Source organism: Flavobacterium aquidurense (assembly GCF_031458035.1).
Lineage (GTDB): Bacteria > Bacteroidota > Bacteroidia > Flavobacteriales > Flavobacteriaceae > Flavobacterium > Flavobacterium aquidurense_C.
In genome coordinates this window covers 1-115,343 of the sequence record NZ_JAVDXR010000009.1, presented here as the reverse complement: position 1 = coordinate 115,343, position 115,343 = coordinate 1, and the positions used below count along the sequence as shown (strand labels likewise).

The 115,343-nt window shown below is 34.5% G+C and carries 100 protein-coding genes, 3 tRNA genes and 1 pseudogene (1 of these 104 running past the window's edge); 79 read left to right on the top strand and 25 right to left on the bottom strand.

The window, feature by feature from the left end; all coding sequences use genetic code 11:
* The 6 genes from J2X17_RS14885 to J2X17_RS14860 form a co-directional block, all read left to right on the top strand.
* Positions 1-158, top strand: the 3' end of a protein-coding gene (locus tag J2X17_RS14885; RefSeq protein WP_310299593.1) for a DUF4159 domain-containing protein. It extends 481 nt beyond the left edge of the window; only the last 158 of its 639 coding nucleotides appear in the window; its start codon lies beyond the left edge, outside the window; the stop codon is at positions 156-158.
* A 10-nt stretch (positions 159-168) separates the two neighbouring features.
* A complete protein-coding gene (locus tag J2X17_RS14880; protein WP_310299591.1) occupies positions 169-663 on the top strand; it encodes a TrmH family RNA methyltransferase in 495 nt (164 codons plus the stop codon).
* A gap of 157 nt (positions 664-820) precedes the next feature.
* Positions 821-1,771: a zinc metalloprotease gene (locus tag J2X17_RS14875; RefSeq protein ID WP_310299588.1), complete on the top strand. Its 951-nt coding sequence runs from the start codon at positions 821-823 to the stop codon at positions 1,769-1,771.
* A gap of 103 nt (positions 1,772-1,874) precedes the next feature.
* Positions 1,875-2,966 (top strand): AI-2E family transporter, encoded by a 1,092-nt coding sequence (locus J2X17_RS14870; protein WP_310299586.1) that lies wholly within the window; start codon positions 1,875-1,877, stop codon positions 2,964-2,966.
* A 2-nt stretch (positions 2,967-2,968) separates the two neighbouring features.
* A complete protein-coding gene (locus tag J2X17_RS14865) occupies positions 2,969-4,150 on the top strand; it encodes a THUMP-like domain-containing protein (protein ID WP_310299583.1) in 1,182 nt (393 codons plus the stop codon).
* A gap of 2 nt (positions 4,151-4,152) precedes the next feature.
* The gene (locus J2X17_RS14860) at positions 4,153-4,719 is read left to right on the top strand and encodes a hypothetical protein (protein ID WP_310299580.1); all 567 of its coding nucleotides are present in this window, start codon (positions 4,153-4,155) and stop codon (positions 4,717-4,719) included.
* Here J2X17_RS14860 and J2X17_RS14855 read toward each other — a convergent pair whose 3' ends face one another.
* Positions 4,720-5,373 carry a M15 family metallopeptidase gene (locus tag J2X17_RS14855; RefSeq protein ID WP_310299577.1) on the bottom strand — a complete coding sequence of 218 codons (654 nt, stop codon included), beginning with the start codon at positions 5,371-5,373 and terminating at the stop codon, positions 4,720-4,722.
* A 191-nt stretch (positions 5,374-5,564) separates the two neighbouring features.
* Between J2X17_RS14855 and J2X17_RS14850 the strand changes: the two genes are divergently transcribed.
* On the top strand, positions 5,565-6,092 hold the full coding sequence (locus tag J2X17_RS14850) for a hypothetical protein (RefSeq protein WP_310299574.1): 528 nt from the start codon (positions 5,565-5,567) through the stop codon (positions 6,090-6,092).
* Positions 6,093-6,152: 60 nt separating this feature from the next.
* Here J2X17_RS14850 and J2X17_RS14845 read toward each other — a convergent pair whose 3' ends face one another.
* From J2X17_RS14845 to J2X17_RS14825, 5 genes are all read right to left on the bottom strand, one after another.
* Positions 6,153-7,256, bottom strand: a complete 1,104-nt coding sequence (locus J2X17_RS14845; RefSeq protein ID WP_310299571.1) for a fatty acid desaturase family protein — start codon at positions 7,254-7,256, stop codon at positions 6,153-6,155.
* 280 nt (positions 7,257-7,536) lie between these two features.
* Positions 7,537-8,358, bottom strand: a complete 822-nt coding sequence (locus J2X17_RS14840) for a phospholipase A (RefSeq protein WP_310299567.1) — start codon at positions 8,356-8,358, stop codon at positions 7,537-7,539.
* 161 nt (positions 8,359-8,519) lie between these two features.
* A tRNA-Arg gene (locus tag J2X17_RS14835) sits at positions 8,520-8,593 on the bottom strand.
* Between the two features lie 32 nt (positions 8,594-8,625).
* Positions 8,626-8,700 (bottom strand) — tRNA-Pro (locus tag J2X17_RS14830).
* Between the two features lie 15 nt (positions 8,701-8,715).
* Positions 8,716-8,799, bottom strand: a tRNA-Ser gene (locus tag J2X17_RS14825).
* A 250-nt stretch (positions 8,800-9,049) separates the two neighbouring features.
* On the opposite strand from J2X17_RS14825, the gene J2X17_RS14820 reads away from it, so the two are divergent.
* Together J2X17_RS14820 and J2X17_RS14815 are read left to right on the top strand one after the other, a co-directional pair.
* Positions 9,050-10,228: an acetyl-CoA C-acyltransferase gene (locus J2X17_RS14820; protein WP_310299562.1), complete on the top strand. Its 1,179-nt coding sequence runs from the start codon at positions 9,050-9,052 to the stop codon at positions 10,226-10,228.
* Positions 10,229-10,298: 70 nt separating this feature from the next.
* A complete protein-coding gene (locus J2X17_RS14815) occupies positions 10,299-11,060 on the top strand; it encodes a C40 family peptidase (protein WP_310299559.1) in 762 nt (253 codons plus the stop codon).
* Positions 11,061-11,194: 134 nt separating this feature from the next.
* On the opposite strand, the gene J2X17_RS14810 is transcribed toward J2X17_RS14815, so the two are convergent.
* Positions 11,195-12,040 (bottom strand): AraC family transcriptional regulator, encoded by an 846-nt coding sequence (locus tag J2X17_RS14810; RefSeq protein WP_310299555.1) that lies wholly within the window; start codon positions 12,038-12,040, stop codon positions 11,195-11,197.
* A 119-nt stretch (positions 12,041-12,159) separates the two neighbouring features.
* On the opposite strand from J2X17_RS14810, the gene J2X17_RS14805 reads away from it, so the two are divergent.
* From J2X17_RS14805 to J2X17_RS14785, 5 genes are all read left to right on the top strand, one after another.
* Positions 12,160-13,146, top strand: coding sequence for an aldo/keto reductase (locus tag J2X17_RS14805; protein ID WP_310299552.1), 987 nt, complete (start codon positions 12,160-12,162; stop codon positions 13,144-13,146).
* Positions 13,147-13,451: 305 nt separating this feature from the next.
* The gene (locus J2X17_RS14800; RefSeq protein WP_310299550.1) at positions 13,452-14,054 is read left to right on the top strand and encodes an NAD(P)H-dependent oxidoreductase; all 603 of its coding nucleotides are present in this window, start codon (positions 13,452-13,454) and stop codon (positions 14,052-14,054) included.
* 2 nt (positions 14,055-14,056) lie between these two features.
* A complete protein-coding gene (locus J2X17_RS14795; protein WP_310299548.1) occupies positions 14,057-14,335 on the top strand; it encodes a putative quinol monooxygenase in 279 nt (92 codons plus the stop codon).
* 111 nt (positions 14,336-14,446) lie between these two features.
* Entirely contained in the window at positions 14,447-14,713 is a 267-nt protein-coding gene (locus J2X17_RS14790) for a LysR family transcriptional regulator substrate-binding protein (protein ID WP_310299746.1), read from the top strand.
* Positions 14,714-15,019: 306 nt separating this feature from the next.
* A complete protein-coding gene (locus tag J2X17_RS14785) occupies positions 15,020-16,300 on the top strand; it encodes a DUF2130 domain-containing protein (protein ID WP_310299546.1) in 1,281 nt (426 codons plus the stop codon).
* Between the two features lie 241 nt (positions 16,301-16,541).
* On the opposite strand, the gene J2X17_RS14780 is transcribed toward J2X17_RS14785, so the two are convergent.
* Positions 16,542-17,315: an META domain-containing protein gene (locus J2X17_RS14780; RefSeq protein WP_310299545.1), complete on the bottom strand. Its 774-nt coding sequence runs from the start codon at positions 17,313-17,315 to the stop codon at positions 16,542-16,544.
* Positions 17,316-17,607: 292 nt separating this feature from the next.
* Between J2X17_RS14780 and nirB the strand changes: the two genes are divergently transcribed.
* From nirB to J2X17_RS14715, 13 genes are all read left to right on the top strand, one after another.
* Positions 17,608-20,121 carry a nitrite reductase large subunit NirB gene (gene nirB / locus J2X17_RS14775; RefSeq protein WP_310299543.1) on the top strand — a complete coding sequence of 838 codons (2,514 nt, stop codon included), beginning with the start codon at positions 17,608-17,610 and terminating at the stop codon, positions 20,119-20,121.
* A gap of 254 nt (positions 20,122-20,375) precedes the next feature.
* Positions 20,376-20,756, top strand: a complete 381-nt coding sequence (gene nirD / locus J2X17_RS14770; protein WP_310299541.1) for a nitrite reductase small subunit NirD — start codon at positions 20,376-20,378, stop codon at positions 20,754-20,756.
* Positions 20,757-20,926: 170 nt separating this feature from the next.
* Complete coding sequence (locus tag J2X17_RS14765) at positions 20,927-21,511, top strand: DUF4202 domain-containing protein (RefSeq protein WP_310299539.1); 585 nt, start codon at positions 20,927-20,929, stop codon at positions 21,509-21,511.
* A 6-nt stretch (positions 21,512-21,517) separates the two neighbouring features.
* Positions 21,518-23,323 (top strand): PAS domain-containing sensor histidine kinase, encoded by a 1,806-nt coding sequence (locus tag J2X17_RS14760; protein ID WP_310299537.1) that lies wholly within the window; start codon positions 21,518-21,520, stop codon positions 23,321-23,323.
* Between the two features lie 295 nt (positions 23,324-23,618).
* Positions 23,619-24,278 carry a response regulator gene (locus tag J2X17_RS14755; RefSeq protein ID WP_310299535.1) on the top strand — a complete coding sequence of 220 codons (660 nt, stop codon included), beginning with the start codon at positions 23,619-23,621 and terminating at the stop codon, positions 24,276-24,278.
* Positions 24,279-24,443: 165 nt separating this feature from the next.
* A complete protein-coding gene (locus J2X17_RS14750) occupies positions 24,444-25,922 on the top strand; it encodes an MFS transporter (protein ID WP_310299534.1) in 1,479 nt (492 codons plus the stop codon).
* 89 nt (positions 25,923-26,011) lie between these two features.
* Positions 26,012-27,271: an alginate export family protein gene (locus J2X17_RS14745; protein WP_310299532.1), complete on the top strand. Its 1,260-nt coding sequence runs from the start codon at positions 26,012-26,014 to the stop codon at positions 27,269-27,271.
* 162 nt (positions 27,272-27,433) lie between these two features.
* Positions 27,434-27,775 carry a hypothetical protein gene (locus J2X17_RS14740; RefSeq protein WP_310299530.1) on the top strand — a complete coding sequence of 114 codons (342 nt, stop codon included), beginning with the start codon at positions 27,434-27,436 and terminating at the stop codon, positions 27,773-27,775.
* A 203-nt stretch (positions 27,776-27,978) separates the two neighbouring features.
* Positions 27,979-29,310 carry a tetratricopeptide repeat protein gene (locus J2X17_RS14735; protein WP_310299529.1) on the top strand — a complete coding sequence of 444 codons (1,332 nt, stop codon included), beginning with the start codon at positions 27,979-27,981 and terminating at the stop codon, positions 29,308-29,310.
* A gap of 19 nt (positions 29,311-29,329) precedes the next feature.
* Positions 29,330-30,043: an endonuclease/exonuclease/phosphatase family protein gene (locus J2X17_RS14730; RefSeq protein WP_310299526.1), complete on the top strand. Its 714-nt coding sequence runs from the start codon at positions 29,330-29,332 to the stop codon at positions 30,041-30,043.
* Positions 30,044-30,340: 297 nt separating this feature from the next.
* The gene (locus J2X17_RS14725; RefSeq protein ID WP_310299524.1) at positions 30,341-33,859 is read left to right on the top strand and encodes a molybdopterin-dependent oxidoreductase; all 3,519 of its coding nucleotides are present in this window, start codon (positions 30,341-30,343) and stop codon (positions 33,857-33,859) included.
* A gap of 310 nt (positions 33,860-34,169) precedes the next feature.
* Positions 34,170-35,600: a rubredoxin gene (locus tag J2X17_RS14720; RefSeq protein WP_310299522.1), complete on the top strand. Its 1,431-nt coding sequence runs from the start codon at positions 34,170-34,172 to the stop codon at positions 35,598-35,600.
* A gap of 159 nt (positions 35,601-35,759) precedes the next feature.
* Complete coding sequence (locus J2X17_RS14715; RefSeq protein WP_310299520.1) at positions 35,760-36,389, top strand: hypothetical protein; 630 nt, start codon at positions 35,760-35,762, stop codon at positions 36,387-36,389.
* 173 nt (positions 36,390-36,562) lie between these two features.
* Here J2X17_RS14715 and moaA read toward each other — a convergent pair whose 3' ends face one another.
* From moaA to J2X17_RS14670, 9 genes are all read right to left on the bottom strand, one after another.
* Complete coding sequence (gene moaA, locus J2X17_RS14710) at positions 36,563-37,570, bottom strand: GTP 3',8-cyclase MoaA (RefSeq protein ID WP_310299518.1); 1,008 nt, start codon at positions 37,568-37,570, stop codon at positions 36,563-36,565.
* Entirely contained in the window at positions 37,557-38,471 is a 915-nt protein-coding gene (gene moaCB, locus J2X17_RS14705) for a bifunctional molybdenum cofactor biosynthesis protein MoaC/MoaB (RefSeq protein WP_310299515.1), read from the bottom strand. Before moaCB ends, moaA begins: the two co-directional genes overlap by 14 nt.
* 1 nt (position 38,472) lies before the next feature.
* Positions 38,473-38,904 (bottom strand): molybdenum cofactor biosynthesis protein MoaE, encoded by a 432-nt coding sequence (locus tag J2X17_RS14700; protein ID WP_310299513.1) that lies wholly within the window; start codon positions 38,902-38,904, stop codon positions 38,473-38,475.
* A gap of 87 nt (positions 38,905-38,991) precedes the next feature.
* The gene (moeB, locus tag J2X17_RS14695; RefSeq protein ID WP_310299511.1) at positions 38,992-40,068 is read right to left on the bottom strand and encodes a molybdopterin-synthase adenylyltransferase MoeB; all 1,077 of its coding nucleotides are present in this window, start codon (positions 40,066-40,068) and stop codon (positions 38,992-38,994) included.
* A gap of 10 nt (positions 40,069-40,078) precedes the next feature.
* On the bottom strand, positions 40,079-40,315 hold the full coding sequence (locus tag J2X17_RS14690) for a MoaD/ThiS family protein (RefSeq protein WP_310299509.1): 237 nt from the start codon (positions 40,313-40,315) through the stop codon (positions 40,079-40,081).
* Entirely contained in the window at positions 40,315-41,106 is a 792-nt protein-coding gene (cobA, locus tag J2X17_RS14685; RefSeq protein WP_310299507.1) for a uroporphyrinogen-III C-methyltransferase, read from the bottom strand. Before cobA ends, J2X17_RS14690 begins: the two co-directional genes overlap by 1 nt.
* Before the next feature lie 4 nt (positions 41,107-41,110).
* Entirely contained in the window at positions 41,111-41,683 is a 573-nt protein-coding gene (locus J2X17_RS14680) for a molybdenum cofactor guanylyltransferase (RefSeq protein ID WP_310299505.1), read from the bottom strand.
* Between the two features lie 180 nt (positions 41,684-41,863).
* Positions 41,864-42,610: a sulfite exporter TauE/SafE family protein gene (locus J2X17_RS14675; protein WP_310299503.1), complete on the bottom strand. Its 747-nt coding sequence runs from the start codon at positions 42,608-42,610 to the stop codon at positions 41,864-41,866.
* Positions 42,611-42,819: 209 nt separating this feature from the next.
* Positions 42,820-43,992 carry a molybdopterin molybdotransferase MoeA gene (locus J2X17_RS14670; RefSeq protein WP_310299501.1) on the bottom strand — a complete coding sequence of 391 codons (1,173 nt, stop codon included), beginning with the start codon at positions 43,990-43,992 and terminating at the stop codon, positions 42,820-42,822.
* 944 nt (positions 43,993-44,936) lie between these two features.
* Between J2X17_RS14670 and J2X17_RS14665 the strand changes: the two genes are divergently transcribed.
* The 14 genes from J2X17_RS14665 to J2X17_RS14600 all read left to right on the top strand — a co-directional run bounded on the left by J2X17_RS14665 (position 44,937) and on the right by J2X17_RS14600 (position 65,120).
* Positions 44,937-48,062, top strand: a complete 3,126-nt coding sequence (locus tag J2X17_RS14665; RefSeq protein WP_310299499.1) for a SusC/RagA family TonB-linked outer membrane protein — start codon at positions 44,937-44,939, stop codon at positions 48,060-48,062.
* Positions 48,063-48,077: 15 nt separating this feature from the next.
* Positions 48,078-49,550 (top strand): RagB/SusD family nutrient uptake outer membrane protein, encoded by a 1,473-nt coding sequence (locus J2X17_RS14660; protein ID WP_310299497.1) that lies wholly within the window; start codon positions 48,078-48,080, stop codon positions 49,548-49,550.
* Positions 49,551-49,579: 29 nt separating this feature from the next.
* Positions 49,580-51,505 carry an arylsulfatase gene (locus J2X17_RS14655; protein WP_310299494.1) on the top strand — a complete coding sequence of 642 codons (1,926 nt, stop codon included), beginning with the start codon at positions 49,580-49,582 and terminating at the stop codon, positions 51,503-51,505.
* Positions 51,506-51,607: 102 nt separating this feature from the next.
* Positions 51,608-52,159, top strand: a complete 552-nt coding sequence (locus tag J2X17_RS14650; protein WP_310299491.1) for a DUF1254 domain-containing protein — start codon at positions 51,608-51,610, stop codon at positions 52,157-52,159.
* Between the two features lie 20 nt (positions 52,160-52,179).
* Positions 52,180-52,773: a DUF1214 domain-containing protein gene (locus J2X17_RS14645; protein ID WP_310299489.1), complete on the top strand. Its 594-nt coding sequence runs from the start codon at positions 52,180-52,182 to the stop codon at positions 52,771-52,773.
* A 284-nt stretch (positions 52,774-53,057) separates the two neighbouring features.
* Positions 53,058-54,119, top strand: a complete 1,062-nt coding sequence (locus J2X17_RS14640; protein ID WP_310299487.1) for a sterol desaturase family protein — start codon at positions 53,058-53,060, stop codon at positions 54,117-54,119.
* A 106-nt stretch (positions 54,120-54,225) separates the two neighbouring features.
* Positions 54,226-54,942: a rhodanese-like domain-containing protein gene (locus J2X17_RS14635; protein WP_310299485.1), complete on the top strand. Its 717-nt coding sequence runs from the start codon at positions 54,226-54,228 to the stop codon at positions 54,940-54,942.
* Between the two features lie 11 nt (positions 54,943-54,953).
* A complete protein-coding gene (locus tag J2X17_RS14630) occupies positions 54,954-56,573 on the top strand; it encodes a sulfatase-like hydrolase/transferase (RefSeq protein ID WP_310299483.1) in 1,620 nt (539 codons plus the stop codon).
* A 178-nt stretch (positions 56,574-56,751) separates the two neighbouring features.
* Positions 56,752-58,014 (top strand): YeiH family protein, encoded by a 1,263-nt coding sequence (locus J2X17_RS14625; RefSeq protein ID WP_310299481.1) that lies wholly within the window; start codon positions 56,752-56,754, stop codon positions 58,012-58,014.
* A 751-nt stretch (positions 58,015-58,765) separates the two neighbouring features.
* The gene (locus tag J2X17_RS14620; protein WP_310299479.1) at positions 58,766-60,424 is read left to right on the top strand and encodes an arylsulfatase; all 1,659 of its coding nucleotides are present in this window, start codon (positions 58,766-58,768) and stop codon (positions 60,422-60,424) included.
* A 30-nt stretch (positions 60,425-60,454) separates the two neighbouring features.
* Positions 60,455-61,279: a serine O-acetyltransferase EpsC gene (gene epsC, locus J2X17_RS14615; protein WP_310299476.1), complete on the top strand. Its 825-nt coding sequence runs from the start codon at positions 60,455-60,457 to the stop codon at positions 61,277-61,279.
* Positions 61,280-61,295: 16 nt separating this feature from the next.
* Positions 61,296-62,207, top strand: a complete 912-nt coding sequence (cysK, locus tag J2X17_RS14610) for a cysteine synthase A (protein WP_310299474.1) — start codon at positions 61,296-61,298, stop codon at positions 62,205-62,207.
* A 74-nt stretch (positions 62,208-62,281) separates the two neighbouring features.
* Positions 62,282-63,202, top strand: coding sequence for a family 2A encapsulin nanocompartment shell protein (locus tag J2X17_RS14605; protein ID WP_310299472.1), 921 nt, complete (start codon positions 62,282-62,284; stop codon positions 63,200-63,202).
* Positions 63,186-65,120 (top strand): family 2A encapsulin nanocompartment cargo protein cysteine desulfurase, encoded by a 1,935-nt coding sequence (locus J2X17_RS14600; protein WP_310299470.1) that lies wholly within the window; start codon positions 63,186-63,188, stop codon positions 65,118-65,120. The genes J2X17_RS14605 and J2X17_RS14600 overlap by 17 nt, the downstream gene beginning before the upstream one ends.
* A 132-nt stretch (positions 65,121-65,252) precedes the next feature.
* Here the strand turns inward: J2X17_RS14600 and J2X17_RS14595 are convergent, their stop codons facing one another.
* Together J2X17_RS14595 and rocD are read right to left on the bottom strand one after the other, a co-directional pair.
* The gene (locus J2X17_RS14595; protein ID WP_310299467.1) at positions 65,253-65,708 is read right to left on the bottom strand and encodes a DUF1810 domain-containing protein; all 456 of its coding nucleotides are present in this window, start codon (positions 65,706-65,708) and stop codon (positions 65,253-65,255) included.
* Between the two features lie 202 nt (positions 65,709-65,910).
* Positions 65,911-67,164, bottom strand: a complete 1,254-nt coding sequence (gene rocD / locus J2X17_RS14590) for an ornithine--oxo-acid transaminase (protein ID WP_310299465.1) — start codon at positions 67,162-67,164, stop codon at positions 65,911-65,913.
* Positions 67,165-67,385: 221 nt separating this feature from the next.
* Here rocD and J2X17_RS14585 point away from each other — a divergent pair, with 221 nt between their 5' ends.
* From J2X17_RS14585 to J2X17_RS14565, 5 genes are all read left to right on the top strand, one after another.
* The gene (locus tag J2X17_RS14585; protein ID WP_310299463.1) at positions 67,386-67,838 is read left to right on the top strand and encodes an Lrp/AsnC family transcriptional regulator; all 453 of its coding nucleotides are present in this window, start codon (positions 67,386-67,388) and stop codon (positions 67,836-67,838) included.
* Between the two features lie 3 nt (positions 67,839-67,841).
* Complete coding sequence (locus tag J2X17_RS14580; protein ID WP_310299461.1) at positions 67,842-70,043, top strand: penicillin acylase family protein; 2,202 nt, start codon at positions 67,842-67,844, stop codon at positions 70,041-70,043.
* Between the two features lie 102 nt (positions 70,044-70,145).
* Positions 70,146-70,919, top strand: coding sequence for a dienelactone hydrolase family protein (locus J2X17_RS14575; RefSeq protein ID WP_310299459.1), 774 nt, complete (start codon positions 70,146-70,148; stop codon positions 70,917-70,919).
* A gap of 32 nt (positions 70,920-70,951) precedes the next feature.
* A complete protein-coding gene (locus J2X17_RS14570; RefSeq protein ID WP_310299457.1) occupies positions 70,952-71,962 on the top strand; it encodes a DUF3667 domain-containing protein in 1,011 nt (336 codons plus the stop codon).
* A gap of 8 nt (positions 71,963-71,970) precedes the next feature.
* Positions 71,971-72,993 carry a M28 family peptidase gene (locus J2X17_RS14565; RefSeq protein WP_310299455.1) on the top strand — a complete coding sequence of 341 codons (1,023 nt, stop codon included), beginning with the start codon at positions 71,971-71,973 and terminating at the stop codon, positions 72,991-72,993.
* Positions 72,994-73,152: 159 nt separating this feature from the next.
* On the opposite strand, the gene rho is transcribed toward J2X17_RS14565, so the two are convergent.
* Positions 73,153-74,970, bottom strand: a complete 1,818-nt coding sequence (gene rho, locus J2X17_RS14560) for a transcription termination factor Rho (protein ID WP_310299453.1) — start codon at positions 74,968-74,970, stop codon at positions 73,153-73,155.
* Between the two features lie 182 nt (positions 74,971-75,152).
* Between rho and J2X17_RS14555 the strand changes: the two genes are divergently transcribed.
* From J2X17_RS14555 to J2X17_RS14545, 3 genes are all read left to right on the top strand, one after another.
* On the top strand, positions 75,153-75,569 hold the full coding sequence (locus tag J2X17_RS14555; protein WP_310299452.1) for a DUF4293 domain-containing protein: 417 nt from the start codon (positions 75,153-75,155) through the stop codon (positions 75,567-75,569).
* A gap of 144 nt (positions 75,570-75,713) precedes the next feature.
* Positions 75,714-76,376: a response regulator gene (locus J2X17_RS14550; RefSeq protein WP_310299450.1), complete on the top strand. Its 663-nt coding sequence runs from the start codon at positions 75,714-75,716 to the stop codon at positions 76,374-76,376.
* 42 nt (positions 76,377-76,418) lie between these two features.
* The gene (locus J2X17_RS14545; protein ID WP_310299448.1) at positions 76,419-77,336 is read left to right on the top strand and encodes a sensor histidine kinase; all 918 of its coding nucleotides are present in this window, start codon (positions 76,419-76,421) and stop codon (positions 77,334-77,336) included.
* Positions 77,337-77,345: 9 nt separating this feature from the next.
* Here the strand turns inward: J2X17_RS14545 and J2X17_RS14540 are convergent, their stop codons facing one another.
* Complete coding sequence (locus tag J2X17_RS14540; protein ID WP_310299446.1) at positions 77,346-77,840, bottom strand: metallophosphoesterase family protein; 495 nt, start codon at positions 77,838-77,840, stop codon at positions 77,346-77,348.
* Between the two features lie 309 nt (positions 77,841-78,149).
* Entirely contained in the window at positions 78,150-80,066 is a 1,917-nt protein-coding gene (locus tag J2X17_RS14535; RefSeq protein WP_310299444.1) for an SPFH domain-containing protein, read from the bottom strand.
* Between the two features lie 427 nt (positions 80,067-80,493).
* On the opposite strand from J2X17_RS14535, the gene truA reads away from it, so the two are divergent.
* The 16 genes and pseudogenes from truA to J2X17_RS14450 all read left to right on the top strand — a co-directional run bounded on the left by truA (position 80,494) and on the right by J2X17_RS14450 (position 96,172).
* On the top strand, positions 80,494-81,228 hold the full coding sequence (gene truA, locus J2X17_RS14530; RefSeq protein ID WP_310299442.1) for a tRNA pseudouridine(38-40) synthase TruA: 735 nt from the start codon (positions 80,494-80,496) through the stop codon (positions 81,226-81,228).
* 69 nt (positions 81,229-81,297) lie between these two features.
* Positions 81,298-83,052 carry an ABC transporter ATP-binding protein gene (locus J2X17_RS14525; RefSeq protein WP_310299440.1) on the top strand — a complete coding sequence of 585 codons (1,755 nt, stop codon included), beginning with the start codon at positions 81,298-81,300 and terminating at the stop codon, positions 83,050-83,052.
* A gap of 144 nt (positions 83,053-83,196) precedes the next feature.
* Positions 83,197-83,781 (top strand): NUMOD4 domain-containing protein, encoded by a 585-nt coding sequence (locus tag J2X17_RS14520; protein WP_310299437.1) that lies wholly within the window; start codon positions 83,197-83,199, stop codon positions 83,779-83,781.
* A gap of 329 nt (positions 83,782-84,110) precedes the next feature.
* Entirely contained in the window at positions 84,111-85,499 is a 1,389-nt protein-coding gene (lpdA, locus tag J2X17_RS14515; protein ID WP_310299435.1) for a dihydrolipoyl dehydrogenase, read from the top strand.
* A gap of 238 nt (positions 85,500-85,737) precedes the next feature.
* Entirely contained in the window at positions 85,738-86,223 is a 486-nt protein-coding gene (locus tag J2X17_RS14510; RefSeq protein ID WP_310299433.1) for a TPM domain-containing protein, read from the top strand.
* A 118-nt stretch (positions 86,224-86,341) separates the two neighbouring features.
* Complete coding sequence (locus J2X17_RS14505) at positions 86,342-87,241, top strand: arginase family protein (protein ID WP_310299431.1); 900 nt, start codon at positions 86,342-86,344, stop codon at positions 87,239-87,241.
* Between the two features lie 88 nt (positions 87,242-87,329).
* On the top strand, positions 87,330-87,992 hold the full coding sequence (locus J2X17_RS14500) for a carbonic anhydrase (RefSeq protein ID WP_310299429.1): 663 nt from the start codon (positions 87,330-87,332) through the stop codon (positions 87,990-87,992).
* 321 nt (positions 87,993-88,313) lie between these two features.
* Positions 88,314-88,703, top strand: a complete 390-nt coding sequence (locus tag J2X17_RS14495; RefSeq protein WP_310299427.1) for a DUF1801 domain-containing protein — start codon at positions 88,314-88,316, stop codon at positions 88,701-88,703.
* Positions 88,704-88,808: 105 nt separating this feature from the next.
* Entirely contained in the window at positions 88,809-89,489 is a 681-nt protein-coding gene (locus J2X17_RS14490) for a DUF4919 domain-containing protein (protein WP_310299425.1), read from the top strand.
* Between the two features lie 506 nt (positions 89,490-89,995).
* Positions 89,996-90,481: an SRPBCC family protein gene (locus tag J2X17_RS14485; RefSeq protein WP_310299424.1), complete on the top strand. Its 486-nt coding sequence runs from the start codon at positions 89,996-89,998 to the stop codon at positions 90,479-90,481.
* 175 nt (positions 90,482-90,656) lie between these two features.
* Positions 90,657-91,025 carry a nuclear transport factor 2 family protein gene (locus J2X17_RS14480; protein WP_310299422.1) on the top strand — a complete coding sequence of 123 codons (369 nt, stop codon included), beginning with the start codon at positions 90,657-90,659 and terminating at the stop codon, positions 91,023-91,025.
* 164 nt (positions 91,026-91,189) lie between these two features.
* A pseudogene (locus J2X17_RS19055) lies at positions 91,190-92,238 on the top strand (serine hydrolase domain-containing protein).
* Positions 92,239-92,241: 3 nt separating this feature from the next.
* A complete protein-coding gene (locus J2X17_RS14465; RefSeq protein ID WP_310299416.1) occupies positions 92,242-92,667 on the top strand; it encodes a DUF1801 domain-containing protein in 426 nt (141 codons plus the stop codon).
* A 293-nt stretch (positions 92,668-92,960) separates the two neighbouring features.
* Entirely contained in the window at positions 92,961-94,058 is a 1,098-nt protein-coding gene (locus J2X17_RS14460) for an MBL fold metallo-hydrolase (RefSeq protein WP_310299414.1), read from the top strand.
* Between the two features lie 266 nt (positions 94,059-94,324).
* On the top strand, positions 94,325-95,449 hold the full coding sequence (locus J2X17_RS14455; RefSeq protein WP_310299412.1) for a lactonase family protein: 1,125 nt from the start codon (positions 94,325-94,327) through the stop codon (positions 95,447-95,449).
* Between the two features lie 141 nt (positions 95,450-95,590).
* On the top strand, positions 95,591-96,172 hold the full coding sequence (locus tag J2X17_RS14450; RefSeq protein WP_310299410.1) for an LOG family protein: 582 nt from the start codon (positions 95,591-95,593) through the stop codon (positions 96,170-96,172).
* A gap of 13 nt (positions 96,173-96,185) precedes the next feature.
* On the opposite strand, the gene J2X17_RS14445 is transcribed toward J2X17_RS14450, so the two are convergent.
* On the bottom strand, positions 96,186-97,019 hold the full coding sequence (locus J2X17_RS14445) for a helix-turn-helix domain-containing protein (protein ID WP_310299408.1): 834 nt from the start codon (positions 97,017-97,019) through the stop codon (positions 96,186-96,188).
* An 84-nt stretch (positions 97,020-97,103) separates the two neighbouring features.
* Between J2X17_RS14445 and J2X17_RS14440 the strand changes: the two genes are divergently transcribed.
* From J2X17_RS14440 to J2X17_RS14415, 6 genes are all read left to right on the top strand, one after another.
* Entirely contained in the window at positions 97,104-97,496 is a 393-nt protein-coding gene (locus tag J2X17_RS14440; RefSeq protein ID WP_310299406.1) for a DoxX family membrane protein, read from the top strand.
* A 5-nt stretch (positions 97,497-97,501) separates the two neighbouring features.
* Complete coding sequence (locus J2X17_RS14435) at positions 97,502-98,452, top strand: polysaccharide deacetylase family protein (RefSeq protein WP_310299404.1); 951 nt, start codon at positions 97,502-97,504, stop codon at positions 98,450-98,452.
* A 134-nt stretch (positions 98,453-98,586) separates the two neighbouring features.
* Positions 98,587-99,054: an SRPBCC family protein gene (locus J2X17_RS14430; RefSeq protein ID WP_310299401.1), complete on the top strand. Its 468-nt coding sequence runs from the start codon at positions 98,587-98,589 to the stop codon at positions 99,052-99,054.
* A gap of 89 nt (positions 99,055-99,143) precedes the next feature.
* Positions 99,144-99,521, top strand: a complete 378-nt coding sequence (locus tag J2X17_RS14425; protein WP_310299399.1) for an iron chaperone — start codon at positions 99,144-99,146, stop codon at positions 99,519-99,521.
* The gene (locus tag J2X17_RS14420; protein WP_310299397.1) at positions 99,518-100,198 is read left to right on the top strand and encodes a 2'-5' RNA ligase family protein; all 681 of its coding nucleotides are present in this window, start codon (positions 99,518-99,520) and stop codon (positions 100,196-100,198) included. The genes J2X17_RS14425 and J2X17_RS14420 overlap by 4 nt, the downstream gene beginning before the upstream one ends.
* A 112-nt stretch (positions 100,199-100,310) precedes the next feature.
* Positions 100,311-101,417 carry an acyltransferase family protein gene (locus tag J2X17_RS14415; protein WP_310299396.1) on the top strand — a complete coding sequence of 369 codons (1,107 nt, stop codon included), beginning with the start codon at positions 100,311-100,313 and terminating at the stop codon, positions 101,415-101,417.
* A gap of 20 nt (positions 101,418-101,437) precedes the next feature.
* Here the strand turns inward: J2X17_RS14415 and J2X17_RS14410 are convergent, their stop codons facing one another.
* On the bottom strand, positions 101,438-101,797 hold the full coding sequence (locus J2X17_RS14410) for a VOC family protein (RefSeq protein ID WP_310299394.1): 360 nt from the start codon (positions 101,795-101,797) through the stop codon (positions 101,438-101,440).
* Between the two features lie 123 nt (positions 101,798-101,920).
* Positions 101,921-104,068, bottom strand: coding sequence for a cation:proton antiporter (locus tag J2X17_RS14405; RefSeq protein ID WP_310299392.1), 2,148 nt, complete (start codon positions 104,066-104,068; stop codon positions 101,921-101,923).
* Positions 104,069-104,388: 320 nt separating this feature from the next.
* Between J2X17_RS14405 and J2X17_RS14400 the strand changes: the two genes are divergently transcribed.
* From J2X17_RS14400 to ypfJ, 8 genes are all read left to right on the top strand, one after another.
* Entirely contained in the window at positions 104,389-105,816 is a 1,428-nt protein-coding gene (locus J2X17_RS14400; RefSeq protein WP_310299390.1) for an L-serine ammonia-lyase, read from the top strand.
* Positions 105,817-106,089: 273 nt separating this feature from the next.
* Positions 106,090-106,908 (top strand): 3-methyl-2-oxobutanoate hydroxymethyltransferase, encoded by an 819-nt coding sequence (panB, locus tag J2X17_RS14395; protein ID WP_310299388.1) that lies wholly within the window; start codon positions 106,090-106,092, stop codon positions 106,906-106,908.
* An 84-nt stretch (positions 106,909-106,992) separates the two neighbouring features.
* Positions 106,993-107,343 (top strand): four helix bundle protein, encoded by a 351-nt coding sequence (locus tag J2X17_RS14390; RefSeq protein ID WP_310299386.1) that lies wholly within the window; start codon positions 106,993-106,995, stop codon positions 107,341-107,343.
* Between the two features lie 52 nt (positions 107,344-107,395).
* Entirely contained in the window at positions 107,396-108,085 is a 690-nt protein-coding gene (locus tag J2X17_RS14385; RefSeq protein WP_310299384.1) for an RluA family pseudouridine synthase, read from the top strand.
* Positions 108,086-108,160: 75 nt separating this feature from the next.
* The gene (locus J2X17_RS14380) at positions 108,161-109,489 is read left to right on the top strand and encodes an aldehyde dehydrogenase (protein WP_310299382.1); all 1,329 of its coding nucleotides are present in this window, start codon (positions 108,161-108,163) and stop codon (positions 109,487-109,489) included.
* A 135-nt stretch (positions 109,490-109,624) separates the two neighbouring features.
* Complete coding sequence (locus J2X17_RS14375; RefSeq protein ID WP_310299380.1) at positions 109,625-110,416, top strand: hypothetical protein; 792 nt, start codon at positions 109,625-109,627, stop codon at positions 110,414-110,416.
* Between the two features lie 91 nt (positions 110,417-110,507).
* Positions 110,508-114,191, top strand: coding sequence for a response regulator (locus tag J2X17_RS14370; protein ID WP_310299378.1), 3,684 nt, complete (start codon positions 110,508-110,510; stop codon positions 114,189-114,191).
* A gap of 94 nt (positions 114,192-114,285) precedes the next feature.
* Complete coding sequence (ypfJ, locus tag J2X17_RS14365) at positions 114,286-115,134, top strand: KPN_02809 family neutral zinc metallopeptidase (protein WP_310299376.1); 849 nt, start codon at positions 114,286-114,288, stop codon at positions 115,132-115,134.
* Positions 115,135-115,343 lie beyond the last annotated feature (209 nt).

The following is a 115,343-nucleotide window of genomic DNA, read 5'->3' as shown; positions in this document are numbered from 1 at the left end:
GCATTTTTGTAGAAAACAAACTGGTATTGCTATATACATACGAATGTGATTTGGGTGATGGCTGGGAAGATCCTGAAGTTCATAATGATCCCGCAAATGTTAGGGATAAAGCCTTAAAAATGGGGGCTAATATTATCAATTATATTTTTACCAATTAATTTTAAAAAAGTGCAGCTTACTCACCAGGAAAATCAATTTGAAAGAAAAACATTTCCAATAACGCTGATTTGTGATCACATTTACTTTCAGCAAAATATTGGATCTCTTTTTAGAATTAGCGAAGCTTTTGGTGTAGAGAATATTATCTTTTTAGGAAAAGATATTCCATTAACACCTCGAAAAATAAACAAAACTTCACGAAGTACACATCTTCATGTACCACATACTATAATTGAAGAAACCCCTGATTTAGTAACTTATTTGCTTCAAAATAACTTCGAAATTATTGCTTTAGAAATTGCAAGTAATAGTAAACCTCTAAAAGAAGTTATAATTCCGTCGGGTAAAAAAATAGCACTTGTTATTGGAAGTGAAATTGATGGAATTTCAGACGAACTCTTAAAAATCTCAAATCAAATTGTTCACATTAACATGTTTGGAAAAAACAGCAGTATGAATGTCGTACAAGCTGCAAGTATAGCTTTGTACGAATTTACATCTTAATAATTAAATGTTAAATTTTGTAAGAACTAGACTATATGCGGGGTTGTAAAATTCTGACAAATAATTCATTATGAAAATTTGGCTACAAAATTAAATTGTTATAAAATTGTGTCATTATTAACCAAATTTAATTTTTTATAACAAAAACCAAATTATTATGAAAAAACTTTTTATTACCGCAGTTACAGCTTTAGTGCTGTTTTCTTGTCAAAATGACCAAACAACATCTTCATCAGAACCAGATGCAGTAGTTGCTCGCCGTGGATGTGCAACTCAGGAAGTTTTTGAAGAACAATTAAAAGCCGATCCTATGTTGGCTATTCGAATGAATGAAATCGAGACTTTTACAAACAATCGAATACTTACCAATCGTTTAGTAAATGGTAAAATTGAAATTCCTGTCATAGTTAATGTGCTTTATAAAACTGCAGCTGAAAACATTTCAGATTCTCAAATTCAATCACAAATTGACGTTTTAAATGCTGATTTTAACGCTTTAAACTCAGATTACAATAGTGTACCTGCTTTATTTTCAGGCGTGAAGGCAAATGTTGGTATTACTTTTGTTTTGGAGAAAATCAACAGAAAATCAACAACAAAAACTTCATGGGGAACTAGAGATGCTATGAAAAAAACGAAACAAGGAGGTTTAGATCCAACTTCTCCAACAACAAAGCTTAACTTATGGGCATGTACAATTGGTGGCGGAATTTTAGGATATGCACAATTTCCCGGCGGATCATCAGCTACTGATGGAGTTGTAATTGATTCTAAATACTTTGGTCTTTCAGGATCTGGAAGCTACCCTTATAACTTAGGAAGAACAGCAACTCATGAGGTTGGTCACTGGATGAATTTACGCCACATTTGGGGAGACACAACTTGTGGAAGTGATTTAGTATCTGATACACCTACACATAACGAAGCCAACTATGGCGTACCTGCTTACCCACACTACAGCACTTGTTCTGGCACACCTGTAGAGATGACTATGAATTACATGGATTATACCGATGATAGAGGAATGTACATGTTCTCTGTAGGTCAAAAAAGCAGAATAGCAGCGATATTTACTTCTGGAGGTCCAAGAGCAGGATTTGCACAATAAGGTTAAAAAATGTTAATAAGAAAGCGAGATCTCACCATCTCGCTTTTTTTATTCTCCAAAAATTTCAAAAGCTTTTCCTATATTTATAGTCTAAAAATCAATCATGATAACATCAAAAATCATTTCGAACGGAATTTTAAGGGCGCTAACCACAATCTTAGTTATTGCTGCTGTTTTATATTTTTTATATGAAATACAAACTGTAATCGTTTATTTATGTGTTTCATTAATATTGTGTCTGATCGCAAATCCGCTGGTTCAATTTTTAAAAAACAAATTAAAGTTCAGTAATTCACTGGCCGCCATCACAACAATCATCCTTTTTATATTGTTAATCGTAGGCTTTATTTTGCTGTTTGTTCCTTTAATTATTTCTCAGGCAAACAATTTATCGCTTCTTGACACTAATCATCTTCAACATCAGTTCTTTGAAACAGAACGTAGTATCGAAAGTTATTTCAATATTCAGCATCTTGATTTCGATAAAGTTTTGAAAGAATCAAAAATTGCCACGACATTTGGTTTTGGTTACCTTACTGGATTTATAAACTCCATTATGGGATTTCTGGCTGATACAGGAATGGGATTGGTATCTGTATTTTTTATCACGTTCTTCTTAATTAAAGATCAGGAAGATTTTAAAATAGGGGCAAGAAAAATTCTACCGGACACGAATGAAGATAAAATCCTAAACTCTATCACAAAAATAAACCACTTATTAACCCGCTATTTTGTTGGGTTATTGCTGCAGCTAACGGTTGTCTTCATTTTATATTTAACCGTTTTGATGATTTTCGGAAATAAAAATGCTTTTGTAATTGCATTTCTATGTGCTATTTTAAATATCATTCCGTACATCGGTCCAATTATCGGAACCATTTTGGCCGCTATCCTAACAATGATTAGTTTGATTGGAAGTGATTTTCAATCGGAAATATTACCAACAACTATTTATGTAGTCATCGGGTTTTTATTAGTTCAGGCAATTGACAATAATATTAGTCAGCCATTAATTTCATCAAAAAGTGTAAATTCGCACCCGTTAGAAATATTTCTGGTTACTTTAATTAGCGGAATTACCTTTGGAATTGTCGGAATGGTTATTGCGATTCCGGTTTTTACAATGTTAAAAGTAATTTTAAAAGAATTTTTTCCTGACAATAAAATTGTTTCCGTATTAACTGAAAAAATCTAACATTGAACTCGTCTATTTTAAGTAAAAACATTCAGGACTTTATTTCTAAAAATAGTGGCACCTCAATTACAAAATTAGCACTTCAGAAAAATCCTTTTCCTGAGGTTGAATGGATTTTGATTCTGAATCAGATTGAAGCCAAAACGAAAGCAAAAGAAAAGTTGCCAACATGGTTTTTGACTGAAAATATCATTTATCCAAGTAGAATATCTGTTGAACAAACCTCATCAGAAAAAACAGCATCTTATAAGGCTTCATTAATTGATGGAAAAACTTTAATTGATTTAACGGGAGGTTTTGGTGTTGATGATTATTATTTCTCTCAAAAATTTAAGGTTGTAGCGCATTGTGAAATCAACGAAGATTTATCTGCAATTGTAAAACATAATTTTGAGCAACTAGACGTAAAAAATTGCACTTTTTTTGCTGATGATTCCACCAATATCTTAAAAGAATCTAAGCAAAAATGGGATTGGATTTATATTGATCCTTCGAGAAGAAACGATGCAAAAGGCAAAGTTTTTATGCTAAAAGACTGTTTGCCAAATGTCCCGGAATTACTTGATTTTTATTTTGAAAAAGCGGATTCTATTTTAATCAAAACCGCCCCATTATTGGATATTTCGGCTGGTTTATCAGAATTAAAATTTGTAAAAAACATTCATATTATAGCTTTGGAAAATGAAGTAAAGGAATTACTTTTTGAAATTCACAATCATTATTCAGGGGATATAACCATTAAAACTGCTAATATTTTAAAAGATAAAGTAGAAACTTTTGAATTTATTTTAGGTAATGAATCTGACTATCCATCCTATCATCTTCCCCAAAAATATTTGTATGAACCAAATTCGGCTATAATGAAATCTGGTGGTTTTGATGAAGTTAGTTCTTCTTTCAAAATAAATAAACTGCAAAAACATTCACATTTATATACTTCAGAAGAATTGATTGATTTTCCGGGAAGAGTTTTTGAAATTGAAAAAGTGATTTCGTACAGCAAAAATGATATGAAAGCAGAACTTTTAAATCAGCAGGCGAATATCACAACTCGAAATTTTCCGGACACGGTAGAAAATATCCGAAAAAAATGGAAAATAAAAAATGGCGGAAATCTATATTGTTTTTTTACAACAGATAAAAATGATAACAAAATAGTTTTAATTTGCAGAAAAATAATTTAAAAATGAAACAACTAATTACACTAACTTTTTTTCTATTAACCCTTACTGCATTTGCCCAAAAACCATGTGAATATAGTACGAATGTAACTGATTCGATCGGAACTTATAAGATTACAAATGAGTATCTAATAAGCGAAAAAAACTTTGGAGGAACCGCTAATTATGTATTCTTTTCGCTTGCTCAAACAGATGGTTTACCAACTTTAAATTTACAGCTGATTCAAAAAAGTAAAGATTTTATAAAAGCCAATTGCTTTGATAAAAACTCAAAAGTCTTTTTACAATTACAAAACGGCAAGATTGTTACTTTAATGCACATCAATCAGGAAAACTGCGGAACACTTATACGCGACGACAAAGGTTTTGATAATCGTGTAAATACGGGAATTTTTATGTTTATGAAAGATAATTATGAAGAACTAAAAAAATCTCCGGTTAACATTATGCGAATTAAATATTTAACAAATACAGAAGATTATATAGTAAAAGGCGCGTTAACATCAGAAATGAACGCAAAAGTATACAAACCAGATACTTATTTCATGGAAAATATAAGATGTGTGGAATAACTAATCACAATTCCATTTTTGATCGGAAACTTTATCCTGTAAACCGGTTTTTAAATTATAATGCCACCATTCAGAATCAAATGAATTAAAGCCATTTTTGATCATTACTTTTTTAAGAAACTTTCTGTTCGATTTAACTTCACTGGAAAGTTTTGTATAATTATGACTGGCTTGTATTCCGAAGAAATCAAAAGGAGTCCCCATATCGACTTCTTTCCCATTACGATCCACTAAAGAAATATCAACGGCTCCTCCTCTATTATGGATGGAGCCTTTTTTTGGATCTGCTACATACTCTGGATTCGACACAATCTCCCACATTTTTTTCTGAATTGATAAAGGTCTGTAGCAATCGTATAATTTTATTTTATATCCTTTTTTGATAAAATCTTTATTAGCAGCAATTAAAGCTTCCACTGTTTTCAGGCGTAAAAAACATTCGGCGCAATCATAAACTTTAGCTTTCAAAAAATTATCATCGGTCGCATATTTCATATCGTAGATAAAGTCTTTGCTGTAATCTTGTAAATTTACAAAAATAGTATCCTTCAGTGCTGGTTCTGCAGGACTCGAATACACTTCATTTTGAGCATTTACATCTGCGATTCCGAAAAGGAAAAACAGAAGAAAGAAAGGTTTAATTAATTGCGACATAATTTATCATTTGAAAATTGAAATTAAACAAAAAAAAACAATTTTCTTTTAATATCCTGAAAATCTAAAAAGCTCTTCTCTAAAGCGATTATGGTATTTCATAATTTTTTACAACAATAATCTTAGTTTTTTCGTTAAATTAGCTAATCAAGACATTACAAATCAAATATTTACTTCAAAAAACAAAAATTATGAGCGAAAGAGCAAAATATATATTTGTAGTTACATTGAGTTGTTTTACATTGATTTCTTGTAAAAAGGAAGTTATTAAAAGTGTCCCGGCAACAGACTCCACCTCAATAAGAATGGATGCTTTAAAAGTTGATTCGGCAGTAATTAATCCAACAGATACCTTAAGTAGTCTAGTTGACAAAAGCGTAATAGGTTCTAACATCTTAACCAAAAGCAGTATTACTCCAAGGTTAAAAACGTTGTTAGGAAGCGATTACGACCAAATGGTAAAATATTGGAACACAGAAACGCCATTTATCAAAGAAGGTGATATTCTGCATGCCAGCGGCTGTAAACAGCACGATTGCAATACTTATTCGTATGATCTTTACATTGATATAAAAAATAATAAAATCAATGTGTATAAATTCAGTAAATCTAAACTTACCGTTTTTACAGAAGATAATTTCCGAATTGTGTTAAAAGATTCATTATTAAAATATCTTAGCACTAAAAAGATTAATGCAAATATTCCAAAAGAAAAATAAGATATACCGCAAAAAAAAAGATAGCCATTTCGTTATCTTTTTTGTATTTATATTGATTTACTAAATTTCACCTGTCATTAAAATATTTTCATGTACACCTTTCTGTTTCAGCATTCTGAAATGCGAACGTATGGCGTGATAAAAAGGATATGATGTATACGGAAGGTCATATTCTTCGGCATAACGTTTTATAATTGGCGTAATATAAGGATAATACGTATGGCCAACTCCCGGAAAAAGGTGGTGTGCCACATGGTGTGTAAAGCCACCGTATAAAAAATTTGCCAATTTACTGTCTGTACTAAAATCTTTTGTAACAATCATTTGATGCATCGCCCAAGTTGCAGAAAGATTTCCATCTTCGTCTGTAACAGGGAAATGTGCATCTTCATCAACATGTGTAGATACCAATGCTACCACTCCTAAGGCGCTGCCACACATATGTAAAGCAAACCAACCTCCTAACACTATATACCAAGGCTGATTTAATAAAAACATTGGCACAAAAAGCAAATACACGAGGTTTATTATTTTAGCTACGAACATTTTATAGATTTCTATGGTTGGAATTTTCTCTACAACTTTTTTCACATAGTTATCTTTTGTTCCAAAAACATCTTTAAAATCTCTTATATAAATCCAATTCAGACTATATAATGGGTATATAAACCACATATAAATATGCTGGTATTTGTGATAGTTGAATAATGGACTATTAGGAAAAATTCTGATGATATCGCTCTGTTTTATATCAACATCCCAATCTGGAACATTCGGATACGCATGATGCAGATTGATGTGACGACGTGTCCAGAGCCAGTGATTGCTTCCGAAAATTTCGAGCACATACATAAACAATTCATTATGTTTTTGTTTTTTAAACAATGCGCCATGAGCAGCATCATGAAATGCATTTATAAAAAGCACGATCATAGTGACACCGCACAAAATATAAAAGAGAAACAATAATGGTGTGCTGTTTCCAAACAGCAAAATACAGGCATAGAACAAAAAGAAAAGGACTACAAGTCCAATGGACTTAATTACGTTAAACCGATACAGGGATGTTTTTTTTAAAACCGTTTCATTTACTTCCTTTCGAATCTTTTTAAAAAAATCATCAGTACCAGGTTTTACATAAACCGGGCGATTTAATTTTTCCATAATGATTAATGGCTAGAAATTCTTACATCAAATTTAATAAAAAAATTTAAAGCACACGATAAGAAAATGTTACTAATAAAAAATATGTTTTTAATATATAAAAATCCCCTTACAAGTAAAAAAAGTGTAATTTTTGATATCAAAACAAATGATGATATTATATTTCTCGAATAATTTTATTTCATGAGATGCTCCCGATTTATTTAAAAATAAAACTTTTACGTCTCTACGTCGAAATTCTATTTTTTAAGCTGCAAGTCATAATTAAGTTTTAGATTATCTAAAAAATACCCATATTTTCCGGTTTGATTGTAAATCCAATACGCAGCATACTTTTATGTTCCTGATAATCAATCAGACTTTCTGTATAACCTACAAACCATTGAAGTGTGAGGTAATAATTCTCATTTTTATAAGGCCTCCAGTTTAGCTGCGTCTGTAGCGAGCCATAATTTATAAGCCCGCTTCCTTTTCTGAAAAGAATGTCTGCGCTCCATCTTCCCGGCCGTATCTGATAAGTTGCACTTGCTTCGCCGTAGCCCACATATTTTGTGAGTTCCGGATTATCTTCCTTATCAACAAGTGGAATCCATCCTCTCAAACCAACAACCCAACGTGGCGAAATTTGTGATTTTAAAGAGAAAGCAAGCATATTCCAGGTTCTCGAATAAATAGAATCCCTGCCGTTTGACTCATGTTCTAACGAAATTGTTCCATAAGTCAGTCTTTCTCCTTTTAAATAAAATGGCCGAACGATTGCAACACCGGGATTGAAATTAATTTCTGAAAATGGTTTTGAACTCGCATAAATATCCCAAAATGCCTTTTGAGTATACATTAAATAAGGAAAAAATCCACCCCATAAAGGTTTTGATTTTAATCGCAGTTTAAAACTTATCTGGTATTTTACATCGGCAGAGTTGCGATCGATAGGTTCATCCAAAGGAACACCAGTTAAAAAATAATTGTCTTTATGAACAGAAAAGCTTGGTTCTTTCAATAGTGAATCTGCTGCTCTGAAATTCTTTTTGGGTTCTAAAATTTGTGAATTTGATTGGATTGAGAAGAAAATCAAACAAAGAAATAGGTATTTGAAATGCATTTATAAGAATTAAATTGGGGATTATTTTAATTTTTATAAATGTCCATTATTTTAATAGATGATATTGACTCAATAAAAATGAGAGTTGCCTCTATAAATATTTAGAATATGCAAAAAGTGCATAAAACAAAAAAGCCACTCGCTTTGAGTGGCTTTTGTTGTGATCCCAGAAGGATTCGAACCTTCGACCTACGCATTAGAAGTGCGTTGCTCTATCCAGCTGAGCTATGGAACCATTTGTTTTAAAACTTTATGGTAAAGTTTCTGTCGGGGTGGCAGGATTCGAACCTGCGGCCTCCTGCTCCCAAAGCAGGCGCGATAACCGGGCTACGCTACACCCCGAAGGCAAAATTTAAGCGGAGAGACAGGGACTCGAACCCTGGCGACGGTTACCCGTCGACAGATTAGCAATCTGCTCCATTACCGCTCTGGCACCTCTCCAAGCTCAAGGAACGTGTCCTGTTTTGCGGTTGCAAATGTAAGTCAACATTATATTTCTCACAACTATTTTTGCGCTTTTTTTTATCTTTTTTCAATCTTTTTTTTAAAACACTTCACAATCAAACGAATAGAATTAACAAAAAATTCATATTAAATTTAAAATCCACTGAAACGGATACATATTGATACAAAATTTGAATTTATTTAAATAAAGAGTAAATTTGCTACATTAACTAATATTACACAGAAAATGAACAAAAGAGTTGTTATCGTTTCTGCCGTTAGAACACCTATCGGAAGTTTCATGGGAGGGTTATCTACCGTACCCGCACCAAAATTAGGTGCTGCCGCTATAAAAGGCGCACTTCAAAAAATTAACCTAGACCCAAAATTAGTTGATGAAGTTTTTATGGGCAACGTTGTTCAGGCAGGAGTTGGACAAGCTCCAGCACGTCAGGCTGCGCTTTTTGCCGGTTTGTCTGAAGAAGTTGCCGCTACAACTGTAAACAAGGTTTGTGCCTCCGGAATGAAAGCTGTTATGTTCGCCGCACAGGCTATTGCTTGTGGAGATGCTGAAGTTGTAGTAGCCGGAGGAATGGAAAACATGAGTTTGATTCCACATTACGTACAAATGCGTAACGGAACTAAATTTGGTCCTGCAACTATGCTGGACGGAATGCAAAAAGATGGTTTGACAGATGCTTATGACAACAACGCAATGGGAGTTTGCGCTGATTTATGTGCATCTGAATACAACATCAGCCGTGAAGACCAAGACAATTTTGCTATTCAATCGTATGAAAGAAGTGCAAAGGCCTGGGATGCCGGAAAATTCGACAATGAAATCGTTCCTGTTGAAGTTCCACAAAGACGCGGTGAACCAATCATCGTTTCAAAGGATGAGGAATATACTAACGTAAAATTAGACAAAATCCCTTCATTAGCAGCTGTTTTTACAAAAGACGGAACTGTTACTGCAGCAAATGCTTCTACAATCAATGATGGCGCAGCTGCTTTAGTTTTAATGTCTGAAGAAAAAGCAATTGCATTGGGATTAAAACCTCTAGCCTACATCAAAGGTTACGCTGATGCTGCTCAGGAACCAAAATGGTTTACAACAAGCCCGGCAAAAGCATTGCCAAAAGCATTAAACAAAGCTGGAATCGCAATTGGGGATGTTGATTATTTCGAATTCAACGAAGCTTTCGCAGTGGTTGGATTAGCCAATTCAAAAATCCTTGATCTGGATAACGATAAAGTAAACGTAAACGGTGGCGCAGTATCTTTAGGACATCCTCTAGGTTGTTCAGGAGCCAGAATCATCGTAACTTTACTAAATGTTTTAGAACAAAACGATGCCAAAACTGGTGCTGCTGCAATTTGCAATGGCGGTGGTGGAGCTTCGGCAATTGTTATCGAAAGAGCTTAAATAATAATACAATAGATTGGGAGTTATTGCTTTAAATAACTCCCAATTTTCAACTTATAAATTACCCTAAATGTTCGGAATTTGCAATCTAGCCATAGTACCCGTTCGATCTGAACCAAGTGACAGAAGTGAAATCGTTACACAACTTTTGTTTGGCGAGCACATCGAAATCTTAGAACGCCAAAATCAATGGGCGCGTATAAAAATTCAGTTTGATGATTATGAAGGCTGGGTAGATTCTAAACAATATCAGCTTATTTCAGAAGCAAATTACAATCTGTTAAGCAAAGAAGCCATCATCTTAAATGCTGATTTGATTGATTACATCACTGCTCCGGAAAATTTATTATTGCCAATTCCGCTTGGTGCCTCGCTTACATTTTTAAACAATAACGAAATCAACACTTCGAATTTCGATTTTGAAGGCACAAAAACGAGTGGTATCAAACCTAAAAGCGCTTTAATAAATACCGCTTTCATGTATTTGAACGCTCCTTATCTTTGGGGTGGAAAAACGCCTTTCGGAATCGATTGTTCCGGTTTTACCCAAATGGTTTACAAACTAAACGGCTACAAAATTCATCGCGATGCTTCACAGCAAGCACTTGACGGAGAACCCTTAAGCTTTATTGAAGAAAGCGAGCCAGGAGATTTAGCTTTTTTTGATAATGACGAAGGAAACATCATCCATGTCGGAATCATAATGGACAATAATTACATCATTCACGCCAGTGGAAAAGTTCGTATTGACCGCTTGGACCACTTAGGAATTTACAATCCGGAATTGAATAAACACACTCATAAACTGAGAGTGATTAAGAAAATTATTTAGTTTTTAGCCACAGATTAAAGGATTAAAATGATTTTGAAATCTATGTTAATCTGCGAAATCAGTGGCAAAAAGAAAAAAATCTGCGTTAATCCGTGTTTTCGCTTGCGAATCCGCGTCATCCCCGTGCCATTGTATCACGCGCTAATTCGAATCGTTTTCCTAAACTCCGAAGGACTATTCCCTCTTTGCTTTTTAAAGAATTTATTAAAGTGACTTTCATCCGTAAAACCAAATTCATACGCAATTTCATTAATTCGCTTATCACTAAATTGCAAACGATGTTCGATCAGTTTCGTTTTATAATTGCTGATATATTGTTGCATCGTTTCGCTCGCATGTTTCTTAAAATAGCGTCCTAAATACGTATTCGAAATTCCAAAATACTCACTTAGTGATTCTGCTTTTATTTTCTCAGGATAGTAAATATTATTCTGAATATATTGCAGGATATCCATCGCCTTACCTTCAGTGCCAACATTTACCTGTTCCGGTAAATACTTCGCAATATTTCTGGCCACAATAATAATCAGCGTGTTAACCAATTGCTGAATCAATTCCTGATTATACACATCTTTATCCTGATGTTCACGAATAATCGCTTCCACCATCACTTTTACCAAACATTTATCAGCATCATTCTTCAAAATACAACCCGGCTGATGATTCGCATTCTGCAAAATATATTCTAACCGCTGAATATTCTCGTTTTGCAAACTCGAGTTCTTCAAATAAATATCATTGAATCTTAAAAAGAAAAACTTAGTTTTCGTCTCAATCGTAAAATTATGACAATCTTCAGGCGTCAATAAAAACATATGTCCGGCATCATACTCAAAAATATTTTTGTTGATGCACTGCGAACCTGTTCCGCCCAAAATATATACCAATTCGAAGAAATTATGACGATCTCCCACATCCGGATATTCATCCAGAGTTTCAAAGGAAACGGTAAACGGCTCGTATAAATTTTCTTTTTTCATGAAATGTAAATTATTTGAAGTTGCAAATTTACATAAAAAAGACAAATATATACAAGTTAACACTCTTAAAAATGGTATAATTTTGCCAAGTGAAATTTAAGATATAAAAATACAACATTATGGAATATAGAAAATTAGGCAATACCGAACTTGAATTATCAACTATTACATACGGCGCATTTGCCATTGGCGGAAACATGTGGGGCGGAAACGAAAAAGCAGATTCAATTGCTTCCATTCACGCATCAATCGACCACGGCGTAACCACAATAGACACCGCTCCTTTTTACGGATTTGGTTTAAGTGAGCAAATGATTGGCGAAGCTATAAAATCTCACGATCGTTCAAAAGTGCAGTTATTAACCAAATTTGGCTTGGTTTGGGACGGTAGCAACAATGGAAAAGGCGATTTCTTTTTCGATGCAGATGACAACGGAAAGAAGATCCCGGTTTACAAATATGCTTCAAAAAGCAATATTATTAAAGAAGTCGAAGAAAGTTTAAAACGTCTTCAAACCGATTATATCGATTTATTACAAATTCACTGGCCAGATTCAACAACGCCAATTCACGAAACAATGGAAGCACTTGAAACCTTGATTCAACAAGGAAAAATTAGAGCCGCCGGAGTTAGCAATTATAGTAATTCACAAATTCAAAAAGCGCAAAAAACAATAAAATTAGCTTCAAACCAGGTTCCGTTTAGTATGCTGAATCGCAAAATTGAAACCGATTTGATTCCGTTAACCAGTAAAGAAAACATCGGAATAATCGCTTACAGTCCTATGGAAAGAGGTTTATTAACCGGGAAATATTTCACAGACAGCAAACTAAAAGACAACGATCATAGAAATGGATATTTCGGTCAGTTTGATCTTCAAAAAGTAAAAACTTTGGTCGAAGAATTAAGTTCATTGGCAAATGCAAAACACATTTCGATTTCGCAATTAGTATTACGCTGGACGACTTTACAAAAAGGAATCACAATTGTTTTGGCCGGAGCCAGAAACGCAGAACAAGCCATTTCAAACGCAAAAGCAATAGATTTCGATTTATCGGTTTCCGAATTAGATTTTATTAATCAGGCAATTTCAAAAGTAAAATAAAAAGTTTTTAAACACATAGAAACATAGCCAATAGAAATGTATAAAGTCGTTTCATTTATCTTAAAGTCACATAGTTATGTGTGAGAAACTAGTTTCTTTTTGCATTCTCTAAAAAGCAAACAAAAATCTATGTTTCTATGTGTTTAAAATTACACGCAAACAATTCAAAACAATAAAATAATTTGGGTGTGTCCCTACGGGCCGGGCTATTCGTTACAATCTTTTTTATAAATAGAAAAAATTTATAAAAAAGGATTTTCACTTCTATCCCTCACACTCACGAATTCATAAGAAGATTTAAAGAAATGAAGAAAATATTTATCATCAACGGAGGACAAAATTTCGCGCATTCAGGCGGAAGATTCAACCAAACCGTTACCGACTGGACAATTGAATATTTAAAAAGTAAAAATTACGAAATAAAAACAACCAGTATCAAAGAAGAAATCGACTTGGAAAAAGAAGTCGAAAAATTCGTTTGGGCTGATGTTGTAGTGTATCACACGCCAGTTTGGTGGTTTCAATTACCAAACCTTTTCAAAAAATACATCGACGACGTTTTTACAGCCGGACACAACAAAGGAATTTACAGAAGCGACGGAAGAACCAGAACCAATCCGGACATTAATTACGGAACCGGTGGACAATTACACGGACGAAAATATATGCTGACCACAAGCTGGAATGCACCTGCAACAGCCTTCACACTTCCGGGAGAATTTTTCGAAGAAACATCAGTTGACAACGGAGCCATGTTTGGTTTCCATAAAATGAATAAATTTGTAGGTATGGAAAAACTAGACAGTTTCCATTTCCATGATGTTGAAAAAGGTGCAACAGCAGAAAATATTGACATCTTTAAAGAAAATTACACCAATCATTTAGAACAAATTTTTAAAAATTTATAATCATGATCTCCATTACCGCCATCATTAAAAGTAAAAAAGAAAATATCGAACAGCTTCAAAACATGATAAACCATTTGGTTACCGAAACCAGAAAAGAAGAAGCCTGTGAACGTTACGATCTCCATGTGACCGAAAATGTCTTTATCATTTGGGAAGAATGGAAAGATCAGTCTGGTCTTGATTTACACAACAATCAACCGCATTTACAGGATTTTATCACGCAAAGCGAAAACTTGGTTGCTTCTCCTATTCAGGTTTATAAAACAACACAAATTTTGTAATATTTTTTTACCACGACCCGATAGCGAACAGGCGAAGCAATTACAAATTAGCACAAATTTATTTTCAATTTGTGCTAATTTGTGTAATTCGTAGCAAACCTTTTTTACTTAATCCAGACAAAAGAGCCAAAACACATATTACCGCAAGTCGTTCACGAATCAAACAACATCAATTCGATTGTGCAATTGGTTAAAAATGGCTTAGGAATTTCTATTGTAACATCTAATATTGCAAAAAACAATCACGATCCCGAAATGGGCTTTATCGAATTGAAAAAAGTCAATTTATTTACGGATGTTTCGTTAATAACTTCAAAAGAAGATGATTCTGAAATCACAAAATCTGCGGTTGCTTTTTTGTTGAATTTTAAAAGATAATCGCGCAAAGGCGCAGAGTCGCAAAGTTTTTTCTCATTTATGTCATTGCGAGGAACGAAGCAACCGCATTAGCTGAATAAGTTTTTGCTTTTTCTAGCGTGATTGCTTCGTTCCTCGCATTGACAAACAATGCGTTTAACTTACAACTTAAAAAAAACTTTTCGACTCTGCGCCTTTACGCGATTAATAAATATCCTGCCAATTTCACGTCAAAAAAGTTACAATTTATCACAACCAAATTCCCTAAAAACACGTAACTTTTAAATACCTTAGCAAATTATAATTCTCGTTTAAAAATCAATAAAAATGGCTGAGCAATCTTCAATTATATGCCCAAATTGCGGGACACCAATCGATGTAAACGATGTTTTAAAACATCAGTTGGAAGATAGTATCCGTAAAGAATTTCAACAAAAAGCCAATGCTCAAACCAGAGAATTGGAACTTAAAAATGAACAATTCGAAAAAGCAAAAGCAGACTTTGAAGCTAAAAAGAAACAGGAAAACGAACTTTTCGCTGAACGTTTAGAACGCGAAAAAAAGACAGCTGAAAAAGAGATTACCGAAAAGCTAAAAACCAAACTCGAAGAAGAAAATAAAGATCGTTTGACGCTGATGGAAAAGGAACTTTCTGAGAAATCAGAAAAGCTTAGGGAATTGAATAAAATGACGGGCGAAATTGCAAAACTCCAACGTGAAAAACTGGAAATGAAAGAAGCCATCGAAGCCGAAGCGCAAAAACAACTGAACGCGACTTTGGTTTTGGAACGTGATAAAATCCGTAAACAGGAAGAAGAAAAAAACGAACTTAAAATAAAAGAATACCAAAAACAATCTGACGATCAGAAAAAGTTAATCGAAGAAATGAAACGCAAGCAGGAACAAGGTTCTATGCAATTACAAGGCGAAGTAATGGAATTAGCAATCGAAGAATGGCTGGCGAATAATTTTCCGTTAGACAGCATCGATGAAATTAAAAAAGGTGCCAATGGTGCTGATTGTCTTCAAATTGTAAACACACGCGAATTACAAAATTGCGGTTCTATTTATTACGAAAGTAAACGTACCAAAGCTTTTCAGCCATCCTGGATCGAAAAATTCAAAAATGATATTCGCACCAAAAGAGCCAATATTGGTGTTTTAGTAACCGAAGTTATGCCAACCGGAATGGACCGTATGGGAATGCGTGACGGAATCTGGATTTGTACTTATGAAGAATTTAAAGGTCTGAGCGCGGTCTTGCGTCAGTCGTTAATTCAGGTAAGTCAGGCGGTTCAGGCGCAGGAAAACAAAGGTGATAAAATGTCGATGTTGTATGATTTTTTAACGAGCAACGAATTCCGTTTGCAGATTGAAGGAATCGTAGAAGGTTTTACGCAAATGCAAGGCGATCTCGATGCGGAAAAAAGAGCGATGCAACGTATCTGGAAACAACGCGAAAAACAAATCGAAAAAGTAGTTCACAATACTTTAGGAATGTATGGTTCTATTCGTGGTATTGCAGGAAATGCGGTTCAGACGGTTCGTGCTTTAGAACTGGATTTTATTGAAGAAGATAATGACGATCCTAAGGAATTATTTGAATAACTTTTTTAAATTCCAATAATTTAAATTCCAAATACCAATTTTTCGCAACATATGTCATTCCGAGGAACGAAGGATCACACTAGTAACTCGACAAAGATTGGCGATTTTCTGCCCTTTAATTGCGCCGTGAAGGGATTAAAATCCCTCCCTACAATATATTTAGAACCTCCGGCTCTTTTGAAAAGTTCCGGAGGAACGTTTTATTTTGTAGCAACGGATCAATCCGTTGTAAGTATTAAAATCAATCAACCTTCCTAAATACCAACAATTTCCCTGAAGGATTTGAAAGTGTCAATCGATTATCTCCAATCGAATATGTTGTAACATTTTGAAGTGCCTTGGTAAATTCGCTTTCTTTATTACCCGGCGCGCAGGCCATTAAAGTCGAAATTACTTTGGTAAATCTTAATAGGTCTTTTTCATAAAATATAGTTCCGGAAATTGAATTACAGCCTCCAAAACCCATAAAGGTATTTTCCTGAGCATGAATTTCGATTCTTGGTAATTCTCTTTGATAATCGGCTATAAAAACCTTATAACCATTCAATTCTTCTAAAACCCAAATATCGTGCAGGCGATAATCAGTAATGTATTTTCCACAGCCTTCGACTTTTTTAGACTGAAGCTCTGAATTATTTTTGATTTCAATTGATACTTTGTAAGGCGAAATTGCCCCCGACATCGAATCCTGACAATCTACTTGCTGAATGGTAACGGTTGCGGTTGCCTTCTCATTACTTAGCTTATACATTTTTACATTGGCATCCATTGCTTTTATTGGTTCAACCGATGAAAAAATGATTTTCTCTTTGCCCGGAATCAGCGACGTAAAGATGATTTGCTCCTTCCCTAGCGTTATTCCCCAGAACGGTTCATTTCCGGTTGCTTTGAAATAGATCGTCATATCGGCTTCTTGAGAGTTTGTCGCCGAAGCTGTTTCTTTTGAACCTGTTGATGCTGATTTACAGCTAATCATCAAAGACGATAAAAACAAGAATACAAATATATTTTTCATGAGATTACTATTTAAAATGAATTGAATTTTTAGAAACAAATTCCAAAATTCAACTGAATTTACGACAATTTTCTGAAATCCTTATTTAGAATCCTTTCAAATTTAAGAAAATGGGTACCAAAATCATAAATTATAAGAAGTTGAAAAACCGCCTGAAATCCGCACTACTTAAGAGATTACGATAAAATACGTATTTCATTTCGGTATTTTTCTAACAAAAAATCAAATTGCATACGTATTTTAATAAGTATAAATACTTATATTTGCGTAGTAATACTTAATTAAAGAAATCATGATAAGAGTAATAGTAGTTGGAAACGGCATGGTTGGTTATAAATTTTGCGAAAAATTCATTGCAAAATCAGGACAGGAAAAGTATCAGATTACCGTATTTGGTGAAGAGCCAAGACGTGCTTATGATCGTGTTCATTTAAGTGAATACTTTGGAGGAAAAACAGCAGATGATTTATCATTATCAACTAGCGAATGGTACGCAGAAAACAATATTACTCTGAATACTTCTGAATTAATTACAGATATCAATCGTCAGGAAAAAACAATACATACTCATTTAGAAAAAACACATACGTATGATTACTTAGTTTTAGCGACAGGATCTTCAGCTTTTGTTCCGCCCATTGACGGCGTTGAAAAGGAAGGTGTATTTGTTTACAGAACCATCGAAGATTTAGATGCGATTATGGGGTACGCCAAAAAAATAAAACAAAAAGGCGCTACTGAAGCTGCAGTTTTAGGCGGTGGTTTGTTAGGTCTTGAAGCGGCAAAAGCAGTGCGCGATTTAGGATTGAATCCGCATGTCGTTGAATTTGCGCCTCGCCTTATGCCTAGACAACTGGACAAAGGCGCGAGTGATATGCTTCAGTCTAAAATTGAGGAATTAAATATTGGCATTCATCTTAACAAAGCAACTCAATATATTGATGGAAAAGAACGCATAACAGGAATGATGTTTGCCGATGACGAGTTGTTAAAAGTAGACATGTTGGTTATATCTGCAGGGATTAAACCCCGCGACGAATTGGCCCGAGTTTCAGGACTAGAGGTAGGTTTACGAGGCGGCGTTGTGGTAAACAATCAGATGCAGACATCAGATCCTTCTATTTATGCGATTGGCGAAGTAGCACTTTACAATCAAAATATTTACGGACTTGTTGCTCCGGGTTACGAAATGGCCGATGTGGCCGCTGAGCAAATCTTAAATGGTTCTAAAACCATGAGAGAAACCATTGATATGTCGACACAATTAAAATTGATTGGTGTTGAAGTGGCGAGTTTTGGTGATCCTTTTGTTGAAAATGATGATGTAACTGCTATCATTTATGAAAATAAATTAAGCGGAATTTACAAAAGAATCAACGTTACCAAGGATTCAAAAACTTTATTAGGCGGAATTTTAGTTGGAGATTCAAGCGATTATAATTCTCTATTTCAGATTTACAGCAACGCGATGGCTCTTCCTAAAAATCCTGAAGATTTAATCTTAGGTTCAAGAGATGGCTCTGAAGGTTCAAGCTTAGGAAGCGTTTTAGACTTGCCGGATACAGCCGTAATCTGCTCTTGCGAAAACGTAACTAAAGGTTCTATCTGCTGCTCGATTTTAGACGAAACCTGTTCGAGTTTCTCAGATGTTGTAAAACATACCAAAGCCACTTCAGGTTGTGGAGGCTGTAAACCAATGGTTTCTGACATAGTAAAAGCGACTCAAAAATCATTAGGAAAAGAAGTAAAAGAGGTTATCTGCGAGCATTTTAATTATAACCGTCAGGAATTATTTGATTTGGTAAAAATCAATAAATACGAGAATTTCTACGATGTAATTGATCATCACGGAAAAGGTGACGGCTGTGAAGTTTGTAAACCAGTTGTTGCCTCGATTTTCTCCAGTATTTACAATGATACAGCCAACAAACACGTAACTACACAAGATACAAACGATAGATTTTTGGCTAACATTCAACGTAACGGAACGTATTCTGTTGTGCCAAGAGTCGCAGGAGGAGAAATTACGGCTGAGAAATTAATCGTTATTGGAGAAGTTGCCAAACAGTTCGATTTATATACTAAAATTACGGGTGCTCAACGTGTCGACTTATTCGGAGCGCATTTGAATGATCTTCCTAAAATCTGGAAAATCTTAATTGACAATGGTTTTGAAAGTGGTCACGCTTACGGAAAATCACTTCGTGCTGTAAAAAGCTGTGTCGGAAATGCCTGGTGTCGTTACGGAATGGACGACAGCGCCGGATTTGCCATCGAACTGGAAAACAGATACAAAGGAATTCGTTCTCCACATAAACTAAAAGGCGGTGTTTCAGCCTGTATTCGCGAATGCGCCGAAGCCCGTGGAAAAGATTTCGGATTAATTGCGGTTGAAGGTGGATGGAATTTATACATCACCGGAAATGGCGGGGCAAATCCAAAACACGCTGTTTTATTGGCTGAAAAAATTGACAAAGAAACGGTTATCAAATACTTAGACCGCTTTTTAATGTATTACATCCGCACGGCAGGTCCGCTAATTAGAACGGCGACCTGGCTGGAAAAACTGGACGGCGGTTTAGAATATTTGAAAGAAGTAATAATTGAAGACAGTCTTGGAATTTGCGAAACATTAGAAGCTGAAATGCAAACTTTGGTAAATACGTTTGAATGTGAATGGAAACAGGTTTTAGAAAAACCAAGATTATTAAAACGTTTCAACCATTTTGTAAACTCTGAAGAAAAAGATGATAATGTTGTTTTTGTTCCGCTAAGAGATCAAAAAGCGCCAAAAGCGTGGACTTAAACTTTTAAATAATTTTTTAAACACACAGAAACATAGCTTATTGAAATGAATAAAGGCGTTTCACTTGCTTTAAAACACATAGCTTTCAAAGATTTTTAATTTTTAATTCTCAATTTTTAATTAAAAAAATCAGCTCCAAAAAAAAAAAAATATCACAAACGTTTGCTGTCCTCTTACCCTCTTTTTTACTGCGCCATCAAACTCTCTTGATTGTAAAAAGAGGGATAAGAAACAGAAACAAAAAAATGCACAAAATGGAAGAAATCTTAAGTCAATACGAAACCGTACACGCAAGCGATGCTACAATTTGGTTCAAAGCCGGAAAAGTAGAGGATTTTCCAAGCAATCGCGGTGGCTGCATCAAATACAAAAACAAGCAAATTGCGATTTTTAATTTTGCTCGTCGCAATGAATGGTATGCGTGCCAGAACGCCTGCCCTCACAAAATGGAAATGGTATTGGCCAGAGGAATGACTGGATCTACAGATAATATTCCGAAAATCGCTTGTCCAATGCACAAAAAAACCTTTTCATTAGTTGATGGTTCAAACTTAAATGGAGATGATGATTTAAAAATTGCAACGTATCCGATTAAAATTATTGAAGATGAAGTGTATGTTGGGTTTGTAGACTAGACTTTTAAGAGGCAAGAAACAAGAAGCAAGAAACAAGAAACAAGAAGAAAGATGATAAAGTATTTCAAATCTTGCTTCTTGCTTCTTGTTTCTTTAATCTCACTTTCAATTTTCGACTTTCGACTTTTATACTTATTTCCGTATATTTGAAATCTATTATCCAACCAACAATGACTACACCTTTTCAAAAAGCAAGCGAGTGGATTGATGCCGAAAACGCTCAGGATCCAAACATCGAAACCGATCAAAATAACGAATATCCTAAAGAATTACTCTATTCTAACAGGATGTACGAAAGGCTGATGCAATTTGCTCCTGATGCTTCTGAAGAAGTTCAGATCGCCTCAAAGGCACAACACATTTGCCGATGGAAAGTAGCTCGCGAATCATACCCAATGGATCGTGTTGGTTATTTGCGATGGAGGGAAGAATTGAAAAAATTTCACGCCAAGCTTACTGCTGAAATCTTAGAAAAAGCAGGATACGATCAGGATTTCATTGATCGCGTTTCTTTTTTGATCGAAAAAAAACTACTTAAAAAAGATGCTGAAACCCAATTGCTTGAAGATGTTATCTGTCTGGTATTTTTAGAATATTATTTAGATCCTTTTGTGCACAAACACGATGAAGAAAAACTAAAAAACATCATCAAAAAAACCTGGGATAAAATGTCGGATAAAGGACATCAGGAAGCCTTAAAAATCAATTATTCTGAAGAAAACTTAAACTTGATAAAAGCATCTTTAGGATTATAATGTAATATGAAAAAAAGCAATCAGGAAGCTGCAGATAAAATTACTTTCAAAAATTTACGACGTCTGTATTTTTTTGCACTCTTGACTATTGCTTTAACAATCATTTTAAGTCAGATCCTGGTTCAATACAATCTAAAACAACAGCTTAGCGATTCTAAAATCATCAATATTTCTGGAAAGCAAAGAATGCTGAGTCAGAAGATTGTCAAAGAAATCCTGATTTTACAATATGTTTCTTCGAATACTTCTCAAAAACAAATTGCACATGTAAAGGAAGTTTTATCACTTTGGAAAACCAATCAGAATTCACTTGAAAACGGAAATGAAAGTCTGGCTTTTCCAAAAGAAAAAAGCGAACCTCTTACTAAACTATTTCTTGAAATAAAACCAAGTTTCACCAATATTGTTGAATCTGCCGATTTATTTCTGCTGAATTTAAAACAGAAAAATAATCTCGCAGACAATCAGAAGCTGGTGCAGATAGTGCTGAAAAACGAAGAAATATTTCTTTCTAAAATGAATCAAATCGTAAGTCAATATGATTTGGAAGCACACGAAAAAGTAACGGAACAGCGCAAAATTGAATATTGGATTTTTGCTTTTACACTTCTTGTTTTGCTTTTGGAGTTTTTCTTCATTTTTAAACCTACCAATAAAAAAATTGAAAAACTTATTGCTAAACTTCTTTCCTCTGAAAAGAAAGCCTTAAAACTGGCGTACAATACAGAAATCATCAGCGAAATAAAAGAAAATTCGGTAAAAGAATTAAAGTCACTCAATTACGCCATGGAAAATACGCTGCTCTATTGCCGTATTGCACCTGATGGCTCTATCATCCATATTGGAGAAAAATTTGCCAAACTTTTAAATTATACCAAGTTTTCATCAAATAAAAAATTCTCAGAGGTTTTAACCACCGATGAAAAAGAACAACTGAATATTGATCGCATTATTTTTGAAAAGCATAGAAGTGGCTGGCAGGGCGAAATTAAAATTATTAATAAAGAAGCGCAAAATATCTGGCTGGATTTGTCGATGGTTCCGGTGACCATAAAAAAAGATGAACTTGAACTTTTAATTGTTTGTTTCAACATCACGGAGCGCAAAAAAGCACAGCGCGAAGTGGAGCGTTTAAATATTGAAAACAGTACCGAAAAAATCAATCAGCAAAAAATTATTTCGAGCAAAATTGTCGAAAATCAGGAAAACGAACAAAACCGAATCGCCAAAGAAATTCATGACGGAATTGGTCAAATGCTTACGGGTTTGAAATTCAGTTTAGAAAGTATCAATCTGGATGATAAGGAGAAATCGGCACAAAAAATTGAATATTTAAAAAAACTATCACTCGATATTATCAAAGGCGTCCGCACGGCAACCTTCAATTTAATGCCTCCGGAACTAAGCGATCACGGAATTGTTTCCTCCCTTTCAAAACTCACTCAGGAACTTTCGAAATTAACGGGAAAAGAAATTCTGTTTTACAATAAAACCAGTTTCGATCAGCGTTTAGATTCTTTAATCGAAATCAATATTTATCGTCTCACGCAGGAAGCCATTAACAATGCAATAAAATATGCTGAATCTTCACACATTATTGTACAGCTTTCGCATAGTGAAACGCTTTTAAGCATTATAATTGATGATAACGGAAAAGGTTTTGATATTCATTCCGTAGATAAAAAACGCAACAGCGAATCCGGAATGGGACTTTTGTTTATGAAAGAAAGAATTCAATACATTAACGGCCGCGTTTTCATCAAATCAATTCCAGGCGAAGGAACGAGGATAACTTTTAATATTCCGATTTGAGAATTGGAGAATTAGATAATTTGGCAATTAGAGAATTAGATAATTAGATAATTCCCATCTCACGCAACTTTGTGATCCCGACTGAAAGGAGAGATGGCAAAAGTGCCTATAAAAAAATATCAAAAATATAAAATCTTCAATTTCCAATTTGAACATTTTCTAAATTTCTAATTGGCTAATTTTCTAATTGACACATTATCTAATTGGCTAATTATCTAATTCAAAAATTACGTATCTTAGCAACATCTTTATAGATGAATATACGTAAAAATGGAAAATCAAAATTAAGTAAAAAATGAGTAATATTATTCGGGTAGTTCTGGCAGATGACCATGTATTTGTAAGAGACGGAATTAAATCTTTACTGGAAAATGAAGCAAACATCGAGGTTGTAGGCGAAGCGATTGACGGAGCAGATGCTCTTGAAGTAGTTGCTACAAGCAATCCTCATTTACTTATAGTAGATATTCGTATGCCCAACTTAACGGGTATCGAGGTAGTAGAAAAACTTAGAAACGATCATAATGATGTAAAAATTATTATGCTTTCTATGCACGAATCGGAAGAATACGTATTGAAGTCGATTAAAGCCGGAGCCGATGGTTATTTACTGAAAGGTTCGAGCAAAGAAGAGTTTTTAAAAGCACTTCATACTGTTGCTGCTGGTGGGAAATATTTTAGCGGAGATATTTCTTCCATATTAATAGGCCAATTAACCAATACTTCGGGATCATTAGAACCTAAACAAAATTTAGGCGAAGAAATGATGATTACCAAAAGAGAAAAAGAAATCCTGACACTTTTATTATCCGGAAAAGGAAACAAAGAAATCGCTGAAGCGCTGGATATTAGCAAACGAACTGCCGAAGTACACCGTTTTAATCTCATGAAAAAGCTAAAAGTGAAGAATCTAATGGAACTTTCGAACAAAGCGACAGAATATTCACTGCTATAATTCTGCTTAAAAGATAAAAATGGCCTTTTAAAAATAGTATTTTGATAATATAGACAATCAATTTTATGATGTTGGTAAATCTACGTAATCAATCGAAAATACTTAATTAAAAATACGTATTTATACTTACATATACTTAAATTTGATAAAACAAATCTAAGTACTATGAAAACTGCAAATTCTTTATCGCAATCACACAAGATTTTATTCCTGAATACTTTAGCCTTCACTGTATGTTTTGCTTGTTGGACATTAAACGGTGTTTTAGTCACTTTTCTAGTTGACAATGGCATTTTTCATTGGAGTGTTGTACAAGTTGGATGGTTACTCGGAATTCCGATTTTGACCGGCTCAATAATGCGTTTACCTATCGGAATATTAACTGATAAATTTGGAGGTAAATATGTATTTTCACTCCTACTCCTACTCTGCTCAATCCCTTTATTTTTATTGCCTTTTGCTAATAGTTTTTTAACGTTTTCCATCTTAAGCTTTCTATTTGGAATGGTTGGGACAAGTTTTGCTGTCGGAATTGGTTATACTTCAATTTGGTATCCAAAAGAATGGCAGGGACGCGCATTGGGAATTTTCGGAATAGGAAATGCCGGAGCCGCAATCACTACTTTTTTAGCACCTTCCTTATTAAATCATTTCTCTGTTGAAGATCCGCAAAATGGATGGAAAATACTTCCTGTAATTTATGCAATTGCGCTGGTCGTTATCGGAATTGCTTTTTTAATCTTCGCTACAAACAAAAAAATAGAAAACAATACGAAAACCGTTTCTCAAATGCTGCAATCCTTAAAATGCGCAAGAGTCTGGCGTTTTGGAGCGTATTACTTTTTAGTTTTCGGATGTTTCGTTGCGTATTCGCAATGGCTTTTACCAAACTTCATGAACGTATATCAAACGAGTCTTGTTATGGGCGGATTGTTTGCTACTCTTTTTAGTTTGCCATCTGGTGTTATCAGGGCATTTGGAGGGTATTTATCGGATAAATTTGGTGCCAGAAAAATTATGTATTGGGTTTTGAGTTCATCTGTAATTCTAAGTGCCTTATTAATGATTCCGAAAATGGAAATCACTACAACAGGACCAGGAGTCTTGGCAACTAAAAAAGGTACCATAACTACTGTTTCAAATGAAAATATCAAGATAGGTGATACGGATTTTCCAATTGCACAAAAAAAGGAAACTGAAGCCGAAAATGCAATTTTCCCAACCAGAACTTCATGGCAGCAAGTAGTTGTAAATGAAAATCAAACCGTTAAGAAGAAAGAACTTTTAGCTAAAGGAATCACTGTTATAAAATTTGATGCCAACATGTGGGTGTTTCTGGTTTTGGTGATTCTGATTGGAATTTCATGGGGAATTGGTAAGGCGGCCGTTTACAAACATATTCCGGAATATTTTCCAAACGACGTTGGCGTTGTTGGCGGAATGGTAGGAATGATTGGTGGTTTGGGCGGATTCTTTGGACCAATTATTTTCAGTTATTTGTTGACCTCGACTGGAATTTGGTCTAGTTCATGGATTTTTATTCTCCTGTTTTCAGCTATTTGCCTGATTTGGATGCATTATACTATTACCAAAATCATGAATGAAAAGCAACCTATTTTATCAAAAGTAATTGACAGACAATAACTTATAAAAACATTAAAAATGTGTACCTATTAATACAAAATAAAGCTCTCAAATCTTTTAAATTTGCGGCACATTTAAACTAATCATTTATGAAAAAATTAAAAGTAATTGTTTTACTCGCACTAGTAACTTTAAGCTTTAATCTTCAGGCACAGGAATTAGACGTAAATTTACAGGTTCGTCCACGTTTTGAATACAGAAACGGTTATAAAACACTTTTACCGGTAGGTCAGGAAGGCACTTCGCAAGTTTCACAGCGTTCACGAATCAATTTTAATTTTAAACAAGAAGATTTAACTGTAAAATTAACCCTTCAGAATACCAGAACCTGGGGAGATGTTCCAACAAATGCCGCAGCCGATAAAAATGGAGTAGCAGTTTTTGAAGCCTGGGCACAATACAATTTTACCGAAAAATGGAGCGCCAGAATGGGACGCCAGGTACTTTCATACGATAATCAACGTATTATGGGTGAACAGGATTGGGGACAACAAGCGCAAAGTCACGATGCATTTTTAGTTACTTTTCATCCTAAAAATCACCAGTTAGATTTGGGTGCAGCCTATAACTCAACTGCCGAAAACGTAATACAGACTCCATACACAGTTGCCAATTATAAAACTTTGCAATTTGCCTGGTACCATACGACTTTTGAAAAATTAGGCGCAAGTTTATTACTCTTAAATACAGGCTACGAATATGCAAATACCGACGCCAAATTATTAGTAGATTACAAACAAACTTTTGGAACCTATTTGACTTATAAAACAACAAAAATTGACAGTAATTTAGGTTTCTATGGTCAGACCGGAAAAAGTACAGACAGAGAAGTTAGCGCATGGTATGCGGGAGCCAACTTTGGTTACAATATTACAGATGCTTTTAAAGCTGGCTTAGGCTACGAATTCTTATCGGGAAAAGACACGAATGACGGCAGCACGGTTATCAAATCATTCAATCCTATTTTTGGTACTAACCACGGTTTCAATGGTTATATGGATTATTTTTATGTTGGAAATCACCTAAACAGTGTAGGTTTACAAGATGCTTATTTGAAGTTGAATTACAATGTAAACAAATGGCAATTTGCTTTGATTCCGCATGTATTTTCGGCACCCGCCAAAGTAGTAACACCACTTAACGAAGAATTGGATTCGTATTTAGGGACTGAGGTTGATGTTACTTTTGGTTATAATTTCAAAAAAGACATTACTGTTTCAGGAGGTTATTCTCAAATGTTCGGATCTGAAACGTTAGAATTTCTAAAAGCCGGAGATGCTGGTCATACCAACAATTGGGCATGGCTGATGATTTCTGTAAATCCGAGAATTTTTACCTGGAAAAAATAGTTTTTCTTCAAAATTAACTTCGATATTTTACCCTTTTCCTATTTTGGAGAAGGGTATTTTTTTTTGACCTAGTAAAAACCTATTATATGCTTTAATTAATTATATTTGAATCGATTAAGAACCCCAAATTCTATCTAAATGAAACAATTTCTAAAATTCTCAATGATAACATTCATTGTGACGCAGCCTGGCATTCATCAAAAATACAATGATGCCTTAATTTCTCAAAACTCAGAAATAAACTTTGCAAAAACGCAAAAAAGAGGAATTAAAAAAAACAACATTGTTTATTATGTTGAAAATGATTTACAAACAATCTCTGCCTACAAAAGGAACAAATTGAAATGGCAAACCAATGTAATTTCCATTTGTGGAAAACCAAAAACTGGTGAACCCGAAATAAGATATGTTGGATATAACGCTGACAAACTGCTTATCGTTATGGGAAAACATAATTTTGCAGAAATTGATATTACAAATGGTATAACAAAACTTGTTGGTTAAGATTAAGATCCAAAGCGATATTTAACCTAAATCGCTTGTAATAAGTGATCCAATAAAACTCATAAACCCTTTTTCTCTTTTGGAAAAGGGTATTTTTTTGGCTCAGTAAAAACTTACTTTTTATTTATTATTTGGGTATATTTGATTCCCAGACGATCCTTTTATTCGGACATAACTAATTATAAAAACTATTAAAAGAAAGCATGAATTTCAATAAAATCCTTACCCTATTTGTTGCCTTTTCAATTTCTCAAAATTCTTTTTCGCAAGCCTTAGTATCCTACAGAGATAAAATTGAGACAGCAAAAACTGAATTAAAAAATTCCATAAGTGCATTTAGCACTTGCATTGTAAAATCAGATATAAACAAATGTGTAGAGGAATTAGCAAAAAATACAGCTAATGATGAATATAAAAAATATATTGTTGGCGGAATACTTTATGAAATTGACCCGGATCAATCTTTAAAGTTTCATAAGGAAGCTTATTTAGCAAATACATTGGAACAAAATTTTATATTGGAGTATGCAATAGAACTTCATAGAAATGGTCAATATCAGGAAGCAGCAAAACTATATGAATTATATTCTCAAAAAGTTCCGAACGATATTAGAGTTTACGTTTGGTTAACTGATTGTTATATCAATACTAACGAAATACAGAAATCAATTCAAAATTGGCAAAAAACAAACCATTCTGAAAACCATATTTCGATTGACAATGCAGTATTTACAATTTATGGCAAAACCACTCAAATAAAAACGAGAAGCAATTTAAAATCTGAGATTGAAAAAGGGAAAATTTCAAATTTTTATCCATTACTTTTTTTAGATATAAATTGGGAATCAGATTGGTGGAATACAACAACGCAAAAATATTTTTTAAATGAAGATTTCCAATTGGCACAAAATACATTAGGAGAAAAAAATGATGATTATAAAATTCTAAAGTCATATTTAGAAATTAAAAAACTTCAGGAAAACGGGGAAATTGACCAAATAAAAAATATCTTACTTGAAAATAAAATTATACTAGAAAATAATCCTATTCCAGTATTTGGCGAAATTTCATCGGATTTATTAAGAATCTGTTTTGCTGATAATTTATTGACTGAATCTGAATTTTATACTAAAAGAGGCGCTGAATTATTAGCTTTAGCAAAATCAACGAAAGATAAAGATCTTTTAAATATTTACGCCTATTTACAAGCTACAGTTGATGGAAAAGTAATGCCTGAAATTGATAAATTAGGATGGAAAGAATTCAAAGATGAAAGATTTACTAAAAGCTATTTCATAGGAAAAGCTGATGCAATTAAATATGACGATACTGAATTAAGAGAAGCGATGTTGGATTTTCCTAATTCTTCTTATCTATTTTGGCTAAAAGCTAAATGTGCTAAAATGGAAAATAAACCTGTTAAAAATGATTTAATTGAAGCTATAAAAAGAGAATTTAAGACATTTGGCACTGATCAAAATAAATCCAGTTACAGACTTAAATCCTACATGGGGACATTAGCTTCAGAAATATAACACCAAAATTTTTATCCCAATGAAACTCATTGCTTGGAATTGCAACATGGCATTCAGAAAAAAGGCAGCATTCATTCTGCCTTATAATCCTGATATTGCTGTAATTTCTGAGTGTGAAAATCCTGAAAAACTAAAATTTCCTATTGACACAAAATTGCCAACAGATATTCTTTGGTACGGCACAAATCCGCATAAAGGGCTTGGCGTTTTTTCTTATGGCGATTATCGTTTTCGATTGTTGGAATGTCATAATCCGAACATCAAAAATGTACTTCCGATTGCAGTCACCGGCGGAAAAGTCGATTTTACGCTCTTTGCAATCTGGGCCAATAATCCAGAAGACAAAGACGGACAATATGTTACACAGGTTTGGAAAGCCATCAATTATTATGAAAACCTGATTTCAGGAAGCAAAACCATTTTGATTGGCGATTTTAACAGCAATACGATTTGGGACAAACCACGCCGCGAAGGCAATCATTCGACGGTTGTAAATAGTTTAGAATCGAAAAATATCTTCAGTACCTATCACAAATATTTTAACCAAATTCAGGGAAAAGAACAGCATCCAACTTTGTATCTTTATCGTCACGAGAACAAGCCTTATCATTTGGATTATTGTTTTGCTTCTAATGATTTTATGGAAGTTTTAGAAAGCGTCGAAGTCGGAACATATCAGAATTGGACGATTCACAGTGATCACAAACCATTAATCATCAATTTCAAATTATAAAATCATGACCAACTCCTGGACCGAAAGATGGAACGACCGGTACAGTAAGGAAGAATTTGGTCTAAACGCACTGCTGTGCGCCTCTACAATACAAACCCGTTGTTGATTTTCACTTTAACACACCTATAAACCGTAGAGGCGCACAGCAGTGCGTCTCCGTCCGGATAAAAATCTAGAAAAATAAACTTCAAAAAATACGTATTTATACGTAAAAATACTTATTTTTGTTTACATCAAAATACGTGAATTATCTTAGATTAATTAAATTCACTTAATCGTATTCAAAAAAGTATCGTAATGCAAAATACCAAAATCAAAACTACCTGTTCCTACTGTGGCGTTGGCTGCGGAATTATCGTTACAAAAGATCCAAAAAATGGCGTAATGGTTACGGGAGACAAAGATCATCCGGTCAATAAAGGAATGTTATGTTCTAAAGGAATGAATTTGCATTACGTAGTCAATGACACTTCTGACCGAATTTTATATCCTGAAATGCGTGGCAGTAAATCCTATCCGCTGGAACGTGTGAGTTGGGATACTGCGCTCGACCGCGCTGCCGCCGTTTTTACTTCCATCATAAAAAAACACGGTCCTGACAGCGTTGGTTTTTATATTTCGGGACAATGTTTAACAGAAGAATATTATCTGGTAAATAAATTGGTAAAAGGTTTTCTGAAAACCAATAATATCGATACCAACTCCCGACTTTGTATGAGTTCTGCAGTTGTGGGCTATAAAAAAACTTTCGGAGAAGATTCTGTCCCAATCGCTTATGACGATATTGAGCTTGCAGATACTTTTTTAATCACCGGAGCTAATCCGGCGTGGTGTCATCCTATTTTATTCAGAAGGATCGAAAAACACAAAGAGAAAAATCCGAAAATAAAAATCATCGTAATTGATCCGAGACGAACAGATACGGCCGCTTTCGCCGATTTACATTTGCAGATTCTTCCCGGAACTGATATTATTCTGTATCACGCTATTGCCAGACGCATCATCGAAAAAGGGTATGTTGACCATGATTTTGTAAAAAATAATGCTGAAAATTTCAAACAATATAAAGACTTAGTTTTAGGCACTTCTTTAGAAAAAGCATCCAAACTTTGTGGTATTTCTGTCAACGACATCAAACTGGCGGCAGATATTATCGGAAAAGCAAAAGGTTTTATTTCGCTTTGGGCAATGGGACTCAATCAAAGTGCCGTTGGCGTAGATAAAAATACCGCTTTGCTGAATCTGTCTTTACTTACGGGACAAGTAGGGAAACCGGGTTCAGGACCATTTTCGCTAACCGGTCAGCCAAACGCAATGGGTGGTCGCGAGGTGGGCGGAATGGCAACGTTACTCGCCGCACACAAAGACATTGCAAATCCGGAGCATCGTAAAGAAGTGGCGGATTTTTGGGGAGTTGACGAGATTTCAGATAAACCTGGTTTAACGGCAACGGAAATGTTTGAGGCTTTGGAATCTGGAAAAATGAAGGCCGTTTGGATCATTTGCACGAATCCGATGGTAAGTTTGCCAGATTCAAGACGCATCGAAAAAGCATTACAAAACGCCAAATTTGTAGTCGTTCAGGATATTTCGCATAACGCAGATACTTCAAAATATGCCGATTTACTTTTGCCTGCCGCCGGTTGGTTAGAAAAAGAAGGTACAATGACAAACTCTGAGCGTCGCATTTCTTATTTACCGCAAGGCATCAACGCGCCCGGAGAAGCGCTTCCAGATATTGAAATCTTAATTCGCTTTGCGAAAAAAATGAATTTCAATGGCTTTAATTTCAATAATGCCGAAGAAATCTACAAAGAACATTGCGCGTTAACCAAAAACACCAACATTGATATTTCTTTCTTAAACTACCATCGTTTAAAAACCGAAGGCACTTTTCAGTGGCCTGTTCCGGATTACGGACACCCGGGAACGCCACGTCTTTTTACAGATAAAAAATTCTATACGCCATCGCAAAAAGCTATTTTCAATTTGCCAACACATATTGAAAATACTTCTGAAGCGCCAAGTCCGAAATTTCCTTTTATCTTAACCACAGGAAGGGTTCGCGACCAATGGCACACAATGACCAAGACCGGAAAAGTATCACGATTGATGACGCATACACCAAGTCCAGTTTTAGAAATAAACCCAATTGATGCTTACAAAAGCGACATCAAAAATGGTGATATTGTAATTGTTTCCAGCAAAAATGGAGAAGTTCGCGTAAAAGCAAAAGTTACCGATTCAATCAAAGAAAAAGTTCTTTTCCTGCCTATGCATTGGGGAAAACAACTCGAAAATGACCTGAACCGAACCAATAATTTAACGAACACGGTTGTCGATCCGATTTCAAAAGAACCTGATTTTAAATATACTACCGTTTCAATTACAAAATATGTAAAGCCATTTCAGAAAATAGCGATCATTGGTGCAGGAGCCGCTGCTTTCCGATTTATTCAAAATTATCGCGAATTCAACTCTACCGATGAAATTATTGTTTTCTCCAATGAAGCAAACCCGTTTTACAATCGCGTTTTGCTTCCGGAATATATGACTGGCGAATTTTCGTGGGAACAACTCTTAAAAGTGAAAGACGGCGAAGCTTTAAACAAATTAAAAATTATAATGAAAGCTGGCGTAGCAGTTGACAAAATAAATGCTGCAGCAAAAACGATTGTTGACAGTCTTGGCGAAATTCATACCTACGATTCTTTGATTATGGCGACTGGAAGCCGTCCTTTTGTCCCTGAAAATGCACAGCTTCATTTGCCTGGCCGATTTACCGTCAGACGAAAAGAAGATGCCGATCGTCTTAAAAAACATCTTGACAACACCAATTTACCTCCCGAAGAACAGCACGTCGTTATTATTGGCGGTGGTCTATTAGGATTGGAATTGGCTGCTGCCTTGAAACATAAAAAAGTAAAAACAACGATTGTTCAAAGGGCGTCCCGATTGATGGAGCGTCAGCTGGACCGAATTTCAAGTAAATTATTGGCTGAGGAAGTGCAGCTTCGTGATATTCAGATTTATTTTGATAATGAAGTCAGTACGGTTTTTGAAACGGATAATCCCAATGAAATCGAAATTGCTTTAAAAAGTGGCCGAATCATTACCGCAAATGCTATCGTTTACACCATTGGAACAATTCCGAATATAGAAATTGCCCGTGAAACCGGTCTTACCTGTGGTCGTGGCGTGAAGGTAAATCAGTATTTACAATCTTCAAATCCAGATATTTATGCTATTGGAGAAATAGCGGAATTCAACAATAAATTATTCGGAATTACATCAGCCGCCGAAGAACAGGCCGATATACTGGCGAATTATCTTGCCGGAGATATCAGCAGCTATTACAAAGGTTCCATTTTGATGAATATCCTGAAGTTGGAAGATATTAATTTGTGCAGTATTGGTGATATTGAAATTCCGGAGAACGATGATTCCTATGAAGAAATTGTTTTTGCCGATTTGAAAAAGCGTTATTATAAAAAATGTATCGTCAAAGATGATTTGTTAGTCGGAGCAATTTTAATGGGCGATAAAAATGAATTTGCCGAGTTCAAAACGATGATCGAAAGTAAAATCGAGTTATCTGATAAGCGAAATTCATTGTTAAGAGGCAGTTCCAATGCCAAACCTGTTTTAGGAAAATTAGTTTGTTCCTGCAGTCAGGTTGGAGCCGGAAACATTGAAGAAACGATTAAAAGCGGTGTCAATAATTTCACCGATTTATGCAAAAACACCGGCGCCGGATTAGGCTGCGGAAGCTGTAAAACGGAAGTAAAAGAGATTTTAGCGAAATGTAAGGTTTAATTTATTTGTTTAAATTTCACGTTACTTTGCTTTGAACATAAATTTTACCACAAAGTTCACAAAGGTTTTTCGCAAAGTTTCGCAGAGATTTTTTAATGGATGTTTGATAAGTAGTCAAAGTTCACAAAGCTTTGAGCAAAAATTTCAGCGTATAGCTTTGTGAGCTTATTTCGATAGAAAACAATTTACATAGAATATAAACCTTTGTCAAACTTTGCGAAAAACCTTTGTGAACTTTGCGGTTAGATCAGCACAATCCGGCAACCCAAAACTTGAAACAAAAAAAACCTGAAACCTGAAACAAAAAACTATGGAATTAACGAGATTAATAGTAAAAGGAGGCGTTATTTCGCCGGGAGAATTACGTGAAGTAGTCAACATGGCAATGGATCATGGTTTGGATTCCATTTCGTTTGGTTCCAGACAGGATATTATTTTTCCGAAGGGATTAAATCTTTCCAGCAAAGAAAAAATTGGGAAACATCATTTTGTTTTTCCAAATGAAAAAAGCGGAAATAATATTGTTTCCTCTTATGTTTCGACTGATATTTTCAGAAATACCAATTGGCTTACGGGAAACAAATTCTTATATATTTTAGAACAATTTAAAGAACAGCCAAAACTAAAAGTCAATATTAATGATCCTAAGCAGCAGTTAGTTCCATTGTTTACAGGACATTTAAATTTTATTGCTTCAGAGCATGAAGATTATTGGTATTTGTACATTCGTTTACCAAAATGGGAACGTATGGAAGTGTATCCGGTTTTAATTTACAGTTGGGATATTGCTACTTTTTGTTACGAAATCGAAAAAATAATTGCAGAAGAATCGTACGGAATCGATATGATTTTTGCCTTGGTCAGCGAAGCATTAGACACCAATAACAGAACGATTGACAAACCGTTGAATATTCCGTTTTATCCTTTTCCGTATTACGAAGGCATGAACCGAATGGGAATTGATCAATACTGGCTGGGTTTGTATTGGAGAAATAATTTGTATGATTTAGACTTCCTGAAAGAGATGTGCGATTTGTGTTTCGATTGCAAAATCGGGAAAATCTGTATCACGCCGTGGAAATCATTTATTGTAAAAGGAATTCCGAAAGACCGAAAACTCGAATGGGAAAAATTTCTTGGCAAAAAAGGAATCAACGTCCGTCATTCTTTATTAGAACTGAATTGGCATTTGCCCGTTGCAATGGAATGGGCTTTGAACCTGAAAACGTTTCTGGTTAGAACCCTTGATCAATTTGATATTAGTACTTACGGATTAACTTTCGGAATATCAGAATACAATCGTGACGGGCATTATTTTACCTCTATTGTAGTCGAAAAAAATGAATTGCCAAAAGATTTAGAATCGATTAAAATCCGCGATACTTACAATGTATTATTTGCAAAGAATTTCGATCCGAATACACGTGAATATATTGTGCATTCGCAAGATATTGACAAATTGGAATTGCCTACAATTTTGATTGAATTAAGCCGAAAATACTTTAATGAACTGGGAAATTCTATTCCGGAAACAACTGAAAATCAACAGAAAAAAGAAAAAACACAATTAGATATTTACCAATGTCAGGAATGTTTAACGCTTTATAATGCAGAATACGGAGATGAAAGTCAGGGAATTCCAAAAGGTATTTTATTTACAGATTTAGCGGACACTTATTGCTGTTCGTTATGCGAAGCACCAAAGAGTAATTTTAAGATTTTGGAGGCTGTGGAGCATTAATCACGTTGAAAATTAGAACCTTAAGGAAAATCTTAACATTTGCGTATTCAAATATTGCTTAAATTTAACTGAACTAAAAAATGTTATTCAGATTGATTCTGTAAATCATCATGATAACCAATTAGTTAAAGTCTATTTTACTCAATAAAACATACCGTTATGATAAAAAGAACAACCAGAACACCTGCCGTAAAAAACAGCGATACAACCGAACCTATAAAGGAAACTACCGAAAACACAACAGCAGCTAAACCAGCTACAACTCCAGCTGTAAAAGCGACGACTCCGAAAGCGCCAGCCAAAAGAGCCCCAAGAACTGCAGCGAAAACTCCGGCAGCAACTGTAAAAGCATCTGCTCAGACTCCGGTAAAACCAGCCTCAAAAACTACTCCGAAAGCAGTCGTTAAAAGGGTGACAACATCTGCACCAAAAACAGCAGGAGTGACCCCGGAAATCATTGAAATTAAAACAATTGACAAACCTGAGGATCACCAAGCCATTTTAAATATTGAAGAAATTGCCTTAGAAATTGTAAAAAACAAATCGAAAGACAAAAAGATAAAAAGTAAGCTTAAAGAGAAAAAAGAAAAGGCGAAGAAAAAAGAGAAAGCTATAAAAGCAGTTATTAAAAAGCTCGAAAAAGCCAAAAAAGCAAAACTTAAAGCTGAAACTAAAAAGAAAGAAAAAAAGGAAAAAGAGAAAAAAGCCAAAGCCAAAGCCAAAGCTAAAAAACTAGAAAAAAAGAAAGTAAAAGCTCCAAAAAAGGCAAAAGCTAAAAAGAAAAAATAATATTTAAAGAAGGTTTGACTTCAAGTAAAAGTTGAACCTTTTTTTGTTTTATACATCTCTATAAGTCATTGCGAGGAACGAAGCAACCTCATATGATTCATAAATTTGGGAGGTAACATTACTAGTGAGATTGCTTCGTTTCTCACAAAGACAAATCCGTGAGATAACTTTACTTACCCCCCAATCGCAATCATACTGCGATTATCAAAATGCAATGCCGGGTCATCCATTTCAGAAACGGTAAACATTCCGGCGCGGACTTTCTTTTTATTTTTTATTGAAGTTGAAATCAGATCTGTAATCGATTCGCCATTTCTTAAGGGCGTCAATAAATCGGTTTCTGAGTTCGAGAAAAGACAGTTTTTAATTTTTCCGTTCGCCGTCAGGCGGATTCTGTTACAGCCATCACAAAACGGATTCGTAATCGAACTTATGATTCCGAAATCACCCTGAAAACCTTTTATTTTATACGTTCTCGCCGTGAAGTTTTTTTCGTCTTCCAGTTTCTGAATTTCTTCTGAGGAAAATACATTTTCTGTTTTTGCTAAAATTTCGTTTTGAGACACCATTTTACTTCTGTCCCACTCATTTCCTGCAAAGGGCATAAATTCAATAAACCGAATTGAAATGGGTAAAAACTGAGTCAGTTGAATAAAATCAGTAATTTCATTTTCATTGAAACCTTTTATCAAAACCACATTTACTTTCACCTGAAAATCATTATTCAAAAGTAAATGCAGGTTATCAATTACTTTTTCAAACTGATTTCTTAGTGTTATAGAATTAAATTTAGAAGCAATCAAAGTATCTAAACTCAAATTGATTTTTTTGATGTTAAATTGCTTCAAAACATCAATATGGCGATCGATTAAAATACCGTTTGTAGTTATCGAAAGTGAAACTCCTAAAGTTGATAATTTTGAAATAATATCCGGAAAATCTTTTCTCAATAAAGGTTCTCCACCGGTTAATCTAATTTTATCAACGCCATTTTCTACGAAGATTTGTGCCAATGAAAAAATCTCTTCCGCCGTCATTAAACTGGCTTTTGGAGACAATGCGATTCCGTCCGCAGGCATGCAATACGTACAACGCAAATTGCATTTCTCCAGCAACGAAATACGCAAATAATTGTGTTTTCGGCCAAAATCATCCGTTAAAATGGTTTTAGAGGGTATCATGATTTTTTCCTTTTAAAATATGAAAAACGTGCATTACATGCGGAAAAACAGCATCCATAGATTCTCTGGCTCCGTTTGTTGATCCCGGCAAAGCCAAAACCAGACTTTTTCCTAATGTTCCTGCAACCGTTCTTGATAACATTGCGTACGGCATTCTTTGTTGTCCGTAATTGCGAATTGCTTCCTCAATTCCCGGGATTCTGCTTTCCAATAATGGCGACAAAGCTTCCGGCGTAACATCTCTTGGCGATAAGCCTGTTCCTCCCGTAAAAATCACCAACTGATGCTCTTTGGCGAAAGCCTTAGTTCTTTCCTGAATAACATCTATTTCATCAGGAATAATTTCGTAGTGCGCCGTTTCAACTCCGTAAGAATTTAATCTCTCTATGATGATTTTTCCTGAACGATCTTCTTTATCGCCCGCAAAAATCGAATCGGAACAAACAAACACTGCGGCTTTAATTACATTCGGAAATTTATTTTTGAAAGAAGACTTTCCACCTTCTTTATTGATTAATTTAATTGTCGAAATTTCAATTTCTTTATCAATCGGTTTCAACATGTCATACATCGTAAGCGCTACAATCGAAGCACCGTGCATAGCTTCAACCTCAACACCAGTTTTGTAAACTGTTTTTACATTGAAGATAATCTGAATCGTCAAACCTTCAATTTTATATTCCACCGAAGTAAATTCAATCGGTAGCGGATGACAATCCGGAATCGATAAATGTGTATTTTTTACTGCAAATAATCCGGCAGTTTTTGCCATTTCGAATACATTCCCTTTTGGAACCAGATTATTAACCACCGCATCAATTGTCTCCTGCTTGCTAAGTTTGACAATTGCTGTGGCTGTAGCGACTCTTAACGTACTTATTTTATGCGTAATATCTACCATTTTAGGTGTTTTGTTTCCAGGTGAATGTATCGTTTTCAAACATTTCTTTACCAAAAATAGGCACATCAGTTTTGATCCAGTTTACGATGGCTTCTGTCGCTTCGTAAACTTGTTTGCGACGTGTTGCCGAAACAAATACGAACAGACAAATTTCTCCTGCTTTTACAACGCCTAAACTGTGGTATATGTGCATACAAGTTAAGTCGAATTTAGCGAAAGCCTTTTCTCGAATCGCATACAAAGCTTCATTTGCCATATCAGTATAAGCCGAATAATCAATCGCGACAACGGTATTGTCATGAATCACATCGGCACGAACTTGTCCTAAAAAAATATTGTGCGCACCAATCGTATGTTTCGATTGGTGTTTGGCGATTGACTCAGCGATAAATTCAGGAGAAATTGGTCCTTCTAAAAATACATTTTTACTCATTGTTTTTTGTTTTTTTGAGGTTTTTTCCGCCACGAATTCACGAATGATTATTCCTTAAATTCGTGAATTCGTGGCGGAAAAATTTCTCTAATCTGCAATTTTTTCTTTTACTATCTGGCTTAAAGCCAAAGCTCCTCCGGCTATACTTTTTACATTTTTGAAATTCTTTTTCTGGAGCAATTCAACAGCGATTTTACTTCTGATTCCGGACTGGCAATAAATAAAAATTGATTGATTTGGATTGAGTTTTGCGATTTCGTTTTCTAAATCCATTAACGGAATCTGAATTCCATTCTTAAAATTAATTTTCGGAAATTCATCTTCATTTCTCACATCCAAAAATACAACTTCATCCGCATCAATTTCATTTAAAATCGCTTCCGCAGCAATCTCTATAATTTGATTTTTAATTACTTTGTACTTTTCGTCAAAACCCTTTTTATCTATTTCAAAAGCCGAATCCTTTTCAAAGTCATACTTTTGCTGTTCGTTATTTAAAATATTGTACACCAGTATATTACCACTCAACACCTCTCCTATTTCTAGAATCATTTTTATAACTTCATTAGCCTGAAGCAGACCGATGATTCCAACCGAAATTCCGATTACCCCAGCATCAGCACAGCTAGCCGATTGAGTATTTTCATCTGGATATAGACATCTGTAAGTCGGACCATTTTTATAATTAAAAACCGAAACCTGTCCCTGAAACCTAAAAATAGATCCGTAAACCATTGGCTTATTTGTAATTACACAGGCATCATTTATCAGGTATTTTATCGAAAGATTATCTGTGGCGTCGACAATAATATCATATTTTTCGAATAACCAAATCGCGTTTTTTCCTGAAAGTTTTTCCGCAATTGCATTGACTTTCACTTCTGGATTTAATTCGGAAATCATGGCTTTGGCTTCTTCCACTTTGTATTTTCCGAGTGCCGAAGTTTTATAAATTACCTGACGCTGTAAATTCGAAATTTCAATCACATCATCATCTATAATCCCGATTTCACCCACACCCGCAGCGGCTAAATACGGCAAAACAGCCACACCCAAACCGCCTGCACCAATTATTAAAACCTTCGCTTTAGATAATTTATGCTGGCCTTCCTGTCCTATTTCAGGGAGAATTGTTTGTCGGTTATATCGTGCTGAATCATTCATAAAAATCAATTTATCCTCCTGCAAATGGAGGCAATAAGGCAACGACATCGCTTGTTTTTAAAGCAAAATCAGTCGCTTTTGGTACAATTTTCTGGTTTACTGCTACGCTAAAAGTCAGCGAATCGAATTGATATTTTTCGTCTAAATCCTGCAATAATTTTTGCAGTGAAACTTCTGAAAAAGGGATTTTTTCGAATTCACATTTGGTTTTTTCAGCCACAGCTCCAAAATATTTAATCTCAATCATTATTCTAAATTTAAATTCTGAAAAATGAATTCATCATCAAAATGCTCTTCAAAATACGAAGTTAGTTTTGAGGTATTTTTCACTACTTCGCCAATTACAATAATTGCTGGTGACGAAATTTTATTTTCGGATACTAATTTACCAATTGAAGTGATAGTTCCTACAACTTTTTTCTCGGTATTTTTTGTACCATTTTGAATAATAGCGATTGGTAAATCGTCCGTTCTATTCTCTTTATAAATCGAAATGATTTCCTCTAATTTATGCATTCCCATCAAAATGACAACCGTTGCAGCCGATTTTGATGCTAAATATACATCTTTAGACAATTCATGATTAGAAGTAGTACCGGTTATAACCCAAAAACTTTCGGCGATCTGACGCTGTGTCAAACTGATTCCAACCGAAGCCGGAACGCCCAAAGCTGATGAAATTCCGGGAACAATGGCTGTTTCCAAACCAAATTTTTCTACATATTCGATTTCTTCGCTTCCTCTACCAAATATAAACGGGTCGCCGCCTTTCAAACGTACCACATGACCGTAACGATTTGCCATTGCAACAATCAATTCGTTAATCTGATCCTGCGTATAGGCATGACAACCCAATCTTTTGCCTACAAAAATAATTTCTGCTTTATCTGCATATTGCAATAATTCTTCGTTTACTAATGCGTCATACAAAACAACATCAGCACTTGCTAACGCTTTTATTGCTTTTATTGTGATCAATTCAACATCGCCGGGACCTGCGCCTACAATCGTTAATTTTGGTGTTTTTGAATTTTTCATAGCTCTAACTTAAATTGATATTAAGGTCATTTAATTCGTCGGCCGAATTAATGTTGGTGAGATGAAAGTTTTCACTTTCGTCAATATTGATGACTTGATGCGGAATATTCGCTATTAAATTCATCATTTTTAAATCATTGTTATCAATTGCGCTTTTGATAACAGGCAATAATTTTTTAGAATAAATTCCGATTAACGGATGCAATTTACTTTCTGAAGCAAAAACCGTTACTTCTGCTTCATTATTATGTTTTGAAATTAATTCCGATAATAATTCGGTCGAAATTAACGGAATATCACAGCTTAAAATCAAATTGAATTCGGTTTCAGAACATGTCAGTGCGGTGTAAATTCCACCAAGCGGGCCTTTGTCTGAAATAATATCCGGTATTTTTTGATACGGCAAATAATCGTACTCTTTTGTTGCCGTTATCAATTTTATTTGATCTGTAATCGGCAAAATCGCCTGAATTATATGTTCAATAAATGGTTTATCCTGAAACAGCACTAATCCTTTCTCTGACTGCATTCTGGAACTTTTTCCTCCACAAAGAATAAATACTGTTAATATTTCCATGATTGAACTATTTGCAAATTATTTTTTTTAAACACATAGAGACATAGTTTTTGCTAGTCTAAAAAAGGCGTTTCACTTGTTTGAAAACACATAAGCTATGTGTGAAAATCTAGATTTTTTAAGAATATCTTTTTTTAAAATAAAATCTATGTTTCTATGTGTTTATTTTTTTAAGCTCTATTAAGGAAAAATCAATTTGATGCTTGCCATTAAAATCACGGTTCCTAAAACGATTTTCAATGTTTTGTTCGAGAAATATCCGCTGCCGTAATATCCTCCTAAAACGCCTCCTAAAATTGCAATCGGAACTAAATAGAAACTTTCTGTTGGCACTGTTTTTCCTCCTAAAAAGAAACCCATAATTCCCGCGAATGAATTCACAAAAATGAATAAACTCGAAATTGCTGCTGATTCTTTAATCGAAGCCCACCCTAAAAATAATAAAATCGGACTTAGTATAATTCCGCCTCCAATACCTAACATTCCTGATAATAATCCGATGATAAAACCAATTGTCAGTGCAAAAGGAATATTAATCTGAACAGCTTCCCTTTCTTTAAAATTAAATATTCCGAATAATCTTAACGCTGCAAAAACCAAAATTATTCCCAAAATAATTTTATAAATCGTATTGTCTAAAGTGATAAATCCGCCAATAAATGCAGCTGGTATTGATGCTATAGCAAACGGATAAAACAATTTAGGCTTGAAATAATTCATTCTGTAATAAAAGAAAAACGAAATACTCGAAACAAACAAATTCAACAACAACGCCGATGGTTTCATAACCGAAATCGGAAAAGCAAAAATCGTCATCAAAGCCAAATATCCCGATGCTCCTCCGTGCCCTACACTGGAATATAGAAAAGCAATCACGATTAGTGCAAAGCTGAAAAGGATAATATTTTCGGAAGTAAGAAGGTTCATTTTTTTTTATTAATCGTTTATTTGGTTAATTGTTTAATCGGTAAATTGTTTTATTGTTTTATTGTTTTTATTGTTTTTATTGTTTCAAGTTTCAAGTTTCAGGTTTGGGTGTAACGTTTCACTTCTTGCTTCTTGCTTCCTGCTTCCTGCTCCTTATTTCTTGCTTCTTGCTTCTCACTTCTCACTTCTCACTTCTTGCTTCTTGCTTTTCAATGAATCGGCATCAACGTCACTAATTCTCCTTTTTTAAGATTTTCAGTATCATTTGGTACGATCAATAAACTGTTGGCAATCGCAAAAGTATTTAACATAGATGAAGCCTGACCTTCTAAAATTGTCACATTTGTTTCATCGTAAAGTGCTTTTAAGAACAATGTTTTTCCGGTTGTATTGATGTAATCCGAGTTTAATTTCCGAACTAATTTTGGCAAATGAATGTCTGAAAAACCCATTCTGTTTTTGATCGCAGGAAAAACATAAATATAAAAATTCGTCAGCGATGATGCCGGATTTCCAGGCAATGCGAATACCAAAGTATCATTTTTAGATCCGAAAAACATTGGTTTTCCAGGTTTCTGATTGATTTTATAAAATAGTTCCTCCACTCCATTTGCCAATAACGCTTCTTTTACAAAATCATAATCTCCAACGGAAATTCCACCGGAAATTAAAACGACATCATATTTTGACAAGATTTTCTTTAATGCTTTTTTCGTTGCTTTCAGGTTGTCTTTTACATGATAAACTTTCGTTTTTTTAATTCCGATAGTTTCAAGTGCCGCCTGAAGCATAAGCGAATTGCTTTCGTAAATTTTGCCTTTCGGTAATTTTCCTCCAAGTTTTACCAATTCGTTTCCGGTTACTAAAATGGCTACTTTAGGCTTTTTATACACTTCAACTTCCGTAATTCCCAAACAAGCTAAAAATCCGATAGCGGCAGGAGTAATCAAAGTGTTGGCATCAAAAACAACTTCTTCTTTTCTAATTTGCTCTCCTTTAGCCCTAACATTTGAAAATTGGGCCGGCATGTTGGTAATCAAAATCGAGTTTTCATTCGCCATCACATGTTCCTGCATGACAACCGTATCTGCATTATTAGGAACAAAAGCTCCTGTAAAAATTCGGATTGCCTCATTTTCATTCAGTTTAATTTTAGAATGATCACCAGCCTGCGAAATTCCAACAATATCATACTGATGCTTTTCACTGTGAATAAAAGCATAGCCATCCATAGCCGATTGACGAAAAGGCGGCATATCTATGGGAGAATACAGTGTTTCAGCCAATACATAACCAAGCGCTTTATGCACCGGTATTTTTTGAACTGGCATATTTGAACTGTTCTCTGCCACAATCGCTAAAGCTTCACTAACGTTTATCATTTTAAAAAATATAAAACTACGTATAAATACTTATTACAAATATAAGTATTAATTCATAGTATGGATAAAAAATCTGAATTTATTTTAATGTCTATAAAATTACTCTAATTTATTCAAAATCAACTTGAAAAATGCATCTCCTTTCACTATAAAAATCATCATAAAATATTTAGATGTGCGCTCCTCTGACGTTTTTACTACTGAATCACAATCTTTTAAAAATAAAAAACAAGGAAATTAAGCATAAAATACTACATTTTTCGCCATCGTATAGCACTATTTTTAACGCTTTAAAATTCAAACAAACACCTTTTAATACTTTAAAAATCAACAATTTACATAAATATAAATTAGTTAAAATTACTCACAATTACTTCTTTACAAAAAATAATTAAATATTTTTTGGTTTTTATTAGATTAAATTTAACTTTGTCTATAGGATTAGTAGAGTTTAAAGTATTATTTAAAACCATAAAACACTATATTTTGAAAACAACCGAAAGCATATCGTATTTAAATCTTCAAAAAAAATATACTTATAACACTTTTTGTTATATGTGCTTCTGTTGCTAATCTTCTCAGCATTTTTTCGTGTACACTCGATTATCATATTTTAATATACAATCGAAATTAAATAACGAAAGTTTAAAAATTCACCACAAGAATCACTTATTGAAAATTTACAAACATCTATTTGAACATTCATTTGTATCAACAGGATCTTTGAAACAATAGCTATAATTTAAAAACAAAATAATTAACAACTAAAGAAAACTAAAATGAAAAAGATGCAAAGCTGTTGCTGTAAATAAAAAAAGCCATTTCTGCGGCAACAGAAATGGCGAGGCTTAAAGAACATTTATCACTAAATCAAGGAAACAATTAGAGAGTTGAAAATTCAACTTTCAGGGTGCCTTGTTAATTACTTAAACCAGTACAAAGAAATGAAAAAAAATTTAAAAACATACTCATTACTATTTCTCCTGCTCCTGACGGCAGGAATTAATGCACAAAATACGACGCCTCTTATCCAATCAAAACTTGACGGAACTGTTGTTGACGATGTTACAAATCAACCGATTATTGGCGCTTCTGTTATTATTAAAGGTACTACTCACGGAGTTCAGACAGATGCAGAAGGGAAATTCTATTTTCAGACCGGTCAAAAATTTCCATATACTTTGATCGTAAGCTATATCGGATACAAGAAAACCGAAATTATTGTCAACAAAAACCCTGTTACCATCAACTTAAAAGAAGAGCGTCAGGAATTAGACGAACTGGTGGTTGTTGGTTACGGATCTCAAAAGAGAAAAGATATTACAGGTTCTGTAGCCTCTGTGCCAAAAGCCAATTTATCGCAGGTTACCTCATCCGCTGATAACTTATTAAGAGGTGCAATTCCGGGTGTGGTAGTTACACAAAGTTCAGGACGTCCGGGAGCTTCTTCAAGTGTTCGTATCAGAGGAGGAAACTCCATTACAGCCGGTAACGAACCGCTTTATGTTCTTGACGGAATTTTGATTTACAATGACAACAACAACGGTACAGCCGGAGTAACGAACGCCGGTGCAAATATCAATGTTTTATCTACTATTAATCCGGGCGATATTGAGTCAATTGAAGTATTAAAAGACGCTTCTGCGACAGCAATTTACGGATCTCGTGGTGCTAATGGTGTTGTAATCATCACAACTAAAAAAGGAACAAAAGGTCAGGATAATATTTCGTATCAGGGTTATTTTGGATTCCAGAACGTTTCAAAAAAATTACATTTAATGAATGCCAGCCAATGGGCAAGCCTACGTAATGACGTTCAGGCAAGTATTGGTCAGGCTCCTTCTTTTTCTGCGGCTCAAATTGAGGCCTTTAAAACTTCAGGAAGTTATGACTGGCAATCGGCTTTATATAGAACTGCTGCTCCAATTCAAAATCATCAATTAACATTTTCTGGTGGAGATGATCGTTCAAGATATGCTATTTCGGCAGGTTATTTTGATCAGGAAGGAGTTGTAATCGCTTCTGATTTTAAAAGAATTTCGCTACGTGCCAACTACGAAAAAAATTATTCTCAGGCTTTTAAATTTGGTGTGAATACGAATTACACTAATTCAGTATCAAACGGAATTGGAACAAATGGCACGGGCGGCAGAACGCCTAACCCGTTAACTGTTGCTTTGTATCAGCCTCCGGTTGTTCCAATAAAAAATGCAGATGGAAGTTATAATTTAACCAACAATCCTTATGGAACCGCGATCAACGGAATTGTTCCAAACCCAATTTATGATATAGAAAATACAACCAATGAAACTAAAATCAATCGAATTTTGGCCAGTTTATTTGGGGAGTATAAAATAACTAAAAAACTTGTTGCGAAAGTTGCCGTGAGCGGAGATGTTATTGACACCAAACAAAATTATTACGCTCCATCAACTACAACTAATGGTGCCGGAACTAAAGGTTTAGCGTCAGTTGGTGATCGATTAGTGAGTTCAGTATTGAATGAAAATACGCTGAATTACAACAGTAATTTTGGTGAAAATCATAAGTTCTCAGCTTTAGCCGGATATACACTTCAATACACTCAGGGAGAAGTGGTTAACGCGGGAGCAAACACTTTTGTTAATGATGCCAATACTTACAACGCTTTGCAGGATGGTGTTCCGGTAAAACCTTATAGTGAAGCCTTCGAAAGTGTCTTAAAATCATGGTTAGCCAGAGTTAACTATTCGTACAAAGGTAAATACAACTTTACCCTTTCAGGACGTGCAGATGGTTCTTCAAGATTTGGTTCAGAATCACTTTGGGGATATTTCCCATCAGCAGGATTTTCATGGAATATTACCGATGAAGAATTTGCCAACAATATTAAAGGTGTAACCGAAGCTAAACTTAGATTAACTGCAGGAACAACAGGAAATCAGGAGATTGGAAACTACCTTTCTTTGGCACAAATGGGTTCTGTAAATTATTCATTTGGTGGTACATTGTACACAGGATTAGCTCCTACCCGATTGGCAAATCCGGATTTGAAATGGGAAAAAACAACTCAATATAACATTGGTTTGGACTTATCATTATTAGACAGAAAAATCAATTTTGTTTTTGATGTTTATTATAAGAAAACAAACGATTTACTTATCAATGTTCCGGTGCCATTGACTTCAGGTTTTGCCACTGTACTTCAAAATATTGGTGGAGTTGAAAATAAAGGTCTTGAAATTGGTTTGATTACTGAAAACATAAAAACAGACCATTTTTCATGGAATTCTAACTTCGTTTTCTCCACCAATAAAAACAAAGTAGTGTCGATTGGAAATGGTGTTGATCAATTCTTTCCGGTAGTTCCAAACGGATCTTTATTACAACAACAGCCTGTTACAGTTAAAGTTGGCTTGCCTCTTGGAACTTTCTGGGGATACAAAACAAATGGTATTTTCCAGACTCAGGAAGAAGTAAATACGCAGCCAAAAATAAACAGTTTGGCCAACACAAAAGTGGGAGACAGAAGATATGTTGATTCTAATGGAGACGGTGTAATTACTGCTCTTGACAAAGGAAATCTTGGAACTTCTCAACCAAAATTTGCAGGAAGTTTCACCAACACAATTTCATATCACGATTTTGATCTGAACTTCTCTTTTCAAGGTGCTTATGGCGGAAAAATATTCAATGCGCTGAATCAGCAATTAGAAATTTCCACTCTTGGAACAAATGCGAATGTTACACTGGAAGATCGTTGGACACCAACAAATCCGAGTAATGAAATTCCGAGAGCAACAAGTTCTCCTCTTGGAATCGTTTCAGAGCGCTATGTAGAAGATGCTTCTTTCCTGAGATTAAAACTTATCACTTTAGGGTATACATTACCTAAAAGTATCTCAACAAAATTAAGAGCAAAGAGCATTAAGTTCTATGTATCTGCAGAAAACCTCGTGACATGGACTAAATATACGGGCTACGATCCGGAGGTAAGCTCGTACGAACAAAACAACTTATACCCGGGAATTGATTTTGGTTCTTATCCAAACTCTAAAACATTCATTTCGGGCCTGAACCTAACTTTCTAAGAAAAAAAATATAAAATGAAAAAGATTATTATAACATTCCTATTAAGTGCCGGACTATTGGTATCGTGCACAGAATTAGAGGTACAGCCAACCTCTTTTGTAACCAAAGACAATTACTTTAAAACTCAGGACGATGCTATTGCAAGTGTAACAGCAGTTTACGCTTCATTAAGTCTTGATCCGGGAGAGCAGAGTTTATTTGGAAGAAACCTTTACTTCCTTACAGATATGGCTACAGATTATGCCGCAGCAGGAGTTTCGGCAACAAATCCTCAGGTAAGAGCTTTGAGCAGTTTAACGCATGATGCAACATCTGACCGTGTTCAGGTAGCGTGGCGTCAGATTTATGCCGGAATCAACAGAGCCAATGTTTCTATTGATAACGTTCCTAAAGTAGCTGGCTCAGATGCTGTAAAAAACAGATTAATTCTGGAAGCTAAATTCATCAGAGCATTATTATATTTTCAGGCAGTTCGTCTTTGGGGCGGCGTTCCAATTGTTTTGCATGAACCAACTTCTATTCAATTAGAAAGCTTAAAATCAAAAAGAGCTACTGCAGACGAGGTGTATGCTCAGATTATTTCAGATTTGAAAGATGCTGAAAGCTTACCGGCAACTTATCCTGCAAATGATGCCGGACGTGCTACATCCGGAGCTGCAAAAGCGATTTTAGCAAAAGTATATTTGACGAGAAAGGATTGGCCAAATGCCATTGCAAAATCCAGAGAAGTTATTAATGGCGGTTACGGTTACGCCCTTTTTGAAAATTTTGGAGATATTTTCGCGAAAGCAAAAAAGAATGGAAAAGAACATATTTTCTCTGTTCAGTTCGAACCAAATCAAGCCGGAAACGGATCTAGTGGAAGTACTTTCCAAGCCACTTCTTTTACAGGATTTACGGCTACAGAGCCGGCAGATATTATCTCAGATGTTGCTTTATTCTATGATATTTATGCGCCCGGAGACACCAGAAGAGATGTAAGTTATGCGAAGCAGTTACCAAATCCGGCAACAGGAGCTCTTTATACTTTTCCGAAACCTCTTTTCAAGAAATATTTGGATTTAACCAATTTGGCAACACCGTCAAACGTGGCTATCAACTTTCCGGTTATTCGTTATGCCGATATTTTATTGTCTTTGGCAGAAGCCATAAATGAGCAGGGAACACCTACACCTGAAGCGTATGAATTGATTAATCAGGTAAGACGCAGAGCTTTCGGAAAACCAATTACAACTCCGGATGCATCAGTAGATTTAGCAGGATTAAATCAGGTGACTTTTAGAGCAGCAATTCAGGAAGAACGCAAAAAAGAATTTGTTCAGGAAGGACAAAGATGGTTTGATTTGGTTCGTTGGGGAACTTTGGTTACCGAAGTAAAAAAAGTAACGGCTAAAAACTCTGTTTCAGAAAGAAATAACCTTTATCCGATTCCACAAAGTGAAAGAAATATCGATCCTGTAGGTCTTCCTCAGAATCCTGGATATTAAAAATAACTACCACCAAAAAACTAATAATTATGAAAAATTTTAAATACAACAGTTTCATCAAAAGTCCGCAAAAAGGGCTTTTGATTACTGCATTGCTTATTTCGCAATTCGGTATTGCCCAGACTAAACCTGAAGAATTCAAAGGTGTTATTGGGAAAACTTTAGCTGATTCTAAAGAATATTGGCCAGAGCCGGTAAAAGCGCCAAAAGGTGCACCAAATGTGGTTTGGATTTTATTAGATGATGTTGGATTTGGAGCTGCAAGCACTTTTGGAGGTTTAATTCAAACCCCAAATTTTGATCAGTTAGCCAATAATGGTTTACGTTATACCAACTTCCATACGACTGCCATTTGTGCTCCTACCCGTGCGGCTTTATTGACAGGAAGAAATTCCGGAAGAGTTCACGTAAGCGGTTTTTCTCATACTATTTTATCAGCAGGTTTCCCAGGTTGGGACGGAAAAATTCCATCAGACAAAGGAACAATTGCAGAAATTTTACGTGAGAATGGTTATAACACTTTCGCTGTTGGAAAATATGGTGTAACTCCTGATGAAGATGCGACAGATGCAGGACCATTTGACAGATGGCCAACCGGAAAAGGTTTCGATCATTTCTACGGATTCTTAGGTTCTCAAACCGATCAGTACAATCCTGATTTAGTAGAAGATCAGGTTCACATTAAATCTGACGGACGCCATTTAAATGAATTGATTACAGACAAAGCCATCAGTTATATTCAGAAACAACAAAAAGCTGCACCAGGGAAACCTTTCTTTTTATATTATGCCCCGGGAGCGGCTCACGCACCTCATCAGGTGGCTACAAAATGGAGCGATCCGTATAAAGGAAAATTCGACAAAGGCTGGGATGCTTACCGCGAAGAGGTTATTGCGAACCAAAAGAAATTAGGTGTAATTCCGGCGAATGCTGTATTACCAGAACGTAATCCGTTGATTGCTGACTGGAAAAAACTGACTCCGGAACAGAAAAAGGTGTACGCTCGTTTCATGGAAGTTTACGCAGGATTCCTGACTTATACCGATTATGAAATTGGAAGAGTTATCAATTATTTAAAAGAAACAAATCAATTGGATAACACCGTGATCTTTTTGGCAATTGGAGACAATGGGGCTAGTAAAGAAGGAACGACAGAAGGAACAATAAACCAAAGTTTGTTTTCTCAAGGTACATCTGACGAAGAAAATCTAAAGAAAAACTTAGCTAATATTGATGAAATTGGTACTGCGAAAGGTTTAAATACCAATTTCCCTTTAGGATGGGCTCAGGCTACAAATGTACCTTTCAAAAACTGGAAACAAGATGCGCAATCTGAAGGAGGAACACACAATCCGCTAATTGTTTTTTATCCAAACGGTATTAAGGAAAAAGGCGGTATTAGAAATCAGTACAGCCACGTGACAGATTTACTTCCAACAACTTTAGATATTGTAGGTATCAAAGCGCCTGAATACATTAAAAATATAAAACAGGATATTATTCAGGGTTCTTCTTTTTATGCTTCTATAGATAATGCAAAAGCCGAATCATTACACAAGGTTCAATACTATTACATCTTTGGAAACAGAGCTATTTATAAAGATGGATGGAAAGCCGGAGCGGCACATTTACCAGATTCATTTGCAGTAAAAAAATCTTTAGGCAAAAACGAAAAACCTGTAGAAAGTAATTTTGATGCTGATGTTTGGGAATTGTACAACTTAAACGAAGATTTTAACGAACGTAACAATTTAGCAGCAAAATATCCGGAGAAATTAGCTGAGCTTAAAAAATTGTTTGATGAGCAAGCCAAAGAAAATAACGTTTATCCGTTAATTGACTGGCAGGATGTTTACAACAGAAGAATTCATAATACTGGAGCTGAAAAAGGTAAAACACTTCAGGATTTGATTAAGCAGGCAAGTAAACCTGGAAGTGCAGGAAGTTCTAATTAGAAAATTGTATCGGAAGTATTCCTAAAAAAATTAATAAAAATCCATCGGGGCTATTGTCATTTTTGGAAATGATGATAGCTCTGATATTAAAAAAAGTAAATTATGGCAGCAACAAAACCACTTATCAAAAAAGGTATTTTTGCTTTGATCCTTGTAGTAATTGCAATAAGTTTTTACTACCTGACCATTTGGGCGGTGCCTTATTATGTTCAGGATAAGTTCGCCTCAAGAAGCGCTAATTTCATTAATACACCTCGGTTTGGAGAGCAGCCTAATGCAGAAAACAGCCGGGTAATTCCGTTACCAAATCCTGATTTTTTGTATTCGACAATTAATTATGATCTAAAAGACAGCGTTTTGAAAATTTCAGGGGTAGTTCCGGATTCAACCTATTGGTCAATTTCTGCTTATCAGGAAAACACGACCAACTATTTTGTTGAAAATGAAGAACAGGTAAAAGCAAAATTCGAATATTATTTAGCTCCGGAAGGAAGTACTTCAGAAGCATTAAAAAATATTCCGAAAGAAAAAATCATCTACAGTCCAACGACCAAAGGATTAATTCTGTTTCGCTATTTAGTTTCAAAAGCATATCCGGTAAAAACTCTTTCCGAATTGCAGCATGGTGTTACCGTAGAGAAATTAGGAAAGTAATCACTTAAAATAAAATCAAAATGGCTTTAAATCAACAAATAAAAAAAATAGCATTAGGATTAGGATTAATCGTTTTGGCTATAGTATTAGGAAGCGGTGTTGGAATTTACAACATTGCCTCAGGAAAAAGCAACTCGCAGCGCACTATAGGCAACTGGCAAACGGTTGATAAAGATAAAGATCTCAGCACGGCTGACCTGTTGACTATCGCCCAAATTGCAGTTTACGGACCTTATGCTTTGACAAAAAAAGAAGTAATCTATTTAAGCACTAGCACTGATAGCGAAGGAAATGCATTAGATCCTAAATCAGATTATATCATTAGCGGAAAAAAATTAGATGCTAAATATTGGAGCATAACTGCTTATGACGAAAATGGTTTTTTAATTAAAAACCCAGCAAACAAATACAGCTACAATCTTGAAAATGTAAATTATGAAGCAGACAGTACTTCGTATAAAATCAATTTATCAGGCGCTGAGAAAAAAGAAAATTGGTTACCAATCAACGATGTCAAAAAAGCGACTTTAATTATTCGTTTGTATTTGCCTTCAGAAAAACTGAGAGAAAATTTAACGGTTGAAACGCTTCCGACAATTCAAAAAATAAAATAATTACGTGAATTATTATTGTAACAAATTTGCCCCAATTTCAACAATTAAAATTCGACTAAATCTATAGAATTAGAATAAATATTTTTTTACTTTTACAATTCTTTTGATTTACTGATTATCAATAAAGTAAAATATTCAAAAAATAAAAAATTACGAACATGAAACGAGTAGACTATGAAATTATAGGGAAAAAAATTATCGTGGGAGCGATTGTTTTTTTAGTTCCGCTAGTCATTTTGGCGGGAGGTTTAGCATTAATTAATCAATTTTTAAAATAAGAAATCATGGCCATAGTACAAAAAGAAAAACTAACAAGGGATTTAAGCATTAGTCTTTTAATTTACAGCTTGCCTGTATTGGCAATTTTCCTTTATTTCAAATTAACGAACGGCGTTGTAGCGGAATCGCATATTACCTTGCCATCGTTTTTAGAATTTTCAAAACCCGCATTCGAGCACATTCGTACTTGGGGATTAACTGTTTTCATGCTTGTTTTAGGCGTGATTGAATTTGGTGCCGGTTTATACGATGATGAATGGACAGGCGAAGAACGTAAAGTGGATATCATTTGTTTCTTAGCTCCAAAATTGCTTTTACCACCAGTAATTGCTTTTTTCAGTTTGACTGCATTGCCTTATTTAATTCCAAATTTAGCGAACACGCTTTCATGGGTTCCCTTCTGGGGAGGATTTTTCCTTATCGCAATTGCCGATGATTTAACGCAATATTGGTACCACCGTTTGCACCACCAGGTTCCGTTTTTATGGCGTTTTCACAGAACACACCATTCGGCTCCATACATGGGAATGGCGATGGCTTCCAGACAAAACTTTATTTATACAGTTTTCTTCTCTCAAATTTATTTGACTGCGACTTTGACTTATTTAGGTTTAGGATTGCCTGCTTTATTTGTTTTGGTGATTAAAAGTTTCATCACTTTAGGCGCGCACTCAAGCATTAAATGGGACAAACCGTTTTACAAATACAGAATATTGCATCCGATTGCGTGGGTTTTAGAAAGATTGATTTCTACACCTGCAACGCATCATGCACATCACGCAGATACAAGCGGAGATGGCGTTGGACATTTTAAAGGCAACTTCGGAAATATGTTTTTCATTTGGGATATGATTTTCGGAACAGGTTTAATTACACGTAAATATCCAGAATCATACGGAATGAAATCATACAAACAAGAAGAATGGTATGCACAATTTTTATGGCCAATATTCAAATCTAAAAAAGAAGGAAGTGCTTTGGCAGATGGTGTCCTTTCAGTTCCATTAAAAGCCAAACCAGAAAATGTTACTCCGAGTCCGATCTATTACGAGCAGGCTCAATCTTAAAAATTAAATTATAAGCAAAAACTAACTGAAGCAGTGTGTTCAAAATAAAAACTTGAATACACTGCTAATTTTATTGCTTTCTAATGAAATTCCAAAATTAAAAATCATGAAAAATAAAATACTTAAAACCAGTTTTACAGCCTTTATACTATTTTTTACAATAATAGGTTTTGCGCAGGAAAAGAGTTCAAGTGTGGTTTTACTGGATGCCTTTTATTCGAAAATTAAAAGTCAAAAAAATCCGCAAATAATTGATGCCAGAGGTCCCGAAGAATTTGCATTAAACCATATTGAAGGCGCCGTGAATTTCAATACAAAATCCGATAATTTCGAAAAAGCTGCCGCAGCTTTAAATCCGTCACAACCCGTATTTATTTATTCGATTGCAGCTTACAGAAGTGGCCTTTTATCCACAGAATTAGTAAAAAAAGGGTTTACTGAAATTTATATTTTAGAAGGCGGAATTGCAAGCTGGATTGGAGGCGGAAAACCTTTTTACACCAACCTGAAAAGCAAATTAACGCTGGCAGAATACAAAAAAATAATTGCTGAGAATAATTATGTTTTGGTAGATATTGGTTCTAAATATTGTGCAACCTGCAAAACAGTAAAGCCAATTTTAGAAAACCTCAGAACTCAATATGGCGAGAAATTAAAAATTATTCAGATTGAGTTAGAAGAAAGTCCACAAGTCATAGCCGATTTGAAAACAGTAAAGGTTTTCCCTACTTTGATTTTATATGAAAATGGAAAAATTGTTTTCAAAAAAGACGGTTTAGGAGATTTAAAAAACGATGTTGATTTGGCTTTGGCTTCAAAATAACAAATAAAATTATGGCATCAATTAAAAGAATTAAAAAAATTGTAATTCCAATTCTGATTGTATTAATAATTATAACTGCCTTCCTATTCTGGCCCATCAACAATGATGGAACATTAATAAAGCCCAACAAGAAGTTACTTGAAGGAAAAGCAGCATTTTTAGCTCAAAAAGACACTTCAAAATCAAAAGAAAAAAAACCGAATATCATTATTCTTCTTGCTGATGATTTGGGAAAATATGATATTTCGCTCTACGGCGGAAAATCGACTCCGACACCTCAAATTGATTCTTTGGCAGCTTCCGGAGTTACTTTTACAGATGGTTATGTCTCTGCTTCTATTTGTTCGCCTTCACGTGCCGGGTTGATTACCGGACGTTATCAGGAACGTTTTGGACATGAATACCAGCCAGGCGACCGCTATCCGAAAAACAATTTAGAGTTTTATGCATTCAAGTATTTAATCAATACCAATAATTGGCGACTGAATGATAAAATCAATTATCCAAATGAAGCGTCTATAGCTACGCAAGGTTTGCCTCAATCTGAAATTACGTTTGCTGATCTGGCCAAAAAAGAAGGTTACAGCACTGCCATTATCGGAAAATGGCATTTGGGGCATAACAAAGGATTTTTTCCATTAGACCGTGGTTTCGATTATCATTACGGATTTTATCAGGCTTTTTCGCTTTATACTCCCGAAGATGACAATCCGGATATTATCAATCATCATCATAAAGATTTTACTGATAAAACAATTTGGGGAAATGGCCGTGTCGGAATTGGGCAAATCCGTCGTGATACAACTATTATCCATGATAAAGCTTATTTAACCGAAACATTTGCTGATGAAGCCGAAGCTTTTATTGATAAAAATAAAACCAAACCTTTCTTACTCTATGTTCCGTTTAATGCACCTCATACGCCTTTTCAGGTTCGCAAAAAATATTACGACCGTTTTCCGAATGTAAAAGACGAAAACAAACGTGTTTATTTTGCGATGATCAGCGCGCTTGATGATGCCATTGGCCGAATTGTTGCCAAAGTAAAAAAAGAAGGTTTAGAAGAAAATACCCTGATCATTTTTGCAAGTGATAATGGTGGTGCCGATTATACTTTTGCCACAACAAACGCGCCATTGAAAGGTGGTAAATTTTCTCATTTTGAAGGCGGTGTCAATGTGCCGTTTGCATTGTCATGGAAGGGAAAAATCAAACCGCATACAATTTACAAATCTCCGGTAAGTACGCTGGATATTTTTAGTACGATAGCAGCTGTGACAGGTTCTGGCTTACCAAAAGACCGTGTTTACGATGGTCTTGATTTAATTAGTACAGTAAACAATAATACCGAAGCCCACAAAACATTGTACTGGCGTTCAGGTGATGCAAAAGCGATTAGAAGCGGTGATTGGAAACTGATTATCAGTGGAAAAACACACGAAGAATGGCTTTATAATCTGGCAAACGACAAATCGGAAACAACAGATCTTGCACAAAAAAATCCAGCAAAAGTAAAAGAATTACATGTGGCGTTGCAAAACTGGGAAAAAGGTCTTGTAAAACCTTTATGGCCAAATTTAACGCATTATGAATTTGACTTTGGCAAACAAAAATACTTTGTCGATTTGTAAAATGAATTACCTCCAGCTTCAGCTGGAGGTTTTAAATTTATTTATAGTTAAGGCTTTAGCCAAATAATATTCGGCTAAAGCCAATTCGAATTACAAACCTGTTACCTCCAGCTGAAGCTGGAGGCAATTCAAAATAAAATCTAAATAGAAATCTGTTTAGATAAATTAAACCAAAAATATGTCAACCAAAACTAAACAATTCACCATTCACGAAGACTGGACAGTCGTTATTCTCGGATTCTTAATCATCGGGATTTCTCTATTTCTTTTCCTTCCTGAAATTCCGGTTTTCAAATGGTCAAACGGAACCGATTTAATTTCGGATGTATTTGCTTTCGGAAACCTGAAAATTCTCGGAATACAGTTTATATACCTAATTTCGGTCGGAACTTTCGGTGCTCTTTTAGTTGGAAAATCAGTAAAATATTTTCTGGTCGTTTTTCCGATCGTTTATATTTTAACTGTTCTTGCATTAATCATCGCCGGAAATACTGAAATAAAAGCACTCAATTTAGAAGCTGTTATTTTCAGTTTGATCATTGGCCTTGCAATTGGTAATTTTTTCAAACTTCCTGAATGGTTTCGCGCTGCTCTTTCTACAGAAGTTTTTGTAAAAATCGGATTGGTATTATTAGGTACCAGTGTCATTTTTTCAGACATTTTAAAAGCAGGTTCATTAGGATTAATTCAGGCCTTAATTGTCGTTTTATCGGTTTGGTATTTTGCTTTTTGGCTTTGCCGAAAATTAAAAGTTGATGATGAATTAACGATGATGATTTCGAGTGCCGTTTCTATATGCGGTGTTTCTGCGGCAATTGCAACTTCAGGAGCCATAAAAGGCGATTCGAAAAAACTGTCGTATGTAATTTCGATTGTTTTGGTAACCGCAATTCCGATGATGATTTTTATGCCAATAATTGCTAAATACTTCAACTTTCCCGAAGAAGTCACTGGTGCGTGGTTAGGTGGCAGTATCGACACTTCGGGAGCGGTTGTTGCTTCCGGGACTTTAGTTGGAGAAACAGCATTAAAAATCAGTACTATTGTCAAGTTTTCTCAAAATGTTCTGTTAGGATTAGCTGCTTTTGCAATTTCCGTTTACTGGACGTACACGCATAATAATTCGGCGGAAGCCAAAGCATCAAAACCTACATTAGGCGTTATCTGGGAACGTTTCCCAAAGTTTGTAATTGGTTTTATACTGGCTTCAATTGTATTTTCTTTTTTGATCACTTCTGAAGTTAGAGATAGTGTAAAAGACAGTTTAAAGAATCTCCAGGGCATCTGGTTTGCATTAGCTTTTACAAGCATTGGTTTAGAAACTAATTTTAAGGATTTGCTTCAAAACAACAGTCGAAAACCTTTGTATGCTTTTCTAATTGCACAATTATTCAATGTTATCGTGACTTTGATTATTGCTTTTTTACTTTTTGGGAAGTAATTTTTATAATGACGGCCAGATATTATGCTGAGTCAATTCATGTAATGTCTATTTCACGCAAAGTCGCTAAAGCGCAAAGTTTAAAAATCAATAGAAAAAACTTTGCGTCTTTGTGACTTTGCTTGATTTTTTTTAAAATAAATCAAGCAAGCATAAAAACAATTAAACAATTAAAAATCAATAAATTAAAACTTAAAAATTACTATCATAAATTACCTTCTCTCCTATTTTTAAAAAATAATCAAAGAATAATTTGGATATTACCATTTTAAATATAACTTTGTCTATAGAATTAGTAGAGTTTAATTATAAAGAACTACATTTTGAAAACAACAGCAAACAGATCGCAGTACATTCTTTCTAAAAAGCACACCTATAACACCTTATGTTATATGTGTATCTGTTGCTAATTCTTCGCCCCTTTTCGTTTTTTGAAATTCTCAATTAAAATTAGAAAACGAACCCTTTACTTACTATCCATAATTTTTATTGAACGTTACTTTTCATTTGATGCTTTTAGCTTCAAAATGGAATTCGCTATAACTATAAATCAAAAAACAACCGAAAAATGAAAATGAAAAATATGAATCATAATTGTTACAGATAAATACAGACCTCTTCTGCGGCAACAGAAATGGCAAGACCTAAAGAACATTTATCATTAACTTCAAAAAAACAAAATTCATAAATCGTAAATTACACTGATTATCAGTAAACTAAAACAAAAAAAATAACAAAAAGTTACATTATAATGAATACCAAAATAAAATACCATTTATTCTCTCTACTTTTAGCTGGAGCCTTCACTGCAAATGATTTGAATGCTCAAACGGCATCATCAAAGCCAAATGTCATTTTGATTATGGTAGATGATATGGGTTACTCTGATTTGGGGAATTACGGGTCAGAAATTAAAACTCCAAATCTTGATAAATTAGCGGGCGAAGGTTTACGTCTTCGTGAATTTTACAATAACTCAATTTGTGCTCCAACGCGAGGATCTTTATTAACCGGACAATATCAGCACAAAGCCGGAATGGGCTTTTTTGATGTCAATTTGGGTCTTCCCGCCTATCAGGGATATTTAAATAAAGAATCTTTGACTTTAGGGGAAGTTTTCCGCTCCGGTGGTTACAGCACTCTTTTATCAGGAAAATGGCATGTGGGTTCTGAAGATCAATCGCAATGGCCCAACCAAAGAGGTTTTGACAAGTTTTATGGCATCTTAAAAGGTGCTTCCAATTACTTTGACACTAAAGCTTTGCCTTTCGGAAAAACACCTTATCCGGTAAAATTGATTCGCAATAATGAAGAATTGCACCCGAAAGATGATTCGTATTATTTTACAGATGAAATTGGTAATAATGCAGTGACTTTCTTAGACGAGCAGAACAAAGAAAACAAACCCTTCTTTTTGTATTTGGCTTTTACCGCGCCACACTGGCCGTTGCAGGCAAAACCAGTTGATATCGCAAAATACAGAGGTAAATTTGACGAAGGCTGGGATATTTTAAGAGAAAAAAGAATTCAGAAACTAAAAGCAAACGGTATTTTACCAGCCGATCAAACCGTCTCGCCAAGAGATCCTGAAGTTCCGGAATGGAGCAAATTAAGCTACGACGAAAAACAATTCTGGAAAGCTAAAATGGAAGTTTACGCCGCTATGGTTGATAATATGGATCAGAATGTTGGGAAAGTTCTGGATAAATTAAAAGCACTCAAAAAAGATAAAAACACGCTGATTATTTTCATTTCAGACAACGGCGCTCAAGGCGGATTCAACACTTACAATCCATTAGGAAGAGGTTTGGTTCGAAATGACGGACCTGTAGGAACATCAGGATCATTTGATTATCAGGAACAAAACTGGGCTTACTTATCGAACACGCCATTACAGCAATATAAAAATAACATGCACGAAGGTGGTTTCAGTTCTCCGTTTATTGCCTGGTTTCCTTCTAAAATAAAAGCGGGCAGAATCGATAAAGGAACCGGACACATCATTGACCTTGCCCCTACTTTTTATGAATTGGCCGGAATTGAATATCCTAAAGAATATAATGGCGTAACGACAAATCCACTTGCTGGAAAAAGTTTGCTTCCTGTTTTGTTTGACAACGTTTCAGAAGTAAACAGAGGCGCTCCATTATTCTGGGAAAGAGCCGGAAACAGAGCCGTTCGCGATGGTAAATGGAAATTAGTTTCGACTTATCCTGCCTACGAATGGGAACTTTACAACATCGAAACCGATCGAGGCGAAACAACTAATGTCGCGCAGCAAAATCCAGGAATTGTCAACAAACTTTCGGCTTCGTATTTCGAGTGGGCTGATCGTACAGGAGTTGTAGAATACAGCAAATTCAAACTAAAACCAGAGACAATGCCCGGCGGTGCAGCGCTCAAAAAATAAGATCATTTTCTAACCATAAAATAATCAGTTATGAATTCATTTTATCAGGAAATTGCAAAGCAGCATCAGGAACTATTAATTCTTCCTGAAAAGAAATTAATTCATGAGTTTATAGATGATTTATTTGTCATCTTATTTTCAAATACATCAAAATCATACGAATCTGAGGAAACAATCAAATACAAATTCAATCAGCTGAAAAAACAATTTGATGAATTAGTTTTGGATTTTTCTTCAAAAGCGGATCAGAATAAAGAACAGACAGCGACCTTTTTCAATACTATACCGCGTTTGCATAAAGAAGCACTAAATGATGCACTGACTATTTTTACAAAAGATCCGGCAGCAAAATCTCTGGAAGAAGTTTTGTATTCTTATCCGGGATTCTTTGCAATTTCGGTGTACCGTTTTTCACATCAGTTATGGAAACAAGGTTTAAAATTGCTGGCCAGAACAATTTCAGAATATGCGCATATTAAAACAAGCATCGAAATTCATCCCGGTGCTCAAATTGGAAGCGATTTTGCAATCGACCACGGAACAGGAATCGTGATCGGAGAAACCGCTGTTATCGGGAACAATGTACAGATTTATCAGGGTGTAACGCTTGGAGCTTTAAGTGTAAAAAAAGACGAAGCTTTTCTAAAAAGACATCCAACCATTGAAGATAATGTGATCATTTATGCCAACAGCACCATACTTGGCGGCCAGACCACTGTAGGTCAGGGCTCGATCATTGGCGGCAATGTCTGGCTGACGTACACCGTTCCTTCCAATTCAGTTGTTTATCATAAAAATGAGATTAAGATTAAGGACAATAATCCTTTTCCGGCACCCATTTTTTATTCCATTTAAAAAAATATCAAAACCAATGAAATATCAAAACATTTTAGAAACTATAGGAAACACTCCTCACATCAGATTAAATAAACTTTTTAAATCGCATGAGGTTTGGATTAAATTAGAAAAATCAAATCCCGGATCGAGTATCAAAGATCGAATTGCCCTTGCAATGATTGAAGATGCTGAGAAAAGAGGACTTTTAAACGAAGATACCGTTATTATCGAACCAACGTCAGGAAATACCGGAATCGGGCTTTCATTGGTTGCAGCTGTTAAAGGCTACAAGGTGATTGTCGTGATGCCGGAATCAATGAGTATTGAAAGAAGAAGAATTTTGAATGCTTATGGTGCTGAATTTGTTTTGACTCCAAGAGAAAAAGGAACTTCGGGTGCGGTTGAAAGAGCGAAAGAATTAGCTTCAACGATTAAAAATTCATTTCTACCCTCTCAATTTACCAATAAAGCCAACGTAGAAATTCACGAAAGAACAACTGCACTTGAAATTTTAGCCGATTTTCCGGACGGCATCGATTACCTCATCACAGGCGTTGGAACTGGCGGACATATCACCGGCGTTTCAAAAATTTTGAAACAGCATTTTCCTAACCTTAAAACTTTTGCGGTAGAACCAGCATTATCTCCCGTTTTAAGTGGTGGTTTACCTGCACCCCATCCTTTTCAGGGAATTGGGGCGGGATTTATTCCGGAAGTTTTTAATCGCGAATATGTTGACCAAATCTTAACGGTTGATAAAAATGAATCGTACAATTATACCAAAAGAATAGCGAAAGAAGAAGGCATTTTTGCCGGTATTTCAACTGGTGCAGCGCTGTCTGCTATTGCTAAAAAATTAAAAGATATTCCTGAAAATTCAGTAATTCTCACATTTAATTACGACACAGGAGAAAGATATTTATCTGTAGATGAGTTATTTGATTAGATTTTACAAAATTTATCAATAACTTTAAGCTAGCAAAATATAAATTATAAACCAATTAAAAAACAACAAACAAAATGGCAGAATCTAAACCACAACAGACCGCATTAGGCGATGTTGCAGCAAGACAGTTAGCGATAGCAACACGTACAGTCCCTCAAATTGGAACCACATCGCCACGCTGGCTAACGCACCTTTTACATTGGACGCCGGTAGAATCAGGTGTATTTCGTTTGAATAAGGTAAAAGACGCCAATCATATTCAGGTAGATTGTTCTGCTCGTGACGAAAGAGTTTTACCAAACACTTTTGTCGATTATATTGAAAATCCGAGAGAATATAATCTGGCAGCAGTACAGACAATTGTTGAAGTACATACACGTGTTTCCGACTTGTACAGCAAACCATACAATCAAATTACTGAACAGCTTCGACTGGCTATTGAAACCATCAAAGAACGTCAGGAAAGCGAATTGATTAATAATAAAGACTATGGCTTATTAAGCAATGTTGTACCATCTCAAATCATAAAAACCAGAACCGGTGCACCAACTCCGGACGATTTAGACGAATTGCTTACAAAAGTATGGAAAGAGCCTGGATTCTTTTTATTGCATCCTTTAGCGATTGCCGCTTTTGGACGCGAATGTACACGTCGTGGAGTTCCGCCTCCAACTACATCATTATTCGGATCACAATTTTTAACATGGAGAGGAATTCCGCTTATTCCATCAGATAAATTGCCTATTGAAAACGGAAAATCAAAAATCATTTTGTTGAGAACCGGAGAAAGCCGTCAAGGTGTTATCGGATTAATTCAGCCTGGTTTGCAAGGGGAGCAATCTCCTGGATTATCAGTTCGTTTTATGGGAATCAACGAAAGAGCTATTGCTTCGTATTTGGTATCACTTTATTGCTCATTAGCCGTTTTGGTCGATGACGCTATCGCCGTTTTAGAAGATGTCGAAATAGAAAAGTATCATGAGTACAAATACTAACCCTGACAGTTTACCAAACATCGACGATTTGCAGGATTTAGCAAATGAGTTGTTCAAAACTTTACCGAATGAGTTTCCTAAAGAAATTTCGCTAAGTCCGGATAAAGCAGAACATCCACGTGCTACAAAGATTGCAGAAACGTTGCTGCATGCTGGAAACATTCATGGTTTAACTCCATTTCCAGTACAAAATCCGGTAAATGAGCAGCCCAATCTTCCATCATTTGGTGGTTTTGGTGCCTCTCCGCAAGGTGTTGATTACGGAAGTTCAGGAGCTTCGGCTTTATATCCGAATGCAGGAGCTGGTTTTAATCCACAATACGGCATTCCTTCATCGGGAATTCCGGAAGGTAATGGTTTAAACATCAACAATCCACAAACTGGTTTTCAAGATATTAATCTAAAAAACAGCGGTGCACCTCAATTAAATGAAGAAAGCTTTTTTTCAGCCCTTTTTCTGAATAATGACTATTTACCATTTCAGACGCAAAACTCTTCTTTTGAAACAGAGTTAAAAGCAGCTTTGGAATCTGTTGATACACAATTCAGAAAGCGTGTTGCTTTTCCGTCAGGCGGAAGTGAAGCTGCAAATTCGTATTATTTTTTAGATCAGAATCCGTTTGCTTTCGATCAAAAAAATACAAATGCGATTGTTGGAAGTACTTTTGGATCTAAAGAAATTAGCGGAATTGCAGGAAGTCATTTTGACCCATCCTTAATCAAAAAAGATTTTCCGATTCTGAAAGAAACCGTAAATGGCAAACCGTTAATTTGGTTTGATAATGCTGCAACTACTCAAAAGCCACAATCGGTTATTGATCGAATCGCTTATTTTTACGAGCATGAAAATTCGAACATTCATCGTGCGGCACATGAATTAGCGGCACGTGCATCAGATGCTTACGAGGCAGCGAGAGAAAAAGTAAAAGCTTTTTTAAATGCTGGTTCAGTAAACGAAATTGTCTTTGTCCGAGGCGCTACAGAAGGAATTAATCTTGTCGCTCAAAGCTGGGGAGATCATAATTTAGTTGCCGGAGATGAAATTATTGTCAGTAATCTGGAACATCACGCGAATATAGTTCCGTGGAAAAGACTCGCTGATAAAAAAGGTTTAAAACTGAGAGTAATTCCGGTTGATGATGACGGTCAGATTTTGTTAGACGAATATGCAAAACTGCTGAATTCAAAAACACGTTTGGTTGCTTTCACACAGGTTTCAAATGCACTTGGAACGGTTACTCCTGCCAAAAAAATAGTCGAAATGGCACATGCAGCCGGAGCCAAAGTTTTAATTGACGGCGCACAATCAGTTTCACATATGAAAGTTGATGTTCAGGATTTAAATCCGGATTGGCTGGTTTTCTCGGGACATAAACTTTTTGGACCAACAGGAATTGGAGCTTTATATGGTAAAGAAGAATTACTGAACGAAATGCAGCCGTATCAATCTGGGGGAAATATGATTCAGGATGTGACTTTTGAGGAGATAAAATACCACAAAGCTCCGAATCGTTTTGAGGCCGGAACAGGTAATATTGCAGATGCAATTGGTCTTGGTGCTGCCATTGATTATGTAACAAAATTAGGAATTGACGCTATTGGCCAATACGAACATTATCTGCTGGACTATGCAACGCGTTTGCTGAAAGAAATTCCGGGCGTACGATTAATAGGTACTGCCAAAGAAAAAGCAAGTGTGTTATCTTTTAATTTGCAGGGATACACTAACGATCAGGTTGGACAAGCTCTTAACAAAGAAGGCGTTGCAGTAAGAACAGGACATCATTGTGCGCAGCCTATTTTACGCAGAATGGGAGTCGAAACTACGGTCCGGCCTTCATTAGCATTTTACAATACCACACAAGATGTTGATACTTTTATAAAAGTCCTGTGGGAACTAAAAAAGGTTCGATTTTAGAATAAAAACAGAGTTTGCATTTCATATCAACTCAAAATAATAATTACTTTTTTTGATATTTTAAGTAATTATAACCAAAAGCGATTGTTTTCCTGAACAGTCGCTTTTTTATTTTATAGCAGCAAAGATAAATTACACAGCCATTTCAAGATGCCTTAATTCAGCATTTGCGATTGACAAAGTAGCAGGATCTGAAAACCCCGCGTAAAATGTATCAATGATTTCCTGAAAAACAGGAGGAGCATTTTCAACCTGAGCAAAAAGAGTCATCGAAGAACGCAATTTTCGGGCGTCCAATTCTCCCAAAATAGCCTCGATTGATTTTGTTCTGAAAGTTAAAAGCAACTCTGAAATTTCTATCAGATGTTTTGATAAAATAGGATGCTCAAGAAATTCCGACGCTTCTTTCAGATCTGCAATTGCATAATATCTGGCAATAGTACTTTTTCCCAATCCTTTTATCTGAGGGAAAATAAACCACATCCAATGGCTTTCTTTTTTCCCTTTTTTAATTTCTGTTAAAGCAGTTAGATAAAGTTTATTTTGCGCATCTAAAAAACGTGTAATATCATTGTTTGAGTAAGCCATTTTGAATTGTTTTTAAAGTTAATAAAACCGCTTTGGTACTTAGCTTTTTCATTTCTTTTAGTGACATCAAAACTACTATCATCTTCGTTTAAAAACTTATACAATTCGGCAAGATCGTTATATAATTTTGTACAGGTTTATAAAACGAAAAAAGCTGCAGAATGATCCTGCAGCTTTTTATTTATTAAATTTAAAAACGGTTTTAATCCCTAAAATCGTTCAATGATTTTTCGATAATTTCAAGACATTCGTGAATTTGAGCTTCTGTCATAACCAATGGCGGCGCTAATCTAATTTTGTTACCATGTGTTGGTTTTGCTAATAATCCGTTGTCACGGAATTTTAGGCAAATTTCCCAAGCCAAATCAGAATCTTCCTGACAATTAATTACGATGGCATTCAACAAACCTTTTCCGCGAACGAGTGTAATCAAGTTGTTTCTTTCTGCAATTTCGTTTAATCCTTTTCTTAAAATGATTCCTAAACGCTCTGCATTTTCTGCCAGTTTCTCGTCTTTTATAACTTCAAGAGCTGCAATTGCAACGGCTGCTGCAATTGGATTTCCTCCAAAAGTAGAACCGTGCTGACCTGGTTTGATAACATTTAAAATTTCATTATTTGCTAAAACTGCTGAAACCGGATAAACTCCGCCAGAAATTGCTTTTCCTAAAATCAAAATATCAGGCTGAACATTTTCATGATGAACGGCTAATAATTTTCCTGTGCGTGCAATTCCGGTCTGAACTTCATCGGCAATAAACAAGACGTTATGTTTTTCGCAAAGTGCTTTTGCTTTTGCCAAATATCCTTCTGAAGGAACATAAACTCCAGCTTCTCCCTGAATCGGTTCAACTAAAAACCCAGCTATATTTTTTGATGATTCCAAAGCTTTTTCAAGCGCTGCAAGATTATCATATTCTATTTTTATAAATCCTTCTGTAAAAGGACCGAAGTTTTTACGGGCTGTTTCATCATTAGAAAATGAAATGATGGTCGTTGTTCTTCCATGGAAATTATTTTCGCAAACAATAATCTGAGCTAAGTTTTCGTGAATTCCTTTTACTTCGTAAGCCCATTTTCTACAAACTTTCAAAGCAGTTTCTACAGCTTCAGCACCAGTATTCATTGGAAGCACTTTATCAAAACCAAAATAGTTGGTTACATATTCTTCATAATTTCCTAATTGGTCGTTATAAAAAGCACGCGAAGTCAAGGTCAGTTTTTGAGCCTGATCGATCATTGCTTTCACAATTTTAGGATGACAGTGCCCTTGATTTACAGCAGAATAAGCAGAAAGAAAATCATAATATTTTTTTCCGTCAACATCCCAGACATAAACACCTTCTCCTCTTTCCAGCACAACCGGAAGCGGATGGTAATTATGAGCTCCGTATTTATTTTCTTTTTCAATCAAAACTTCTGATTTTGACGAAAGGCTTTTATCTGTATGAATCATAACTTGTGAATTTTAGAAATACAAAAGTATCAAAAAATATTTATAAATCAGTTTAAAATTACAATTTTGACTTCTATAAAGACATTTAAAAGTCAAAAACAATAAATTTCCTTATTAAAAAAATCAATTATATTTTATGCAAATCTGAATTTACACTTATTTATTAAAAAAAATGGTTACTTTTATGGCTTGCGGATTACGATTTAACTCAATTTAAAAGAATGGAAACATTAGACGAATTTGATATTAACATCATTAAGGAATTAGAAAAAGACGGCAGAATGGCTTTTTCTGCCATTGCGGCTAATTTGAAAATATCAAACACGATGGTGCATCAGCGTATCAACCGAATGATTGAGCAGGGTGTTATTTCTGGAATAAAACCAATTATTCAGGAAAAAAAGATTGGTTACGATTGGGCTTCTTTTACGGGAATTACACTGAACAAAGATTCTGATTCTGACCGAATTATTGAAGCTTTAAAGGATATTCCTGAAATTACAGAATGTTATTATGTAACCGGTTCGTTCACGCTTTACATTAAAATTATTGCAAAAAATCACGAACATATGCGCCGAATTCTTTACGAGAAAATCGACAGTATTCCGGCCATCGCCAAAACCGATTCGATTATTGAGTTAGGCTGTGCGTTTAAAAGAAATATTACTTTATAAATCATGTTCTATTCATCCAAAATATTACAATTAACATTTTTAATTTGCTGTATCAGTTTTCAGATTTCAGCACAAAAAATCAATTCAAAAGAAGTTGCCCGATTAGAGAATCTGGCAAAGCAAACGACTATAATTCGGGACAATTGGGGAATTCCTCACATTTACGGAAAAACAGATGCGGATGCTGTTTTCGGATTATTATATGCGCAATGCGAAGATGATTTTAACCGAATTGAAATGAATTATATTGAAAAATTGGGACGCCTTTCTGAAATAAAAGGACAATCCGTTTTATATAATGATTTACAAATTAAACTCTTAATTGATATTGATGAAGCCAAAGCTGATTACAAAAAAGCACCTTCATGGCTCAAAAATCTTCTGCACAGTTATGCCGATGCCATCAATTTTTATCTCTATAAACATCCCGAAATTAAGCCCGCCCTTTTAACGCATTTTGAACCGTGGTTTCCGTTGCTTTGGACGGACGGAAGCATTGGTGCCATAAGTACAGCTGATCTTTCTGTTGGGGAATTAAAAACTTTTTATTCCGGAAACCACGATAAAGTCGCTTATGTCGAAAGAGAAAAAAATGTTCAGACAGGTTCAAACGGATTTGCTTTTGCGCCTTCGAATACAGCTAATGGAAATGCGATTTTATATATAAATCCACACACTTCTTTTTACTTTAGACCTGAAGTTCAGGTAACAAGTAATGAAGGTTTAAATGTTTACGGAGCTGTAACCTGGGGACAGTTTTTTATCTATCAGGGTTTTAATGAAAACTGTGGATGGATGCATACGTCTTCAAATGTAGATGTTGCAGATATGTATACGGAGAAAATTACCAATAAAAATGGGAAACTATACTATGAATTCGATAAAAAGCTTTTGCCTGTTATAGAAAAGGAAATCACGATAAATTATACAGAAAGCGGAAAACTTATTTCAAAAAAATTCAAAACTTATTTCACCAATAACGGTCCGATTATGGCCAAACGAGACGGAAAATGGATTAGTCTGAAATCGAATAATCGTTCGATGAATAGTTTGATTCAGAGTTGGGCTCGAACAAAATCCAAAAATTTTGACGACTATAAAAAGGCAATGGATTTAAAAGCCAATACTTCGAACAACACGGTTTATGCTGATAATAAAGGAAATATCGCGTATTGGCACGGTAATTTTATTCCGATAAGAGATAAAAATCTGAATTGGTCAAAAGTAATTGACGGTTCAATTTCGTCGACACAATGGAAAGGTCTGCACGAAGTTGATGAAACGGTTCATTTGTATAATCCTGTAAATGGCTGGCTGCAAAATTGCAATTCGACTCCCTACTCTGTTGCCGGGGAAAACAGTCCGAAAAAAGAAAATTATCTGCCTTATATGGCGCCAGACGGTGAAAATTTTAGAGGAATAAATGCTGTTCGAATTCTGAGCAAAGGTGAAAAATACACTTTAGACAGCGTGATTGCAGACGGTTACGATTCTAAATTATCCATTTTTGAAATTTTGATTCCGAGTTTGATTAATGTCTTCGTAAAAAATATAAAACCCACAGATCCTGATTATACAGAATTATCCGAGGCTGTCGCAATTTTAAAAAATTGGGATTATTATGCTAAGGAAAATTCGGTAGCAACCACATTAGCAGTTGAATGGGCTTATAAATTAGACCCGATTATTCTAAAAGCTTATATTGGCCAAGGCGAATTAGATCAGGTTGAAGCAACTAAAAGCTTTGCAAAGAATGCAACTGTAGATCAAATGATTCCGCAATTACAAACTGTTTTGAAAGAATTAAAATCGAAATGGGGATCATGGCAAATAGCCTGGGGAGAAATTAATCGTTTTCAGCGTTCGGGCGGTGAAATTAATTTAAAATACGACGATGCTAAACCTAGCTTACCCATTGGTTTTGGACCGGGATCCTGGGGAAGTTTGCCTTCTTTCAAAAGCAGTTATCAAAATGATTCTAAAAAACGTTATGGCTATAATGGAAACAGTTTTATTTGTGCTGTTGAATTTGGCCCAAAAATAAAAGCAAAATCATTATTGGCTGGCGGAAACAGCGGTAACATAAACTCAAAACATTTTACGGATCAGGCCGAAATGTATCGAAAAGGACAATTTAAAGAAGTATTATTCTACAAAGAAGATGTCGAAAAAAACGCTGAAAAAACATACCATCCAGGTGAATAATTTTTTATTATAAAAATCAGTTTATATAAACCTCGTAAGAAATAGCTTGCGAGGTTTTTTTCTAACATAATATTTCTGATATTTGTTTAAAATTGTAAAACGATGAAAAATTCAGCCCTTCTTATTTTTGCTACTATACTGTTTTCTAACAATATAAACGCGCAATTAAAGCCTGTAAAATATGCCGACGGCAATCAGACTTTAAATGGTTTATCCATAAAAGCTGCCAAAAAAAGCAGCCAAAATCCTGGAATTTTACTCTTGCCGGCTTGGCTCGGAATTGATAATGCTTCCAAAGGAATTGCTGAGAATTTATCAAAAATAGGATATCATGTTTTCATCGCAGATATTTATGGCGAAGGCAATTATCCTAAAAATACTTCTGAAGCAGGGAAACAAGCTGGTTTTTACAAAACAAATTACGAAGCCTACCAAAAGAGAATCAATGCAGCATTGCAGGAATTAATCAAATCTGGTGCAAATGCGGATAATATTGTAGTTATTGGATATTGTTTTGGAGGAACAGGAGTTCTTGAAGCCGCTCGCGGTCATTTGAACGTAAAAGGAGTAGCTTCATTTCATGGCGGTTTAGGAAAAGACAGCTCAAGACCTGCAACGCCTATTACAGCTAAAGTTTTAATTTGTCATGGAGCAGATGATCCTTTTGTTTCGAAAGAAGAAGTTGCTGCTTTTCAGCAAGAAATGCGCGATTCAAAAGCCGATTGGCAAATGATTTATTATGCAGATTCTGTGCACTCATTTACTAACCCTGAAGCCGGAAGCGACAATTCTAAAGGAGCGGCTTATAATCCTGTTGCAGCCAAAAGATCATTTGAACACCTAAAACTTTTTCTTGACGAAGTCCTGAAAAAATAAAAACAACCAAATCAAAACCAACCCATTAACCAATGTCACATAGTCCTATTAGAAAAGATAAAACCTGCCTTAATTGCAGGCATGTTGTCGAACAAAATTTTTGTCCAAACTGCGGGCAGGAAAACACAGATTCACGAAAAACCTTTCATCATTTATTCATTCATTTCTTTGAAGATTTAACGCATTACGAAAATGCATTTTGGAAAACGATCAAAAATCTACTTTTTAAACCTTCTACCTTAACTAAAGAGTATTTATCCGGGAAAAGATTATCCTATCTGGCCCCTGTTCGTCTATATATTTTTATCAGCTTTATTACTTTCCTTTTAATTGCCATGTTTCCTAACAAGGTAACTGAAAATCTTACTAAAGGTGAAAAAGAAATCACTTCAAATTTTGAGAAATCCAGCAAAGGTAAAACTGAAAAATTGAACGATAAAAACTACATTGAATCAAAAACAATGAAACAAGTCAATAAAAATTACTTTCAATTAAAAACAATGAAAGAAATTGACTCTATTCAAAAGTATGGAAAAGAGAGCGAAAAACTTTCTGATTTTCAATATTGGGTTTATGAAAAAGCTGTGCATGTTACTGACCATAATACCAAAAAGCAAATTATCGAAAAATTCATCGAATCTTTTATTCATAATATTCCCAAAATTCTGTTCATTATAATGCCTTTCTTTGCCTTCTTTTTATGGATTTTTCATAACAAAAAGAAATGGTACTATTTTGATCACGGTATTTTTACCTTACATTATTTCTCGTTTTTACTTTTAATATTTCTCCTTTTATTTATTATCACCAGAATAATTGGCTTTTTTGGAGAAAACGGTCCACTTACTTTCGTGGGTAATATTATTAATTTTGTTGGGATTGTCTGGATGTCTTATTATTTTTATCCGGCACATCATCGCTTTTATGGCGAAACCAGAATAGTTTCATTTGTTAAAAGTTTTATCTTATTTTTTATAAACTTCTTTTTTATCCTATTTTTACTCGTTTTTTATATGCTATATATATTTATCAACTTACACTAATCAAAAAAATGAAAAAAATTGTAATTTTATTACTAATTGCTTCCGCGTATTCATGTAAAAATGCGCAAACTGGTGTTGCAAAAGACAACTCAGATCCAACCAAGTACATGAACATCATTACGGCAAAAGACCTAAAAAAAATGCTTTATGTTGTTGCTTCTGACGAAATGGAAGGCCGCGAAACTGGTTCGAAAGGACAGAAAAAAGCTGGTCTTTTTATGATTGATCAATACAAAAAAAATAAAATATCATTCCCAAAAGGAGCAACAGATTATTACCAACACATTCCTGCAGCATTTTTAAATGCAAAGCGTAATGAAAATTTACCTGATTCTGAAAACATCTGGGCTTATATCGAAGGTTCTGAAAAACCGGACGAAGTTTTAGTAATTTCAGCACATTATGATCACGTTGGGATTAAAAATGGTGAAATTTATAATGGAGCCGATGATGATGGTTCCGGAACGGTAGCAGTTATGGAAATTGCTAAAGCATTTGCTAAAGCTAAAAAAGACGGACACGGACCAAAACGTTCTATTTTATTCTTACATGTTACTGGTGAAGAGCATGGTTTACACGGATCTCGTTATTATTCTCAAAATCCTTTATTCCCAATTGCAAACACTATTACTGATATTAATATCGACATGATTGGGCGTCGTGATGTAGAACATGCAAAAACCAACAATTATGTGTACGTAATTGGTGCTGATCGTTTGTCAACAGATTTGCACAATGCCGTTGTTGCTCAAAACGAAAAATACACCAAATTAGATCTTGATTTTAAATTTAATGACCCAAAAGATCCAAATCATTTTTACGAGCGTTCTGACCATTATAACTTTGCGAAATTTGGTATTCCAGCCGTTTTCTTCTTTAATGGAGTTCACGAAGATTACCATGGTAAAGGCGACGAACCTGAAAAAATCGAATACGATGCTTTAGCAAAAAGAGCACAATTGGCTTTTGTTGTTGCCTGGGATTTAGCGAATAGAGAGAATAGACCGGTAGTTGATAAACCGATTAAATAAGGAACAAAGGTTCAAAGCAACAAAGGTCCAGAGGTTTAAAAAACTTCAAGCATAAAAAAAGGGATGAGTTTTAAAACTCATCCCTTTTTTTATATCATTTAGTTAAGCCAAAGAAAAAAACCTTAGTCCCTTAGCACCTCAGTACCTTTGTACCTTCCTCTAGTCATTCATAGAAATCAAAAACTCTTCGTTATTTCTGGTTTTCTTGAAACGTTCGTTTACAAAATCCATAGATTCTACCGGGTTCATATCAGACAGATATTTACGCATAATCCACATTCTTTGTAATGTTTTTTCATCTAATAATAAATCATCACGACGTGTACTTGAAGACGTAAGATCGATTGCAGGGAAAATACGTTTGTTGGCGATTTTACGATCCAATTGAAGCTCCATGTTACCTGTACCTTTGAATTCCTCAAAGATAACCTCATCCATTTTAGAACCTGTTTCAGTCAATGCAGTTGCGATAATACTCAACGAGCCACCGTTTTCAACATTTCTTGCCGCTCCAAAAAAGCGTTTTGGTTTTTGTAATGCATTTGCATCAACACCTCCACTTAAAACTTTTCCAGAAGCAGGCTGAACCGTATTGTAAGCTCTTGCTAAACGCGTTATTGAGTCTAAAAGAATAACAACATCGTGTCCGCATTCTACTAAACGTTTTGCTTTTTCAAGAACGATATTAGCAATTTTTACGTGTTCTTGTGGTTCTCTGTCAAAAGTTGAAGCGATAACTTCACCACGAACACTTCGTTGCATATCTGTAACCTCTTCAGGGCGCTCATCAATCAAAAGAACGATTAGATAAACTTCAGGGTGGTTGGCTGCAATCGCATTGGCAATGTCTTTTAGTAACATTGTTTTACCGGTTTTTGGTTGTGCGACTATCATACCACGCTGTCCTTTTCCTATTGGAGAAAATAAATCGATAATACGGGTTGAAACTGAACTGCCTTTTTCGGCTAATTTGAATTTTTCAGAAGGAAAAACCGGAGTCAGGTGTTCAAAAGAAACTCTATCGCGAACTACCTGCGGATCGTGACCATTAATTTTTAATACACGAACCAATGGGAAAAATTTCTCGCCTTCTTTTGGAGGACGAACCACTCCTTTTACAGTATCTCCGGTTTTAAGACCGAATAATCTGATTTGTGAAGTTGATAAATAAATATCATCTGGAGAGGCTAAATAATTATAATCTGATGAACGTAAGAAACCGTATCCGTCAGGCATCATTTCAAGAACACCTTCACTTTCAATAATTCCGTCAAATTCAAAGTCTGAATCTCTGAAATTATTTTTTTTATTTTTATGATTTGGATTTTGGTTTCCGTTATTCCCGTTTCCATTTCCGTTTCCGTTTTGATTTGGATTCTGGTTAGGGTTTTGATTCGGATTCTGATTTTTATTCTGATTTGGATTTATCTTTTTGACCGGAGTATTTCCTTCAGCCTTTTCAGCAATTGGAGCTGGAGCTGCCGTTTCTGTAACTTCTTCAGGAACTACTTCTTTTTCTTTTTGTAAAGCAACCTTTTTCTCGTAAGCTGATTTATTAAATTTTACGATTTTCGGTCCTTTTTTCTCTATTGGTGCTGTTTCTGTAGTTTCCTGAACTTTAGGAGCCGGCTGAATTTTTGTATTTGGTTTTGAAATTTTAGGCACCACTGTCTTTTCAGGTGCTTCTTCTAATTTCTCAGTTATTTCCTCTACTGTATCAAACTCTAAAACAGGTGTATTTTTACTAATTGCTGTTTTTTTAACCGGAACAATTCTTGCTCTTTTTGGTTTGTCATCTACTACTTCTGCCTGAGGCGCAACATTGACCTGCGGCTTTTCAGTCGCTTCCTGATGTGCTAAAATCTGACTGATCAGAGCTTCTTTTTTAACGCCATTAAACTTTATAGTTTTAGCTAACTTAGCTATTTCTTGAAGCTCAGAAAGCTTCATTTCTTTTAATGCAGAAATATCAAACATGAATATTCTATGAATTTAATTATTTTAAAGGAAAACTGTAAAAAGAATAGGTAGATAATTGTTTTCAATTGACCGCAGTATGAAGTGCTTACGGTATTATGATGCAATAATACGAATAAAATTTAATCATACAATAGTATTTATAAAAAAGAAAATATATTTTTGTAAAACAATTTTAGACCATGATACAAAGAATTCAAACCGTTTATTTACTTCTTACCTTTGTTATAACAGGGGTTTTAATGTTTTTTATTCCGCTTTGGACATTAAACACCGGAAAAGCATTCTATTTTATGCAGGATCAGGTTTACACTGTACTTTTAGGTCTAAGTACTATGCTTACCATTATTAGTATTATTTCATATAAAAAGAGACAAAATCAGTTTGTCATGGGCAGGCTGAACATAATATTAAATTTAATTTTATTAGGATTATTTGTATATCGATCTCTAAATTTATCTGGAGAGACAACTAACATTGTTTCTGAGAAAGGTATTGGGATGTTTCTACCGATTGTTGCTATCGTGTTATTAGTTTTAGCTAATAAGGCCATCAAGAAGGATGAAGATCTCGTAAAATCTGTAGACCGTTTGAGGTAAACCTATAAACTTAATTTTTTTGTGCGAAGAGAACCCGAATTTATATTCGGGTTTTTTTGTGTCTTAAAATGATATAAAACAGACCAATAAGGGTATTTTTATTGAATAATGCCACATAAATTTGCTGTTCATACCAAAAAACAAATGAACCACAAAATAAAAATTCACCTTGCAGACGATCATCAGGTATTAATAGATGGCCTTACCACATTATTACAGACAGTACCCAATTTTGAAGTGGTCGGCAATTCTCTTGATGGCACAAACGTGTACAATGATATTCTTAAAAATCAAGCAGATATACTCGTTTTGGATATCAGCATGCCACAAAAAGACGGTATAAAAGTCCTGCAGAAATTTAATGAAAATGAAAATTCATGCAAGGTCATTATTTTATCGAGCTATGATGATTTAAAAATCATTAAGGAAGTAATGAAATTAGGTGCAAAAGGTTATTTAACAAAAAAATGCGCTGGCGAAAACATCATTGAAGCAATAGAAGCAGTTCACAAGGGTCAGGAATATTTTTCGAATGCTGTCAGAGAAAAAATATTTAACACTTTTACTGACAACAATCCAAAATTAAATAAAAATATTTATATAGAAAATCCGGTTTTAAGTCCTAGGGAAATTGAAATTATTACCTTGATTTCACTGGAATACAGCGGAAAAGAAATAAGTGAACAACTTTTTATCAGCACCAATACCGTTGAAACACATCGAAAAAATATAATGAAAAAACTACAGACTAAAAATACCATTGGCCTTGTAAAGTATGCATTAAAAAATAACTTAATTAAGCCGTAATCATTTTTTTGAAAATGAAATCCGTTAAAATTACAACCCATTATGTTTATTAGATTTTTTATTCTCCTCTTTTTCTTCATTTCTTTTAATGGAAGTACTGCCTTCAGTCAGCAAAAAGAGACATCAAAGGAAGAAAATGTTCATTCGTATGAAAAGTCAAAAAAAATCAGCGTTTCTGAATTGTACAGACTTGAACAATTACGAAACAAAAAAGTAGTCAGTTTGTCAATTGTACTGTTTATCATATTATTATTCTTGTTTTATTTCTTTTATCAGAATAATAAATTAAAACAGAAAATAAGACGACAAGACATTAAGCAACAAATATTACTCAATATTATTAATTCCGGAATTGACAGTCAGGAAATCGAACGTAAAAAGATTGCCACATTTTTGCACGATAATATCAATTCGTTGTTATCTTCAGCAGGCTTGCATTTAAATGTTTTTACAACTCAGCACAATATAAAGTCTGACGAAATTCAGAAAACAAAAGCGATTCTGGCAGAAGCTCATGACCTTATGCGCGATATGTCACACGATCTGATCCCTACTCTATTGGTGCGTTTTGGATTAATCTATGCCTTGGAAGATTTATGCGAAAGAAATTCGAATTCGCATATTACTTTTGAATTTTCAGCTACAATACCAACAGAAAAAAGATATGTTGAAAAATTCGAAATGAAGATTTATTTTATTGTTTCAGAGCTTTTCAACAACATCATTAAGCACAGTAAGGCAAAAAAAGCCCGAATAATATTAAAAGAAAACGACAATCAATTCATTATGACAATCCTTGATAATGGTAAAGGATTTGAAACTAAAAAAATACATGAGGTTGAAGGTTTTGGAATTAACCGAATCAGGGCCAGAGTTAAAAAAATTAAAGGAAGTTTTACTATCATTTCAAAGCCAAATGAAGGAACAAAGATTAAAATTAAAATACCGTTACCACATTAAAATACGGTATTATTTTTTTCCTATTTCAACGATTTCCAAATCTTTTATTTTGTCGTCATCAATAACAAAACGAAGCATGGTTCGCATTTGATGAAAACCGCTTTTACCTGCCGCACCAGGATTCATGTGCAGTAGGTTATTTTTTTTATCGAACATTACTTTTAAAATATGTGAATGCCCGCAAATAAATAATTTAGGCGGATTTGTCGCCATTTCTTCCCTAATTGCCGGATTGTATTTCCCAGGATAACCGCCAATATGCGTGATCCAAACAGAAACATTTTCACATAAAAAACGATTGTGCAATGGAAATTCCAACCTCGCTTCTGCCCCATCAATATTACCATAAACACAACGCAAAGGCTTTAGTTTTTTGATGGTATCGGTAACATTCAAATCTCCAATATCGCCGGCATGCCAAACTTCATCGGCCTGAACTACATATTTTAAAATTGTATCATCAATATGACTGTGAGTATCGGACAGCAGGAGGATTTTTTTCATTCTTTTTTGAGGAGCAAAGGTTCAGAGGGGCAAAGGTACAAAGGTTTTTTTTTATTTGGTTCAAAGATGTAAAGGAACAAAGGGACAAAGGTTTTCCTGTAGAGACGTATTGCATTTCTTCTTTATTATGATTGCTTTTAAAATTAAAAATCCGATTTGTTTTCACAAACCGGATTTTTTAATTTGATGTTAGTTAGACCTAACAGGTTTTTGAAACCTGTTAGGTCTCTAACGTTTTCGCATTTCACGTTTCACGTTTCACGTTTCACATTTAACATTTAACATCTAACGCTTTACACCTATAACCAATTATTGTTTCTTAGGATTTTTACCATCATTAGAATCTTTTGTATCCATCATTTCCATTAGTTTTAATCCTAACAGACCACTTATAGAACCATCAGAACCGCCATTTCCGGAAATTAAAACATCCGGAATTACTTTGATATTTCCTTTACCAATTTCCTCAGTAACTTTATATCTTGTAAAGTTGTCTCCACCCATCGCACTAACTTGCAATTGATATGATTCAGCAGTTGATTTACCGATTGCCATGATTTTCTCTGCTTCGGCCAAACCTGTTTTTGAGATTCTTTCAGCTTCAGCGCTTGCGTTCAGTTTAGTTGCTTCGGCTTGTGCTCCTGCTCTTGCTTTGGTTGCTTCTGCTTCTGCATTCGCACGCATTTTTGTCGCTTCAGCTTCGGCGTTTACATTTAGTTTCAAACTTGTCGCATCACCTTCGGCTTTTTTTACGGTTGCATCTGCAGTTCTTTGTGCAATTTCAACACTTTGTGATGCACGAACAATCTCTTTCTGCATATCGGCAATCGCGGTTTCTTTCTCCATTCCCTGACGCTGTTCCTGCGCCATTCTTTGGGTTTGATACGTTTTTTGCTCTTCTTCCGCTAATTTTCTATCTGTCAACGTTTTCATCAATGAATCTGGCGGAACGATATCTCCAATTAAAGTATCGACTGCGTTTACGTTATATTCGTCAAGCACTAATTTAATATGATTTTTAGCTGATTCCTGACGTTCTTTTCTTGTTGTCAAAAACGAAATCACATCGCTGTCCTGAGCCGAATTTCTGAAGTAGTTACCAATTGTAGGCTCTAAAACCTGAGAAACCAGGTTGTTCATGCTTCCAAAACGGGCAATAACTTTTGGAGCTTCCGCTGCCGGAACGTGAATAATTTGCGCAACGTCAAGATTAAACGGGAAACCATCTTTAGAACGAACAGTAATCGTAGAAAGGTTTTTATCCAAATCGTGCGATTCACTTCTTGCATTTGCCCAGTTCAAAACCAAGTTTGTCGTTGGAACAGCTTCTAATTTTGTTGTGTATTTATTCAATGCATATTTTCCAGGTCCAAGCGGTTCCATCCAAACACCACGCTGTCCTTTTGAAACAATGTTTCCGTGTTTGAAAGTATCGCCGGTAACATCTTGTCCGTCTTCTCCAATATAAGAAATCACAACTCCCACATATCCAATTGGCACATCAGTCATGGGATTTTGTTCAATCTGAATTCCCCATGTATTAATGTAGTACGAACCTGCTAACATCACCTGAGGCTGTAAACCACGATTTCCTCCACTCTCTAAGAATTTATCAAAATCCTGAAAGTTATTGTGGTTATCGACAAACTTTCCGGCAATTTGTCCTTGCGGAATTGGTTCTCCATCCAAAGCAGTTACGATACCAATCATGTTCTCATAAATCTTGATTTGGTCCGCAATTACAATTTCGAACAAGAACGTATTAATACGATACGAACCTGTGGTAATAAATGCCGTCTGACGTCCTTTTTGTCCGCCGTTGTTCAGGAATGAAGTAGCATCCTGAAAATTGTCACTTTCTACTTTTCTGGCTAAGATTCGTCCAGTTGGAATTTCCTTTCCATCCTTACTTAAAACCAGTCCGATTTTCCCTTCCGGGATGATTGTAAATCCGGTCATATCAATTGAATATTGCCAAATCCACATTCCCCAATACAAACCCGGGGCAAGCGTTTGTGCCTGATAACCAGCTTCTCCTTTTGTCGCAATAATGCGACCATCAGGAAGCGACCTGTCGGCACCAAACAAAACGAATTTTTTGGTCACAAGACCAATTTTATCTTCAGGAACCATTACCATTCCGAAGAAAACACGTAAAATAAATTTGTAAAAAATAATGGAGAATAAGATTAAAATTATCCACCAATAAGAAGTAATTTCATTCATAGTTTTTGATATTTAGACTACAAACATAAGAGAAATATTTCCTGTTAAAATCAAATATTTTTAAAATTAACATTTAGCTATTTTTTCAAAAAAAAGTTAAAAATCTCTTGATTTTAAATCGTTGGAATTGTCAGTTTCTGACACGATTTTTTGCTGTTTAAACTATGGATTGGTATTTTGGGTTTTAACAGTTTTTATAGAGGTGCAAAGGTTCATAGAGGCAAAGGTTCAAAGGTTTCCTTAAATGCGAATTTAATTTTTAAGTAGATTCGCAGCATTGCATCTTTGGTAATTTTCATACGTTGTGGAAGACACATTGCTGTGCGCCTCTACAAAAAACCTCTGAACCTTTGTACCTTTGCGACTTTGAACCTATAAAGAAAAAAATCTTTGTACCTTTGCCCCTCTGAACCTCTGTCCCTAAAAAATGAGATATTTTATTCAATTCGCTTATAAAGGCACACATTATCACGGCTGGCAATTTCAGCCCAACGCGGCTTCTGTTCAGGAAACTTTAAACAAAGCGCTTTCGGTTTTATTAAATACTCCTATAAATGTAATGGGCGCCGGACGAACGGATACGGGAGTTCATGCGCAGGAAATGTTTGGTCATTTTGATGTTGAAACTTCACTTGACGTTCCGACTTTAGTGCACAAACTGAATTCATATTTACCTAAAGATATTGCAATTTTTGATATTATTTTGGTTCATGATGATGCGCACTGCCGATTTGACGCTACTAAGCGAACGTATGAATACCATATCAATACTGTTAAAAATCCGTTTTTGGAGGAATTGAGTTGGTATTTTAATCAAAAATTAGATGTAGCTTTGATGAATGAAGCGGCTAAGATTTTGCTGAATCATACCGATTTTCAATGTTTTTCGAAAGTACATACAGATGTCAATACATTTGATTGCACAATTTTTGAGGCCTATTGGAAAGAAGAAAACAGAAAACTGATTTTTACGATTTCGGCGAATCGTTTTTTGAGAAATATGGTTCGCGCCATTGTGGGAACATTGGTAAATATCGGTTTGCACAAAATTTCCTTGGAAGATTTTGAAAACATTATTGCGAGTAAAAGTCGTGAAAAAGCTGGATTTTCGGTTCCGGCACATGGTTTATATCTTACCGAGATTAAATACGATTATTTATAGCTATAAGCTGTAGGCAGTAAGCAGTAAGCTTAAAGCCTGGAGCCTAAAGCTTAAAGCTTAAAAAAATAAATGAAAGCAAAAGCATTCGATACTGGATTATTCAAACGAATTTTAAAATATACCAAACCTTATAAATGGCGTTATTACGGCGTTATTATTTTTGCAGTTTCACTGTCTATTTTTGCGGCACTTCGCCCCTATTTATTAAAACAAACCGTTGATGGGTACATTAAAACGCATGATAAACATGGCTTATTGATGTATATTGTTTTGATGGGAGTAGTACTTTTATGTGAAGTTTTCTCTCAGTTTTATTTTGTGTATTGGGCAAACTGGCTCGGGCAGGATATTGTAAAAGATATCAGGACAAAACTTTTCAAACATATTTTAAGTTTCCGAATGAAGTATTTTGATTTGGTTCCGGTTGGACAATTGGTAACGAGATCCGTTTCTGATATTGAATCAATTGCGCGTATTTTCAGTCAGGGATTATTTATGATTATAAGTGATTTGATGAAAATGCTGGTCGTTTTGCTTTTTATGTTTTACATGAACTGGAAATTGACCTGGATTGTGATTGTTGCGATGCCAATTTTGGTTTACATTACCCGAATCTTTCAGCGTAAAATGCAGGTTGCTTTTGAGGAGGTTCGAACGCAGATTGCCAATATGAATTCGTTTGTGCAGGAACGTGTTACGGGAATGAAAATCGTGCAGCTTTTTAACCGCGAGAAAATCGAAGCCGAAAACTTCAAGGAAATCAACAATAAACACAGAGTTGCGTGGATTAAAACGATTTTGTACAACTCGATATTCTTCCCAATTGCTGATATTATTTCTTCGATTACATTAGGATTGGTGGTGGTTTATGGCGGATTTAAAATTTTGAATGGCGATCATTTTACCACTTTTGGAGATTTATTTTCATATACAATGTTCATCGGAATGTTGTTTAACCCTTTGCGTCAGATTGCGGATAAATTCAATGAGATGCAATTGGGAATGATTGCTGCCAATCGTGTTTTTGATATTATCGACACTCAGGATCATATTCAGGACACCGGAACGCTCGAAGCACCAATTTTTAACGGAAGTATTGAATTCAAAGACGTTCGTTTTAGTTATATTCCGGAGGAAGAAGTAATAAAAGGTATTGATTTATCTGTTAATGCCGGACAAACAATTGCGATTGTAGGTTCGACAGGAGCCGGAAAATCTACTATTATCAATTTGCTCAATCGCTTTTACGAAATCAACAGCGGAACTATTTTTATAGACGGACATAATATCGAAAACTACACTTTAGCATCTTTGCGAAAACAAATTGCAGTGGTTTTACAGGATGTTTTTTTGTTTGCCGATACGATTTACAACAATATTACTTTGCACAATCCTGAAATTACCCGCGAACAGGTTTTGAATGCAGCCAAGAAAATTGGTGTGCACGACTTTATTATGAGTTTGCCTGATAATTATGATTTTGATGTTAAGGAACGTGGTGTCATGCTTTCGTCAGGGCAACGCCAGTTAATTGCATTTTTGCGTTCGTATGTGAGCAATCCGAGTATTTTGATTTTGGATGAAGCCACTTCATCTATTGATACTTACTCAGAAGAATTGATTCAGCGTGCGACCGAAACTATCACAAAAGGAAGAACTTCAATCATCATTGCACATCGATTGGCAACAATTGTAAATGCTGATAAAATTGTCGTAATGGACAAAGGCTTAATTGTAGAGCAAGGCACGCATCAGGAATTACTGAACAAAACGGATGGCTATTATAAAAATCTGTACGACTCACAATTTTCGGTAGCGAATTAGATTTTCAAATGCTAAAAAAATTCTTAAAAAAGTTAAATTAGCGTTATAGGAATCATAAAAGTGACGGTTCATAACCAGCACTATAGCATTCTTTTTTGGTTTATTATTTACCTTTGAGATTATAAAAATCAAATGTAAAAGAAAATGCCACAAAATCGATTTTACCCCAACGAACAATTCAAAGAAATAGAAATAAATGCTTCATTACAACTTAAATACGCCATTTCAAACAGAGGCCGTTTAATAAGTTTTACTGACGAAATTGAAAACGGACGCCTTTTAAAAGGAGGTTTGAGTGATGGTTATCCCACCTTTAGATTTAAAGTTAAAAAAGACGACAAAATTATCAACAAATATCTCTTTTTATACAAATTAGTAGCCCATTATTTTATTCCGAAAGAATCTGAAGAGCAAACTTATGTTTTGCATTTAGATTATAACCGAAGTAATGACGATGCAAGTAATTTACGCTGGGCAACAAAAGCCGAAATGATGGCGCACAGCCGTAAAAGCCCGCGTGTGATTCAGGCAAAGAAAAATCTTATCGAGCATAACTTAAAAGCTGACGGAAGAAAATTAACCACTACAAAAGTAATGTTGATTAAGAAGATCCTGGCTAGACCGGAACAAAAAACACGTCTAAAAATGATCGCAAAACAATTCGGCGTAAGCGAAATGCAGATCAGACGTATTGCCAGCGGAGAAAACTGGGGACATGTGAAAGTATAATTAGCATGAAGTAAAATGTTAGAGGTAAAATGTGAAATGTAGGAACTTTGAGTCGCCATTTCACATTTTACCTTTTTATTTTTCACATCTTACTTTTTACATCTTACTTTTCACATCTTACTTTTCACATCTTACTTTTCACATCTTACTTTTCACATCTTACTTTTCACATCTTACAATTTTACTTTTTACTTTTTACTTTTTTACATCTTACTATTTTTTTAAAATAAATCCTTAAATTCGCAATCACAAATAACAAAATAAAAACGAAAAGTGAGTTTCGGAATTATAAACCTCATTTTCGGTAATAAATACTAAAAACCAAACAAATGAAATACGACGTTATTGTTTTAGGAAGTGGTCCTGGCGGATATGTAACAGCGATTAGAGCTTCACAATTGGGCTTTAAAGTAGCTGTAGTTGAAAAAGAAAACTTAGGTGGTGTGTGTTTAAACTGGGGATGTATCCCAACTAAAGCATTACTAAAATCAGCTCAGGTTTTTGATTATTTAAAGCATGCATCTGACTACGGATTGACAGTTTCTGAATTCGATAAAGATTTTCCAGCAGTTGTACAACGTAGCCGTGGTGTTGCTGAAGGAATGAGCAAAGGAGTTCAGTTCTTGATGAAAAAAAACAAAATTGACGTTATTGAAGGTTTTGGAAAACTAAAACCAGGTAAAAAACTTGACGTTACAGATAAAGATAATAAAGTTACTGAATATAGCGCAGACCATATTATTATTGCTACTGGAGCCCGTTCTCGTGAGTTGCCAAACTTACCTCAGGATGGAGTAAAAGTAATTGGATACCGTCAGGCAATGACATTACCAACGCAGCCAAAATCTATGATTATTGTAGGTTCTGGAGCAATTGGAGTAGAATTTGCTCACTTTTACAACTCAATGGGAACTGAAGTTACTATTGTAGAATTTATGCCAAATGTTGTTCCTGTTGAAGATGAAGATATCTCAAAACAATTTGAGCGCTCTTTGAAAAAAGCCGGAATTAAAATCATGACCAACTCATCTGTTGAGCGTATTGATACAGCTGGTGCAGGTGTAAAAGCATTTGTTAAAACTGCAAAAGGTGAAGAAGTTCTTGAAGCTGATATTGTTCTTTCTGCAGTTGGAATCAAAACTAACATCGAAAACATTGGTTTAGAAGAAGTTGGAATCGCTGTTGACAGAGATAAAATCTTAGTAAACGCTTACAATGCTACAAATATCCCTGGATATTATGCAATTGGAGACGTTACTCCGGGACAAGCTTTAGCTCACGTTGCTTCTGCTGAAGGAATTAACTGTGTTGAAAAAATTGCTGGTTTACACGTGCAGCCAATCGATTACGGAAACGTACCTGGTTGTACTTACGCAACTCCTGAAATCGCTTCTGTTGGTTTAACTGAAAAACAAGCTAAAGAAAAAGGATACGAATTAAAAATTGGTAAATTCCCGTTCTCAGCTTCAGGAAAAGCTAAGGCTGCCGGAACTCCAGACGGATTCGTAAAAGTAATTTTCGATGCTAAATACGGAGAATGGTTAGGATGCCACATGGTTGGTGCTGGTGTTACAGATATGATTGCTGAGGCTGTTGTAGCTCGTAAACTAGAAACTACAGGTCATGAAATCTTAAAATCTATTCACCCTCACCCAACAATGAGCGAGGCTGTTATGGAAGCTGTTGCTGATGCTTACGGCGAAGTAATTCACTTGTAATAACATTGCAGAGACGCACTACTGTGTGCCTCTATTGGTTACATATAATTTTCAATTTAAAAAATCCGATTTGTGAAAGCAAGCCGGATTTTTTTTATGCGCGATAAATTCGTTAAGTATAATGATGTTAGCCTCCCCTATTTATTCCAGATTATCCAATTTATGCCTAAAATTTAAGAATGATTTTTGAGAATAAAGTGGTATTTTTGCAATCCCAATCTACCCTTCAATATTTGTTATGAAAAAGATATTATTCATTGTTATAGTTGCATTATTTTCAACAAACTGTGTTATCTCTCAAACACAAAACGTCTTTTCAAAATCATACGATTATGTAAACGATTTTGAAAAAATATTAACTCAAAGTCAAATAAGTGAATTAAATACCACTTTAAAATCCTTTGAAAAAAAGTCACTTTATAAAATTATCATTGTAAGCACTTCATCCATAAATCCTTATACGGATTTTCCTGATTACTCATTAAGATTGGATCATTATTTAATAAACGACTTAAAGCTTGATCCAACAATTTTAATTGTAGTTAGTAAAGAGTTGAGGCAAATTCAGGTTCAAAGTATAGATCTTATACGCTATAAACTTTCTGATGATGACACCAAAAATATCATAGCCAATTTTGCTGTTCCAGAATTTAGAAAAGGCGATTATTATAAAGGATTGGAAGCTTCCGTAGCTCAAATAATAAATAAACTGAATACTATTTAAAAATATTCTTCGAATTATTCTTTAAATTATTTTCTTAAATCATTCCTTATATAATTTCTGCTTTCCTTTAAAAAGCATAAACACTTTATTTTCATAACTTTACATCAAGCAAAGGATTATGAAAGAAATATGCATTGTAGAATTTCCATCGAATCTGGGTTTAAAAGAACCACAACCCGGAAAAGAACCCGGGGTAAAAAAATTACCCGACTGGTTTTGGAAACACAATTTGCATAAAGCCATTCAGCACAAAGACATTATTCGAATAGATTCTCCAAAATATTCGAATATCAGAGACAGCGAAACTCAAATTCTCAATTCAAATTCCCTTGTTGAATATGCCAGAGAACAAGCCTATTTAATAAACAATTTACTTACCCAGAAAAAATTTCCTTTTGTCCTTGGCGGTGACTGCAGTATTCTTTTGGGCGTTGCAATCGCATTAAAACAAAAAGGAAATTACGGAATATTTTACCTTGATGGCCATACTGATTTCATGGATATTTCTTTATCTGAAACTGGCGGTGTTGGCGGAATGGCAGCTTCGATTGTAATTGGAAACGGTCCTGAAAAACTAACTAACATCCTCAATCTTTCACCGTATATTAAAGAAGAAAACCTTTGGTGTGTGGGCAATCGTGAATATGATGACGAATATGAAAACGAAATCCGCAATGCTGACGCAACCTATATAAGTCTGGAAAATTTGAGAAAACAAGGCATTAAAAATTGTGTCGAATCATTTCTTTCAGCAATTAACCAAAAAAATTTAGACGGTTTCTGGCTCCATATTGATGTAGATGTTTTAGACGATTTGGTAATGCCATGCGTCGACAGCCGGACGCCTGACGGACTTACGTATGCCGAATTTAACGAGCTTACCTCCTATTTGTTTCAAAGTGAAAAATTAAGCGGATTCGAAATCACCATTTTAGATCCGGATTTAGACCCAACCGGACAGTATACAAAAGATTTTGTAGCAAATATTAGCACTACTTTCAATACATTTAAAAAATAAAACAGCCCAATTGCAATAAATTTTTCGGAGTAATTGTCCTGCATTAAAGCACAAGAACAATAAAATCTAATTTTAAAAAATTCATAAAATGAAAACAAAAATTGCATTATTGGCGATTATAATTTTTTATGTAATTGGTTGCCAAAAACAAGAAAATGTAACGAACAACACAAATCTAACTGCTATTGAACAACTAACTGTTGGAAATCAAAGATTTCTTGACGAAAAAACAATTCATCCGCATCAGAACAAAAAAACAGTTTTGGCTAATCAAAATGGCCAAAAACCCTTTGCGGTCATAATCGCCTGTTCAGACAGCAGGGTTGCTCCAGAAATCTTATTCGATCAGGGTATTGGAGATCTATTTGTAATTCGCAACGCAGGAAATTTGATTTCAGACATCGATATGGGAAGTATTGAATATGCCGTTGAGCATTTAAACACCAAATTAATTGTCGTTTTAGGTCATACAGAATGCGGTGCCATAAAAGCCTATATTGATGATAAAAACGGTTCATACAAAAATCACTTTAATCATATCGACTATATCATCGAAACCATTGCTCAGGAAAGCGAAGAAATTGAAGCGGACAAAATTACCCCGAAAGCCACTAATTATTTAGGTGCTATTAATGCAAATATTCAGCATTCTTTAAAATTAATTCAGAGCAATCCAATTGTAAAAGAACATCATGCAAAAATTGTCGCTATGCGATACGACGTACACACGGGAAAAATAGTTCAATTGTAATTTAGTTCAGGCATGGAAATTTAATTGGGTAAAAATAAGGGTGATTAATATTTGGGCATGTCCCCCCGATCCCGAAGCCTCGGGAGCGGGTCGGGCTATCCACTATATTCCCAATTAACAAAAACTACGGCTAAAAAGCCTTGTTTTTCTAAATCGAGAGATACCGCCTCTAACCCTAACGCAAAAACTCGTTTTCATAAGAACTCCTTTTTTAATTCATATTTAGTTTTAAAAAATCACTATTTTAGCTTGTTGCAACAAACCTAAAAACACAATTAACACCAACATATTCAATGAATTATAAAACTAAATATAATTATTATGAATACATCTATTCAAGATTATAATAACTCACAAAATGATACCGACAAAGAAATTTGCGATCAACTATTTACAATAATCCATAAAAATCTTCCCGACGCCGAAAACAAAATCTGGCACGCACATCCAGTTTGGTTTTTAGAAGGAAATCCAATTGTAGGTTATCATAAATTAAAAAAATGTGTTCGTTTATTATTTTGGAGTGGCCAATCATTCGAAGAAGAAAAACTTGTCAATGAAGGTTCTTTTAAGGCAGCAGAATTCCGTTATACATCTGCCGAACAAATCAACGAAGAAGACTTAAAACGCTGGCTCAAAAAAGCAACGGAAATCCAATGGGATTATAAAAATATTGTCAAACGCAAAGGTGTTTTAGAGCGCTTAAAGTAGTAAACCGTAAAAAAATTAAACAGAAATTTATTCTTAAATTTGAATTTAAGCGTCATACAAATATTGATTTTTAATTGTACTTTAGTTCAACTAAAAAACATAACCATGATAAAAAAATTCATATTTCTTACCGTGTTATTATCCGGAATAATTTCTTTCGCTCAGGAAAGTGCTTTTAAAATACCTGATTATAAAGCCATCGAAAAAGAAATTAAGGATAAAAAATCCAACTATTATTATCCAAAATTAATGGAAAGATTTGTTAGCAATGACACGCTCTTAACCACTGAAGATTATCAGCATTTATATCTGGGATATGTTTTTCAACCAAAATATAATGCATTCTGGACGTCGCCTGATGAAAAAAAACTTCGCGAATTTTATAACAAAGAACAGCTTGACACTAAGGATTATGATGAAATTATAAAGTTAGCCACTCATTCTTTAAGTGATTTTCCGTTTGATTTAAAGCAACTTAACTTTCTAAGCTATACCTATCACTTAAAAGGAGATGAAGAAGCGGCTAAAATGGCTTCTTTAAAATTCCACAGTATTCTAAATGCTATTTTTTCAACCGGTGACGGAAAACAATGCGAAACTGGTTTTCATGTAATACTTGTTGAACATGAATATTTAATGCTAAATGTTTTTGAAATAGAAAGTAAATCCCAAGCTTTGGTGGGTAATTGTGATTATCTGAGTTTTGAAAAAGGGAAATATAACGTTGATGGTATTTACTTTAATATCGAGAAAATGTTGGAGAATGAATCTAAGGCTTTGAAATAGGAAGTTGCAAATTATTTATAAACACCACGTATTCAATTGACAAACCCGACAGGTTTTTAAAACCTGTCGGGTTTAGAAAAAAGGTCTTATAAAAAACAAACCTCAAATCTAGCCCCGATGGGAGCGGCATCTCCCGATTTAGAAAAACAAGACTTTTTAGTCGTAGTTTTTGTTAATCGGGAATATAGCGGACAGCGGGACAGGTGGTTCTGATGAAAAATGATTTTTCTGCTTCTGATAATTTAAAATTCCAAGTCCCAAAAGAAAAATTCCAAATTCAAAATTCCAAATTCCAAATTCCAACAATCCAACAATCCAACAATCCAAATTCCAAATTCCAAATTCCAAATTCCAACAATCCAACAATCCAAAATCTAAAATCTAAAATCTAAAATTTTAAAATTTTAAAATCTGTCTGATTCAACCCTAAAAATTGTCTTGTAAACACCCTAACTTATTGATTTTTAGAACGTACATTTGTTATCTAACTTTCAAAAACGATACAAATGAGCGCGCAAGATTTTACCACAACACTTGTAGTTGACCAATCTCCTGAAGAAGTTTTTAATGCCGTTACAAATGTTCGCGGTTGGTGGTCAGAAGAAATTGACGGCAATACAGCCAAACTAAACGATGAATTTGATTATCATTATGAAGATGTTCATCGCTGCAAAGTCAAATTGATAGAAGTAATTCCGAACCAGAAAATCGTTTGGCTGGTAGAAGAAAACTATTTTAAATTTACCGAAGACGAAACGGAATGGACAGGTACAAAACCTACTTTTGAGATTTCAGAAAAAGATGGAAAAACAGAACTTCGTTTTACGCATTTTGGTTTGGTTCCGGATTACGAATGTTTTGATATTTGTAGAGATTCCTGGACGAATTATATTCAGAATAGCTTAAAAAAATTAATTACTACGGGAACAGGCGAGCCAAATGGTAAAGATAAACCACGAACAGAAAACGAAAAAAATCTAAGCTCGAAGTAGTTTTTTTTAAGTAAATTTTTGAAAAAAAATGTTTTAAAAATTCTGCTGTCTCTCTTAATAATTACAGTCAGATAAAGGCCTAAGAAATATAAAAATATTTCTGTTTTCTACCTCTTTTCTATAAGAAAGCTGGCCCTAAATTTCATAACTTAGTTACCTTTTAAATTGTGAAATTATGACTAAGAAATATATTGCCCAGGAATTTTTGAAACTCGCAGCAAACGGGCATTCGCACGAAGCTTTCCGGCTCTATGTAGGCAAAAACTTCAAACATCACAATGCTTATTTTAAAGGCGATGCTGAAACGCTGATGCTGGCGATGGAAGAATCATCACGAAAAAATCCAAATAAAACTTTTGAAATTCATCATGCTCTAAGAGATGGAGATATGGTTGCGGTGCATTCGCATGTAAAACAAAATTCAGCCGATATTGGTGCTGCGGTAGTTCATATTTTCAGATTCGAAGCGGATAAAATCGTAGAACTTTGGGATTTAGGACAACCAATTCCTAAAGAAAAACTTAACGAAAACGGGATGTTTTAGAAAGAGTATTCAATCGCAGTCTCAGTTTTCAGTCGCACATTAAAACTGAATACTGAGACTGAGACTGAGACTGAGACTGAGACTGAGACTGAGACTGCGATTAAAACTTGAAACCTGAAACAAAATAAACAATAAACAATAAACTAAAAAACCAAAACCTCTTAATGAACACTATCTTTCGATTTTCCTCCCTGCTTGCTATCTTTTTTTTATTTTCTAACTGTAATTCTTTCGCCCAAAAAAAGGATAATTATGCGGCTAAAATTGACAGTTTAATTAAAGTTACAGAACCTATATTTAATGGCACTATTTTAATTTCCAAAAATGGCAAAACATTGTATTCGAAAGCGCAGGGTTTTGAAAATTTCGAAACTAAGAAACCTTTAAAATTAGACAGTCAATTTCAAATTATGTCGAACAGCAAACAAATTACTGCAGTTTTGATTCTTTTGGAAGTGGAAAAAGGAAAAATAGATTTGAATACTCCCATCAAAAAATATTTGCCGGATTTGAAACAAAGCTGGCAGATTCAGTGACGGTTCATCAGTTATTAAATCATTCACACGGAATTCTTGACTTGCAGAAACCTTTAGCATTTAAACCCGGAACGCAATATAAATACGGAAATCTAAGCTATGCTCTCCTCGGAAAAATTGTAGAATTCAGTACTAAAAAAAGCTATACAGAAGTTGTCAATTCACTTTTTAAGAAATTAAAAATGAACCATACTTTTTGTTATGCCAAAGATAAAATTCAAAACCTGGTAACGGGATACAACAATGTAAAAAACGTAATAACTTCGGTAAATCCAAGTATCATTAGGCCTGATAATTTGGGTGCAGACGGTATCATTTCAACTGTTGAGGACTTAGCAATCTGGAATAAAAATCTTCATAAAGGAAAAATTCTAAAACCTGAATCGTATAAATTATTTACAACAAACACCATTTTATCACAACATAATGTATTCGGAAAAGAAAAAGAAGGATACGGTTACGGCATTAGAATTATTGAAAAAGATACCGTAAAATATCTTGGCCACACAGGTTTAGGTGATGGATTTTCTTGCTTAAATTTGTATTTCCCGGAAAGTGACGTGAGTTTGATTGTTATTGAAAATCAAATGAACGAAGATTCAAATTTGTTTTATGCATCTGAAATTAAAATCAAAAATATACTATTGAAAAGTGATTTAGTGCAACCAAAAAAGTAAGCCATGGCTAAAAATAAAACCACAGAAACAGCAACCAGTGTTTTAGATTTTATAAACACTTTTGTAGAAGATGAAGTGAAAAGAAATGACTCCTTTGAACTTATCAAAATAATGCAGGAAGTGACGGGTTTTGAGCCTAAAATGTGGGGACCAAGCATTATTGGTTTTGGAAGTTATCATTACAAATATGCCAGCGGTCACGAAGGCGATTCTACTCTTGCGGGGTTTTCACCACGAAAAGCAGCATTCTCGCTTTATGTTAGTTTGTCTCCTGAAAATAGAGAAACTTTGCTTCCGCAATTTGGAAAACACAAACCGTCGAAAGGCTGTATTTATTTTAATAAACTGCGTGATATCAATATTGAGGTTCTCAAAAAAATGGTGGCACTTTCTGTAGAAAATTTGAATAAATTATATCCTTCTAAATAATCATTGCGAAACTTAATGAATAAAATATTTTTAGAGAATGGTTCTCAGCAAGAAAATGACGCATTTATACTAGAATTTATTTTCTTTTTAATTTTTATAACCCTTATTTTGTTTTGCATTTATAATCATAAAAACGTTCGTAAATATTTCGCAGAAAATTTCCCAATTACTGAATTCCGAAGTCATCGATTATATTTGACATTGATTATGTTAACAATTATAGGCATCAAATTATCATATAATATTATATTAAAAATTTACTCGAAATTATAATCCATAAAAAAAAATAAACAATGATTCTAACCTTAATAATTCTTTTACTGGCAGTCGTTTTTTATTTTTTATTTCATCCCAGATTTGGAAAAAGACCTGCCGGCGAAAGATTGGCATTAATACAACAATCTCCACAATACAAAAATGGTAAATTCGAAAATGAAAGTTACACTCCGGAGCTTGCTGAAGGTTATGGTTATTATGATGTTTTAACTGAATTTTTATTCAAAAAAGTTGATCGAAAAATTCCAACGGATTTGATTCCTTCGGTAAAAACCAATTTAAAGGAACTCACTCTAGATCAAGACGTTTTGGTTTGGTTTGGGCATTCTTCTTATTACATTCAGCTTGAAGGAAAACGCTTTTTAATAGATCCTGTTTTCAGCGGCAATGCCTCTCCTATTTACGGAACTACAAAAGCCTTTAAGGGAACTGATATTTACACCTATGATGATATTCCTGAAATTGATTATTTGCTCATAACACACGACCATTATGATCATTTAGATTATAAAACCATTATGAAACTGAAACCAAAAATAAAAAAAGTAATCACGGCGCTTGGCGTTGGTTCGCATTTTGAATTTTGGGGATTTCCAGTTGAAAATACGATCGAAAAAGACTGGCATGAAAAAATAGTTTTAGATCAGAATTTAATAATTTACACCGCTCCATCAAGGCATTTTTCCGGCAGAAGTATCAAACGCTGCAATACACTTTGGACATCTTTTATTTTAGAAACTAAAGACTTCAAAATGTATTTGGGCGGCGACAGTGGATACGATACTCATTTTGCGGCAATTGGCGATAAATACGGCCCCTTTGATATTGCGCTTATCGATAATGGTCAATATAATCCGGCATGGAAATACATTCATAATTTGCCCGAAGATGTTATAAAAGCAATGAAAGATCTAAAAGCAAAAAGGGTATTTCCGGTGCATAATTCAAAATTTCCATTGTCTCTTCATTCCTGGGACGAACCTTTGATTAAAGTAACGGAACTGAATAGTATATCTGAAAATCCGATTCCATTAATTACTCCGATGATTGGAGAATTAGTCCAATTGACAAATGAAAATCAAGTGTTTCAGCAATGGTGGAAAGGAGTTAAATAGATTGTAGATTTTAGATTGCAGATTTTAGATTTTAGATTTTAGATTTTAGATTTTAGATTTTAGACTGATAAAGAAATGCCTGTAAGAAACGACCAGTTTGTCATTCCGACGGAGGAGGAATCTCCGCAAGTAACTCTACAATCAAAATCGCCAATTTTTGTAGAATTACGCGTGTGATTTCTCCTTCTTCGAAATGACAATATTGAACATAAATTTGAAACCTTAATGGGACTAAAAACCGAATTGAACAAATAAATAATTAAACCTTGAAACTAAAAATCAACCTCTTCATCATTACCTTTCTGGTAACTTTAAATCTATTTTCTCAAAATACTTATGTCTTTTTGGGGAGTTATAACAGAGACATAACCGTCGAATCAATTCAGATATATCAACTCGATACTTTAAATGGAAAACTGACTAAAATAACGTCGGTAAAAAATGTTATTAATCCGTCATTTTTGACTGTTTCACCAAACGGAAAATATGTGTACGCCTGCACCGAAACAAAAACCCCGAATGCAGGAAGCGTGAGCAGTTTTGAATTTAATCCTCAAAATAAAACACTGACTTTTTTGAACAAACAGACAAGCGGCGGCGAAAATCCGGTTTATGTTTCGGTTCATAAAAGTGGTAGATGGCTGGTGAATGCTAATTATACGGAAGGAAGTGTTTCAGTTCATCCTTTACTTGAAAATGGAAGAATTGATTCGCTTGCGCAGAATTTTCAATATTCTGACGGAAGCGTTCATAAAGAAAGACAAACGAGATCTCATGTGCATTCGGCTATATTTTCTCCACAAAATGATTATCTTTTTTTACCTGATTTAGGTGCCGATAAAATTCGCTGTTATCGTTTTGACGAAAGCCTGAAACAGCCTTTAGTCGAAACACAAATGCCTTTTACAAAAACCGATTTACAAGCCGGACCAAGACACTTCACTTTTCATCCGAACCAAAAATTTGGTTATTGTATTGAGGAAATGGCCGGAGCAATTAGTGTTTATGAATACGAAAACGGAACATTCAAAAAAATCCAGAGAATCAATACACATCCCGATAAAATCAAGGAAGGTTTCGAAAGTTCGGATATTCATATTTCACCTGACGGAAAATTTTTATACGCCACCAATCGCGGAAAAGAAAATAACATAGCTATTTTTTCTATCGATGAAAATGGTATTTTGAAAAGCATTGGCTATCAATCAACTCTCGGAAAACATCCAAGAATTTTTGCTCTTGATGAAAGCGGAAAATTCGTAATTGCCTCCAATGTAAATTCTGGAAACGTAGTAGTTTTTAAAAGAAATACAAAAACGGGAATGCTAAAAAAAGTGGGAAAAGAAGTTAAAATGGAGAATGTTTCTTGCGTTCAGGTAAAGAGAATATGATTTTGCTAGCTTTTTTGTCATTCCGAGGCACGAGGAATGACAAACTATACGTCCATTTTGTTGAGATAACAATGCTTTACCTAAATTCGATATTCACTCCTAATTCATAACTCATAATTTACAACTCATAATTTACAACTCATGAAAAGAATAACCGTTTTTTGCGGATCAAGTTTTGGAACCGAAGCAATTTACACAGAGCAAGCCACATTACTTGGTAAAACATTTGCAGAAGAAAACATTGACTTGGTTTACGGCGGCGCAAATGTAGGCCTGATGGGCGCAGTAGCCGATGCTGTTTTAAGCAATGGCGGAAAAGCAATTGGTGTTCTACCGAATTTTTTACGATCAAAGGAAATTGCACATCTTGGTTTAACCGAATTGATTTTGGTCGAAAGCATGCACGAAAGAAAAACCAAAATGAATGATTTATGTGATGGCGTGATTGCGCTTCCGGGTGGTTTTGGCACACTCGAAGAACTTTTTGAGATGCTGACCTGGGCACAATTAGGACTTCACAAAAAACCAATTGCCATCTTGAATATCAATGGCTTTTATGATTCTTTAATTGCACTAACAGAAACCATGGTCGAAAAAGGTTTATTAAAAGAAGCGAATCAGAAAATGCTATTGGTAAGCGACAATATTCCCGATTTATTGCAACAGATGAGAAATTACACACCGCCAACTGTTGGGAAATGGATTGACAAAGACAAAGTTTAAAATACCAAAAATTCTAATTCTGAAATTGCTTTTTATAGTCACTTGGATTCATACCTAGATATTTTTTAAATAATCGATTCAAGTGGCTTGCATCGCTAAATCCAAACTCATAAACTATTTCATTGATTTGCATATTGGTAAATTTCAATCTCGTTTCAATCAGTTTTATTTTATAAGCAATGGTATATTCCTGTATACTCTGTCCAATATTGTTTTTAAAATACTCACTAATATAAGTGGGCGAAACATTAAATTCCAATGCCATCTTTGCTGTTTTTAATGCTTCGGGCTGATAAATATTCTGATGTACATAATGTAGCAGATCTAAACTTGGTTCTGCTTTGGAGGGAGCAATTGCAAGTGGCGCAATAAGCGAAATATTTCTGGCAGCAATCGTAATAATGGTATTTATAATCTGTTTGATTACTTCTTGCTGCTGCGGAAAATCACTGTTTTCTTCCCGAATCAAAGCCTCAATCATCGCTCTTATTAAAGGTTTATCGGTTACTGTTTTTAAAATACAGCCTGGCAAATGATTGTGATTATGAAAGATAAATTCCAATTTCTGGATCCAGTCACTACTTTGGTTTTTAAGATAACTATCATGAAACCTAATAAAAAAAAACTTTGTTTTTTCAATAACTTCAAAACTGTGGGTATCCTGCGGAAAAATCAAAAACAACTTGTCGTTTGTATAAGGTAATCGGTGATCATTAATAATTTGAATTCCTTTTCCCTCCAAAACAAAAACCATCTCAAAAAATGTGTTTTTGCGTTCCTTGGCTTCATATTCAGAAACTTCCAAAAACTGAAGTTCAAACGGATGATATAAATTTCTAATTTCCATATTCAAAAATACAAATTATTCCAATGATTGTACAAATTTTAAAGAGAGCTTCTTCTCAACTTTGTACTATAAAATTATACAAATATGGAAACAACTTCTTTTTTATTAATACGTCTTGCCATCGCCATCAGCATGTTTGGCCACGGACTTGTGCGTTTGCCAAAACTAACAATTTTCAGTAACTGGATGGTTGGAAGTTTTGAAAATTCTATACTGCCAAAAATACTTGTAACACCTTTTAGCTATATTTTACCAATAGCCGAATTTTCAATTGGTTTACTGTTGCTGTTAGGCTTATTTACAAAACCTTCACTCATCGCCGGAGGACTTATCATGCTTGTGTTACTATTTGGAACTGCGATGATTGAGAACTGGGAAGCAGTTCCTTCACAATTAATTCATATTGCTTTTATTGCTCTACTTTTAAATTTTATCGATTCTAATAGTTGGGCTATCGATCTATTCATTAAGAAATAAATACCATGAGTTCAAGAAGAAATTTTATAAAGCAAACAGGAATTATTGGAATGGTCGGTATGATGAATCCAATAGAAACTTTTTCAGAAGTATCAAAAACAGCATCATTTTTATCTCCGCAAAAGACAAAATGGGCAGATGGTTCGAGATTAGTAGTTTCGATTTCGATGCAATTTGAGGCCGGCGGACAACCGGAAAATGCCGAAAGTCCGTTTCCTCAAAATATACAAAAAGGCTATATAGATCTTCCTGCCGCAACCTGGTACGATTACGGCTATAAAGAAGGGATTCCGCGAATGCTGGACAACTGGGACAAACTGGGTGTAAAAGTGACCTCGCACATGGTCGGAACTGCTGTTTTGAAAAATCCGGAACTGGCTAAAGAAATTGTACAGCGCGGGCACGAAGCAGCAGCGCATGGGATGAGCTGGAGTACGGAATACACAATGCCATATGAAGAAGAAAAGAAATTTATAAAAGATGGAGCTGATGCCATTAAAAACATAACCGGCTTTACTCCTGTTGGTTATAATGCAAACTGGTTACGCCGCGGCACAAATACACTTAACATCTTACAAGAGCTCGGCTTTAAATATCACATTGACGATTTAAGTCGGGATGAACCGTTTATCATTCAGGTAAAAAACAAAGATTTTGCTGTGGTTCCGTATACAATTCGATGCAATGATATTGTTTTAATCGAAGGTAAAAATTTTTCGGCAGATCAGTTTTTACAACAAGCTAAAATGGAATTCGATCAATTGTATGCCGAAAGCGAAACACAACGCCGACAAATGTCAATTAGTTTTCATGATCGTATTGGTGGAACTCCACAAATGGTTAAAGCGGCAAATGATCTTATTAAATACATGCAACAGCATCAAGGTGTGAGTTTTAAACGTAAAGATGAGATTGCCGAAATTGCTTTACATGATAAAACGACAATTAGAGAATAAAATAATTTTAGAATTAAAATCCGGGCAAATTTAATTTGTTCGGATTTTTATTTTGTCCGAATATTTGTAATTTCTTCTTAAATTAGAGGTTTAAAAAAATAGTTTTTACGCAACATATAACTTCTAACAAAAAGATGAAAGCAGAAAATAACCACTTCGCAAAAGCTGAAATGCTGATTAGAAAACCTGTTTCTGAAGTTTTTCAGGCTTTTATAAATCCGGAAATTACCAGTAAATTTTGGTTTACCAAAGGTTCCGGAAAATTAGAACAAGATACTACAACCGAATGGACCTGGGAAATGTATGGCTTTTCATTAACCGTAACCACTCATGTTTTGCAGGAAAATAAAAAAATTGTCATCGAATGGGGAAATCCAGACGAAACTACAATCGTCGAGTGGATTTTTTCGCCATTAAATGAAAATGAAACTTTTGTAAGCATTACCAATTCAGGCTTAAAAGGAGATTCAGATAAAATTATCGATCAGGTCAGAAATTCGACGGAAGGTTTTACTTTGGTTTTGGCAGGAGCCAAAGCTTATTTAGAACATAAAATTCAGCTGAATTTAGTGTTAGATAGGTTTCCGAAAGGATTAGCTTAAAAAAAGTTTCAAGTTTCAATTTTTTTTAGTTTCAAGTTCGATCCAACAACCTGAAACTTGAAACTTTAAACAAAAAAAAACTAACCACAATGGAGACAAAAAAACCAGTAAATATCGACGAATACATTGGCGCGTTTCCAAACGATGTTCAGGAAATTCTAGAGAAAGTTAGAATGACAATTCAAGAAGCAGCTCCGGATGCCAAAGAAAAAATCAGTTATTCGATGCCGGCTTTTGAGCAAAACGGAATCGTGGTTTATTTTGCGGCTTTTAAAAATCATATTGGTTTGTATGCTTTGCCGAGCGGGCATGAAGCTTTTAAAGAAGAACTTTCCAAATATAAATCCGGAAAAGGTTCGGTGCAGTTTCCTTTAAATCAACCAATGCCTTTCGATTTGATTGCCAAAATTGTAAAATTCAGAGTGAAAGAGAATCTCGAAAAGGGAAAAAGAAATAAACTGAAATGAAACTACAATCGCATTACAATCAACTTTATAAAAATTCAGCTAAAGCGATTTTAGATGGAAACTATAAAATTGACAACCAAATTAATAACGCATCAGATTCCCGATTTGGAATTACTTTACTGATTCGTCCAAACGATGTAATTAAAGCGAAAATTCAGTTGTTTTTAGATGAATTGAAAAAAGTAGATTCGGAACAATATTATTATCCGAATTCAGACATTCATATTACTGTAATGTCTATTATTTCGTGTTATGAGGATTTCACTTTAGATAAAATCAAAACTTATGATTATATCGAAATTATTCAAAAGAGCCTGATTGATATTGATGAAATTAAAATTGAATTTAAAGGGGTTACAGCTTCTCCTTCGGCGATAATGATTCAGGGATTTCCGGTTAATGACTCTCTAAATAATTTGAGAGATAAATTACGTGAGAATTTCAAAAAATCAACTTTAGAACAAAGTATCGATAGCCGTTATTCCATTTCCACAGCACATTCGACAGTTTTAAGATTTCAGGAAAAACTTCAAAATCCAAAGCAATTACTCAAAGTTGTAGAGAAATTTAGAGATTTTGATTTTGGTGAATTTACCGTTGATAAACTCGAATTAGTTTATAATGACTGGTATCAGCGCGAAAGTAATACAAGGCATCTGGCTGATTTGTATTTGTAGATTTTTAAATTTGCGCCTTTTTATTTTGTTAATAAAAGTTATATTTTCAAAAATCAAAGACTTGTGATTCTACTATCTTTGAGCTTTTAAAACAAAATATACAAAGACGGAAGTGCAGAAAAAATTATACGGACTAGATCATTTAAGGGCTTTTGCAATATGTTTCGTTTTCTTATATCACTATCAAATTCCAATTTTTGGACATCCGGAATGGTTAACCGGTATTGCTAAATTTGGCTGGACCGGAGTTGATTTATTTTTTGTTTTAAGCGGATTTTTAATTTCTTCGCAACTCTTTTTTAATATTAAAAATGGAATAAAAATATCTTTTAAAGATTTCTTCTTAAAACGTTTTTTCAGGATTTTACCTTTATTTTGGTTCGTTACTGCGGTATATTTTCTTGTTCCGATATTTAGAGAAAAAGAAGCGCTTCCTCCGTTGTGGAAATTATTGACTTTCACTCAAAATTTCGGATTAAATATTCAGGATTATGGAACATTTTCACATGGTTGGTCACTTTGTGTCGAAGAACATTTTTATTTGCTTTTACCTCTTATGCTGCTTTTTCTGCAAACAACTAATCTTTTTAATAAATCATATTGGATATTAATTGCATTGTTTATTTTCGGTTTTATAATTCGATTTTATAGTTGGGAAATTTTATATTTTCCAAACAGCGACAAAGACAATGCATGGTTATTTTGGTCTAAATTTATATACTACCCAACATACAACCGTTTGGATGGATTGCTGATAGGCGTATCAATTGCAGCTATTTATCAATTTTTACCTGAATTCTGGAACAAGATTTCGAGATTCGGAAATACATTTTTAATCGTTAGTCTCCTATTATTGATCGCGGCCTATTTTTTATGTTATGAAGTAAGATCTTTCTATGCCTCAGTTTTAGGATTTCCTTTAGTAGATTTAGGATATGGATTTATGGTTTTAGGTGCGGTGTGTCCAACCAGTTTTCTGTACAAATGGAATTCAAAAACAACCACATTTATCGCTGCACTATCGTATGGGATTTACTTGATTCATAAAGGAATAATTCACCTTACACAGCAGTTTCTCCTGACATTAAATATAGATATCAATAGCTCTATCACCTTAATAATCTGCATTTTAGCATGCCTTATTATCGCTTATATTCTTAATAAAACAATCGAAAAACCTTTTATGCAATTAAGGGCAAAATACAACAGGTTTAAATGATTTTCTTTAAAAAAACAAAATCACTTAAACTTTCCAAAATGCCATAAAACACCGGAAGGATCGTGTAAAAAACATTCGCTACCCCAATCTAAATGACGTGTTGGAGTTAATTTTACACCATATTTTTCAGTAAGATTTAAAGCTAAAAGTTCTTGATAATAACGATCTACATCATCGACTTCTAAGAAAATCATGGTGTTTTCAATCCATTCTTTGGCATAATAATCCTGCAGATAAAAGGCAATTTCGCTAGTTTTGAAAACAGAAAATTTTGGATCTAAAACTGTTTCTTCAAATCCTAAATCACGGTAAAAACTTCTTGAGATTTCGAAATCTTTTGCTCCTATGAATGGTCGAATGGATTTGACGTTGTGTTGCATAATTATCTAAGTTTATAAATTCAACAATATCGTTTCATACACAAACAAAATGAGATTGCTTCGTTCATCACAAAGACTCGTGCGGGTCATGGCGAGGAACGAAGCAAACACATTAGCAAAATTTTACCCCTTCTTCAAAATATTCCCCAAACCTCTACCAATTTGTTCAATTGCTTCAAGACCTTTCGTTAATGGTGTTGCGGTAAAATCTTCATAGGCATCCATAGCGGTTACTTTATTCTCGTCTTGCGGATAAACCAAAATAAGGTTGTTATCATCAAAAGATTTTTCGAATTTAGAAGGCAGTTTATCAAAAATCGACTGGTACGAAACAGATCCTTTTCTTGATAAATTGAAAACGATCAAATCAGTTGATTTTATTTCGTCTGAAATCGATTCAAAATCATCCCAGTCTAAGATACTTTTGAAACCTAGTTTCGCATTCAGCTTTAAATTATTGGCAATTTGCTGAATTGCCTGATGCGTCTTATATTCGGCGTAAATCACAATCGGAACGCTTAATTCTTGTGAAAGTCGGCAAATTTTTTGAAGTAATAATTGAAATCCAGCTCCCCTTTCAGAAAAAGGCGGACAAATGAAAACCAGTCTTTTTTCCTCTATAAATGTTTTTTGAAAACGGCAGATAAATAAACTCTTATCAACATTATTGATAATCGAATCGACATTCTCACCAAAAATTTTATCAAGAAAACCTGTTTTTCTTGGCCATCCCACAATCACAATATCCGACATGATTTCTTTTGAAGTCCTCGCAATTCCACTCGCAGGATTATGATCGATTCTGGCAATGGTATTGATTTTCACTTCAGAAGCGGAACCCTGAATTACGAATTTATCAACTGCTTTTCGGTATTTCAGAATATTAATTTCTGCCTGATCATTATTCGGAACAATCGTCAGTAATGTAATCGGATTGGCAGATTTTTTATCTTTTATCAAGAGAGCAAAATCTAAAAGACTCGCCGTCGCAGAAGTTTTTGCTAATGGAATTAAAATATGTTCGTCTAAAATCTGATCTTTATTGGCGTCTTCATGTGAAATTTCTTCTTCGCAGATTGCAATTTTTTTAGCGGCTTTTTCTGTAGCAAAAGAAGCCACAATACACGTAATTAAAATTAAAATAATAGTTCCGTTTAAGATATTTTCATCCAGAATTTTTGCTTTAAAACCTACCAAAATAACGGCCAAAGTTGCAGCTGCGTGCGCACTGCTCAAACCAAAAATAAGTTGTCTTTCGGTTTTGGTATATTTAAAAACAATTTGTGTAAAAAACGCTGCAAACCATTTTCCGAAAATTGCCACAACACTTAATGTTCCGGCAACAATTAAAGCTGTGGGGCCGCTTAAAATCACACGAATATCAACCAGCATTCCCACAGAAATCAGGAAAAACGGAATAAAAAGTGAGTTCCCTATAAATTCAATTCTATTCATTAATGCCGATGATTGCGGAATAAGAGGATTCAATGCCAATCCGGCAACGAAAGCACCAATAATTGGCTCCACTCCTGCTACTTGCGCTAAAAACGCCGCAAAGAAAACGACTGAAAGAACAAAAATATAATGAGCATGTTTCTCGCTTTCCAGCTTCTTAAAAAACCATTTTGCAATTCTCGGAATCAGTAAAAACATAATTGCTGAGAAAATAGCCAGTGAAACTCCTAATTTTATCCAGAAAGCCTGATTCAGATTGCCCTGACTGCTTCCCATAATAACGGCAAGAATAATTAAAACCGCAGTGTCTGTTAAAATAGTACCGCCCACCGTGATGGCAACCGCCTGATTTTTTGCAATTCCAAGTTTACTTACAATTGGATACGCTACCAAAGTGTGCGTCGCAAACATACTCGCCGTTAAAAAACTGGCATCGAAATCATATTTTAAAAGGTAAAAACAAACCGGAAATCCTATCGAAAGCGGAAAAATAAAGGTAAAAAAACCAAACAATAAACTTTTATTTTTATTGGCTTTAAACTCATTCATATCAAGTTCTAAACCTGCAATAAACATAATGTAAAGAAGCCCAATGGTCGAAAACAAATCTACCGCCGAGTTTTTGGCCAGAATATTAAGTCCGTGAGGTCCAATAATTACTCCTGAAATAATCAAACCAATAATTCCGGGAATATTAATTTTTTTCAGTAAAATTGGCGACAATAAAATAATGAAAAGTATCAACGAAAAAATCAATACTGGATTGCTTAGTGGTAATTCGAACTCTTGTAGTAAATGCCTGAAAAATTCTATCATAATGTAATTTTAGCTTCTTTGTGGTATTCTAAATTATCGCAAAAAGACATTTCAGCAAATAGACAAAATACCCAAAGTTGCAGTTTATTTCGATTATTAAAAAACTAAAAAGTTCAGTTTTTTCTAGTAATAGCTCATTTACAAAAATACCTAAAAAAATCCCGAACTTTTTACGAAAGCCCTATATTAACTAATTAAATTTACTTCTTTGTCAAATTACCAATATTTAATATATTTTTTAACAAAACCGCAACATTTATAATTGAAAATAAAACTTCATTGCATTATTCAATTATCTTTGTCTTAATAAAACTTGAACAATGGAAGAATGTATCTCTGTTTTTGATATGCTTAAAATTGGTGTTGGGCCTTCGAGTTCGCACACTTTGGGGCCATGGCGCGCTGCTGAACGTTTTTTAGAAGAGCTTAAAAACGAATCTATTTTAGAACAGGTTACCAGAGTTAAAGTCGATTTATATGGTTCACTTTCTCTTACCGGTAAAGGTCACGCTACTGATTTAGCGGTTATGCTGGGTTTAAGCGGACAAGATCCTGAATATATTCCAGTGGATAATATTGCCGGAATTATCAAAACGATTGAGACCAGCAATGAAATTATTTTAGGCAATCAGATTACTATTCCGTTTTACTTTCTACAGGACATTGTTTTCAATAAAGACTTTCTACCTTTCCATGCAAATGGATTAAAATTCACAGCTTACAAATCTGATGATTCTGAATATGAATCGACTTTTTATTCTATTGGAGGAGGTTTTGTAGTGAAAGAAGAACGTACAAATGCTAAAATAAAAGAAGAAATTAAATGTGCTTTTCCGTTTCCAATTCAAAACGCGGTGGAGCTTTTAAATTATACGATTTCAGAAAACAAATTAATCTCAGAGATTGTTTATGAAAACGAAAAATCGATGCGTCCTGAAGCCGAAATTCATTCGGAATTAATGCGCATTTGGAACACAATGCTAGAATGCATGTATATTGGCTGTCATACAGGAGGGATTCTTCCAGGCGGGTTACATGTTCGTCGAAGAGCTTTTGATATGCATCAGAATTTAATTGGATTATCTAATTATTCTGATCCGCAATCGTGGCTGGAAGAAATTAGAAAAACCGAAGTTAAATTCCGCCAAATCTTAAAATGGGTAAGCTGTTTTGCACTTGCCGTGAATGAAGTGAATGCGTCTTTAGGCCGTGTTGTTACTGCTCCAACTAATGGAAGCGCTGGTGTAATTCCGGCTGTCTTAATGTATTATCTGGTAATCGAAAATCATAATGCCGGCGAAAAAGAAATCAAACAATTTTTGATGGTTGCCGGAGAAATTGGAAGTATTTTCAAAAAAGGATCTACAATATCAGCAGCAATGGGCGGTTGTCAGGCAGAAATTGGTGTTTCGTCATCAATGGCCGCAGCAGCACTTTGCGAATTAATGGGCGGATCTCCTGCTCAGGTTTTAATGGCCGCCGAAATTGCCATGGAGCATCATCTTGGCTTAACCTGCGACCCAATTGGCGGTTTGGTTCAGATTCCGTGTATCGAAAGAAATACAATGGGTGCCATAAAAGCAATTAATGCTGCCGAATTAGCGTTAGAAACCGATTCTAAAAATGCAAAAGTACCTTTAGATAAAGTAATTAACACGATGTGGCAAACTGCAAAAGATATGAATTCTAAATACAAAGAAACTTCTGAAGGCGGATTGGCAATTGCGGTAAATATGGCCGATTGTTAGAATATGATTACCCTAAAGTCGCAAGTCAAATGTCATAAAGTTCTTAAAGTCCTGTACTTACTGATTTTCATTCATTTTTATTTTCACCCTTATGGTGTACTCAAAAAGTATGCAAAGTCAATATTGACAATGCCTTTTGACTTTTATCCCGAGGATTCGGGATTGACTTGCGACTATTGGGATATAATTACTTAATTTTGCAGTCAAAATTTTCGTTTTAAGAGTAAATTCTGCTTTTAAAACTATTCAAAAAAACTAAAAAACTTACTTATAATGTCAGTTGCTAAAAAAGATTATAAAAGAATCACTACCAAATCGTTAATCGAAATGAAAAGCAATGGAGAGAAAATCTCTATGTTAACCGCTTACGATTTCACTATGGCAAAAATTGTTGACACTGCAGGAATCGATGTGATTTTAGTAGGTGATTCGGCATCAAACGTTATGGCCGGACACGAAACGACATTACCAATTACTTTAGATCAAATGATTTATCACGCTTCATCTGTTGTTCGTGCTATCGAAAGAGCTTTGGTTGTAGTTGATTTACCTTTTGGAAGTTACCAATCCGATCCTAAAGAAGCTTTGCGTTCTGCGATCAGAATCATGAAAGAAAGCGGTGGACATGCTGTGAAACTTGAAGGCGGAAAAGAAATTAAAGAATCTATCAAAAAAATATTAAACGCAGGAATTCCGGTAATGGGACACTTGGGTTTAACACCACAATCGATATATAAATTCGGAACTTACAGTGTTCGTGCCAAAGAAGATGAAGAAGCTGAAAAACTACTTGAAGATGCAAAAATGCTTGAAAAAGTAGGTTGTTTCGCTGTAGTTTTAGAAAAAATACCCGCTGAATTAGCAGAAAAAGTAGCCAAAAGTATTTCGATTCCGGTTATCGGAATTGGAGCTGGAGGAAAAGTTGACGGACAAGTTTTGGTTATTCATGACATGCTTGGAATGAACAACGAATTCAGTCCTCGTTTCTTACGTCGTTACCTTAATTTATATCAGGAAATGACTTCTGCAATTGGTCAATATGTAGCTGATGTGAAATCGAGTGATTTTCCGAACGAGAAAGAACAGTATTAAATTGGATTATTCGATTATTAGATATTTAGATTGTTAGAAGAAGATATTTTCTAACAATCTAAAATCAAAATTTAAATATTAAAAATGCATCGTTTTAAAGATTTAGAAATTTGGAAATCAAGCAGAAAATTTTGCTCTGAGATTTATACAATTACCTCTGGTTTTCCAGAATCTGAAAAATTTGGATTAATAAACCAGCTTCGTCGTGCGTCTATTTCTGTTCCTTCTAATATAGCTGAAGGTTGCTCAAGAAGTAGTAATAAAGATTTTTCCAGATTTCTTGAAATTGCTATAGGTTCAATCTTTGAAATCGAAACTCAATTACTAATTTCTTTTGATTTAGGATATATAAATCAAGTAAAATTAGATGAATTATGTTTTAACTTAGACCGAATTGTAAAAATGACATCGAAATTTAGATCAACTTTAGCATAGTTTCAGTCTAAAAATCTAAAAATCCAATAATCTAAAAATCTAAAAATCTATTTTGAAAGTAATCTCAGATAAAAATAATCTCCAAATTCTACACGAAGACAATCATATCATCGTGGTTAATAAACGTGTGGGTGATATTGTGCAGGGTGACAAAACGGGTGATAAACCTTTATCTGATGTTGTAAAAGAATATATTAAAGATAAATACAATAAACCTGGTGACGTATTTTTGGGAGTAATTCACCGTTTGGACCGACCTACAACCGGAATCGTAGTTTTCGCCAGAACAAGTAAAGCACTAACACGAATGAACGAGATGTTCAGCAATCGTGAGACGCAAAAAACCTATTGGGCAGTAGTAAAGAATAAACCTCAGGAAACAACTGCAAAATTGGTTCATTTTTTAAAAAGAAATGAAAAAAATAATACTTCAAAAGCACATTTAAAAGAAGTTCCGGACAGTAAAATAGCGAGTTTAGATTATACTGTTTTCAAAGAACTTCAAAATTATGTAGCTTTAGAAATCAATCTTCACACAGGTCGTCATCATCAAATTCGTGCGCAATTATCAGCCATTGGGTCTCCAATCAAGGGCGATTTAAAATATGGTTTTGACAGAAGCAATCCTGATGGAGGAATTCATCTTCATGCCAGAAAATTGGTTTTCGTGCATCCTGTCTCCAAAGAAAACATTACCATAATTGCACCAACTCCCGATGAAACCATTTGGAATGCTTTATGATTTTATGATATAATTGTTAATTTTTTAAGTTTTATCGATTAACTTGCATAGACTAAAAACAAGCTGATCGTAAACATGGACTATAAAAATAACATCAAGTACAGAAAAGAAACGCTGAAGAAGTTATTGTATAACATTCAAAAAAGCGAAGACTTAATCGTAAAAGCTTTATACGAAGATTTTAAAAAACCTGAATTTGAAGCTGTTTTAACAGAAACAAACTATGTTATTTCGGACTTAAAAGATACTATCAAAAATATTTATAAGTGGACTAAACCAAAACGTGTTTTTCCTTCCATTCTCAACTTCCCTTCAACAGATTATATTTATAAAGAACCTTACGGAAATGTTTTGGTAATTGCTCCTTGGAATTACCCTTTTCAATTGGCTCTATGTCCGCTTATTGCAGCCGTTGCAGCTGGAAACAGAGTCGTTTTAAAACCGTCTGAACTTACTCCGAAGACATCAGCAATCATTGCAAAAATTATAGAAAAAACTTTTCACATCAATCATGTTGAAGTACATGAAGGCGGTGTCGAAGTATCCAATAAATTACTGGCGCAGCGTTGGGATTATATTTTCTTTACAGGAAGTGTTGCTGTTGGTAAAATTGTCGCCAAAGCAGCAGCCGAAAATCTGACTCCTGTAACATTAGAATTAGGCGGAAAAAATCCTTGTATTATTGATGAAACTGCCAATTTAAAATTGGCCGCAAAACGAATTGTCTGGGGGAAATTTATAAATGCCGGACAAACTTGCATCGCACCAGATTATATTTTGATTCAGAAAAATATGAAAGTAAATTTTATCACCTTTCTGATCGAGGAAATCATAAAGGCTTACGGCAAAAAAATGGAAAAATCGCCTGATTTTGCGCGCATTATCAATACTAAAAATTTTCTTAGATTAGACAGTATGATTGAACGCGAAAAAGTGATTTTTGGAGGAGAAACTGATGCAAACATATTATATATTTCGCCGACGTTAATAGAGGAACCTGCATTAGATAGCCCTGTAATGAAAGAAGAAATTTTTGGACCTATTTTGCCAATTCTTATTTACGAAACAGAAGCTGACATTCAGAACGTAATAAGCAAATACGAAAAACCTCTCGCTTTTTATGTATTTAGTGAAAACCATTCTTTTGCAAAAAAACTAATAACAAACTATTCTTTTGGAGGCGGCTGCATCAACGATACGGTTATTCATTTTTCGAATAAAAGACTGCCTTTTGGTGGTGTTGGGCATAGCGGTATCGGAGCTTACCACGGACAGTTAAGTTTTGATATTTTCTGTCACCATAAAGCTGTTGTTAAAAAAGCCAACTGGCTGGATCTGCCAATGCGATATGCGCCATATAAAGATAAATTAGCTTCTCTTAAACGATTATTAGACTGGATGTAAGCATATAAAAATCAACTTATGTATATTTTGTAGATTATCATATCTAATTGATTAAAAATATTATATTTACGTTTCAATATTCATCATCAATATTAAAAAGTATAAAACAATTCTACCACAATTTTATTACAAAAAATGAAATCTACAACTGATCAAATCGAAGACATTAAAAATCATGGCTATTCTCTGGATTTTTCAACTATTTTTAATCATGCTTTCGAAAATTATAAAAAAATAGCGCTGTACGCCGGATTGATAATTTTGGTATTTACCTTTATCTTTTTTATTGCACTTTTCAGTATTGTCATTGCTTATTTTGGTGTTGAAAGTATGAGTCAGGACTTTATACAATCTTTAGAAAGTCAAAAATTAACTTATATACAACAACTATTTTCTACACTTGCCATTTCAGCTATAAGTGGTCTTGTCGCTCCTTTTGGAGCCGGATTTTTAAAAATGGCAGATTGCGCAGATAAAGATGAAGAATTTAATGTTTCAACTATATTCGCTTATTACAAAGCGCCATATTTTGCACAAATATTCACAGCTTCTTTTATTATTTCCCTAACCGGAACAGCAATTTCCGTTTTTTTTGAAAGCCTGGACCTAAACTATGTCGGAAATGGTTTTTCTTTTTTTATATCCTATTTTACTTTTTTTACTATTCCATTGATTGTTTTCGGAAACCTAAAAGCATTAGATGCTATAAAATCAAATTTAATTATCATAAGCAAAAATCCTTTAATGATTTTTGTAATATTTATTACTGGAATATTAGGGTCAATAGTAGGTTTGGTAGGATGTTGTATCGGGATAATTTTTACAATTGTCTTTAATACCTCACTAACGTATGCAACTTATTATTCACTTTTTAATATGGAAGAAGAGGATCCTATTGATTCAATTGGTCAATCAGACGCAGAATAAACCGAAATTTCTAGACAAAAAGACTTAACCACTCTCCCTCAGTTTAGAAAATTCAAAATGCTATAAATTAAACCAAAATACCAAAAATACTATGGTAGAAAACTATAGTTTTTATAATTTATTGCTTTCAGGAATTACCTTCATTGGTAATAACCTGAAAGCATTTATTACAAACTTGTATGTTTTCACTCCCGAAATTATTTTTTACAATAATCCTAAACTTATTGTTCTGGGATTCTCGCTTTTTGGTTTTTTAACTGTTCTTGTATATCAATTTTTCAGAATTAAGTCCAAAATTGGTAACTTCATAGAGAAAAAAAGAGAAACCGAAACAGCGAACAACGAATATAAGCTGTACATTTTATTTTTTGGAATTGCTTTCATTGTGATGGAAATCATCAATGAAATCTTTAAAATCAGACCAAAAAGTTTATTATATGTCAACGCTTCAATTGGTATTGGCATACTGCTCATTTATTTATTGATTGATAAAATAAAAGTTCTTCGCGAAAAAATTCAGCGAAATTTTATAATAGCATTCATCGTTTATATGATCTATATCGGTCATAATGTTATTTACCTTCCCGATGATATTGTACCCATTATTACTTTTTTACTTTCATTTTTCTTTTCGTACAGTATTTTAAAACCAATAAAAATATACTGGATTTTTGTTGGTGTTGTCTTTTCTTTTCTTGCTGCAACAATTGTTTTTGACTTGATTCCCATAAAATCTTCGATATTATTAATTAATTTTTCTATTCTAATTTTCATTATCAATCAGGTAAAATATGCAGTTTTACTAACTATACGTGATAATTTCAGATTTACAAATGAGATTGTCCATAAAGGAAACTCACTGACAATTGCTACTAACGAAAAAGGAGAATTGGTTTTCTGCAGCGAAACTATAACTTCAATTTTAGGATATTTACCTGAGGAAGTTATGGCAATGGAATTTTGGAAACTTACCGAAGATGCTGAATTTGACAAAGAAAATTTCCATAAAAACTACGTAGATAACAAATTATACATCAGAAAATTAAAAAATAAAAATGGAGAATTTAAATACATTCAATGGAAAGACAAAAAGTTTTCTGAAAATTTAATCATCAGCATTGGCCAGGATGTTACTGAACAGATTTTAGTTCAGGACCAATATAAAAACCTGATTCAAACCGCGACAGATATTATCTTCGAAATAAGTTCTGATGGCTATTTTACTTTTATCAATGAATTTGGATTTTCTATTTTAGGGTATGCCGAAAATGAAGTGATTTTAAAGCATTATTCCAATTTCATTCATGAAGATTATATTAAAAACGCTGTCGATTTCTATGAAAATCTCGAACAAAACGGAACCAATTATCCGACAATTGAAATTCCTATTCTTAAAAAAGACGGAACAGAACTCTGGATTTCACAAAAAGTAATCATTCGTAAAAACGATTTAGGCGAAATTATTGGTTTTGCTGGTATCGCAAGAGATATTACGGAGATGAAAAACATTGAAAATGAGAAAAAGAGACGTTTAGAAAAAATTGAAGCCTACAATAATTCAACCAAAAAACTTTCTACAACAGATTTTAGGGAATACGATAATCTCAAAACAGTAATTGATTACATCATTAAAGAAGCGGCAACGATCTCAAAGACAAGCAGAGTAAGCTTTTGGAAATTTGCAGAAGATGTGATTATGTGCAAAAATCTGTTCAGTAAAGACAATCAAAGTTTAAATGACAAGAATGTCCTGAAAATGGAATCATTTCCTATATACTTTGAAACCTTAAAAAACAAAGCTATTATAAATGCTTCCGATGTTTTTAATAAACTAGAAACCTCCGAATTTCAAGAAGTTTATTTTAACAAAAATAAAATAAAATCGATGCTGGATGTTCCAATTTTTTCAAATGGAGAATTAGCCGGCGTGGTTTGTTTTGAAAGCACCGAAACAAAAAGAGATTGGGATAACGAAGACATCAATTACGCCAAGACTGTTTCTGATGTGATCTCATTGGCAATTTCTTCTCAAATGCGACTGAAAGCTGAGAAAAAACTAGAACTTAAAAGTGAATTACTATCAGCTCTGGCTTTGTGTACAGAAAAGTTTTTGCTAAGCAAAAGTCTGCAAAAAATGTTTCAGGAAACTTTCGATATTATCGGAAAAGCTTCAAAAGTGGATCATATTTTTTATCACGAAAAAAACTTTGATACCAATACTATTAGCCAGCAATACAAATGGTCAAGAAACGGAATTGCACACCAGATTACTGAATTGCAAATTTTTACAGAAGAAAATTTAAAAGAAATAATTATCCATTCTCAAAACAGAAAAGTTTTAAATACAAAAACCTGCGAATTAGATGATACCTTTTTTAAGAAATTACTAGTTGCCAATGACATCAAGTCGATTCTGATTTTACCATTATTTACAAACAATATTTTTTCTGGTTTTATTGGTTTTGATGATTGCACTAAAGAAAGAAAATGGACCGATGATGAGATTTATATTTTTCAGACACTGGCCAATAATATTTCATCAGCTTTAGACCGAAACAGAAATATTGCTAAAATTAAAGAAAGCGAAGACGCGATTAAAGCTAAAGAATTAGCAGAAGCAGCAAATAAATCTAAATCTGATTTCCTTGCCAATATGTCGCACGAAATTAGAACTCCATTAAACGGAATCATAGGCTTTACACATTTATTGATGAAAACCAATCTTGAAGAAATTCAGGAAAAATACATGACAACCATCAATCAATCGGCACATTCATTACTCGAAATCATTAATGACATCCTTGATTTTTCTAAAATTGAAGCCGGAAAACTGGAGCTGTTCATTGATTTATATGATGTCCAAAAAATATTAGGGCAAATATTTGATCTGATTGTTTATGAATCCAATCAAAAAAATCTACAACTTGAATTAAACGTTGATCCTTCGGTACCAAAATACATGTGGACCGATATCGTCCGTTTAAAACAAATTCTGATCAACCTTTTATCCAATGCGATTAAGTTTACGAACGAAGGTTCTATAAAATTAAATGTTACCGTCGTCGATAAAAAATGTGATGATAATTATGTCATTCGTTTTTCAGTAATTGATACCGGAATTGGAATATTAGAAAAAAATCAGAAGAAAATATTTAGGGCTTTTTCTCAGGAAGACAGTTCAACAACAAGAAAATTTGGCGGAACAGGCTTAGGATTAACCATCTCAAATCAGTTATTGGCTTTAATGGAAAGTCGTTTACAACTTCACAGCAAAATAGGTGAAGGCAGTAATTTTTACTTCGATCTGAATTTAAAAACAAGCCATAAAAGCAACAATGAAAAATTCAAGGAAATTTCGAACAATCAAAATCCAGAATACGCATTAAGTTATAATTCTAATCAAAACAAAATTAGCATATTGATTGTAGAAGACAACAAAGTAAATATGCTTCTTTTAAAAACTATTCTCAAAAACCTAAACTTGAATGCTATTATTTTCGAATGCGAAAACGGATATGAAGCTGTAAAACAAATCGAAAATATTAATCCTGACTTAGTTTTTATGGATATTCAAATGCCAATCATGAACGGTTATGAAGCTACAAAAGCCATTAGAACTACTGAAGTTGGCCAAAACATACCGATAATTGCCGTAACCGCCGGAGCCGAAAAAGAAGAACGAAACAAATGTCTCTCTGCCGGAATGAACGATTATATCTCAAAACCTATTATAAGAGGAACTGTCGAAGAAGCCTTAAGAAAATGGTTGAAATAATATAAAAAGTAAATGGTTTCGATTAACGTATATTTCCCAAAAAATACATAAATTCGTATGAAAGAAAACTTAAAACAGTTAAAAACATAGTATTATGAAATGGTTAGGCAGAAGACAAAGTGATAATGTTGAAGACCGAAGAGGTATGTCAGGCGGAAAAGTTGCAGTTGGCGGCGGAGTTATTGGTATTATTATTTTGTTATTAAATGTTTTTGGTGGTGAAACCGGACAAACTGTGGGAAATGCGTTAGAGCAATTGCAGGGTGGCCAACAACAAACTGAAGCAGCTGCACCACTAAGCAAGGAAGATGAAGAAATGGGAAACTTTGTTCGCGTAATTCTCGCCGACAATGAAGATATCTGGAGTAAAATATTTGAAGAACACGGCATGACTTATAAGAATCCTAAATTGGTGCTTTTTAGAGGTTCTGTACAAACTGCTTGCGGAGGGGCGTCATCAGCTTCCGGACCATTTTACTGCCCGGGTGACCAAAAAGTTTACATGGATTTAGGCTTCTTTGAAGAGCTAAAAACTAAATTTGGAGCTAAGGGTGGTGACTTTGCTATTGCATACGTTATAGCGCATGAAATTGGCCATCACGTACAAACCTTACTTGGAACTTCTGAAAAAATGCGTCAGGCTCAGGAAGGCAAAAGTGAAACAGAAGCAAATAAACTTTCTGTTGCACTTGAATTACAAGCCGATTTTTATGCCGGAGTATGGACACACTTTAATCAGAAAAACTTAGATGTTGATGATATTGATGAAGCTTTAAGTGCAGCCAATGCTGTAGGCGATGATGCTATCCAAAGTAAAATGCAGGGTCAAGTTGTTCCGGATTCATTTACACATGGTTCATCAGAACAAAGAATGTACTGGTTTAAAAAAGGCTTTAAAACCGGAGATATTAAACAAGGAAATACATTTGAAGAAATTCGATAATTCACAGACCAAACCATAATAACCAAGATGAAGCATGACTTAAACGTCATGCTTTTTTTTGATAAATCAAAAAAACAAATTCCAAAAACAAATACCAAATTCCAAACTTACTAGGGATCAAGAACAAATCTTGGGGAGGAAATATCAAAATAAAATGAGAAATTTGCAATCTAAGAATTTAAGATGACCCCGATAGAGCTTTTAAAATT

Coding starts and splice junctions, on each gene's coding strand:
- J2X17_RS14875 (WP_310299588.1), top strand. CDS start 821: ATGAAAAAACTTTTTATTACCGCAGTTACAGCTTTAGTGCTGTTTTCT.
- J2X17_RS14870 (WP_310299586.1), top strand. CDS start 1,875: ATGATAACATCAAAAATCATTTCGAACGGAATTTTAAGGGCGCTAACC.
- J2X17_RS14860 (WP_310299580.1), top strand. CDS start 4,153: ATGAAACAACTAATTACACTAACTTTTTTTCTATTAACCCTTACTGCA.
- J2X17_RS14855 (WP_310299577.1), bottom strand. CDS start 5,373: ATGTCGCAATTAATTAAACCTTTCTTTCTTCTGTTTTTCCTTTTCGGA.
- J2X17_RS14850 (WP_310299574.1), top strand. CDS start 5,565: ATGAGCGAAAGAGCAAAATATATATTTGTAGTTACATTGAGTTGTTTT.
- J2X17_RS14845 (WP_310299571.1), bottom strand. CDS start 7,256: ATGGAAAAATTAAATCGCCCGGTTTATGTAAAACCTGGTACTGATGAT.
- J2X17_RS14840 (WP_310299567.1), bottom strand. CDS start 8,358: ATGCATTTCAAATACCTATTTCTTTGTTTGATTTTCTTCTCAATCCAA.
- J2X17_RS14820 (WP_310299562.1), top strand. CDS start 9,050: ATGAACAAAAGAGTTGTTATCGTTTCTGCCGTTAGAACACCTATCGGA.
- J2X17_RS14815 (WP_310299559.1), top strand. CDS start 10,299: ATGTTCGGAATTTGCAATCTAGCCATAGTACCCGTTCGATCTGAACCA.
- J2X17_RS14810 (WP_310299555.1), bottom strand. CDS start 12,040: ATGAAAAAAGAAAATTTATACGAGCCGTTTACCGTTTCCTTTGAAACT.
- J2X17_RS14805 (WP_310299552.1), top strand. CDS start 12,160: ATGGAATATAGAAAATTAGGCAATACCGAACTTGAATTATCAACTATT.
- J2X17_RS14800 (WP_310299550.1), top strand. CDS start 13,452: ATGAAGAAAATATTTATCATCAACGGAGGACAAAATTTCGCGCATTCA.
- J2X17_RS14795 (WP_310299548.1), top strand. CDS start 14,057: ATGATCTCCATTACCGCCATCATTAAAAGTAAAAAAGAAAATATCGAA.
- J2X17_RS14785 (WP_310299546.1), top strand. CDS start 15,020: ATGGCTGAGCAATCTTCAATTATATGCCCAAATTGCGGGACACCAATC.
- J2X17_RS14780 (WP_310299545.1), bottom strand. CDS start 17,315: ATGAAAAATATATTTGTATTCTTGTTTTTATCGTCTTTGATGATTAGC.
- nirB (WP_310299543.1), top strand. CDS start 17,608: ATGATAAGAGTAATAGTAGTTGGAAACGGCATGGTTGGTTATAAATTT.
- nirD (WP_310299541.1), top strand. CDS start 20,376: ATGGAAGAAATCTTAAGTCAATACGAAACCGTACACGCAAGCGATGCT.
- J2X17_RS14765 (WP_310299539.1), top strand. CDS start 20,927: ATGACTACACCTTTTCAAAAAGCAAGCGAGTGGATTGATGCCGAAAAC.
- J2X17_RS14760 (WP_310299537.1), top strand. CDS start 21,518: ATGAAAAAAAGCAATCAGGAAGCTGCAGATAAAATTACTTTCAAAAAT.
- J2X17_RS14755 (WP_310299535.1), top strand. CDS start 23,619: ATGAGTAATATTATTCGGGTAGTTCTGGCAGATGACCATGTATTTGTA.
- J2X17_RS14750 (WP_310299534.1), top strand. CDS start 24,444: ATGAAAACTGCAAATTCTTTATCGCAATCACACAAGATTTTATTCCTG.
- J2X17_RS14745 (WP_310299532.1), top strand. CDS start 26,012: ATGAAAAAATTAAAAGTAATTGTTTTACTCGCACTAGTAACTTTAAGC.
- J2X17_RS14740 (WP_310299530.1), top strand. CDS start 27,434: ATGATAACATTCATTGTGACGCAGCCTGGCATTCATCAAAAATACAAT.
- J2X17_RS14735 (WP_310299529.1), top strand. CDS start 27,979: ATGAATTTCAATAAAATCCTTACCCTATTTGTTGCCTTTTCAATTTCT.
- J2X17_RS14730 (WP_310299526.1), top strand. CDS start 29,330: ATGAAACTCATTGCTTGGAATTGCAACATGGCATTCAGAAAAAAGGCA.
- J2X17_RS14725 (WP_310299524.1), top strand. CDS start 30,341: ATGCAAAATACCAAAATCAAAACTACCTGTTCCTACTGTGGCGTTGGC.
- J2X17_RS14720 (WP_310299522.1), top strand. CDS start 34,170: ATGGAATTAACGAGATTAATAGTAAAAGGAGGCGTTATTTCGCCGGGA.
- J2X17_RS14715 (WP_310299520.1), top strand. CDS start 35,760: ATGATAAAAAGAACAACCAGAACACCTGCCGTAAAAAACAGCGATACA.
- moaA (WP_310299518.1), bottom strand. CDS start 37,570: ATGATACCCTCTAAAACCATTTTAACGGATGATTTTGGCCGAAAACAC.
- moaCB (WP_310299515.1), bottom strand. CDS start 38,471: ATGGTAGATATTACGCATAAAATAAGTACGTTAAGAGTCGCTACAGCC.
- J2X17_RS14700 (WP_310299513.1), bottom strand. CDS start 38,904: ATGAGTAAAAATGTATTTTTAGAAGGACCAATTTCTCCTGAATTTATC.
- moeB (WP_310299511.1), bottom strand. CDS start 40,068: ATGAATGATTCAGCACGATATAACCGACAAACAATTCTCCCTGAAATA.
- J2X17_RS14690 (WP_310299509.1), bottom strand. CDS start 40,315: ATGATTGAGATTAAATATTTTGGAGCTGTGGCTGAAAAAACCAAATGT.
- cobA (WP_310299507.1), bottom strand. CDS start 41,106: ATGAAAAATTCAAAAACACCAAAATTAACGATTGTAGGCGCAGGTCCC.
- J2X17_RS14680 (WP_310299505.1), bottom strand. CDS start 41,683: ATGGAAATATTAACAGTATTTATTCTTTGTGGAGGAAAAAGTTCCAGA.
- J2X17_RS14675 (WP_310299503.1), bottom strand. CDS start 42,610: ATGAACCTTCTTACTTCCGAAAATATTATCCTTTTCAGCTTTGCACTA.
- J2X17_RS14670 (WP_310299501.1), bottom strand. CDS start 43,992: ATGATAAACGTTAGTGAAGCTTTAGCGATTGTGGCAGAGAACAGTTCA.
- J2X17_RS14665 (WP_310299499.1), top strand. CDS start 44,937: ATGAAAAAAAATTTAAAAACATACTCATTACTATTTCTCCTGCTCCTG.
- J2X17_RS14660 (WP_310299497.1), top strand. CDS start 48,078: ATGAAAAAGATTATTATAACATTCCTATTAAGTGCCGGACTATTGGTA.
- J2X17_RS14655 (WP_310299494.1), top strand. CDS start 49,580: ATGAAAAATTTTAAATACAACAGTTTCATCAAAAGTCCGCAAAAAGGG.
- J2X17_RS14650 (WP_310299491.1), top strand. CDS start 51,608: ATGGCAGCAACAAAACCACTTATCAAAAAAGGTATTTTTGCTTTGATC.
- J2X17_RS14645 (WP_310299489.1), top strand. CDS start 52,180: ATGGCTTTAAATCAACAAATAAAAAAAATAGCATTAGGATTAGGATTA.
- J2X17_RS14640 (WP_310299487.1), top strand. CDS start 53,058: ATGGCCATAGTACAAAAAGAAAAACTAACAAGGGATTTAAGCATTAGT.
- J2X17_RS14635 (WP_310299485.1), top strand. CDS start 54,226: ATGAAAAATAAAATACTTAAAACCAGTTTTACAGCCTTTATACTATTT.
- J2X17_RS14630 (WP_310299483.1), top strand. CDS start 54,954: ATGGCATCAATTAAAAGAATTAAAAAAATTGTAATTCCAATTCTGATT.
- J2X17_RS14625 (WP_310299481.1), top strand. CDS start 56,752: ATGTCAACCAAAACTAAACAATTCACCATTCACGAAGACTGGACAGTC.
- J2X17_RS14620 (WP_310299479.1), top strand. CDS start 58,766: ATGAATACCAAAATAAAATACCATTTATTCTCTCTACTTTTAGCTGGA.
- epsC (WP_310299476.1), top strand. CDS start 60,455: ATGAATTCATTTTATCAGGAAATTGCAAAGCAGCATCAGGAACTATTA.
- cysK (WP_310299474.1), top strand. CDS start 61,296: ATGAAATATCAAAACATTTTAGAAACTATAGGAAACACTCCTCACATC.
- J2X17_RS14605 (WP_310299472.1), top strand. CDS start 62,282: ATGGCAGAATCTAAACCACAACAGACCGCATTAGGCGATGTTGCAGCA.
- J2X17_RS14600 (WP_310299470.1), top strand. CDS start 63,186: ATGAGTACAAATACTAACCCTGACAGTTTACCAAACATCGACGATTTG.
- J2X17_RS14595 (WP_310299467.1), bottom strand. CDS start 65,708: ATGGCTTACTCAAACAATGATATTACACGTTTTTTAGATGCGCAAAAT.
- rocD (WP_310299465.1), bottom strand. CDS start 67,164: ATGATTCATACAGATAAAAGCCTTTCGTCAAAATCAGAAGTTTTGATT.
- J2X17_RS14585 (WP_310299463.1), top strand. CDS start 67,386: ATGGAAACATTAGACGAATTTGATATTAACATCATTAAGGAATTAGAA.
- J2X17_RS14580 (WP_310299461.1), top strand. CDS start 67,842: ATGTTCTATTCATCCAAAATATTACAATTAACATTTTTAATTTGCTGT.
- J2X17_RS14575 (WP_310299459.1), top strand. CDS start 70,146: ATGAAAAATTCAGCCCTTCTTATTTTTGCTACTATACTGTTTTCTAAC.
- J2X17_RS14570 (WP_310299457.1), top strand. CDS start 70,952: ATGTCACATAGTCCTATTAGAAAAGATAAAACCTGCCTTAATTGCAGG.
- J2X17_RS14565 (WP_310299455.1), top strand. CDS start 71,971: ATGAAAAAAATTGTAATTTTATTACTAATTGCTTCCGCGTATTCATGT.
- rho (WP_310299453.1), bottom strand. CDS start 74,970: ATGTTTGATATTTCTGCATTAAAAGAAATGAAGCTTTCTGAGCTTCAA.
- J2X17_RS14555 (WP_310299452.1), top strand. CDS start 75,153: ATGATACAAAGAATTCAAACCGTTTATTTACTTCTTACCTTTGTTATA.
- J2X17_RS14550 (WP_310299450.1), top strand. CDS start 75,714: ATGAACCACAAAATAAAAATTCACCTTGCAGACGATCATCAGGTATTA.
- J2X17_RS14545 (WP_310299448.1), top strand. CDS start 76,419: ATGTTTATTAGATTTTTTATTCTCCTCTTTTTCTTCATTTCTTTTAAT.
- J2X17_RS14540 (WP_310299446.1), bottom strand. CDS start 77,840: ATGAAAAAAATCCTCCTGCTGTCCGATACTCACAGTCATATTGATGAT.
- J2X17_RS14535 (WP_310299444.1), bottom strand. CDS start 80,066: ATGAATGAAATTACTTCTTATTGGTGGATAATTTTAATCTTATTCTCC.
- truA (WP_310299442.1), top strand. CDS start 80,494: ATGAGATATTTTATTCAATTCGCTTATAAAGGCACACATTATCACGGC.
- J2X17_RS14525 (WP_310299440.1), top strand. CDS start 81,298: ATGAAAGCAAAAGCATTCGATACTGGATTATTCAAACGAATTTTAAAA.
- J2X17_RS14520 (WP_310299437.1), top strand. CDS start 83,197: ATGCCACAAAATCGATTTTACCCCAACGAACAATTCAAAGAAATAGAA.
- lpdA (WP_310299435.1), top strand. CDS start 84,111: ATGAAATACGACGTTATTGTTTTAGGAAGTGGTCCTGGCGGATATGTA.
- J2X17_RS14510 (WP_310299433.1), top strand. CDS start 85,738: ATGAAAAAGATATTATTCATTGTTATAGTTGCATTATTTTCAACAAAC.
- J2X17_RS14505 (WP_310299431.1), top strand. CDS start 86,342: ATGAAAGAAATATGCATTGTAGAATTTCCATCGAATCTGGGTTTAAAA.
- J2X17_RS14500 (WP_310299429.1), top strand. CDS start 87,330: ATGAAAACAAAAATTGCATTATTGGCGATTATAATTTTTTATGTAATT.
- J2X17_RS14495 (WP_310299427.1), top strand. CDS start 88,314: ATGAATACATCTATTCAAGATTATAATAACTCACAAAATGATACCGAC.
- J2X17_RS14490 (WP_310299425.1), top strand. CDS start 88,809: ATGATAAAAAAATTCATATTTCTTACCGTGTTATTATCCGGAATAATT.
- J2X17_RS14485 (WP_310299424.1), top strand. CDS start 89,996: ATGAGCGCGCAAGATTTTACCACAACACTTGTAGTTGACCAATCTCCT.
- J2X17_RS14480 (WP_310299422.1), top strand. CDS start 90,657: ATGACTAAGAAATATATTGCCCAGGAATTTTTGAAACTCGCAGCAAAC.
- J2X17_RS14465 (WP_310299416.1), top strand. CDS start 92,242: ATGGCTAAAAATAAAACCACAGAAACAGCAACCAGTGTTTTAGATTTT.
- J2X17_RS14460 (WP_310299414.1), top strand. CDS start 92,961: ATGATTCTAACCTTAATAATTCTTTTACTGGCAGTCGTTTTTTATTTT.
- J2X17_RS14450 (WP_310299410.1), top strand. CDS start 95,591: ATGAAAAGAATAACCGTTTTTTGCGGATCAAGTTTTGGAACCGAAGCA.
- J2X17_RS14445 (WP_310299408.1), bottom strand. CDS start 97,019: ATGGAAATTAGAAATTTATATCATCCGTTTGAACTTCAGTTTTTGGAA.
- J2X17_RS14440 (WP_310299406.1), top strand. CDS start 97,104: ATGGAAACAACTTCTTTTTTATTAATACGTCTTGCCATCGCCATCAGC.
- J2X17_RS14435 (WP_310299404.1), top strand. CDS start 97,502: ATGAGTTCAAGAAGAAATTTTATAAAGCAAACAGGAATTATTGGAATG.
- J2X17_RS14430 (WP_310299401.1), top strand. CDS start 98,587: ATGAAAGCAGAAAATAACCACTTCGCAAAAGCTGAAATGCTGATTAGA.
- J2X17_RS14425 (WP_310299399.1), top strand. CDS start 99,144: ATGGAGACAAAAAAACCAGTAAATATCGACGAATACATTGGCGCGTTT.
- J2X17_RS14420 (WP_310299397.1), top strand. CDS start 99,518: ATGAAACTACAATCGCATTACAATCAACTTTATAAAAATTCAGCTAAA.
- J2X17_RS14410 (WP_310299394.1), bottom strand. CDS start 101,797: ATGCAACACAACGTCAAATCCATTCGACCATTCATAGGAGCAAAAGAT.
- J2X17_RS14405 (WP_310299392.1), bottom strand. CDS start 104,068: ATGATAGAATTTTTCAGGCATTTACTACAAGAGTTCGAATTACCACTA.
- J2X17_RS14400 (WP_310299390.1), top strand. CDS start 104,389: ATGGAAGAATGTATCTCTGTTTTTGATATGCTTAAAATTGGTGTTGGG.
- panB (WP_310299388.1), top strand. CDS start 106,090: ATGTCAGTTGCTAAAAAAGATTATAAAAGAATCACTACCAAATCGTTA.
- J2X17_RS14390 (WP_310299386.1), top strand. CDS start 106,993: ATGCATCGTTTTAAAGATTTAGAAATTTGGAAATCAAGCAGAAAATTT.
- J2X17_RS14380 (WP_310299382.1), top strand. CDS start 108,161: ATGGACTATAAAAATAACATCAAGTACAGAAAAGAAACGCTGAAGAAG.
- J2X17_RS14375 (WP_310299380.1), top strand. CDS start 109,625: ATGAAATCTACAACTGATCAAATCGAAGACATTAAAAATCATGGCTAT.
- J2X17_RS14370 (WP_310299378.1), top strand. CDS start 110,508: ATGGTAGAAAACTATAGTTTTTATAATTTATTGCTTTCAGGAATTACC.
- ypfJ (WP_310299376.1), top strand. CDS start 114,286: ATGAAATGGTTAGGCAGAAGACAAAGTGATAATGTTGAAGACCGAAGA.